This is a genomic window from Anabaena subtropica FACHB-260 (assembly GCF_014697105.1).
In the GTDB taxonomy this organism is placed as follows: Bacteria; Cyanobacteriota; Cyanobacteriia; order Cyanobacteriales; family Nostocaceae; genus Trichormus; species Trichormus subtropicus.
The window spans coordinates 57,672-173,014 of sequence record NZ_JACJRF010000001.1; the positions used below are offsets into that span (position 1 = coordinate 57,672).

Consider the following 115,343-nt stretch of genomic DNA (forward strand, 5'->3'; position numbering starts at 1 on the left):
AAGAAGCATCAAAATCTATAGTTGATGGTGGACAAGATAATGGAATAGATGCCATTTATTTTGATAGAAGAGAAAAAATAATGTATGTGTTACAGTCAAAATGGAAACAGGAAAGTAAAGGAAGTATAAAAACAGATGAAGTAATGAAATTCACTAGAGGATTTAAAGACTTAGTAAATGCTAGATATGATCGGTTTAACTCAAAACTCAAGAACAAAACTCAAGATATTGAGGAAGCATTAAATGATGCAGGAACAAGATTTGAAATAATTCTTGTCTATTCTGGACAAACTCCTTTAGCAGATGAACCTAAAAGAGAATTTGACGATTTACTAAGTGAGATGAACGATTCATCAGACATAGTAAGTATGAGAGTTCTTAACCAGTCAAATATATACAACATAATATCTCAAGGAGCATCTGGAAATCCTATAAATTTAGACGTTTGCCTTTTTGATTGGGGACAAACTAAAGAACCTTATCAATCTTATTATGGTCAAGTTTCTGCAAGAGAAGTAGCTGATTGGTGGACTAAGCATTCTCCTAAATTGTTCTCTTCCAACATTAGATTATTCGTTAAAGATAGTGAGGTAAATGAAGGTATTATCAATACAATAAAGAAAGAACCAGAAAAGTTTTGGTATTATAATAACGGTATAACAGCTTTGTGTTCTAGTATTGGTAAAAAACCACTGGGAGGTAGTGGAAGAGATACAGGTATATTTGAATGCAAGGATGTAAAAATAGTTAACGGTGCTCAGACGGTTGGTTCAATAGCAAGAGCATATCAAAATTCTCCTGAGCAAGTTGAAAAAGCGAGAGTTCATATTCGTTTTATATCCTTGGAAAACTGCCCCGAAGAATTTGCTACAGAGATCACTAGATTTAACAACACTCAAAACAGAATTGATCGTCGAGAATTTGTGGCTCTCGATCCTGAACAAGAAAGAATTAAAAATGAACTCCATTTAGAAGGAATTATTTATACTTATAAGTCAGGTGAGTCAATTCCAGATGGACACAAAGGTTTTGATTTAAATGAAGCTACGATTAGTAGAGCGTGTAAACAGAATGAAGTTTCTTTTGCTACGAGAGTCAAAGATAAAATTGGTGTTTTGTGGGAAGATATAGAAAAACCCCCATACAAAACTCTATTTAATAGATCAGTGAATGGTTCTAACCTTTGGAAATTAGTTCAAATATTAAGAGTAGTAGAGAATAAATTATCAGAAGTACAAAAACAACGAGATGGACGAGAAAAGTTATTTGCTACTCATAGTAATCGTCTCATACTACACCTAGTTTATAAGGCTTTACCAGATAATTTTTTTAGCATATCATCTGATTTAACCCCAGAACAAATTAATGAGATTCAATCTATGACATCAAAGTTTTTGGTAAGTATTATGAGTCAAAGTAGTAACCTATTTCCGACTTCTTATCCGGCAAATATTTTCAGAAATGTCACAAAATGCCAAGAAATTATTGACAAAATTTTAAATTCATAAAATTAAAAATTTAGACCGAGATTTTTATTACTGGGCAAAAATACTATTCGTTTGTGTATTCCCGACATCTGTTTGCTTCAACCTGCGGAGAAACTGCGATCGCGCATTGTGGTGATAAGAGGCTATGAAGAACCTGAAACTTTTTTAGTCGTAGCGCAGCGTCAGCTAGAACAACTGGGTATCCAAGCAATGTGAAAATGAAGGTAATACAACTACTTTACAAAAATTAAGTTGGAAAGGTGAAGTTCACTCTACTGTTTCATCTGAGGCAATTCGTTGGGCATTGCGATATTATTGGCAAAATGCTGGCTATATAAAGCGTGGGCGACCAGGCGAGGGTGAAAAGTAAACTGTATTTTTGCGATCGCCTAAACTAATATCCCCAAACTAGATCACCAAAAGTGGACAAGACCCAACCTTAGTCAAAGACTGCAACTGCTTGAGATCCTGATGAGTAATCATGGATATCTCTTCTCAATTTTTAGTAGTGGTTCAACTGCTTCAAATGTTAAAGACAGAACCACTCGTCATTCCTCTACCGAAAATAGGAGATTGCATCCACAGTTTTATTTCGACTGTTGCTATAAAGCTTTATAAAGTAATTAGCGATCGCATCTGTACCACTATACTAGGACACCTCAGTATGGTGAAGAAATGCAAAGATAAAGTAGGCGGATTCTCAAGGAAGCTCCGCCTATCACAACAAACAACAACACTATGAACTAATTCATCATGGCAGTGATTGGGCGTAACTTAAAATACATTTTTGTATAAAAAGCATTAAAGTTATGAATAAATTGCATAAACAATAAGATAAGTTAAGAGTCTACCCTTGTAAACAACACAGATAATTCCTGTTCTGCAAAGATTTTCGGCATTGCTGAATCAATAAATGCAATTTGGTGTATCTCTCTGCATCTCCCTCCGGTTCAATAGTTGTGCGCGCTCTACTCAAGTCGTTTATTTAGCGGAAATATTCTTTTGGGGATTGAATCTATCTATGTAACCAAAACTAAACACATGAGTTCACAGAAATGAAACTAAAGCATAAACCAGTATTAAATTCCATCTTGATGGGTTTGGTAATAGTAGGAGCAATGTCTTACAAACCGGGGATTGCTTCTTCTGTAACCCCTGAAGAGGCTGCGAGATTAGAAGCATCTACGGCGACAATTGCGTCGCAAAGCCAAGGGGTGTATCGGAGCGATCGCTTTCTGTTTCGCTTTACCTACTCCTCCAAAGATTTTGTCATAGATAACAATATCTCTACACCCTCAAATGGTATTGATGCTCCCTTAGCGGCTCTTGACATCTGGACTAAACAGCACGCTCAGAAAATTCGCGCTGGAGCCTATGAAGGTGGTACCGAATATCCTGCTAATGTCAGCATCAGGGTGTACAACAACCCTAAAAAATTAGCTTTGCAGCAATGGGTTAAACAGAGTAATCAATTTACCATGAGCCGCGATTTCAAAATTGCCAGAATTGCTGGTAAAACTGGCATTAAATTCCAATCTAGCGGCTTATATGAAAACGAAAGTGTTGTCTTTATCAACCCTAAAGATTCTCGGATTATTGTTGTGTCATTATCGAAAAATGGTACTAATAATGATGCAATTTATCGCAGAGCTTATCAGCAGATTGCCAATTCTTTTACGTTTGTAAATAGATAGAATATTGTAGTTTTGGTGCTGTTATCTGTTCAATTTTGTCAGCGACAGTCTTCATAAGATACTCCCCAATCTACCCAGATAATCCCTTATGTAAACTGATGTTATATATGATTAATTAAAAATTTTGTTGTAGATAAGCTTGTGCAAACATAATTGTTATTGATTAATCTTGAAAATTACAGCACATTTCATTTTGATGAGATAGATTCGCCTAGTCTCTAGAATCTGATCCGTTGAAAGGTATACTGCACTCAACTGGAAAAGGTTACGTATAAACTAATTAAGCCAAGTGCATAAACACCATCTTTAACAATTCTGCACGGGTAAAAGGTTTAGTTAAATATCCAGATGCGCCAGCTAATCTGGCTTTTACTTTATCAACCAGTCCCTTATAACCTGTAACAAATATAATCGGCGTATTTTTAAACATTGAGTTATTGCGGATAATTCGGCATAATTCATAACCGTCAATACCAGCCATATTCAAATCCAATAAAATCAAGTCTGGTTTATGTCTAATAATTGACATAGCAGCTTTGAGTGGATCATTGATAGCAACTACAGTGAAATTTTCACTCTCCAAAAAATGGCTAATTTCTTTGAGAATTGTAGGACTGTCATCTACAGAAACGATTTTATATACCCGTTGAGTAGTTCCGGTAGCAGGCGTTACTCTTTCAGGAACAGAATTTATGGTATTTGATAATGTTAGTTCCTGATGGTTTGCTTTGTCAGGAGTATAAGGTTGTGGTAATCGTACCACAGGAGCTAAATTATCTACGGCAAGAATTGGGGTGATTGGCGTAGCATTGCTGCTGAGTTCTACTACTGTATCTACTAATTTTTTATTTAATAATGTAGTTGTGTATTTAGGAGTTAATTTTAATTCGACCAAAATCTTTGGTAATCTATCGAATGGTGGATCTGGCTCATGTAAGATAATCTCTCCCGTCAGGATATAAGGATACAAATGTTGCGCTAGTTGGATTTCATCTTGATTCATAATTATAGCCAGATGGCGTAGGCTAAAACCCTTCATCCAGTAAGTTAATTTTGGCTGTATTTCTGGAGAGTTTTTATTGTTAATCAACAGGTATGGACGCTGATAAGGAGATGTAATTTTGGGTAGGTAAGACAGCCAATTTTGCAATTTTATTTGACAACGTTCGATTACTTTGGATACATCGAGTCGGCAAATTGCAGGCAATTTATGCTGTGAATTACTTAGTTCGTAAGTACCAGTTTTGATTAACAAAAATGATTCAATTACGTCTTTGACTAGTTCTTGAATCAGTACTGTGGCTTGTGTAGTGTCTAAGTATCCTTGATTGACGAGCCAATGAATTGCTTGATACTCAGGCGGCTGATTAATTGTATTGCTGTAATTTTGTGCATCAATTTCAAACAGCAAGCGTAATTTTACACGAATTTCGTTAGTCACTTGAGGAGTTTGCTGACTGAGGCGACGCAAATGACGTTCTAATCTGTCAAATGGTTCTACAGAATGAGTTGCATAGGTGATTGTTCCTTCTTCTAAGTAAATTGACCAAGTGACTGAGTTGCTAAAAGCTTGCAAACAAGTGGTGTCAAAACAACTAGATAAATGTCTTAACAAACTATGAGGACGTAGTGCTGTAAATGTGCCGTAATAATTCATATTGCTGATTATTTTTGTAAAAGTATACAGGGGTTATGTACAAGTTTGAAGCCTGAAGCATGAGATATTTATTGTATTGGCACGCTTTTGATAAGTTAATTGCTAATGAAAATAGACATATGTTTTACCAGCTAGAAAATTTAAATCATCAAGAAGATGTCAATTTACAAACCACATACTGAGTCCTAACATTTTTAGCCATAATTGCATTTAAGTTCTCTTGATTACATTAGGTATTTTTGTCATGGTGATTAATTTAATTCTCAATTTATTTTCTATATAGAAAATAAAAAATCCACATAAAATCTTTAAAAATTTATGTAGGCAAAATTGAATTTTTTATTATATTCTGTGTTTGCTCTATATAAATTTTGGTGGATGGATTAATGTTCAAAATGAAAAAATGTGATTTATTTTTGGCTCTACGTTTTAATTAAGATTTCCTTAAATTTGTAGCGCTTTTGGTGAGAACAATCTTTATGAATGAAGATTAAATCAGATACCACCAAACATCTACCTGTGGTCTTGTCAGTTTCGGCTGTGGAAACTATATACTTTGAAAAAAGGAAAATAGAGCTTTGGACTATAACATAACACAAAACGTTATGAATGATACTTTAATCCTAGATGAAGTAGTGGAGTTTGCTGAGAACCCAGAACCTCGCTGTCCTTGCGTGTTGTTGCTCGATACATCTGGCTCCATGCAAGGGGTGGCGATAGAGGCTTTAAATCAGGGCTTGCTCAGTTTGAAAGATGAACTGATGAAAAACTCCATAGCAGCCAGAAGGGTAGAAATTGCGATCGTTACTTTTGATAGTCATATCAATGTAATACAAGACTTTGTAACTGCCGATCAATTTAACCCACCAATTCTGACAGCGCAAGGATTAACAAGTATGGGTGCGGGTATTCATAAAGCGTTGGACATGGTGCAAGAGCGAAAATCTTTGTATCGTGCCAATGGTGTTGCTTACTATCGTCCTTGGGTGTTTATGATTACTGATGGTGAGCCGCAAGGTGAACTAGACCATTTAGTAGAACAAGCAGCGCTGCGTCTGCAAGGAGATGAGGTTAATAAACGAGTGGCATTTTTCAGCGTCGGCGTAGAAAATGCGAATATGACGCGGCTGAACCAAATAGCTGTACGAACACCCCTGAAACTCAAAGGACTGAACTTTATTGAAATGTTTGTTTGGCTATCAGCTAGTATGTCGGCAGTTTCCTATTCGCAAATTGACGAACAGGTAGCGCTACCGCCGATTGGCTGGGGATCTATCTAATACCAATTTAGGATCTTGGATTTTAGATGACAACTTCTGACTAACAGACTGTTACTAAAATTGCCAACAAGACTAAATATCCTACCAAATTAGGTAATCACTCGCGGATTGCGGCTTGACACTTACACAGCTAGCTGACAAAACAAATATATGAAAATATCAAAACAGAACCCTCATTGGCAGGTAGTCGCCGCCTCTGTCTGTGGTACAAGCCACATCAAAAATAAGCAGCTGTGTCAGGATGCTCACCACTGGCAATTATTGCCGGGGAATGTGTTAGTGGCTGCGGCCGCAGATGGCGCGGGTTCTGCAAGTCTTGGGAAAGTCGGTGCAATGGTGGCTGTAGAAACAGCGATTGAGAGTTTATCGCTGAAAGATATTACCAGAGACTCCCTGGCTGATGATGAAACTGTACAATTGCTGTTAACTGAGTCCTTACTAGCTGCGAAAAAAGCTGTGGAAGATGAAGCAGCAGCTTGTCAACAACAGCCCCAGGATTTAGCTACTACCTTAATTATTGCGATCGCCTCACCAGAAATGGTAGCAGCCACACAAATTGGTGATGGAATGGCAGTCGCTAAGGATCACTTGGGTAACTTACTGGCGTTAACCATACCGAACAACGGCGAATACATCAACGAAACAACTTTTTTAACTTCACCAGGTGCGCTAGATACAGCGCAGATGCGATTATGGCGCGAAACCATAGTCAACGTTGGACTCCTCACCGATGGACTGCAAATGCTGGCTTTAAATATGGTTGTTGGTGAACCGCATAAACCCTTCTTTTTTCCGTTATTCGACTTTGTGAAAAATGCAGAGGATCAAGCAGAAGCGAAAGAGCAGTTAGTCAAGTTTTTAAGCTCTGAGCGAATTACACAACGTACTGATGATGATTTAACACTGATTATAGGTGCTTTCAATCATTTGTAAAGGTTTGTCAGTGGTCAGTTGCCGATAGTTTTCTTCTCCCCTTGCCCCCTGCCCCCCGCTCCCTGCCTTTCTAAACCCTTAACCGTAATTCAATCATGAAGGTACTACGTTATCTTCCCCAGGAAGAGATTATCAGCCTCAGCGTCAGCTTGGGGCGTGGTGGTGAAGCTTGTATTTATGCCGTGCCGTCGGCTGGCGATTGTGTAGCGAAGGTTTATCACAAGCCAACTGTTGCCCACGCCAGCAAACTCCGGGCTATGCTTGCCAACCCACCAGAAAACCCCACAGCTAGTTTGGGGCATATTTCTATTGCTTGGCCTCAAGAATTATTATGGGCAGCAGATGAAAGTGAACGCGTCGTTGGCTTTTTGATGCCACGCATTCGGGGAATGCGCCCCATCATCGATTTTTATAACCCCCGGACTCGCCGTCAACACTGTCCTCTATTTAATTATCAATATCTACTCCGCACAGCTCGGAATTTGGCGGCGGCTTTTGCTTCTTTACACAATAGCGGTTATTCTGTGGGCGATGTCAACGAATCTAACATCCTGGTTAGTGACACTGCCCTAGTCACCTTGGTAGATACCGATTCTTTCCAAGTCCGTGACCCTGATAACGATATTGTTTATCGTTGTCCAGTGGGTAAACCAGAGTTTACCCCACCAGAACTACAGAATAAAATCTTTGCTCATCACGATCGCCAAATTACTCATGACTTATTTGGTTTAGGGGTGTTAATCTTCCAACTCCTGATGGAAGGTACACATCCTTTTTCTGGTATCTATCAAGGCATCCCCGAACCACCGCCTTATGAAGCCAGAATTGCTGCTGGACATTTTACTTATAGTAAGATGCGAAAAGTTCCTTACCTGCCTACTCCCATTGCCCCACCTTGGGAAATTCTTCATCCCAGCATACAAGCACTGTTTATTCGTTGTTTTGAGGATGGTCACAACGACCCCAAAGTCCGCCCTAATGCCCAAGCTTGGCTGTCGGCTATAGCTGAAGCGGAAGATTCCCTCACTACCTGTACTGTTAATGCCCAACATAGCTACAGCAACCACCTAAACACCTGTCCTTGGTGTGAACGTGCCTTACGCTTGGGTGGACGTGACCCATTTCCTTCAGCACGGGCGATTGAAAATAGAGAACATTTGCGCCCCCGTATCCCCACCAAGAGACGCTACGCCCACAGGAATCAACCTGCTAACTTGCCATTGCCGGTTATGCCTATGTACCAAACCAACGGGCACTCACCTACCCCCAGTTTTTCGCCTTACCGCAATCGCTGGAAAGGAAAATTTTATCCAGTCATGTTTTGTTTATTGGGTTTTGGGGTGTTGGGCTACTTGGATGTGGTGACAAAATTCACAAGTCCTTTAGTGTCGCGCAATAACTATGCCCAACAGGCGCTGATGCCTCAGCAAACCAAGAGTAATAGTACTCTGAGTTTTGCAGATTACTACAAACAAGGTCATGCTGCTTACCAAGTGCGCGATTATAAACAGGCTGTAGATAATTTTACCCGTGCCATCCAGCAGGAACCGACAAACGCCAAAGCTTTGGTGAATCGAGGTAATGCTCGCTACAACTTGAAAGACTACGAAGGTGCGTTAGCAGATTATACTGTGGCGTTAGAAATCAATCCTGGTGAAATCAAGGCTTTTGTGAACCGGGGTAACGCCCGTTTGATGTTGGCAGAGTATAGTAACGATCCTGACAAACAGTATAAATTAGCGATCGCCGACTTTAACAATGCCCTCAAACTCAACGATAAGGAATCCGAAGCCTATATCCGCCGGGGCATTGTGCGCTCGCAAATGGCTAAATATAGTGGTGAAACTCTCAGAGATTACCAAGAAGCGATCGCTGATTTTGACCAAGCCTTGAAACTCAATCCTGCTAAAACCGAAGCCTACTTCCAGCGTGCTTCTGTCCGCTATCTCATAGCCCAGTATAGCGGTGATTCTACAAGAGAATATCAGCAGGCGATCGCTGATTTTGACCGAGCATTAAAAATTAACGACAAACTAGCCAAAGTGTATCTAAAACGTGGCATGATACGCTACGAATTAGCACAAATTACTAGTGATAACTCTGATCCCAATAATGCAAAAGCACTTGCAGATTTGCAGTTAGCCGCCCAATTTTCTTTAGAACAAGAAGATACCGAAAGTTATCAACAAGCACTCAGCAGTATCTGTATCATTGAGGAAAGCAAATGTAATGCTTTATTCCAAAGTTCCACAATGCGGGGATATGCCAGCACAGACTTAAATGTGAAAATCAATAATCAATAGTCATTAGTCAACAGTCAATAGTCATTAGTCATTAGTCAATAGTCAAACATTAAAGTTATCGACTATGGATTAACAACTATTGGCTATTTTTTTATTCACTAAGCTTTTATATCTACAAGATTTATATTTACCTTTTCTTTATACAAAAGCTGAGAATAACAGTTAGATTATGTACGGAGAAAGATACAACAAGAAACGAATTTTTCTCCCATCCATGTGCATCCCCTTCATCCGGATAAATTTCCAAAAAATAATCTAACTGCAAATCTCCGAGGGAATTATATGAAAGCGGTGATTTTGGCTGGAGGACTTGGTACACGCCTCAGTGAAGAAACCAGTATCAAGCCTAAGCCGATGGTAGAAATTGGTGGTAAGCCAATCCTTTGGCACATCATGAAAACTTATTCTGCTCACGGCATTAATGATTTTATTATTTGTTGTGGTTATAAAGGTTACGTCATTAAGGAGTATTTTGCTAACTACTTCTTACATATGTCTGATGTAACTTTTGATATGCGTTTTAACCAGATGAATGTACATTCTGGTTACGCTGAACCTTGGCGCGTCACTTTGGTAAATACAGGCGATAACACCATGACTGGTGGACGCTTGAAACGTGTCCGCGAACATCTTGGTAATGATACCTTTTGTTTTACCTATGGCGATGGCGTATGTGATATTAATATCACCGAACTAGTCAAGTTTCATCAAGAACAAAAGACCCTAGCAACACTCACAGCCGTCCAACCAGCCGGACGTTTTGGGGCAATTTCTCTCGGGTATGAGCAAACTAAAATTACTAGTTTCCGTGAAAAGCCTGAGGGTGATGGTGCTTGGATTAACGGTGGTTATTTTATCTTAGAACCAGAAGTCATAGACTTGATTGCTAATGATGCTACTGTTTGGGAGAAAGAACCATTAGAAAAGTTAGCAGATATGGAGCAATTATCTGCTTTTAAACACAACGGTTTCTGGCAACCAATGGATACATTACGAGATAAAAATTATCTAGAGGAGTTGTGGAAAAATAACCAGGCTCCCTGGAAAGTCTGGTAACTAAGTCTACAGAAAATTCAAAAAGTATCTGGCATTTTGTCCCATCTTATTTTGATTTCTGTTGTAAGGTATTGTTTACTGATTTAGTGTAATTTTAAGTGCAGTAATACCAATGTACGATTTTGCCATTGTCGGTGGGGGAATAGTTGGACTGTCTACAGGGATGGCTTTAGGTAGACGTTATCCCCAAGCAAGGATTTTAGTATTAGAAAAAGAAAGCCAATGGGCATTTCACCAAACTGGCAATAATAGTGGTGTTATTCACTCTGGAATCTATTACAAGCCGGGGAGTTTCAAAGCTAAATTTTGCCGTGATGGTAGAGACTCAATGGTAAAATTCTGCCAAGAGCATGGCATTGACCATGAGGTTTGTGGCAAGGTAATTGTAGCCACAGATGAACAAGAATTACCACGCCTAGAAAACCTGTACCAACGCGGCTTGGAAAATGGTACAGAAGTTCAGAAAATTAGCCGAGAAGAAGTTAAAGAAATCGAACCTCACGTCAAATGTGTAGCAGGAATTCGCGTTTTTTCAACTGGTATTGTTAATTACAAGCAAGTTTGTTTAAAATACGCCGAATTAATTCAACAACAAGGTGGAGAATTACGCCTCAACACCAAAGTCCTGAAAATTTCCCCCAGTGGCAAAAATCACGTACTGGAAACGAATAACGGTAACTTTGAAACCAGATTTGTGATCAATTGTGCCGGATTGCACAGCGATCGCATTGCTAAATTAGGTGGAGTCCAACCAAGCGCAAAAATCGTACCCTTCCGGGGAGAATATTACGAACTCACCCCAGAAAAACGCTATTTGGTCAAAACTCTCATTTACCCGGTTCCCAACCCCGAATTTCCCTTCTTGGGTGTCCATTTCACCAGGATGATTGACGGTAGTGTCCACGCTGGGCCGAATGCAGTTCTTAGCCTGAAGCGCGAAGGTTACAAAAAAACCGACTTCGACTTCAAAGACTTTGCCGAAGTCATGACTTATCCTGGTTTTTGGAAACTCGCAGTCAAACACGCCGACGAAGGTATCCAAGAAATCATTCGTTCCTTCAGCAAAGCCGCTTTCACCAGAAGTTTGCAAAAACTCATTCCCGAAGTCCAAGCCGAAGATTTAGTTCCCACCCATGCAGGGGTACGCGCCCAAGCCTTAATGGATGACGGCAAACTAGTAGACGATTTTTACATTGTTCCTGGTGAAAACTCCATCCATGTTTGCAATGCACCTTCACCAGCCGCTACTTCTTCCCTGGAAATTGGCAAAGCGATCGCTGCACAAATCCCCCAACAATCGCACCTTGAGACTGTAGTAATTGCATAGATAACGCGGTGTGCAACTTTCTCTCGAACCTAACCCCCAACCCCTTCCCTACAAGGGAAGGGGAACAAGAATTAAAGCCTCTCTCCTTGTAGGGGAGAGGTTTGGAGAGGGGTTTTAAGGATAAGTCGCACATCTCGTTAGATAAGAGATAAGGGGGATGAAGAAGACAAAAACAGTAGAAATACTCCCCCAAACTTCATTAACCAATATAGAGAATTTGACACAAATGAAAATTTTAGTAACTGGAACTGAAGGATATTTAGGTTGTTTATTGCCTTCCTTGTTAATTGGAAAAGGACATGAAGTAATTGGTGTAGATACTGGTTATTACAAAGTAGGCTGGCTATACAACGGTACTCAAGTAACAGCTAAAACCCTCAACAAAGATATCCGCCACATCACCCCCGAAGACTTAGAAGGTGTGGAAGCGATCGTCCACATGGCGGAACTCTCCAACGACCCCACCGGACAATTAGCACCAAATATTACCTACGACATCAATCATCTAGGTTCAGTTCGTCTAGCTAACCTAGCGAAAACAATGGGTGTACGGCGCTTCGTCTATATGTCTTCCTGTAGTGTGTATGGTGTTGCTACCGAGGGTGATGTCACAGAAGCCTCTCCTATCAACCCCCAAACAGCCTATGCAAAATGTAAAACCCTAGTAGAACGGGATGTCACACTCCTAGCTGATGACGACTTCTCGCCTACCTTTATGCGGAACGCCACTGCTTTTGGTGCTTCTCCCAGAATGCGGTTTGATATTGTCTTGAACAATTTAGCTGGCTTGGCTTGGACTACGAAAGAAATCAAAATGACTAGTGATGGTACACCTTGGCGGCCATTAGTCCATGCACTAGATATTTGCAAAGCTATAATTTGCGCTTTAGAAGCACCTCGTGATATTGTTCACAATCAAATCTTTAACGTTGGTGACACCACCAACAACTACCGCGTTAAAGAGATTGCCGAAATCATCGCCGATACATTCCCTGGATGTAAATTATCCTTTGGTGATAACGGTGCAGACAACCGCAGCTACCGCGTATCTTTTGAGAAAATTAATAGCATCCTCCCCGGATTTAAGTGTGATTGGGATGCTCAAAAAGGTGCTAGACAGCTATTTGATTTATTCAGTCAAATAGATATGACAGAAGACACTTTCTTATTTAGAGGTTTTACACGCTTAAAGCAGCTAGAATATCTCATTCGTACTGAACAAATCAACCAAGATTTCTTCTGGAACATCAAATAATATCATGTTCATTTGAACATTGATAATATCGGTAGTGGTTGGTAATGGCTAAAAAAGAATTATCTATAAACTATTAGCTATTACCAACCAGAACAAGCATATTTGTTGACTTTTAAAATCATTTTTTGTCTGTGTATCTGTGCCTCTGTGGTTAGAAAAAATTATATTTAACCACAGAGACGCAAGCTATATAAACCATCACCCTCACGGATTTTTATTCCTGATTATGAGCAAACTACTAACAATTGCTATCCCAACTTATAATCGTGCTAATTTACTCGATAAGCAGTTAGCCTGGCTAGCAAATGCCATCAAAGGATTTGAAGCAGATTGTGAGATATTAGTTTCTGATAATTCTTCTACTGATCATACACAAGACATTATCCAGAAATGGCAACAAAAACTACATAATATCACCTTTAAAGCTAACAAACATCCAGAAAATTTAGGCGTAATGAAAAATATTATGTACTGCCTAAATTCTGCGGAAACACAATATGTTTGGACTATTGGTGATGATGATCCTGTTCAAGATAGGGCTATTTCTTATGTCATCAATAAAATCAAACAACATCAAAATTTAGGCTTACTCTTCCTCAATTTTTCTGGTCGGAATAAAATCACTGGTCAACCAGTATTCCCACCAACAATTATTGGGAATCGCTGGTTTGATGCTGATTGTGAAGATGGTTGTAGCGACGGTAAAGCCATTTTTGAACATTGTTTTGCGAAAAGTGTCGGTGCAGTTATTTTTCTCAGCGCAAGTATTTATCGCACTGATTTAGTCAAAAAAGCTCTACAAAATTGGCCAGATGCAGCCAGTAACTGGATATCTTTAGCATATATCGCTGGTTATTGTGCTGCTAATGGTACTGTCATTGTCACCAAAGAAAATTTTTTAGAATGTATTGTTGGTGTGAGTTATTGGCAGAAAGAGCCAAAATCAGCATTGTTAATGCAATACAAACACATCCCCGAAGTGATTTTAAAACTTCAGGAAATTGGCTATTCTCAACAATTTTGTCGGCGAATGCTGTTGCAAAATTCTAAAGAAGTAGACTTGAAAGTTTTCTTAGGTGCTTTGAAAAGATGGCCTGTATCTGCTATTAAGACAGTCATACCATTTTTAGCTTTAGTCAGTATAGCAGCTTTAGAATTTATTCCTTTTAGAGAACTAAAAATTTCCGAAGCTGGTGAAACCATAACTCCAGAAATGCACTCACATAATCATAAGCGATACTCAAAAATAAATTAGTGGCAAAATAGTTGAAACTCACCCCAGTGTATAACATTAAAAATAAACTATTTGCCGCACAGTCTGAATTAGTTTATAGGCTGAGACTTTTGCGGCATGAAAAAATTTACCGCCATTAGAATCAGGCGATCGCTTAATTTTTCAATCTCTCAAAAGAGAGGGAGTTTATATCACAACTATAGAAGAATTAGGATTAGAATCTACACCGGAATTGCTCAAAGCTACTCATCAGCAGCTAGCACAAATGTCAGATGATATTAATCAGCATCTCAAGCAGTCCGGATCTTTAGGAATAACCGATGAACAATTAGAAGAAATTATCCCCAAATCAGCTTGGAAATCTTGCTCAGATACAGTAGTGATTGCTGACCCCGCAACTGCATTACATCACGGTACTTTACGCACACAAGAACGGTCAGCACTATTTTTTGCTTACACTGCTAATCCTCCCAAACGGCCAGAACTTTGTACACAATATTGGGATGATACTTTCACTAAACCAGATTTAGCTAAAATTCCGGTTTAGCTCCTTTGTTTAGTGTAAATGCTAAAGAATTCGTATTTGTAGACAATTACTATTTGAGAAATACATGATTTTTACTAATACATCACTCAAAGACGCATTTATTATTGATTTAGACGAAAAACCAGACCATCGTGGTTTTTTCGCCAGAACTTTTTGTGCTAATGAATTTGCAGCCCACGGTTTAAAACCAGTAGTAGCCCAGTGCAACCTATCTTATAACTACAAAAAAGGTACGCTGCGGGGTATGCACTATCAACTCAAACCAGCCGCAGAAACAAAATTAATTCGCTGTATAAAAGGTGCTATTTATGACGTAATTATTGATATGCGTCCTGATTCACCAACATTTTTATCACATTTTGGGGTAGAACTCACTGCTGATAATCGCCGTGCTTTGTATGTACCAGAGATGTTTGCTCACGGTTATCAAGCCCTCACTGATGACGCAGAAGTTGTCTATCAAGTAGGTGAATTTTATACGCCGGGATATGAAAAAGGATTACGTTACAACGACCCATTTTTTAATATTGAATGGCCTCTAGAAGTAACGGTGATTTCTGATAAAGATGCTAATTGGCCTTTATTAGAAACATTACCAATTGGTAGCCCAAACCCTGTGGAAGCAGTTTGTTAATAGAAGCTAGTACCGCAGTAAATTCAAAATAAAAAAGGATTAATCAAAAATGATTATTATTGATAATGCTCTAAAAGCTCGTGCTGCTGTTGGTAATCCGGTGAAAGTGGGAATGATTGGCGCTGGATTTATGGGTCGGGGTATTGCCAATCAAATTATTAATTCGGTTCCAGGGATGGAGTTAGTTGCTATCTCTAACAGGAGTATTGATGGTGCAAAACGAGCTTATAACGAAGCTGGAATTGAAGATATTCAAATTGCGGATTCTGTGAGCGAGTTAGAAAGTGCGATCGCTCAAGGTAAATATACCATTACCGAAGATGCGAAAATCATCTGCCAAGCCCAAGGCATCGACGCAATTATTGAAGTCACTGGTGCTGTAGAATTTGGCGCTCATGTAGTCATGGAAGCGATCGCCCATCGCAAACACGTTATCATGATGAATGCCGAACTTGATGGTACTGTCGGCCCCATCCTCAAAGTCTATGCAGACAAAGCTGGTGTGATTCTCAGTGCTTGTGATGGCGACCAACCAGGCGTACAGATGAACCTTTACCGATTTGTCAAAAGCATCGGCCTCACTCCCCTATTGTGCGGTAACATCAAAGGACTGCAAGACCCCTATCGCAACCCCACCACTCAAGAAGGATTTGCCAAGCGTTGGGGACAAAAAGCCCACATGGTGACTAGCTTTGCTGATGGTAGCAAAATTTCCTTTGAACAGGCGATCGTTGCTAATGCCACAGGGATGAAAGTTGCCAAGCGGGGGATGTTGGGGTATGACTTCACCGGTCATGTTGATGAGATGACCAATATGTACGATGTGGAACAACTCAAGCAACTAGGGGGTATCGTTGATTATGTAGTCGGCGCAAAACCCGGCCCTGGCGTATATGTGTTTGCAACTCACGACGACCCCAAACAACGCCACTACCTCAACCTATACAAGTTAGGCGAAGGCCCACTCTATAGCTTCTACACTCCATATCACCTCTGCCATTTTGAAGTACCCTTGTCTGTAGCCCGTGCAGTTCTCTTCCAAGATGCTGTGATGGCTCCCCTAGCAGGCCCCCTAGTAGATGTTGTCACCACTGCCAAAATAGACCTTAAAGCCGGGGAAACTCTAGATGGCATTGGCTACTATATGACCTATGGACAATGTGAAAATTCTGATATTGTCCAACAGCAAAACCTCTTACCAATGGGTCTAGCAGAAGGATGTCGTCTCAAACGAGATATTTCTAAAGATCAAGTCCTCACCTATGATGATGTAGAACTACCCCAAGGTAGACTTTGTGACCAACTAAGAGCCGAACAAGACAAATATTTTGCCCCAGAAAAAGTTCTAGTAACTGTTGGATAATCAGTAACTCAATTAAAAAATGTGAGATGTAGGGTGATCGCCCTACATATCGCATTATTAAATCCTCAAAAATGCCCCCCTTCCAGAAGGGGGGCTGAGGCTATCGGAATGCAATTAAATTGAAAGTTGAATCGCAAAATAGTTCAAAAGATAGAATCAATTTTCAGGCTATTTAGAAATACTATTATTTATCGAAAATCGGATTATTATTATGGCGTAATAGTACCATAAATGTATCAAATAATAGTAAAAAAATATCACCTAAAATACCAAAAATTTGACAAATATCTGCTGAAATATTTTTAAATAAAATCCCCGGAAATTTAGTTCAATATGAAAGTTGCTTTAGTCCATGATTATCTGACCCAGCGCGGTGGAGCAGAACGTGTATTTGAATTGCTTTGTAAGCGCTATCCTGAAGCGGATATTTTTACATCATTGTATGATCCGCAAAAAACTATCGATATGGGTGAACGGTTAGTTAACACCACATTCTTACAAAAAATTCCTGGTGCAGCCAAATATTTTAGATTAATGGCTCCCTTATATTTTCCTGCTTTTCGAGCATTGGATTTGCAAGACTACGATTTAATTATTAGTAGTAGTACTAGTTTCGCCAAAGCAGTACGTAAAAGACCAGACGCTAAACATATTTGTTTTTGTCATAACGTCACCCGTTTTTTATGGGATACAGAAACCTATTTAAGAGAGTATAGCGATTATAGATATTTGTCAGTCTTAATCGAAAAAGTTTTTCAGCTAATGCGAGATGTAGACCTGAAATATGCTCAGGAACCTGATATCTACATTGCTAACTCCAGCATTGTTGCTCGCCGTATTCAGCAGATTTATGGCAAACAAGCAATAATGATTAACTATCCAATTGATACCAGTAACTTTGTTTTTTCTGATACAAAAGATGAATATTATTTAGCATCGGCGCGGATGATTAGCTATAAACGACTCGATATCATAGTCGAGGCTTTTAATTGGCTTGGATGGCCGTTAATCATCTCCGGTGATGGCCCAGAAAGAGAAAGATTACGTTCCAAAGCTTTAGATAATATTAAATTTGTAGGTCATGTGAGTGACAGCACACGCAAAGAATTATTTTCTAAAGCCAAATCTATCATAGTAGCCGCCTTAGAAGACTATGGTTTAGTTCCTGTAGAAGCTAATGCTAGTGGTACACCAGTTATTGCTTTTGGCGCAGGTGGAGTCTTAGATACTCAAATACATGGCAAGACTGGAGTCTTTTTTAATCGACAAACACCAGAATCTTTACAAATGGCGTTATTAGAGTCCGGAGAAATCACTTGGAATTATGAAAATATTCGTAATCACGCTGTGAATAATTTTTCTGAGCCTGTTTTCTTTAGTAAAGTTGAGCGAGTTATTGCCCAGACCTGTAGTCTCAATTAAATCAGTGAATAGTGTGTAAGTGTCTGGTGTAATATTCCACCAACAAATGAACCTGATAACTGATAACTGTTTTATTAGCGTCTCGAACACAAGGATCATAAACGTGGTTCAAACTACTCTAAGTACAAATATAAACATTGCTGATTCAGAACCGAGTTACGGCAAAATCTTTTCAGTTTTCCTGCGTAGGTCTCCTTGGTTCTTAATGGCATTTTTGACAACAATTGCCCTAGCAGCTTTGATTACGGCGAGAACTAAACCTACCTACAAAAGCTCAATGCAATTGTTGGTAGAACCTAACTATCAAGGTAAGAGAGAAGGCGGTACTCCAGAAACTCAGTTTCTCGAACCTGATATCCAAATAGACACTGCTACTCAACTGAACTTAATGCAGAGTTCAGGACTAATTCAAAAAGCAGTGACTAAATTGCAATCAGAATATCCAGATATTACTGTAGCTGATATTAAAAATGCCTTGGTCTTAAATCAAATTAGGACAAAACAAGATAATGTCGCTACTAAAATTTTTCAGGTAGAATATACATCAACTGATCCTGAACAGACTCAAAAAGTACTGAGTTCTATTCGGGAAGTCTATATAGAATATAACAAACAACAACAGGATAACCGTCTCAAAAAAGGTCTGCAAGTTATTAGAGAACAGTTGAGCAAGGCTAGCGAAGAAGTGAACGCAGCAGAAGCCAACTTACAACGGTTCCGCAGAAATCAGAATTTAATTAACCCAGAAGCTCAAGCAAAAGCTCTAGAAGATGCTTTGAACGCTATTGAGCAAGAACGCCGGACTACTCGTTCTGCTTATGAAGAGGCGTTGGCAAAGCAAAAATCTTTAGAAGCGCAATTAAATCGTTCTCCTAAAAATGCTTTAGTTACTTCTCGTTTGAGTCAGTCCGTTCGCTATCAAGGTTTACTCAACGAAATTCAAAAAACAGAACTGTTATTAGCTCAAGAACGTTTACGCTTTACCGATGAAACCCCCAGTGTGCAGAAGCTGAAAGAACAACTGCAAAGCCAAAAGGAATTATTGCAACAGGAAGTAGGCAGAACCTTAGGCTTTAAATCTGCTAATGTCTTCAGGACTGGGGAACCGCTTTTAGAACAGGGTCAGTTTGGTCAAATTGATCTGACTCTTGCTGGTCAATTAGTAGAAACGCAGACAATCATAGTTGCATTGACTGCCCGTGACCAAACTTTGGCACAGAAAGAAAATCAACTACGTCTGGAAATTAAACGCTTTCCGCCCCTGTTGGCTTATTACAATCGCATACAACCACAGTTGCAATTCAGTCGTGAAAGATTGGAACAGCTATTGCGAGCAGAACAGCAACTGCGCCAAGAACTTGCTAAAGGTGGGTTTAATTGGGAAGTTGTAGAAGAACCCCAGATAGGGATGCAATTAGGCCCTAATCTCCGGCAGAATCTCATGTTGGGCGCAGTCGTTGGGTTAATGCTGGGAGGCATTGCTGCCTTTATTCGAGAAGCGGCTGATGATTCTGTTCATACCACTGCTGAGTTAGAAAAGCAGGCGGCTTTGCCTTTGTTAGGAACTACTCCCAAGTTGCCACCTGCTAAAACTAGAGAATCAGTCATCAAGTTGCCTTTTGGTAAGCCAGAAGTGTTGGGGCCTTGGACAGTTGAAGTTCTCAAATCTTCCATCCGTTGGGAATCTTTGGATCTGATTTACAAAAATATTGAGCTTTTAAATTCTGTATCTAGTTTGAAGTCCTTGATGATTACCTCGCCTATGCTTGATAGAGGTAAGTCAGGTTTGGCTCTAGGTTTAGCTATGAGTGCAGCCCGTTTACATAAACGGGTACTACTGATTGATGCCAACTTACGCGATCCTAGTTTGCACGAACATCTTAATCTTCCCAATGAGCAGGGGCTATCAACTCTCTTAGCCAGCGAAATTACTTTACCAGAACAGATTGGTACTCATAGCGTAGGTTCAGCCTACATCGATATTTTGACGGCTGGGCCATCGCCTAATGATTCAGCAAATCTCTTGAGTTCTCCACGCATGAAACAGTTGATGGCAGCATTTGAGGAGAATTACGATTTGGTTATCATTGATGCACCACCAGTTCTAGGTTTGGTAGATGCCTTGCTCACAGCATCATCTTGTCGGAGTGTGGTGATGGTGGCGAGTCTTGGAAAAGTGACTCGTAACCAAATCGCTCAAGCTACAGCCATGTTGAGCAAGTTAAACCTCATTGGTGTTGTGGCTAACGGTGTATCTAACTCTGATAGCACCTATGTACCTTATGCGAGGGAATACCGTTTTGCCCTGGAACAGGCAGTAGAAAAGTAATTGAGTGAGAGATGGAGGGAAATTTTTTAATTTTGCACTAATTCGTCTCTAGTCCCCTACCCTCAGCTATATTTTTTGATTGTGCGATCGCACCTCATGAGGTGCGATCGCACATATCTTTTTTTCGCTCTATTCTCAAAAGTGATAGGTAAGCTCGTAGTAAGGACTAAAGTCCTTTTTTTTTCATTTAACTACCCCAAGAAAATCTGTCATATATCAAATTAATGTGACTAAATTAAATAAAAATGCTGTAATAATTAAACATTTTTGTTGTTATAATTTCAACTATTGATATCTTATTTATTTAAGTATATTTATCACATCTTTATAAATATCTATCCAAAATATTGAATATTTAAAGAGTAAATAAAGAATTAGTTCGGAGATATAGCTATTCTCACTGATTCTTATATCCTAGAGATAGAAATTCAATTCAAATGGTTCCAATCCAAAAGTGAATTAGGTTCTGAATTTTATTGTAAAAGTAGACAATTAGTTGTAGATAAACATAAATGTAAAGTGCTGAAATCGAAGAGTGTAGATGCCTAAATATGTCTTTTCAAAGGTTAGGTTAATTAGCTCTATACTCCTCAATAACATTAATTCCTGTAGAAAAGATTAAATCACTCAGATAGCTTTACCAATATGTTTATCTTCTCTACTTTTTTGCATCATGTATAAGCTGTGTTTACCAATTTAAACTAGCAGCCATTCTCAAAAATATTTACTTGCAATTTCTGCTAGTTTAAAAGTTGATTCTGCACACAAAATTCTACAGCTTTTTCGGGCAGAATAAAGTTTCCATCGAAGTCTTTGGCATTGACAGCCTTTGATATCATCTCAGCAATTTAACTTGTATAGATCCAAAGACATTATGACAAGCGTAATAGTTTCCAAGGTTGAGAATAACGATATAATTGCGCCGCAAGATCAAAATAATTGCTCCTCAAAGTATACGCTTCAGTGGCGACGGGGTCAGTTGTTGGTGAAATCATCTCTCAAAGTAAAACAGCCATATTTACCTTCTCTAAATGATGAGAAATTATTAATTAATTGCTTAAAACGCTCCCCAGTCAATTTGGTGAGTATAGATGGCAAATTGGGTGAAACTTGGCTGAAGTTCTGGGCTGAAGCCTGTAATCAAGCTCATAAGCCAATTTTTCTGAGTAAACCCGCTCACGTTAGGCTCTCCAAATCAGGTAGCCAATCTCTAAACTGGTTGTGGCGATTGATAAACCAGCTAGTCGCTTTTGGATTGTTGCTGTTAGTGATTCCAGTAATGTTGGGATTGGTGATGCTGATGCAGATTGATTCACCAAAATCTCTGTTTACCTATGAGTGGCGTGTGGGAGAACGAGGTAAATTTTTTCGCCTAATAAATTTCTGCACTACTACTCAGAATAACTCCAAAACCTTGGGACTTTGGCTCAAAAAATCCGGTTTATATCAGCTACCACAGTTATGGAATGTGCTGCGGGGGGAAATGAATTTAACAGGGTCTGATTGTTGGACTTTAGAAGATGCAGTAAAGCTCAGTTTAGCAGGACAGCAACAGGCGAATACACTACCAATAATTACCAGATCATGGGAAGTATCAACAGAATCTCAACTGGTGCATTTAGATAGTTAGAAACTAAATTTCACCTTTGTCCTGAGAGAGTGAAAAAATACGGGAAATATTAAATTGATTAGGGTTTTTACTCAACCTGATTTCCTCACAGCTTCACTAACTAAGAACATCGGTAAGTTTGCAAAATTCATTCTTTTTACTCAGTGCGGTAATTAATTTATTTGCCGCACTTGAGCTAAAAAATGAATTTTTCAATATATGTATCTGATGTAGTCCAATCAATTTTTCTTAAAAAATACACGACATATTTAAAAATGCCAAAAGCACCACGTAATTTATTTAAAACGAATAACTTCTGGAAGGACAACTATTTAATATTGCGAGAATTAAAACATTTTCGCAAAATAGCTGTCCTAGCCGTAATTTTTTCATTTTTAGCGGCAAGTTTTGAAGGTGTAAGTATTGGTTTTCTCTTGTCATTTTTACAAAAATTGACTACTCCTGACCAACCAATTCAGACTGGAATTGCCGGGATTGATATGATTTTGGCTTCTGATATCTGGCCAATTAGTCCTATCTATAGAATATCTTTACTCATCTTGTTAAGTACTTGGATGCGAGCTACATTCAATTATTTTGGAGGAATTTATTCTGAATCAGCCCAACTTCATTTAGCAGACCGCTTACATAAGCAAATTTTTGAGCAATTACAAGCTTTGAGATTAAGTTACTTTGCTCAAACTCGTTCCGGTGAACTCATTAATACAATCACTACAGAAATTGAAAGGGTCAAACAGGGTTTTAGCGGAATAGCTTTTATCTTTACAAGAATTCTGACAGTTTGTGTGTATTTCGTTGTCATGTTTTTAATATCATGGCAACTTTCGATTATTTCTGTACTTATATTTGCATTGCTAGCAGTAGGATTATCCACGCTGAATAAACGAGTCCGAGAAACCAGTTTTGGCATTTCTTCTGCTAATGGTCAATTTACAGCTATAGCAGTAGAGTTTATTAATGGGATTCGCACAATTCAAGCATTCGGAACCCAAGAATTTGAACGTCAGCGTTTTTATAAAGCTAGTGATAATCAACTGAATGCAGCTATCAAAGTTGTTTTGGCATGGACGCTGGTAAAACCCATAGCTGAAGGAATAGCTACTACGGTTTTAATTAGTTTAATTGTGATTTCATTCACGAATTTCACACTACCTGTAGCATCATTATTGACATTTTTCTTTGTCTTGGTGAGAGTTATCCCCAATATTCAAGACATTAATGGTTCATCTGCTTTTCTGAGTACTTTACAAGGCTCGGCAGAAAATATTAAGGCTATTTTGCAGACTAATAATAAACCTTACTTGAAAAATGGCAAACTTAATTTTCAAGGTTTGAAGCGTTCAATTGATTTAGTATCTGTAGATTTTGGTTATACTCCCGATCATTTAGTTTTAAATAATATTACGCTGACAATTGAGCGTGGCAAAATGACAGCCCTGATAGGGTCATCGGGTGCTGGTAAAACTACATTAGCTGATTTAATTCCCCGATTTTATGATCCAACTGAAGGACAGATTTTAGTTGATGGGCTTGATTTGCAGCACTTTGAAATCAATTCTCTCCGCCGCAAAATGGCTGTAGTCAGTCAAGATACATTTATTTTCAACACTTCTATCAGAGAAAATATTGCTTATGGTACATCAGGCGCAAGTGAAGCCGAGATTCGGGAAGCAGCTCGACTAGCGAATGCGTTGGAATTTATCGAAGAAATGCCCGAAGGGTTTGATACTAAGTTAGGCGATCGCGGTGTACGCTTATCAGGAGGACAAAGACAAAGAATAGCGATCGCTCGTGCATTACTGCGAGATCCAGATATTCTCATTCTTGATGAAGCAACCAGCGCCTTAGATTCAGTATCAGAACGCTTGATTCAGGATTCCTTAGAACAACTTTCCGTGGGGAGAACAGTAATTGCGATCGCTCATAGGCTTTCCACAATTGCCAAAGCCGATAAGGTCGTAGTCATGGAACAAGGACGGATTGTTGAGCAGGGGAATTATGAAGAACTTCTAGAACAACGAGGTAAGCTTTGGAAATATCACCAAATGCAGCACGATTCAGGTCATTTGGGGTAGTTGTAAACCCTGCTTAACCCACTTTTATTTCACCATACTATATATAAAGCAATGGCTGTTGTAACTCCTGAATTAGACCACAGTCCCTTAGTTGTAGTGTGTGGGGCAGATGATAATTATGCTAGACCCCTAGCTGTAACACTCTATTCCGCACTGGTCAATTTAGAAAAGGGTTGTACCCTCTACCTCTACATTATTGACGGCGGTATTACTGAGCAGAGCAAGCAACGACTACAACGAGTTCTCAATGTTGAACACATTGATTTACACCTCAAGTGGATTTCTCCCAGCAATTTGACATCACTGAGTCATATAAAAACACCTGATTGGGTATCAGCAGCTACATATCTGCGATTATTAATACCCGATATCCTCCCAGAGCATTTTCAAAAGGCTATTTACTTAGATGGTGATTTACTGGTAGAGGGTAACTTAAAAAACCTGTGGAACCAGGAAATGGGTGAATATGCCCTACTGGCTTCTACCGATTTTGGTATTCCGTATGTATCTTCCAATTTAGGCATCCTCAATTACAAAGAATTAGGGCTAGCACCTCATACGCCTTATTTCAATGCGGGAGTGCTGGTACTCAATTTGCCAAGATGGAGAGAGGAAAAGATTAGTGAGAAAGTAATACGCTACTTGAGCGAACATGAAGAATACGTAAGGATGGGAGATCAAGAAGGGTTAAACGCCATTCTTGCTAATGATTGGGGTAAGCTTCATCCTACGTGGAATGTCATCTCACACATTCTATTTTATGAAAATTGGGAAGACTCAGCCTTTAAAGAAGAGATTCGTCATTCAAAGCAAGAAATCATCGACAACGCTGATATCTTTCATTTTGCTGGTGGCTCAAAACCTTGGCAAATCGAGTGTGAGCATCCAGCACAGTTGCAATGGATTCGCTATCTCCAAGCCAGTAAATGGTTTCAACCTACAGAAAGTATGGTGTGGTTTAGTAAATGGTTTCTGCAATATTACCCTCGGCAATTTAAAGTCTTAATGAGGAAATTTATGTTTATCCTGGGACTCGGAAAATCCTGGGAATTATTGAGGGTGTATGTGCGAGAGAAATCTCTCATGAAAATGGAGAGTGGGGACTAATCAATTCAAAATTACAGAATTCTTGGGGAGTGCTGAGTGGCGATTCCCAGTCCCTAGCCCTCAGCCCCTATTATCCTGGAAAAAATTACAATGAAAGTCTCAATAATTATTTCTAACTATAACTATGCTCGGTATCTTCCCAAGGCAATTAACTCTGTTCTAGCTCAAAGCTATACAGATATTGAGATCGTTGTAGTAGACGATGGTTCTCAAGACGATAGCCGTAACGTTATTACCCAACTCCAAGAAAAAACCCCGGATAAAATTAAGGCGATTTTTCAGGAAAATCAAGGTCAGGGGGGTGCTTTTAATGCCGGTTTTGCAGCTGCTACTGGAGAGGTTATTGCTTTTCTGGATGCAGATGATATGTGGAAACCTGGTAAATTACAGCGCATTGCTGAAGTATTTCAAACATCGGATGTAGTTGGTGTGATGCACCATTTGGATATCATCGATGGCGGTGACAAGACAATTAACAATACCTCTACCCAGGGGCCGAAACTGAGTGACGATTTAGCCACAGTTATATTGAAGACAGGAAATGCTTGGTGCTTTCCTCCCACATCTGGACTCGCCTATCGCCGGGAAGCATTGGAAAAAGTATTTCCTATTGATCCTGTAAAATGGCGCATTTGGGCTGATGGTTGCATTATTTACTGCACAGCTTTCTTAGGCAAGATTAAAACATTACAGGAGAATTTGGGTTACTATCGCATACATGGTGCTAACAATCACATGAATAATGCGATCGCCAGCTGTGAACAAGAAGCCAAATCCCAAGCTGGCATTGAGATGACTAACCAATATATTAATGATTTTTTAGCACGTATTGGTTATTCTGCAAGAGTTGACCTGTCCCGCAACCTCCAATATCGCCGCACAAAGTATTATCAACAATCCAAATGGGATCACAGGGAGGTATGGGATATCTCACAGTTAATTTTAGGATGGCCTTTTTACTCTGGACAAGAGCGAGTATATTACCTAGCACGATTTTTATTCAAAAGCGGCAAATTTTTAGCTCGTCCCATTGTTTATACGGAAAGTAAAACAATTTAGTCGTAAATGTGATTAGCCGTTTTGAAAATTATGACTATAGATACTAACTCCCCAAATCCATTAGTTAGCGTTATTACACCTACTTATAACCGTCCAGATTATTTGCAAGCAGCGCTGAAAAGTGCTGTACAGCAGACATATCCTCATATTGAAATTATTGTTTGCGACAATTGTAGTCCAGAAAATCCTCAGACACTTGTTGAGTCTTTTCATGATTCGCGCATTCGCTTTTCGCGCAATTCATCGAACATGGGAATGTTCGCCAACACCATCAAAGCCTTTCAAATGGCGCGGGGAAAATACATCGCCTGTCTGTTGGATGATGATATGTGGGAAGCAGACTTTCTGGAAAAGCTTGTCCCTCCCTTGGAAGCTAACCCTGATTTAGCTTTAGCTTTTTGTGACCACTACATCATCGATGCCAATGGCAATATAGATGATGTTCTCACAGAAGAATATTCCCGTTCATATAAACGAGCTAATCTTCGAGAAGGAATTTACCAACCGTTTTGTCGGATAAGCTTGGTAGATAAATCGGTATCGACAGCCACAGCTGCTGTAATTCGTCGAGATGCGATCGCTTGGGATACCATTCCCCCTGAAGTCGGTGGTTCATGGGATATATATTTAAACTATCTTTGTTGTCGCTCTGGTTTAGGAGCTTACTTTTATCCCGAAAAACTGACGCGTTATCGTGTTCATGAACAAACCGATACCATGCTCAGTGGTAAGCGAGATGCAAAGGCAAAAATCCGTAAAGCTCAAGCAGATATGTTTTGCTATGAGCAGTTTATGGCTGATGAACGTCTACAGGAACTTAAACCTTATTTTCAGCAGAAATTAGCTCATATAAGTACAACTTTAGGCATTGGCTTGATGCGTAGTAAAGAGCTAAAAACAGCCCGTTCTTATTTTTGGCGTTCTTTAAAACAAAGTTTAAAACTGCGAACGATCGCTGGATTGATGCTGAGTTTTACGCCACCAACAATAGCATCTCGATTTTAATCGTCAGATCCCTGACTTACTTGAGAAGTCAGGGAGTTATAAGCTAATTAAGTAATTTTGCTAGACAAACAGGTATAAATAGAATGCGGCTATCGGCTTGTATCACAACTAGAAATCGTCCCCAAGATTTGGCAAATTGCCTGCGATCGCTGTGGGATTCTCAGACTAAACCATACTCAGTCATTGTGTCTGATGATTCACCGGATATTGAGATGCAGCAAAAAAATCAACAAATTGTCCAACAATATCCCCAGACAATTTATATTACTGGCCCTCGTCGTGGGGTTTGTGCCAATCGTAACAATGCAGTTAATGCTACCTCTGCATTAGAAACTGATTTGGTTGCTTTTATTGATGATGATATTTGCGTTGAGCCAGAATATATTGGTGGCGCGATCGCTCACTATTTGCAAATGTCACCAGAACAGAGAGATTGCACCATTATTTCCGGTATCAGTTATGACACCGACGGATATATAATGGCTCCGGGAAAGTTGTCTTTTCGCGGCTATTTCTGTGCTAGTGATGTTCCCGAAACTATAGCTATTCATGCTTCTATGTTTCCCCGCCAGTTTTTTGAGCAAGAACAGTGGGACGAAGATATATTTTTTGGCTATGAAGATGCAGAACTTTGTTTACGCGCCTTGAAGCGGGGATACAATATTCTACCCTGTCCAGAATTACGCGTCCTCAATGCCGGGGGTAATGGCAAAAGTTCTCTGATGGTATCTGACATTGGTAAACTAACTAAGTACGAAATTTCTATTGAAGCTGCTAGGCTCTACATTGGCATTAAACGCCATAAAAATTTATTCCCCAATTTCTTAAAACTCATAGGCTTTTGCTGTGTATACTTCCTGCACATGACAGCATATCTCTACAAACGAGGTTCTCTCAAAGCATGGCCGGAAATTATTCGTCGTTCTCAAATTCAAAAATTATGGCAACCTTCTCATAACAATTCGCAATTCGCAATACCGCAAGCGGAAGACTCACGCCAACGCAATGCGCAATTAAAAAAACTAGATACAGCAAGAATTTCTTGAACATTCACAGGATATTTATATTGTGAAACTAGGTATCGTTACACATAGTGTAATTAAAGGTGATGGTCAAGGACGGGTTAATTATGAAATTGCCCAAGAAGCAATTCGGCGTGGTCATCATGTCACCTTATTGGCTAGTCAGGTTGCGCCGGAATTACAACAAAGTGAGCAAGTTAATTGGGTGCCGATTTCGGTTAAACAATGGCCTACGGAATTACTGCGAAATTTGATTTTTGCTTTTACCAGTGCAGATTGGTTGCATAAAAACCGAACACAGTTTGATTTAATCAAAATTAATGGTGCCATTACCCGCGCCTCTGGTGATGTGAATGCTGTGCATTTTGTCCATAGTTCTTGGTTGAAGTTTACTTCTAGTAAAGCTCAGACAAATTCAGCCAAAACTACACAATCACGCAGATTTTTATACAACTTTTACCAGTGGTTATACACGGTTTTAAACGCAAGTTGGGAAAAAGAGGCTTTTCGTCGCGCGCGTGTGGTAGTAGCTGTTTCTAGTAGGGTAGCTGAGGATTTGCAAGCCATTGGTGTAGCACCAGAGAAGATACGAGTAATTGTCAATGGTGTTGATTTGCAGGAATTTTCCCCAGGAAATATCCCGCGTTCTCAATGGGGTCTACCGGAAGGTGTCCCTCTAGCTTTGTTTGCTGGGGATATTAGAATATCTCGCAAGAATTTAGATACAGTCCTCAAAGCCTTAGTGCAAGTGCCTGATTTACATCTAGCAGTTGCGGGAATTACGGAAGGTAGCCCATATCTTCAGTTAGCTGAAGACTTGGGATTATCGACAAGAGTGCATTTTTTAGGACTGCGGCGTGATGTCCCAGAACTAATGAAAGCCGTAGATTTCTTGGTGTTTCCTTCCCGTTACGAGCCTTTTGGCTTGGTGGTGATTGAAGCAATGGCTTCTGGTTTACCTGTGATTACGGCTAGTGCAACAGGCGCAGCAGACTTATTAACACCGGAATCGGGGATAGTTGTAGCCGATTCAGACGATGTGGAAGCTTTAGCTAAGGCCATGTTTTTGTTAGGGAGCGATCGCCATCTCAGACAAAACATGGGTCAAGCTGCCCGCACTATAGCAGAACAACACAGTTGGACAAATATGGCACAGCACTACGTAGATTTATTCGAGGAGTTGAAGCAGTAATGAAAATTACAGTCATTGTGCCTACGTACCGCCGAACTAAAGACCTAACACGCTGCTTAGAGTCATTGCAGAAGCAATCTCGACCAGCCGATGAGGTAGTTGTGGTAGTTCGTGATACCGATGTGGAGACATGGCAATTTCTGGAGGCGATCGCCCCTTCTCCTTTGCCATTACGTACTACGACAGTGCGCGTCCCTGGTGTAGTAGCCGCTATGAATGCAGGGCTAGATATTGCCCAAGGAGACATTATCGCCTTTACAGATGATGATGCAGCTCCCCACAGTAATTGGTTAGCGCAAATTGAACCCCACTTCCTCGCCGATGAGCAGATTGCTGGCGTTGGTGGCAAAGATTGGGTATATCATGGCGATCGCTTAGAAGATGGTATTTGCCCAATAGTCGGTCAAGTCCATTGGTTTGGACGAGTAATTGGTAATCATCATATCGGTATAGGACAAGCCCGCGAGGTAGATGTTCTCAAGGGAGTTAACATGAGCTTTCGGCGATCGGCTGTCTACGGATTACGATTTGATCAACGAATGCTCGGTACAGGCGCACAAGTCCACTTCGAGATAGCCTTTTGTTTAGCCTTAAGGCGGGCTGGTTGGAAGCTGATTTACGATCCCCAAGTGGGAGTCAACCATTATCCAGCCCAAAGATTTGACGAAGACCAGCGCCAAAGTTTTAATCCTGTTGCAGTCACCAACGCCGTACACAATGAGACTTTAGCCCTACTAGAACATCTATCACCAACACAACAATTAACATTTTTCCTCTGGGCTACATTGGTCGGGACTAGGGATGCTATGGGCTTTGTACAATTTTTACGCTTTTTAAGGCGCGATCGCGCCTTAGCAGGGCAAAAGTTATTAGCAGCTTGGCATGGTCGCTGGCACGGTTGGCGAACCTGGCAAAGTTCCAACAAGACTCTTTCACTGTGGAGATTTTAAGTGAATCATACTCATACCTTTACAGATAGTTCTTCTACCAGAAACTTGGGTTTGGAAAAGCAACCCCCATTAGCTTGGTTGGCGATACTCACCCTAGTATTGTTTTCAGCAGTCTGCATTTTTGGTGGTGCGGCTGGCATTCTCCGCACAGCCTATGTAATTCTTTCCTTCGCTGTCGGTGCTTTTCTATATGTGCGATACCCCGTACTCTACACAGGTTTTACTTGGTGGATCTGGTTTGTTACGCCGTTTGTGGCTCGTCTAGTTGATTATAAAAGTGGTTGGGATCCCACACGTTTTATGTTGGTGTCACAATACTTAGTGACTCTATTAACATTACATACCTTTTTAAAAGAACTGCCAAAATCCCTGCGCCAAGGTAGTTTACCCTTTGTATTAGCCTTTCTCGGTGTGTTTTATGGCTTTCTCATAGGAGTGATTAAAACAACACCATTCACTGCCGCGCGGGGACTGTTAGATTGGTTAACACCAATTACTTTTGCTTTTTACCTATTTATCCACTGGCGAGATTATCCACTATATCGCCGTACTCTTGAGCGTACCTTTGTCTGGGGTGTATTGGTGACAGGAATCTATGGAATTATCCAGTTTCTTAACCCTCCTGAGTGGGATTTATTCTGGTTAGTCAGTACAAAACTAACGAGCATGGGTGATCCTGAACCTCTGAAACTGCGTGTTTGGAGTACTATGTCATCTCCTGCACCCTTTGCATCTATGATGCTGGCAGGTTTATTATTGTTATTTACTAGTAAAAACTTTATCCGTATTCCTGCCTCGGCAATGGGTTATTTAGCTTTCTTGCTCACAACAGTACGCACCTTGTGGGGAGGATGGTTAATAGCTTTTCTGACTTTTATTACTTCTTTAAAAACGCGCCTGCAAATACGCCTATTTATAACTATTTTAATTATGGCGCTTTGTGTGATTCCATTAACTCAAATAGAACAATTTTCCAACACTATTACTAATCGTTTTGAAACTTTTTCTAATATTGAGAATGATGACAGCGCTAAAGTCAGACAAAAAATCTATGAAGATGGTCTGAACAGTGCGTTAACTAATGTTTTAGGTAACGGAGTAGGAAATACTTTTATTGTCAATGAAAAGGGTGTATTAGAACCGATTATCATTGATAGCGGCATTCTAGATATGTTTTTTACATTGGGTTGGTTTGGCGGTATATTCTACTTGTTAGGTATATTTATGTTATTTACTCAAGCATTCCAATATTCTGAGTATCGCTTTGACTCCTTCATGGCTGCGGCTAGAGCTATTAGTCTGGGTATGGTGTCAACACTAGTCGGTAATAGTGGGATGTTGGGAATGCCTGGGATGATTCTTTGGGGTTTCATAGCTATGGCGATGGCAGGGCATAAATATCACATACATCAACGAATCACAAAATAATAATTCAAAATTTAAAATATACTACGGTTAAGTAGGTAGACACAATTAAATATAAACAGGACTTTAGCCTACCCGCATATTATCAATTACGTCATTTGTCGAGCCATCAATTGGGCAAAAATCCCTTCTACATCTGCTAACTCTTGAAAAGTTCCCTGTTGTACTACCCGTCCTGCTTGCAATACATAGATGCGGTGAGCGTTGCGAATTGTACTTAGTCGATGAGCGATCGCAATTCTGGTAACTTGTAATTTATCTAGACTTTCACTGACTATTGCTTGGGTTCTGTTGTCGAGAGCGCTGGTAGCTTCATCAAATAACAAAATCCGGGGTTTTAATGCTAAGGCACGAGCAATTAGTAATCGCTGTCTTTGTCCTCCAGATAGATTACCACCTCCTTCACTGACTACAGTGTGCATTTGCATAGGCATGGCGGTAACATCATCAGCAAAACCAGACATCCGCGCTGCTTCCCAAGCTTCATCTAGGGTAATTTGAGCGCCACCAGCGATATTTTCAAAAATAGAGGCTGAACTCAGCTGACCATTTTGTAACACAACGCCTAATTGTCGCCTGACTGCATCCACATCTAAACCAGAAAGGTCTTGACCATCGTAATAGATGCTGCCGGCTTGGGGCGTTTCAAACCCCAGTAGTAGCCGTAGTAGAGTTGATTTACCGCTTCCAGAACCACCTACTAGGGCAATAAATTCTCCTGGCTCGGCAGAGATACTGACATTATCTAGGGTTAAGTTGCCATCACGACGATAACAAAAAGTTACATGATCTACAGTAATTTTCCCTACCAACCTACCAGGGTCAGACTTGCTGAGATTCACTTCGGGGATGGTGGTTAAAATTGGCTGTGTGCGTTGCCACTGGGGAAGAATTTGTAAAATTTGGGTAACTGTATTGCTGAGGTTTGTGGTTCCTCTGGTGAAGTTGCTAAAGGCTGTGCTGAAAGCGAGAAAAGTCCCAAGGGAAAAGGCGATACTTCCGGAAGTTTGAGCTTCTTCTAAGAGCTTGGTGGTAAACCAGAATAGGACTCCAGAGGTAATGATGGGGATGACTGTATTGAAAATTACAACAAAATCTTCTACCAGTTGGGTACTGAGTTCTAGCTTGATTTGCCGAGTGTAGTTTTTACTCCAAGCGGCGAAGGCGCGTTCTTCAGCCCCGGCAATATGCAGTTTAGAGATACCGTTGATTAACTGTACTGTCTGCCCGAAAATACTGCCCTGTACTTCTAGCAGGGGACGCACTTTTGATAATAGGAGGATACCAGAGATTGTAGTGATAGCGATCGCCACTACGGCACTAGCAACGGCAATCAGGGCTAATTTATAGTTGTAATAAAATAACTGTCCTAAGTAAAATAACGCAAATATACTAGTAATAAAATTAATCAGCGTTCTACCGCTAAGTTGACGACGGATAGCACTAACTGAGGAAATGCGTGAGAGTAAGTCCCCTGTTGTGTACTCTCGGAAAAAAGAGACTGGTAAATTTAGTAGCCTATCCCACACACCAGCCTGAGTAGAAGCATCACCAGAGGTTTCCATTCGCAGCAAGGCAAAACCTTGAGCCAGTTGAAATAAACCTGTACCTAAAGCAGCAACTAGTAACCCTAAGCCGATTTGTAATAATAAAGAGCGATCGCTATCGGGAATGGCATTATCTATAATTATTGAAGTGGCATAAGGTGTAATCATCCCCAACAGGGTAATGAAAATACCAGTAAATAAAATTTGTAGTAAATCCCACCCGTGTCCCCGGAGGGTAAACTTGACTATATCAATAGCCCTGAGTGCTTTATCTGGTAAAGAGCGATAAAACATATAAGCCACAGGAGCTAATGTTGCAGCTACACCCTCGTTTACTACCACACGGCTATAGTTAACTGGGTCAAAAATTTCATAACGATTTCCAGCAACAGGTAACAGCGCCACTGGTAGATTCTCTCTAGTATAGGCGACTAAAGCACCTGCATCTTTAAGCCACCAATTATCCCGCAACAACACCCGGCGCATTCGGATACGTGAAGCCCTGACTATCGCTTCTAATGGTTCTTTCACACGCTGGAGATTTTCTGAACGCAATGGGGGGCTAATCTTGATACCCATAGCCCTACCGACTGCACCAGTAGCCACCAACAAAGGAGTACCTTCTAAGAAAAAGTCGCCGTCTTGAGAATTTAGAGTTGATGATAGTTCCCCTAAAGCCTCTGCTGTCACTCGACGATTCAGGCGTTGACGTTCTTGCAACCTTGTCAGTTCTGCTTGTGCTTCTTGCTCATCTAATAAAGCCAAACAAGACAAGATTTGAGTATGTAATTGAGATAAACCAGCCAGCAGTATATCGGGATTTTCGTATTCGCTAGGGCTATGAGTTGTCAGTTGCACTCCCCCAACTGGGGTTAACCACATTTTGTCATTCATGGGAAAGGCTGTAGCTGTGGTGAAAATCAATTCCTCAAATCCCAGAAAACAAACATTCCCTTCCTGAAGCTGCACCCAGCAAGTTAAACCTGCTGCTGGTTGGAAATTTTGACCATTATTTAAGGAAAATCGTCCTTGTCCCTCAGCCTTTACCTGAATTTTGGGAGTGGGAATCTGAGATAAGACACCACCAAGTTGCATTAACCAATTTTCCATCCAAGCGTTAGCTTTTGCTCCTAACCCCCGAAAACATTCTGGATGTAAAAGCAGTAACTCAACTTCACCAATAGGAACCGCGAGAATTTGGCGTTGCTGATGAACCGTGCCGAAAAGTGCCTCGTCTTGGCTAATACTACATAAATAACGACGAGTTCCATCAATTACACCATCTTTCACTGTGACCGCAAACAAAGCCATAGAACCAGACTTAATCACCCAAACCCGCGACGGGTCATTCAATAAAATTGGTTCATTACCATTAATTATGTAGATTTGCCCCTGTAGTTCCATTTTGGATATTTAGATTTGGTGATTGTTGGTTACTAGTTTTAGGGTGTAGAGAAAGAAATTCTTGAATTTTGAATTTTGTAGCTTGCTTCCCGTAGGGTATTTTAAATTTTGAATTTTGAATTTTGAATTTTGAATTTTGAATTGATTCTCATCCTTCCGTCCGAATCAAACGCGAGTATGCACCCTCAACTTGCCAAAGTTCTTGGTGTGTACCTTGCTGTACTACTTTCCCGCGTTCCAGGACAATGATTTGGTCACAGTCGCGGATAGTGCTTAATCTATGCGCCACGATAATACAGGTACATCCCCGGCGGCGGAGATTTTGGTCAATGATTTTTTCTGTTTCTGCATCTAAGGCGCTGGTGGCTTCATCCATAACTAGGATAGAGGGATTATTTACCAAAGCACGGGCAATTTCTAGCCGTTGTCGTTGACCACCACTGAGATTAGCAGCACCTTCGATGAGTTCGGCATCATAACCTCCAGACATAGAGAAAATTACATCAGCGATCGCTGCATCTTGGCAAGCCCTCATCAGGTTTTTATCTGGTACAGTAGTGTCCCACAGGGTTAAATTGTCTCTCACCGTACCGCCAAACAGCAAAATTTCCTGCTCCACCATCGCCACAGAGTTAGTCAGCAGTTGGGGGGAAATTTCCTCTCTCGGTTGACTATCAAAGTAGATTTCCCCAGTCCAAGGTTGATACAGTCCGCTTACAAGTTTGGCAATGGTAGACTTCCCAGAACCGCTTCCCCCTACTAACGCCACACGCTGTCCTGGCTTAATTGACAGATTAAAGTTTTCAATTAAAGGCGCTTCCAAGCGGCTATAGCCAAAAGTGATATTTTTTAACTCCACATACCCCTGCAACTTAGGAAGCGCATATATTAATGGAGACGGTATTTCCCCCCCTACACTTGTCAGACACCCCTGCACCCCTATACCCTTTTCCCCCACTGGGTTATCTAACACATCATCAAGACGAATCAAATTCCCCTCTAATTCCTGGAGTGTCGTACCAAAGTTGACAAGATTGTTGACGGGTTGCTGAAAACCAGACATTAAACCTTGAAAGGCGATGAGCATACCGATACTCAGATGTCCATCCATTACCCGGAAACCACCGACTACCAAGAGCAACATAGCAGAAAGAGCCGAGAGAACTGTGGGTAAAACTGAGAATGTTTGGTTAGTAATTCCTAGTTCTTGTTGGGAATTGAGCGCCTTGGTGTAATAACCAGACCATCGAGAGAAGAAATCAGACTCTAACCCTGATGCTTTGAGTGTTTCTATACTTTGTAATGTAGCGATAGATATACCCGCCGCCTTCCCATATTCTTGAATTAATCGTTGATTAGCATCTACCCGTTGACGAGAAATCCATTGCAAAGTTAAGACGTTCACGGCAGCAAAACTGACCACCATCAAGGTAAGTACCCAGTCATACTGCACCATCACCAAAGCATCAAAAAGCACCATCAATGTGTCAATGATGGTTGTTGCTAACTGTCCAGCCAGAACATCGGCTACTTGGTCATTTAAGGTAGTGCGGTTACTGATTTCCCCAGCAAATCTTTGGGCATAAAAGCTCACAGGTAGGCGGAGAATATGCCACAGGAAGCGGCTGGACATACCCACAGCCAGTCTAATTTTGAGTCGGCGTAGGTAGCGTAACCTGAGTAATGTGAGTGATCCTTGCAGTATAGCAGCGATCGCCATTGCCAAAAGTAGAGGGTGCAGCCATAACATCCGTCCCTGCACCAAAATATCATCGACAAATATTTGACTAAATACGGGGATTACCAACCCAATAATCGTCAAGAAAAATCCTGCCACGATGCAGTAAACTAAAGCACTCTCCGCCCCCTGTAGCCGTGACCACAAAGATGCAATCATGCTGGGTTTGCGACCACCTTTTTGGAACTCTGGGCCTGGTTCCATCACCAGCACTATTCCGGTATATCCCTCGTCAAATTCTTGTAACGATACATGACGCGGCCCCGTAGCGGGGTCATTGAGATAAACCTGATGTTTACCAAATCCCTCTACCACAACAAAATGGTTAAAGTTCCAAAAGACAATATAAGGAGGGCGTAATTGTTGTATTTGCTTCAGTTCTTTTTTAAAACCTTTAGCTTCTAGTCCATAGGTTCTGGCAGCTTTCACCATATTAGATGCCTTGCTACCATCGCGGGAAACCCCACAGTCTCGCCGCAACTGTGGCAGTGGTACAATTCGACCGTAATAACCAAGAATAATTCCCAAAGCAGCCGCACCACATTCCACCGCTTCCATTTGTAGAAGCGTGGGCGTTTTCACTCGCAGCCTTCTAGGTGGTAGTATTTTTTTTACATACTGCCAAGGATTAACCAGTGTTACTACGGTAGATTTAGTAGATACCACTGGCAGACCTCAAGATTGGTAAAACAAAGGTGATAGGAGCGCGTTCTTCTACCTTGACCCGCACAATGGTAGTAGTTCCAGAAGAAATATTCAGGTGCGGCCCCGTGGAAGAAGACCACTTATAGCCGCTTGGTGTGTTGGCATCTAGTTCTAGGTGAGAGAATACTTGTATTAATCCTTGTTGTTGAGATACTAAACCTTCCACCACCTCAGAATTACCGACTTCACTAGCAGCTGCTTCTTTGGTAATCGGGAAGCGGGAAATGCTAGTGACATTACCCACAATCCCCCCAAAACGTTCCCGTTTCACCGTTTGGGGAGTAATTTGGATAGACATCCCTGGCTGAATTTTCTTCCCTTCCGCCACAGGAAAATAGGTGACACCAACCAACTTACTCTGGGGATTCTCCGCCTCTATAGTAGCTAAGCGTGTACCTGCGTTAACAACTTGTCCTGGTGTCAAGGTAATTTCTAAAATGCGTCCGCTATGTTGACTAATAATTTGGCTATTATCACTCAGTTGCAGTTCTAGAGAGCCAATCTCTCGGTTGACTTCTTGAATTTCTTTATTTCTCGCCGTGATATTTTCTAAGTCTTGTTGAGCCACAGAAGCTTGTTGGCTATCTACTTGTTTCAGTTGTGACTGCAAGTCAGCCACAATCGTTAGATTTTCCCGATAATCTTTTTCTTGTTGAGTCTCTTTGACATCCAGTTCTTTTAATTGCGCTTGAATATCAGCAATTTTTTCTAAGTTTTGCAGATATTCCTGTTCTGCTTGGAGGGCTTCATCACCGGAAATTGCCCCTTCTTTTTGAAATAATTCTTGGCGAATTTTCATCCTCCGTAAAAACACAGAAGTCAGAGCTTGAGCCTGCTGGAGACGTTGCTGTAAGCCTTGACGTTGCTGACTAACAGAGGTGTTACCTTTGGTTTTCAGTAAAGGCGTGATTGCTTGCAATTCTAGTATACGCTGCCGGAGGTACTGACGCTGTTGTTGCTGCGATCGCTCCTCTTGTTCCAACCTCCGCCCTTGCAGCGAACCAACAGCTTGATCTTGTGATTCCAGTTGAGTTAGTTTCCCTCGCTGTTGTTGCAGTTGCTTACGCAGTTCAGCTTGGTCAATTGTCGCCAATACCTGCCCTTTTTTAATCACATCCCCCACTTTCACATTCAGCGCCATGATTTGCCCGGCACTTTTGGATTGTAGTGGTACAACGTTACTGGGATAAATAATTACACCCCGACCCTCAACGGTGATGGGAATGCTACCATAAATACCCCAAATAAAAGCAACTCCCACAATAGAACCCAAAGCCACAAGAGGTAGCCAGCTTTTAGGACTGACTACCTGCATCAGTTGGTCTAATCTTTCAGGAGAAGATAGACGCTCTAGGGATTCTTTACGGAATATATGGCGCTTTTGTTGGAGCATTTTTTGTTAATTTAACAATAATCTTGAATAATCTTGCCAGATTTTTCAAGCTAAGAAAATAAAGATAATAATTTTTGTGGAACACCGTTCCAAGTCGCTACATCTTTGATTATCTCTTGTTTCAATAAATCAGACTCTGGAAGCACAATTTCATCACACAAAGCAACTAAATCAGCCAGTGTTGCATACCAAAGTAATGGTGTATCTCCACGCCCATGAGCAAGAAAATTAGATGCTTGTTCTAAAAAATTGGCAACTTCATTATTTATGAATGCCATTTTCAGCAATAACCAAGTATACGCTTGAGGATGACAATGATAATCCTCATTGGAGTTGACTAATATATGAGTTAAGTCGATTTTTAGTAAATCGGAATCAAACTGATTATCTTGACTAGCTAAAATGATCGCGATTTCATCTGTTACTTGAACAAACATTGCAGCAACAAACTCTGGTATTTGGCGTTTCACACGCTCATAGCCCCATAGACCAGGAACAGGTAATATGTCTAATACTCCTTCAAGATAACCCAGAATCTGGAAAGCGAGTTTAATCGCTCGATTCCACTGCATACAGCCCGCATCAATGCGTACAAGATTATGAACTAATTGAATACGACCAAAAAAGATAATTTCATAACCATATTCTTCCTCTAAAATCATATTAGTTTCTAGAGCGCTATAAGTTCTGTTACGAGCTTGTGTAAAATCACCTAATCGATAATCTAAGTAAGCTTCTGCTTGTTCTAAAAAAGACTTATAAAGTAACATTCCTTCATGTGAAAGCTTATCTAGTTGCAGTAGAACATTTGCAGCAGAAAATGCCTTTTCAGCCGCAATTAAATCTCCTCTACGGCACGCAATTAGGCCTCTTTGTCTGGCATTACCAAACTTATCTATAAGCAATCTTTCTGTCGATGTTAAGCGAGTACTTATTAAGTCTGAGAGATATTTATCTGCTGAATCATCAGATTTTATTGATGAAATCTCAATGGTTTTAGCACGACCTATACAGTAAGATTCAAGAGTCATTCGTAGAGCATCTCTACAAGAATCAATAACTGAATAAAGTTGCATATTTTAAAGCTATATCTGAAGATATAAAAGAGTGATTGTATTTTTTGTAACTGTCATTTTTGCTTATACAGTCAGTGCTTTCTTTCGCAGGTTAGCAGTTATTTCGTCACTTGTTGGCAATAGGACTAAAGGACAAGCTAGTGTATCAATATCAAGGGTTTCAATTCCACGAACCCAAGGAGCAAAACGACCAGGGATGAGTTTTAGCTTACCATCTGATGCTAAAGTACCAATATCATTACGCTCATCTGTTAAAGCTACTGTACACTTGCCAACTTTTCCATTGGCACGAATTACTAAAGAATTAGGACGTGCGGCGTAACAAACGGCATTGTCTGGTACAGCACCATTCTGTGACGATTTTAAATTATCACCAAATAATTTATTTTCTAGGATTTTAATAGCTTTTGCTTTCTCAGTTTCCGAAAAAACTTTGATTGAAGTATCATTAGGTCCACCAAGGTGTTCAATTGCTTTGAAGAAAGCAGAAAATCTAGGATCAGGCAACAACTCTCTTTTGATATCCTCTAACAAAGGATCAAGTAAATCAAATGTATCGGCAGTAAAGTGAAGACGCAATAAAACGGAAACAGGCAATAGACTATCGCGTATTGCTAGTAAATTAGACCAGATTCGTTCAAAGGTATTTTTACCATCTGCGCGGATACGGCTTTTATTATGAATCTCCATAGGACCGTCTAAAGAGATTTGGTAATGTGTAACGCCCACATTGGCTAAAGCAGAAGCAGTATTGATATCAAGAAAGTAAGCATTAGTGGTCATAGAACCTGAGTAATGCAAATGAGAATAATTACCAGCCAGAGACATAGCATATTCAGAAATGTCTAGAACAGTGTCTTTAGCAACCAGAGGTTCTCCCCCAAACCATGATAAATTTAAATAACTCAAGGTTGGACATCGCTTTTCAATTAGTGCTTTAATGCCTGAGATAGTTTCTGACTTCATCCGCCCTATGGAAAAATCTTCATAGCAATAAACACAACGAAAGTTACACTGCTCTGTTGGTAAAATAATTAGTTCTAAATATTTATCAGATATTAATTGCGCCCGTTTTACATTATCAATATGTTGTTGCAAAACTGCTACTGTCATAATACAAGCTCCTAAACTAGTTTTCTATCTTTTATTTCAAAGTTATGTAGATAAAATATGATTGCTACAATCTAGATTTATCTTTAGCCTAGTGTAGCAATCCTTTGACAGAGAATTATTATTCTGCTATTTGGTCAAAACTTGCACTAGTTTTACCACATTGGTAATTTGCTCCACAGGCGACATAGTTAGCATTGCCACCAGCAATTGCTTCAAGTTCTTCAGGGCTTAACTCTTGGAGTGCATCCGCTAATTGTGGATCTTTAATTACTAATTCTCCATTTTCATTAATTTGAATTTTTTCATTATTATCTTGTTCTAGGTTTTCGTTGGACATAATTTCTCCTTAATGATTTAAAACTGACGCATTTTTGTGATTTAAGAATATTTTTTTAAGGAAAACATTCTTGGTTTGCTGTATATAAATTAATTCATTTAACAGACTAAAACAATACATTTTTTTTGCTTATTACTCACATTTTTTTAGATACCAAGATTCAAAAAAATCCACTTTAAATTAAAAATATAAAATAGCATATTGAAAATTTAACCTACATTTAATCTTCCTAACATCCAATCAAATCTTTTCCCTGCCAAAGCCACCTTATCTAAAACTTCTATTCCTAATTCATCTTCGTATTCAAAGTTTCTATGTAATGGTAAGCCCTGACTATAAACGCGCCTGCTATAACTAAGCTGATTTACCATTCCTTGTAATCTTTGATCAAGCAAAGTGGGAATTACACGATAAAATCTTGATGCAAATCCTATATCTTGTTGTAATTTTGTAGCTAGTAGCTGTCGCGGAATTGCTAATACGACAGAATCTTCAATCGCCTTAACAGTTGCAGGGGGTAAACTACCATCAATAAAGGGTGTTTCTCCGATGATTTCACCTTTAGATAGTCTAGCTATTTCTCTACCAGCAATCTCATTACCCTCGATAGCTGCAAACGCACGTGCTAAAGGATTCTGTTCATCTAGGGAAATAGACAAGGACATTTTTCCATCGAGGATAATATACAGTGCGTCTACAGTTCCTTGTTCGTGAATGACTACGGTATTGGTGAGAATTTTTTGTGGAGTACCAGAAGCCATCATCCAATCTATGTCACTATCGTGCAATTCACTCAAGATGAACAGCACATCTGGTAAAGGTTGACCTTGCGCTAGGTTACGACGACCAAGTTGATTGATGGTATTTTGTATTCTACCGGAAATAATGATGGCGATCGCTCGATAAAAACGGGCTGCAAAACCAATGTCTTGCTGTAGTTTTGTTGTTAATTCCCCTATGGGGATTGATATCACCAGGGACTTTTCTATAGATGTAATTGTAGTGGTTGGTGGGCGTGTCCCAATCAAAGAACTTTCTCCCGCTATCTCACCTCTAGATAATCTCCCAATCTCTCTACCTAAAGTTTCGTCACCCTCAATAGCTGCGAATGCACGAGTTAGAGGATTATTTTCTGGTTGGGAGAGAGTGACGCTAAATGTGCCATCTAATAAAATATGAAAAAACTCAGTACTTCCTCTTTCTTGAATAAGTATAGTACCAGTCGCTAATTCTTTTTGATGACCTGTAGTAATCATCCAATCAATATCACTTTTAGTTAACTCTTTCAGGAGAATTTCTGTCATAGGTTAATTACCCTGTGTTTGGTAAATTGTTAGAAGGATATGGAAACTACAGAGGCGCGGAAATATATCTATATTGGTAGTTTATTTAAGATGTTATGGATATGTGAGGAAGCCTCTGTAGTAGCTAATTCCTCTAAGGTCAAATAACACAATGCAATTAAGATTAATGGTTGATTATTAAGGCTTGTGTGATTTTGTACATATTTAATATGGAATTGCTGCAAATTTTCGGCGGCTGCTTTAACTAATGCTTGGAGGATTGCAAAGGCTCTATCAGAAAGTGGTGGCTGACCACGATAGTTTTGTAGTCTACCTCCTTCTCGATATTTTGGAAATGATTCTAATCCTAAAAATTGCAAAAACCAATCAGTATGATAATTACCACTAGCAGCTACAATACCTCTATAGTCGGCAATTAATTCATCGAATATATTGTTTCGCATGGAATTAAATAAGCGATGTGTGAGGTAGTGAGTGCATTCATGTTCCAGGCGAATTTTGATAGATAATTGCTGCCATTGGGATTCGGAAATGCCTATATTTTCAGCAGAGATATTGCTATATGGATTATTACTTAAAATAATAAATTTATCTTGATAAAGTGTTTTCTGGGGAATGATTTTTTGAAACTCTGTTTTCCAATTATTTTCAGAATAATTACCAAAATTTGCTGCTTCCCATTTTTGGCGATACTGACGAATCCTATCCCAATTGTTGAACCCACTAACGATACAAGCTCCCATTGATGTAGGAACTGTTTGGGGTTCATTTCGCATTGTTAAAGCTTGTACTAAAGAGATAAAATCTTCTCGGCTTTCAGTTAGTAATACTGGAATAGTTCCAGCCAAACTTTGATGCAGGATTAATTGTAGTTTTTTTGGTTGTTGCAAGACTAAACCACTCGCTTCTACCATCTCATCTGTTGACACACCTTTACGAGTAGCATTTTGATATGTTTGTGTTTGAGAAATACCCTCTTGGATGGGAAATTGTAACTGTACAAGCTTTTGTTTAAGTACTGCAAACACGCCTAATATTTTGGCTACAACTGCGTATTCTTCCCAAGCTTTTATGTGTGGTTCTGGAGGTAAGGGAAATTCAATCGGGGAGGTTAAGGTATCATGAGTAAAAACATTTTGGTTGTATATTAATAGTTCCTCTACCTCAGAAGCTGTTGCTCCAAAGTCAGTCAAAACTTGAGTACGCAATGATTGTTTAAGATTCATATTGCTACTGATGACTTACCACTAAACCAGCAAGCTGCTCAGTAATCTCTTGTATTGTTTGAGTGATGGGATGTTGAGGATGGCGTAGACAAAAAAGACCTTTACTAGCCAGTTTCACCATATCTTCAACCAGGGGTAAAATCCCGGCTACTGGAACATCATAGATTTGCTCTAGCTGTTGTTCCAAGTCAGTAAAATTAAAAGATGCTAAAGCTTTATTAAGAACTAGGAGAATTTTTGCGGCTTTCAATTTCCGCGCTACGTCCACTGTCACGGCTGTTCCTTGGAAGTCTTGATTATCTGGACGGAGGATAATTAGTAAAATATTAGCAATACCGATGGAAATCAAGGTTTCTTCGTTTAAACCAGGATGAGTATCAATTAAAAGATAATCCAATTTTAAACTACGAATAATTTCGTGAAAGCCATCATGAAGTCGGACTACATCATATCCTTCACGCAAAATTCTAGCGATTTCCGCAGCTTTAATACTGGAGGGAATTAGATAAAGGCTACCCCGAATTTTATCTGTATTTCCTGACTCGGCAATTAATATATCGGTAACATCGTAGGCGGTATCTTGAATATCACAGCGTTTCCATAGATAGTCATTGAGGGTTAGTTGAGTTTTTTCTTCTTTGAGACCAAAAATAATATGAATCCCTGGTGATTGGATATCAGTATCAATTATGCCTACACGTTGCCCTTTGAGCGCCATAGTAGCTGCTATATTGGCGATGATATTTGATTTGCCGGTTCCACCACGGAATGAGTGAACAGCGATAATTTGTGCCATAAGATTGGTATTAAGATTCTAGTTTTTTGTTATTTAGCGATCGCTCTTTTAAAGATTTCACCTGAGTTTGCAATCGCTGGTAGTATTCTTTCTCACTTTCACGGGTATTGATTTCCTGTTGTTTAAGTTTTTGGATAGTTTGTTGTAGATACTGAAAGTTTTCATGTTCTGTAATTTCTAATACATCCTTAGCTCTTTTGGTTTGGTCAATCTCAATTTGCAGTTCCTGAACCTGCATTTTCAATTTTTGATCACGCAACCTAACCTCTTCAGCCATTTTTAAAAAGACTCGCACTAGTTGACCGATATCATCTTGGCTATGACTTAATTTTTCTAAGTTGTGATGTAGTTCAATTACATGAGCATCAAAATTATCATCCTCCAATGCTTGGGCGGCGGCTGTGAGGGCGTGAATCGGTCGAGAAATACTCAACCCTAAAAGCAGGGCGATGATGGCGGTGATTCCACCGACAATCACCACACTGCTGCTATTGAGCCAAATTAGACGATGCAAAGGTGCAATAAACTCTGCTTTGGGTTGAGTCACTCCCAATACCCAAGGTTGAGTTGCTAAGGGTGCAAAGCCGACTATCTCTGAGGTTTGGGATTTTTCTAGGTGATAGGTGGTGTGTCCTGGTTGTTTGGCTTTTACCATCACCGCTAACTCAGGAATGTCTAAGCTTTCAATCTGATCTACTTGTTTGGGGGTTTTGGTTGATAAAGGAATGAGACTATGGTTAAGTAAAGACGCATCAGGATGGCTGATGATAATCCCTTGCTGGTCGATCACAAAGACTTGATTTTGAGAGTCTAATAGTTGCAAAGCGTTGATAATTACCCAGATATCAGCTTGGCGAATCTTGATGAGGGTGAATCCAATAATCTCCCCATGAGATCGCACAGGTTGAGAAAAGAACATCTCCGGAGTGTTGCTAGTTTCACTCAACAACACACCAGAGCCATAAAGTTTACCTTGGATGTGTGAATAGTTTTTACCAATCAACTTTGGATCTGTTGCTGCTAGACATTGACCATTTTTATCCATCAGCAACACAACATCCAAATTGGGATGAGAACGGAAGACATTTTGAATTGTCTGCTCTAGGTTAGAACCTTGGGCTTGGCGATTTTGTGATGTGGTAGCTGCGAGAAAATCTACCACATAGCGATCGCTACTAATTTGAGTAACTACACGATGATAATCAATAATTAATTGATCCAAACGACTAGCGCTGCTGCTGGCTAACAGTTCTAGTTTGTGGTATTCTCCAGCCTCTACACTATTTAAGCTCTGTTGTAGGTTGTAGTAGGCTGTAAAAATCATCGGTATTAGCACAGCACAAACCAAGGCTACCGAAATTTTGGCAGCGATCGGCCAGGCAGGTGGATAAAATAACCGATGGAAATGCTTCATTTTTTAAATCAAACGAAATTTTTTGATCATCAACGACAAAAGAGCATTTTTGTTTTAATCGTCATCCCCAAAACCGTTTGTTTATTCTGCCAAGTGGGGCAAAGTAGAATGGGATATTTTTATAGATACTTAGCAGACTAAAAGAAATGAGATTTGAAAACAATGCACAATCTTTTTACTAGACTCACAATTTTTTCGCCTCCTGACGCTGCATTTTTCTCCAAGCATGGGGAGTGGTGTCATGGTACTGGCGAAACTGGCGGAAAAAATGACCTTCATGCTGATAGCCTACCGTCTCAGCAATTTGATTCACACATTGGTCAGTCTCTAGCAATAAGGTTTGCGCTGCTACCATCCGGCGCTTAATAATCCAATGATTTACCGTTTCCCCTGTATGACGACGCACTAAATCAGTTAAATAAGCAGCAGAGTAACCAACGGCTTGGGCTACTTCACGTAAGCTTATGGATTGATTGTAATTGGATTCAATAAATTGAAAAACCTGATTTAGTTGAGAATCAGCAGGAAATATTGATTTGAAAAAGTCTAATGGCTTGGGAGAGTCAGCAATATCTGACTCTGGGCTTTGCGAAAATTGAAAAGAAGTTTGCTGACGTTGTTTGATCTCCCGGATGGAAATGCAACCATACTCTCTACCTTCCTCTTCCATATAGGTAACAGTTGTTTCTACTGGGAGGCTTTGACCTTCTGGAGTCCAATAGAGAGATTCAAAGTATAAAGAACCTTTTTGTTTGATAGTTTTCCAGTGTTGTAACCAAACTTCCATCAAAAATTCTAAGTTGAGGTATTCGATACTCATGCAAAGTAATTCTTCACGGGAAGAACCAACTAAATTACACGCAGCATCATTAACGTATAAAATCCTGGCGTTTGGCTTCGCCCAAAACACTGCATCTGTAACACCATCCATCAGCAACTTACTAAGTTGCAACTCTTTTTCTAACTGCTGCGTAACTTGAGAAGTGTGTTGCTCCAAAATACAGCTGTCAAAAATCATAGTTCGTCACTGTAATTACTGAATTTACAGTGATTCTAAAGAAGCCTAAAATTATTTAGTCGTAGAATTAAAGAATTTAGGTGAATAAATATATATGCTAGATTAAGTTTTAGTAAATAAGTTTACAAATATCACACAATAAAATTGTTAAGTTTTGTTTTATATACAAATTTGCTATTAATAACTTAATCTATACAACTCCTGCCAAATAAAGAAAAATCAACATATTTACACACTTGTACTTCTTTATAGCTACAATTTAATTCATTTTTTTATACAAAAGTTTATGTTTAGAAATTTTATTTACAAAAACTAGTAATTAAAGTTCATCAATACATAAGTTATCAAATCATTAAGAATGAGACTTAGCGTGAGAAAAATTATAAAATTCAGTAACCAAAATTTTTCTGGCTTGAGGCTTTATATTGATTAATAAGAAATCAAATTATAACCTAATGTGTGGGAAATTTTAACATTGACTTAACAAAAACCAGAGGACACAGACTTTATGAAATGCAACTTCTGTCCTCTGATTAGTCTGAATTTACTGTAAGGGAACACCAAAAAATAAATTATTCCAAATTGACGGTTTGTAGGGTGCGTCAGTATAAATAATTTCTTGGTCTAGCTAAGTTTTCTCGCACTGACGCACCCTACAGAATTATACGTAGGGTGGGCATTGCCCACCCTACTTTAATTTTGAATTTTGTTGGCGTTAGCCTTCTCTACGTTCGCGGAGCGTGTCGCAGACAGAAGCTACGCGTTGGCGTTAGCCTCTCGTAGAGAAGCCGCAGGTATTTTGAATTTTGTTGTCAATAGCTCTACTGATTTGTATTAATATTAACTTCTAGATGTTTTACGACTCCACTGTCCCATCCCATTTTTAACTCAGAATAAACTGCCAAGGTTTCTTGATTAACACGCTCAACACTCAGCCAATCTAAATTTTGCTGTGCTTGCTCTTGCCAGTGTTGTAATAGGTGAGGCTGGCTAAGTAATTTTGCTAGTGCATCTGCTAAAGCAGAACTATCCTTGACGGGAACTAAAATACCTGCTTGCCCATTATCTAATGCTTCAGGAATACCGTCTACATTGGTAGCAATAATAGCACAACCGGCTTCACGGGCTTCTGGGACGACCAAGGGAGAAGGATCGCGGTGGGAAGCAAGGACAAATATGTCTGCGGCTAATAGATAACGTTGTGGTTCTGGTTGGAAGCCTACAAAATGAATGCGTTGGTGTAGCCCGTTGCAGACATCGCTAAAACCTGTAGCTTGGGCTTTTTCTTCAAAAATCGCTCTATCAGGGCCATCTCCGACTAAATACAGATGAGCTTGAGGAAAATTTGGGGCAATTTGGGCAAAAGCAGCGATTAACTCGCCAATACCCTTACGTTGATACATTCCTGCTACTGTAGCGATCGCAGGTTTTTCTAATTCTACAGGTAAGTACTCTTGAATATTACGAGTACGGACACTACCTAATGTCCCATTGGATATTACTCGCAATTTTTGCTCAGGAATACCACGTCTGGCCATTGATTTAGCAACAGCGTTGCTCACAGCAATTACCCTATCTGCTAATCCCATCAGTACCGCACTGCGCTGAAATTCGTTGTGTACTGTAGCAACCAAAGCGTAATTGGAATTAGCTTTGAGACATCTTCCGAACACAACCCCTGTCATCATGTGAGCATGGACAATATCTGGTTGAAATTCTCTGATAATCCCTCGATAACGCCCAGCCGCATTAATTAAATTGATTGGTGTTCTAGTTTGATCTAATTCAAAGTGTCTAACACCATATTTGAGCAATAATTTTTCGTATTCTCCGCCAGCCGATACTACAGCTACATCATGATTATTTTTAGCTTGCAGACAAGCTAAATCTACAGCTACATTGACAATGCCATTACCGATTTCGCGGACGTGATTTAAAATATGTAGTATACGCATAAACTCAACTCATATTAATTCTCATTACAAAAAACAAATCTCTATTTAGAGACAATTATCCGGAAATTTTGTCTACGAATTTTGATTAAACAAAAACAGGGATTTTGCGTTGATAATCAGTGCAGATACCCGACTCACCAAAGAAATCGGGTATCTTGTTTTCATTGAACTACTTACGCAGGTAATCGATACATCATCACCTTTCCTTTGGCGTTTTCTTCCACAAATACTAAATATTCACCATTAGCACGACGAAAAGCACGGATTCCGTAGGGGATATCTACCCAGCCACTTTCACCTCCTACTTCTGCACCGGGTGTTAACGTTTGAATTGGTTCTCCTGTTGTGGCTTTATAGACATAAACTTCTGCTTTTTTACTAGCAACGGCAAAAACTTTGTCTCCTGCCACATCCATTGATTTGATATGTAGTTTAGGGTCAGTGTTGGGATTATAAGGAAGTGCTATCCGCCACCGAATATTTCTTTTTTTACTCCAGTTGTCGTAACGGATGATTTCTGTACCAACTAACCCCCAATCACCATCCAGGTTGGGATTTTCGGTGGTGTAGCCTCCAAGATACATCACATCTTCTTTGGGGAAATATTTGATTCTTGTCAGAGTTTTGAAAGGCGCTGGCATGGGTATTTTTCCCCCAACAGCTTGTCCATAAATCGGACAGCCGTGATTATCCAATTTTTCATAGGGATAGTGTTTAATATAACCAGCTTCGGCTGCTTGCCAAACATCGCCTTTGCTGTCTACTTCCCAACCCCAGACGGAACCATCTTCTTCCCCTAAAGTTTTATATTCATTGCTTTGAATTGAACCATCACCATTGACATCCCGCCATAACCAACTACCATCTTTTGGCTGGTTGGCTGGCCATTTGAGATGATTTTTGCCAAATATGCCACAAGGAACGGCTATTTCACCATCAAAACGGTAGATTAACAACCGTTCTGACATCATTTCTGAGGAGAGATAGAGTAACCGTTTTCCGCCTAAGCGACGGACAAAGGGGGCGGTGGGTGTGGTGTGGAGTCGCCCATCGTCTGGATAGCGGAATTTATCTAAGGTATATCCTTTATACGTCCATTCTTTGCCGTTATTTTTGCTGTAGTCCATGACGAAGTGTTCGTTTTTCGTGAACACATCTATACCATCACTGTCAGGATCAGCATCGGCGTTATCTAAAAATTGTAAACCGAGTAAGCGCCACTGGAGTTTTCCCGATGACGAGAACTTTCTCAAATCAGCACCAGTGTTATTAAAACCATTATTGCTAATGTAAATATTGCCGCTTGCATCTGTACCTACTCCGGTCAGACCATAAAGTTTTAAGTCTTTGACTTCTCCAGAAGTCCCGCCGTAGAGTCCGCCTTTGTTACCAAAAGTGCCTACCTGCACTGGTTTATTGGTGATGTTATAAATTAATACTTGCTGACGTGTCCCATTGTCAGTTACCAATAGTCTACCTTGAGGATCAAAGGCGATCGCTGTCGGGTTCGCAACATCAGTGATCTGTTGGGCTAATTGCTTACCTTGGGGTGAATAACGGACTATCTTTTTGTTTTGAATAATCCATAAGTTATTCTGCTTATCAAGAGCGATCGCACTTGGATTCGCTACACTAAAGCTGCGTAGTTCCTCCATAGTATCTGTATTGTAAACACGCAGGCGATCGCTACCAGGATCACTTACATATAACTCATTGCCTATAGTTGCTAATCCCGTAACTTCACTTTTAGTATTGACAATGAGCATACTTTTATCCCAACCACGCCCCTTAGGAAAAGGCGCAGGTTTTCCAGACAAGTCATAGCGTCTGACGTTATACCAAGTAGTACCCTTTGGTGGATAATCATCTTCTGGTTTCCCTTCGTGAGATTGTCGCATACCCACATATAGATACTTTTGATTGGCGGTAATTGCTATACCTCCCAACCTTCCCCAGCCGTGTAAGTCATCAACTTTACCAATCACATCACCGTCTTTATAGATACCTACCTCTCGCCCGGCTTCATCCCAATGACTATTGATATAAACTGTGCCATTTGAAGCCACATACATACCAGCCATTTGAATCTGTACCCACTTCTTGCTACCACCGAAAGTGTTTCCTATCCAAGAGGTTTTATAAGCTGGTTTGGTAGAGTTTTTTTCTGATTGTTTTATAGATGTGTTGTTAGATATATTCTCAGTAATTGTTGGTACTCTATTTAATTTCGCAGAAATTGGGTTATCTATGGGAGCAATAATTACTGCCATAGCGATAGTAAGAATAAGGAGATATAAATTTAAGCCTCTAAAGTTTTTGTGTCGAGATAGTTTTCTGATGTATTGATGACAGGTTTGGTATATTTTGTTTAAATTTGGCATTAATTTTTTCCCATAAATTACAAAGAATGATGTAGCTTTTATTAAGCCCCTCAAATTCTTTATGTTGATAACTAACTAACAATTTACTTTCTGTAAATTAATCTTTCTTACAGATGAATGCTATATCAGTACAATATAAGAATTATCTATTCAATTTATGGATAATACTTTGATATGTCTTTATTTGTGACTCCTGACCTCTGCCGTGACCAAAGGGAACAAGGGTTTACTGGCTATTTGAGTATTTCTGCCAAAAGTGGATGCTCGCTCTCAAATCTTTTACCACGGGCTATCATTATCTGCTCTTGACACAATCTAAAAAATCCAATCAGCTTGCTCATCAGCTAAGATATCATCAAAATTACCTTGTGCTACAACCCTACCTGCTTTCATTAGAATAATCTGGTCAGCACGACGTAAAACAGAACGGCGATGAGACACTACCAGACAAGTTGGTGTCCAAGGATGTTCCCCCTGTTCAGTTGTATTAGCAAATATCCGCGACCATAACGCCAATTCTGTTTCCACGTCTAACGCGCTGGAAAGGTCATCAAATACCAGTAATTCTGGTTTACGTACAAACATCCGCGCTGCTGCTACCCGTTGCATCTGTCCACCAGAAAGACGCACACCTTTTGTTCCTACTAAAGTTTCTAGCTTCTCATTCATAGTGGCTAAATCTTGCTCAAACACAGCCATTTTTAAGGCTGTTTCAATATCAGAATCATCCTTGGATAATCCCAACAATATATTTTCTCGCAAGGAATAGCTAAAAAGTTGGGGAATTTGTGGAGTATATGCACTGCGAGGTGGTACAAAAAAATTAGCAGGGTCTGCAACTATGTGATTATTCCAATAAATTTCCCCAGATTGTTTAGGTAATAATCCTAATAACACTCTGAGTAATGTAGTTTTTCCTGCACCGATGCGCCCAGTAATTACAGTCAAACCACCGCGCTGTATTTGTAAGTTGATATCTACAATTCCTTGAGTAGTCCCAGGATAAATATAAGTTAAATTTGTTAATTTTAACGATTGTAATTGATGACTTACATTATCTGTTGGTTGTTCTAATTGAGGTAAATTTTTTCTACTTTTACCCAAGTCTTGCAAATAAAGTTGATTTGGAGCTACCAAAGTCTCTGCTGATGCACCAGAAATTAAAGTAGTCATGCGTTCAAAAGCGACTTCCGTTTGCTTATACAATGCCATAAAGCCGCCTACAGAGGCAAAAAAACCTGTGACAAATGATAGATTATAAACAAATAACGCAAAGTCACCTACTGTTAATTGATTAACGCCGCTTTGCATCAAAAAAGAAGCCATCACCAAAATCAAACCTGTGCCGAAATTCACCATGTTTTGAAATAGTGAATTGAGAATGGCTTTTAATAGGGTGTCTTTAACCATCATCTCCCGACGGTTATCATTCAAAGTGCGAAAATAAGAGAGGACATCTTGTTCTGCACCAGCTACTTTAATAGCTTGTACAGAACTAAATATTTCTCCTAAAATGCCTGTCACTTGTTGAGTTGCTTGACGGCTGGATTGGCGATATTTTTTAATACGTGTTTCTGCTTTTTGGATAATTACTACCATTCCCACTAAAGGCAGGAAAACAAATAGTGTCATAGGTACATTGACACTTAATAAAATAACTAAAGAAAGGATAGCAAATATTCCTTCTCCCAATATTTCTGATACCCATGCCACATTATCTTCAATGTGTTCTGTATCATCTCGAAAATAGCTGATTACTTCACCTTGGGATACAGATTTCTCCGTATCATCCTGAGTCACCTTAATTTGAGCATGGGGATTATTTAAAAGACGTTCTAATAAATTTCTTCTCAGTAATGACCTCATAGTAAAACGATGCTGAGTTTTGGTGATTCGCCCTATAAATATCACCAAAATATGCCCCAAACTTAAAGCAACAAAACCTGCAATAAATACCCAAGGTGATAAACCAAATTGAGCTTTACCTGTGAGACTATTAAAAAATTCTCGAATAATTAGTCCAGGTAGGGCAGGTAAGCCCATAATAAAAATCCAGAAGAAAGTATCAATTAAGTAGAGTTTGGGTTTATAGCAAATTAATTGCCATAATAATTGCCAACCAGAGAGCTTTTTTGTTGATAAGGACATGATAATTTGTAATTAAAATAAAAGTATTAGCCCGCATTTCTCACAAACAGTAGGGGCGGGTTTACAGATATACTCGAATCATTCACGAAGATTTCGCTCAAAGAGCCTCTACGGACTCTGGACTGAGGTTGCAAGAATTGATGAGAAATCCGGGTTAGGTATATTGATATAATCACGATTAAACTAATAAATCTGTGAAACCGGCTTGTAATAATTGGGCAAAACGTGAGTGAGAATTTTTGGCTAGTTCTTTTCGTTCACCGTATTCACTTACCTTACCTTTGTCTAAAATTAAGATTTGATTGGCTCTTTCTACGGTTGCTAAACGATGGGCAATAATAATGGCAGTCCGTCCCATCAATAATTTATCTATAGCTTTTTCAATGAGTCTTTCTGTCATTGGGTCAAGACGTGAAGAGGCTTCATCCAGAATTACTAAACCAGGGTCTTTGAGAAACACACGGGTAAAGGCTAATAGCTGCGCTTGTCCTGCTGACAAACCACTACTATCTGGCCCTAGAGTTGTATCTAAGCCGTTGGGTAAAGAGTGCAACCATTCTGACAAGCCCAACATTTCTATTGTTTCATAGATGCGATCGCTAGTAATGTCAGGGTTGAAAAAAGTCAGGTTATTGCGAACTGTGGTTTGAAAAAGTTGGACATCTTGAGTTACTAATCCGACTTTCCCCGGTAATTCTTTGAGTGGGGTTTGGTCGATAGGTACACCACCCAACCGAATTGAACCTGATTGTGGGTCATACAATCTCAAGAGTAATCGCGCCAAAGTAGACTTTCCGCTTCCTGTACGTCCCAGTAAACCCAAAACCTGACCCGCAGGTAAATTAAAGGATACATCTTGCAATACTAAATCTTTAGTATCATTTTCCCGCTCATTGTAACCAAAGGAGACATTCTCGACAGCTATAGACAGCGCACCTGGGGGAAGTAATTTTTCTCCGCTTGTACGTAATTGAGATTGAACTTGCAATAAGTCTGTAATACGGTAAATACTCGCGTCTGCTTGCTGGAGGTCTTCAAATTGGTTGCGAATTTGTTCAATCGGTTCGCTGAGAATATTAGTGTAGTAATACAGCAGGTAAACTGTACCAATGGTAATTGTTTGTTGACTCCATAGGTAAGCACCAACGATGAGAGCAATTACACTGCCTAAAGTAAATATACCGTTGGTTGTTACCCAAAGAATTGTATCTGCAAAGCGGGCTTTATGAAAGATGGGTAGCCAGTTACGAATTATTGTATAGAAGCGTTGCATGACATAGTTTTTCGCACCATTGGCGCGGATGTCTTCCATCCCGGTTAGCTGTTCACCTAAGAAGCCAAAAAACTCTGCACTAAATTGGCGATAGCCTCCCCAATGGAAAACTGAAATTCTACGCAACTTAATCAGAGTGGATAAGGCGATGAGAGCAAATAATAAAATAGCTAAACCGGCTCGCCAATCTTCTATAAACAGGACTACTATCACACCGAACACCATGAGCAAATTACCCAAGATGTGAATAGTAAATTTCGAGAAAAATTCTGATAAATTCTGCACATCGCCGTCTATGCGTTCCACTAATTCGCCGGGTGTACGGTATTTGTGGAAGGATAAATCTAGTGTCAAACAATGCTCTACTAAATCTGCACGCAAATTATTAGTGGCTGTCCAGGCGACATTTTCACCGTAGAATGTAGCAGTAATTGTCATTACTTGGGTGACTAAGGCTACACCAATAAATAACAAGGACGCTAAGAGTAATTTTTGGCTATCCCCACCAGCAACAGCCGTATCAATGAAATAGCGTAAAATCTGGGGGTTGAGGATTTGTAAGCCGATGCTGAAAAGAAGGGCGATCGCAAACTTAACTACTCTACCCTTTTGCGGCTTGAGATAGTCTACAAGTAAGTGCCAATATTGCTGTAGTCCGATTTTCATAAAGTTTTAGCTATCAGCAAGCCGTATTCTGGAAGCTGATTTGAGAATCACGTAGAGTTTAGGAGAGAATTTTTTTAGCTAATTTTCGTATTCTACGCTGAATCTGCCTATTTATTACTAATATATTTTGATTATTTTTCCTACGGGACATCCAAAAATTAAATTACTCGTTTATCAAGCAATTGGGCAAGAATTGATATTAGTTTTTCAGGTTGTAACAATTGGCAAATTTGATGAATAAATATTTCAGTTGCGATCGTCTCTCGGATATTGGCGTTTAGGGTTGGTTATGGGATGCGATCGCATCTGGCGTAGTTGAATGCACCCTTATTGTCGTTTGTAATACAATAATGTGCTTGGGGTTCAGTTTCTACTTATTGGTTAACCATGCCTGTAAATCCAACAAACTGGTAAAGTCCAATAAAGCCTCACCCAAATTTTCCAATTGTTCCAAACTCAGAGTCTCTACCTCTTCGCGTATCTGTGGGGGTAATTCTCCTAATTTGCGAGTGAGTAGACGCAAAACCAGACTTCGTTCCCCTTGTTGTCGTCCTCGCTGTTCTCCTCGTTGTTCGCCTTCTTCGAGAATTTCTTGGTAAATTACTGACTCGCGCATCATACCCTCCCAAAATAGTCTTTTTATCATTGAGAATAGATAGCTATTTCGTTAATTAAAAATCTGATACATTAAGACTGCAACAGTTGACGAATTTGATTGATAAATATCTTAGCCGCAATTGGCCCCCGAATACGAGTTAGTTGATAGTCCATAAAGTAAATATTTCCAGCTTGTACGGCGGGAATTAAGCGCAGAATTTGATTGTTTTGCCATTGCTGTTTAGCTTTATCAATGGTGTTATCTCCACTCGGCATCACTAAAATGTGATCAGCTTGAATATTTGCTATAGCTTCAATGGAAGTATCAAAGCTTTCTGTGTCTGCTGTTATTACCTGAAAGCCTAAATTTTCTAGTAATCCAGTAATAAAACCAGTAGAAAAGATAAACGATTGGTTAAAGTTACCTTCCCAGCCTAAAACAATAATAGTTTGTCCTGAGATGACTGGTGCTAGTTGGCGTTTGGTGGTTTCTAGGAGTTGATTATGGGATGCGATCGCCTGTTTTGCTTGTTCTTCTCTATTTTCCTCCTGTGCGATCGCTTGGCTGTAGGATGGTGAATTAGAGGGACAGGTGAGTATAAAATTAGGGGTATAGCAGTGTCATTATTTACAACCCATATCAATACTAGGAATCTGTGCGAAAATCGCCGACTGCAAAAATTGGGGTAGTTGTTTCCAAGAAATTGCACCGTTATCTTTATTGATGTACAGTTGCATAAGCTCTATTAATGCGGCGGGACTTTCATCAACTGGTAAATCAACAATGAGATAAGTAGGTTTTTCTCGGCTACAAATAGCGGCTGCACAGCCTCGCTCACAAGCCCATAAACATCCTATAGGACGAATTTCTATTTCTGGTGATATGGATTGCTCACGCGGTAAATCCGTGATTTTAGTAAATAAAATGTTACCATCTCGATGGGTTTTTTCTGGTATTTCTGTAGATGAACGATGGCAGGATGTACAAATAAATAAAATGTATTTAGTCATAATTTTAGGGTGTATTAATTAGGTACTTAAATAAATCATCCAACACAACATTAGCCGCCACAATGCTTTGTCCATAGATCCAAGCCTCAGCATCTACTAAATAAACTCGTCCCTCTTGAACTGCCTTTAATTGTAACCATAAGGGATGATTCAATAGTTTTTCGATATTAGCTGGTTCATTACCTCCGATAGCCAAGAAAATTACATCTCCTGCCATTTTGGGAATAAGTTCTAATGAGATATCTTCGTTAACTTTCTCTTGATTTTGCAGAGGTGGACGTGTTAGTCCAATATCATTCAAGATTTGACCACCAAATGAAAGCTTCAAGTAATTGCGATAGCCCCAACCTCCCCAATACATGACTAAAGATACGTGAGTTTGAGATATTTTGTCACCCATTCGCTGGCGAAATTCGGCAATTCGTTTGTTATAATTTTCCATCAAAGCCGCAGCTTCTTGCTGTTTTCCTAGTGCTTCACTGTAAGTTTTGAGCCATTCTTTCCAATCAATGTTTTTACCATCTCCAGCCGCGACAATAGGAGCAATTTGGGAAAGTTGTTGGTAATGAGATTGCCCCCAATATACATCTAAAATTAAGTCCGGCTTTAATTTCAAGATACTCTCTATATTAGGTTCATATATTAAACCAACCGATGTAATATCTTGACTTTTTTTTGCTGATAAAAAGCTAAGAAAATCACCACTATGCCAAGTGGTAGTACCCACAGGTTGAACGCCTAAAGCTAAAACATTATCTAGGAGACTAAGTGCAATCACTCTTTGGGGATGAGTAGGAATGCAAGTTTCCCCTAGTATGGTGTTAACAATTCGGCAATCAGTGGATACTTTGGGACTATGAAGAACTTGATTGTGACAAGCGGTGATTAAGAAAACTGTGACAATTAACCAGCCGATGTATTGATAGATAGAACGTCTCAACTGGCGGGAAATTTCGGCAAACATGGCTTAATCAGAACTGGATAGAAAACGAACCAATGACAGTAAAAGGTGCGCCAGGATAGATAATCTGTCTACTTTGAGAAGTTTCATAATAGGTTGTGTTGAAAAGATTCCTGATATTTAGTCCTAATCTCCAATTATCCCGTTTGTAATAGATAGCCGAATCAGTGCGAAAATAGTTAACCATAGTTGATGTATTTTGATTATCGGCAAAGCGATCGCCTACATAATAAAGTCCCAATCCCAAGCCTAAACCTTGTAAACTACCTTGTTGAACTTCGTAAGTTGTCCAAAGACTAGCAGCGTGTTGAGGAACATTAAAAATACGATTGCCTGTAGGAATATCATTGTCCCTGGAAGTAATTGCATCGGTGTAAGCATAAGATGTAATAATTCTCCAACCAGGAAGAATTTCACCTGTCACATCCAACTCAATGCCTCGGCTTCTTTGTTCACCTACCTGGACAGAAAAATCAGAATCTTCAGGATCGGGTGTGAGAACGTTTGATTTAGTAATTTGGAAAGCTGCGAGAGTGGCGGAAAGTCTTTCTGTAATGTCTGCCTTAATACCGATTTCATACTGCGTACCTCTTTCTGGCTCAAAGGGGGTATCGGTTCTGGAGCGACCAAAGGTAACAGGATTAAAAGATTGGCTGTAGCTGGCGTAAAGAGAAATCGGCTCTATGGGTTGATAGACAATACCAGCACGGGGACTAAAGGCGTTATTGGATCTGTCATCTCCATCACTTTCAAACCTAGTAGTGTCAAAACGTCCTCCAATCAAAACTTTTAAATTATCTGTGAGAGTGATTTGATCTTGAACATAAATTCCTAAGGCACTCGCGCGCGCAGTAAACAGAAACTCTGGATCAGATACTTGAGGTAGAGGGACATTATAGTTGGGATTAAAAACGTCCAAAGGAGGTGCTGGTTGTCCCCCATCACTAGCAAAGGTTTCAGTAAATCGCCATAATTCTAAACCAAACAATAGTTGATGACCGATTGCACCTGTATTTAACTTTCCTGTGAGTTCTGTTTGCAGGGTGTAATTTTCAGAAACAAACTCAGAATTACTGACGTTAATCCGACGAAATCGATCTTCTAGCAATGGAGCTTGACCAAAGGCTGAACGACTTGTTTCTAATGCAGATGAAATTGAAAGTGCATTGCGAAACTGCCAATCTTCACTAAATTTATGCTCAAATCTGTAGCCAGCACGAACAGCACTAACAGTAGTGCCATCTCCATCGAAAGGATAGCCGAGAAAACGACTAATGGGTATGGGTGTGGGTCTGTCACCTGTGGAAGAAAGTCCGCGATCAAAACGAAATTTGTTGTCTAGGTATTCAAAGTCAAAGGTTAAGGAAGTGCGATCGCTAATATTCCAGGTAATAACAGGCGCAATTAACAGACGCTCTGTAAAGTTAAAATCACGGAAACTTCCGGCATTTTGATAAGCTAAATTGAGTCTGTATAGTAAAGAATCATCAGCAGTGAGTGGCCCTGATAGGTCAACGCTGGAGCGATAAAAAGCGTAATTGCCTACATTGAAATCAGCTGCGTAGTAGGGAGTGCTGAGGGGTTGCTTGGTGACTACGTTGATAATTCCTCCAGGTTCAAGTTGACCGTATAGGACGGAAGCAGGCCCTTTGAGAACTTCAATGCGCTCAATGTTAGCTATATCTACAGGTGTGCCGAAGAAACTATCACGAAATCCATTACGGAAGTTCCCCGACTGAGAAAAGCCACGAATAAAGTAAGCACCTGCGTCTGTACCACCAAAATTCCCGCGCTTATTGATGCCACTGACATTCTCTAACGCATCTTGTATGCGTGTGGTATTTTGGTCTTCTAATAGCTGTCGGGGAATGACTTGAATCGATTGGGGAATATCTCGCAATGGTGTATCGGTCTTAGTCGCAGTTGACGCATTTGGCACACGATACCCATTTTGTTCACCTGTCACGACTAATTCAATTGGCTGATCACTTTGTGTTGATGGTTGTGCTGGTGGAATTTCACTTTCTGGTTCTGCTTCTGCTTGCGGTTGTGGTGATGGCGTGGCTGCTACTGCACTTGTAAGCGAGAAAATTAAACCTTCTGGACTATCAAACAACTCTACAACTGGTAAACTCGTTACGCCTGTGATTGTTACTCGGATATTATTGGCATCCAGATTGATGACGCTGATTTGAGTAATGCCTTCAACTGGGTTTTGTGAACTGAAGGTAAATGTATCACCATTAGGTAACAGCAATTGAGCGTTAGGAATATCTGCAATAAAGTTATTTTCTGCACTGCGATTGGTGATTTGCAGTTGTTCACCAACAGTTGTCTGTAAAATTATTTCTACACCTGTCTCAGTGGGATTGGCTTGCACTCCATTGACAATAATTAGAGATTGGGGAGTTGCAGCTTGTGATACTAATTCTTTGACAGTATTTGCAGGCAGTTCCACCTCACTCACACACATGGGGAATTGCCCAAGCAGGTTTAGCTGCAACTACTACCCCAGTTAACCATAAACCAGCAAATAATTGTAGCTTTGTTGACATATCTTCTCATGCCACTTAGGAATCTATTTCAAGAAGACTACAATAAATTCCCTATGATTTAGAACACCTATTCAGCTGCAAGACGGATTTTTTTCGCCGTTTGACGGATTTTTTTGAGAAATCGATAGCTATTTGCTGTTAATTAGCTTGTTGATTAGTTTTATTTTTAAACGCAGAGGTTTAATGAAGGCTTAAGGGTGACTATGTGCTAACTTTTTAGCCGGTAGTCTTTAGGATTAACTTTCAATAACTTTTGGATTATGCGATCGCCTCCGGTCGTTTGGAAACTATCGCTCTCACTTTGCCCCCTTATTGTCGTCCTCTTTGGATGATTCGAGATTTTTTGGTGCTGTCTAACCACAAGCCGCTTCTCTACGTCAGCAAGTAATGTTCTTGAGGCTGCCAAGCGATTCCCAATAGTTGAGAAAGTCTAGCAAAGATTTTGTATGTTTAATAACAAATTAGTGGTATAAAAATAGGCTATTCTAATCATGTTAGTGCTAATTAATCTCAGTAAGCGGCTACTTGCTGTATTTAATCACAAATACTGATCAAAGTGACTTTGCATTGAGAATTTACTAAAACATATTACTAATAATTAGCAACGGATATGATAAATTATTGCTACTAGTTATGACAATCACAATTTCACAGGAAGCTTTTTGGGATTTATTTGTAGAGATACCAGAAACAGAAAAAAAGTGCGATGGGCTAAGTTCAAGCATCGGCGATCGCTGGGATATATTTGACACCATTTGCTATTTTCCGCAAGAATTAGGTCAAGGATTTTCTGGTGGAATAGAACTACGTGATGGTTTATATTTAGCTATTTCCGAACACCAATTACATGAAGATTTAATTATAAAACTCCCTGAGCGACAACATCCTTTAGAATACAGCTTTTATCTAGCAGGCTATTACGAAGATAATCATTTTGCTGTTAGTAGCGGACAAAATAGATTGTGGGGTAGTGGACTAGCACCAAAGGAGAAATATAAAACATTTAAATCAGAAAAAATCATTGAGATTAATGTTCACATGGAACCGGAGCTATTTTGCAGTTTTATGGGTAAAGAAAAAAATCAGCTTCCGCAAGAATTAACTCATTTAGTCAGAAACCATCATCAAGAATATTATTCTCGTCCTAGTACTACGACTCCAGCAATGCAAGTAGCATTACAACAAATGTTAAATTGTCCCTATCAGGGAATGATGAAACGGATGTACTTAGAAAGTAAGGTTTTGGAACTAATGGTATTGCTGGTTGAAGAAGATGTATCTGCACATCAAGGTAAAAATGATACCTTTGCACTCAAACCTGATGATGTGGAACGTATTCACCACGCCAAAGAAATATTACTCCGCAATTTAGAAAACCCCCCTTCTTTAATGGAGTTATCTAGACAAGTCGGCTTAAATGACTGCACTCTTAAACGTGGCTTCCGGCTAGTATTCGATACGACAGTATTTGGCTATTTACATCATCATAGATTAGAACAAGCACGTAAATTGTTAGTAGCAGGAGAAATAAACATTTCTCAAGCAGCTCGTAGAGTTGGTTTTTCTAGCCGCAGCTACTTCGCTACCGCTTTTAGAAAAAAGTTTGGCATCAATCCCAAAGAATTTCTGTTAACCAATTCGCGTTTATCGATGGAAATTGATGAGTTGGCAGGATAAGGATAGGACTATTCAACAGCTTGGTTTATGGTATCAAAATTTTATTTAAATGCAATCATAACCTGATTGAAGAACTCATACCAATTCAAAAATTCCGTTGAGCGTTCAAAAAATTCCGTCTAGCGTTCAAAGCGCTCACCCATAACCAAGAGCTTTCCTGTAAGCTTCTTGATAGTAATTATTAATTACTATCATAAGGACTATTGGGTATTAGGAGTATATGTAGCTCCTAGTCCCTAATCCTTATTGCCCGTTATCCCCAGAGGGGGCCCCAAGTTCCCCAATTACGTATTTGTGTGGTGAGTGGTGAGTAGAGTGATGTCAAATCAATTGCAACAACTAGCTTGGATGACAGGGTTAGCTTTAGTACTTCTTAATCTGCCTGTGTTAGCTGAAGATAACCAAAAACCAATATCTCAAATTTCTCAATTAAATGATAGAAAACAACCTACGATTAATATTCAACAACGCCTAGCTCAATCTCTTGTTCAGATAACAGGTGTCAAATCTCAAGCCACAGACAAAGGCATAGAGGTAATTTTAGAAACCAATCAATCAGATCAACTGCAACTCACAAATAAAAGTGAAGGGAATAGCTATATTGTTGATATTCCCAATGCCCAATTACGCCTACCTAACGGTGATACATTCCGCGAAGAGAAAGCGATCGCAGGAATAACTGAAGTTATAGTCACAAATTTAGATGCAAACACTGTTCGCGTGACAGTGACGGGTGAAACTGCTGCGCCACAAGTTGAGTTATTTGATGGTGACGAAGGTTTGGTTTTTGGGGTTGTACCAACTGTGACGACTACACAAACACCACAGACACAACCAACCCCAGAGCAACCAGAACCACAACCCAGTAGTGAAACCCAGCCAGAAGAACCATCTGCACAGGGTGAAACACCGATTGAATTAATAGTCACAGGTGAGCAAAATAGATATCGTGTACCCAATGCTGCGACTGGAACTAGAACTGATACTCTCATCCGAGACATTCCTCAGACTATTCAAGTAGTTCCTGAAGAAGTAATTAGAGATCAAAGAGTTACTCGTTTAAGAGATGCGCTGCTCAATGTTGGTGGTGTAATTCAAGATGGTGGATTCGGTGGAGGAATAGACCAACTAGGGATTCGGGGATTTTTTGGTGGCGGTATTTTGGTTGATGGGTTCAAAGATGGACGAGGTGGTATTAGAGAAACTGCAAATGTTGAACGGATAGAAGTTCTCAAAGGGCCAGCTTCAGTTTTATATGGTGGTGTTGAGCCTGGAGGTGTAATTAACTTAGTTACAAAGCAGCCTCTGAGAGATCCCTATTACAATGCTGAATTTTCGGTGGGTAATTTCTCCACATTTCGCCCTAGTATTGATATTTCTGGGCCAATAAACTCCGATAGAACTTTGTTATATCGTCTCAACTCCGTTTATGAATCTTCAGAAGGATTCCGTGATTTTAATCAAGATATTCAACGATTCTTTATTTCACCCACTTTAAAATGGGAGATTGGACAAGCAACTAACGTAACGTTTCAATTCGACTATCTCAACGATGAGCGTCCATTTGATCGGGGATTTTTAGCTTTTGGTAATGGTATTCTTGACATACCTTTAAAGCGGATTTTAGGCGAACCAGATGATGTGAGAAAAGTTGAAGAACTAGGTTTTAGCTATCGCTTAGAGCATAATTTTAACGATGACTGGAAAATCCGCAATGCTTTCCGCTATCAGAGTTCAGATGATTTTGATTATCGTGCTGAACCTGTGAGCTTTAATGAAACTACAGGTATTCTGTCACGGAACTTTAGATCCAATGATGACTATGGAGAAACTTATACATTACAAACTGATGTAGTTGGTAAGTTTGCTACAGGTTCAATTAATCATACTCTCTTATTTGGTATTGACTTAGCCAGAGCCACATCAGGCGGAACTCAAAAGCGATTACCAGGAGGACTTACACCAAGTATTGATGTATTCAATCCCGTTTACAATGCCATACCCAGACCTGGTTTAGAAGCATTAACCAACGTTGTGCGTAATAACCAAAATACAAGCGATAGTTTAGGCATTTTCTTGCAAGACCAAATAGCCTTGGCAGATAACTTAAAATTTCTTGTGGGTGGGAGGTTGGATATTGTAGACCAAAAAAGCAAAAATTTCTTGAATGACAGTGAATCTAGTCAGTATGATACAGCTATCACTCCAAGGCTGGGTATTGTTTATCAACCCATTCAACCTATTTCTCTTTATGCTAGTTACAGCCAATCCTTTCAACCAAATTTTGGTACAAGCGTAGATGGTTCAGTTCTAGAACCGGAACGGGGAACTCAATATGAAGTTGGTGTAAAAAGTGAATTTTTGGATGGCAGATTAGCTGCTACTTTGGCAGCTTATCACATTACAAAATCAAATATTGCTACAACTGATCCAGCTAATCCAGACTTCAGCGTTCCTATAGGAAAACAACGCAACCAAGGTATTGAATTCAATGTTGCGGGACAAATTCAACCTGGCTGGAATGTCATCGCATCTTATTCTTACATTGATGCCGAAATTACCGAAAGTAATGATGGTTTAGCTGGTAATCAACCACCTAATGTCCCATTTAATACAGCCAGTTTGTGGACAACTTACCAATTGCAAAGCGGTAGTTTGCAAGGTTTAGGTTTTGGTTTAGGGTTATTTTATGTAGGCGATCGCCAAGGTGACACCGATAATACCTATATCATCCCCGGCTATCTGAGAACAGATGCAGCTATCTATTATCAACGGGATAATTGGCGGGCTGGAATTAATATCCAAAATCTATTTAATGAAAAATATTTTCAAGGAGCAAATTTTGGTAGAGTTACCATAGAACCTGGCGCACCATTAACGGTTATTGGTAGTTTTTCTGTGACATTTTAATTCTGACGAAAATCAGGTGTGGGGTATGAGATTCCATCATGAATGACAGTTATATCAGAATAAAAAGCTTTACTCGCTGGTTGCGATTTAGCAGTGTAATATTTTTTACTCTACTCATGGCTGTAGCTTGTCATCGTGGTGGTTCTCTACCTGTTAATAATTATCAAAGTACCAACGCTGCTTGTCGTCAGGTGGAACACACTGCGGGAATTACCTGTGTTCCAGACAAGTTTGAGCGACTTGTGACTTTAGATGATGCTGAAAATGCGATCGCACTAGGTATTAAACCTCTTGGTGCTGTGATCTCCCATTTTTCATCATCTTGGCAAGATCAGCTAACAGGAGTAAAAAACATCGGGACAACTGGCGAACCTAACTTAGAAAGTATCCTTGCACTCAAACCAGATTTGATTGTGGGTTCTGAATATCAACAAGATATTTATCCTATTACTTCGAAAATTGCTCCCACAGTTTTGTTGAAATTTGGACACAGTGGTCAATGGAAAGAGGTATTTACAAATACTAGTGTGGCGTTAGGTAAGCAAGAAGTTGGTCAAAAGGTAATGGAAAATTATTACCGTCGTCTCGCAGACTTTAAGCAGAAAATGGGCAATAAGTTGTCAAATATTAAAGTTTCTGTAGTGCGCGTATATCCAGATAAAATAAATCTTTATCTCCTTGATTCTTTCTGTGGAACTATTTTACAAGATGCTGGATTATCTCGTCCAGAATCCCAAAAATTTACTGCATCAGAGGCAACAAAATTATTTGCTAATCCGATTCAAATGTCAATTGGTAATGAATTAGTCGAACAAGCAGATGGTGATGTTATATTTATCTGGACGGCTGAAAATAATCCTGAAGGCAATCAAACAGCACAGTATAAATTAGAGCAACTTAAATCAAGTCCACTGTGGAAAAATTTAAAAGCTGTGCGAGAAAATAAAGTTTATGTAGTTCCAAGCTACTGGATTGGCAGTGGAATGTTAGCGGCAAATGCGATTATTGATGATTTATTTAAGTATTTGATTAACACACCTTAAGTTCTTTGGAGATAGTCAAAACACCGACAATTTAGTGCTTGAAGATTGGTTTAAATACTTTTTATAAACTACCTAATTATGACACTTCATACCTTATTTGTTTGTAAATCTTGTAGTGCTGTTCTTGATCACGAAGAAGCAGACGATCGCGCTGAAGGAAATCAACTTTTACTGAAGCTGCTAGAGATTCAAAAAAATGATTCTACTTACAGCACTCTCAATATAGAGCCTGTGGGGTGTTTGTGGAGTTGCGTTAAAAAATATTCTTGTGCTGTCAGCTTTGTTTGTCCGCAAAAATACACATATCATTTTGTTGATTTGCCACAGGAAAGCATAAATGATTTGTTGGAATTCAGCCTGCTTTATCAAGAAAGCCAAGATGGGTATGTTTTACCCCCTAAACTACCTGGAACATTGCGATCGCATCTTTTGGTACGCATCCCTCCTACACCAGAGGTCATCGTATCCCAACCCGGCGCTTGTTAGTAAGTAGGTCGGCGTAAATAATTATTGTTGGAATAAGGCAGGGGGCAGGAAGCAGGGAGCAGGGGGAGAAAGAGTTTGAGCTTTATTTACTTTTCTTCACATAGTTTGGTTTTATTGCACCGACTTACTTATTTGATGATCAATCAATAATGACTGGAGTTTAGTTTGCCTTGTGATTGAGTTATTTTTCGCTTTCTCAATCACTGTAAGGCTTTTGGGTTTCGCACCGGGAACTAGAGGAAATTAAACGTTCAATCTGGTGACAACTCGATGATAAAACTGTCTCGTAAATGAAAATCAGCCTCTACACCGCGATGAGCCAGCGCCCAGTAACTTACCCCGCCATCTTTGTGCTTAATCACTGTAGTAATTGAAACTTCCAGAATTTGCTCCACCGTGATGATTTGTGGCAAATTAAAATTCAGCGCCAGAGCTAAACTATCTGTTTGCTGTTCAATCTTAAATGGAAGCCTTGTAAAAGCTTTCTCCTCTTGCATCCCTTGGCGGTATCCATCGAAGTGATAAACATTCCAATTTCCAGCAGGGGAAAGATTAAATTCCCAATAGCGTTGAGAATTTTGGATACCCAGGAAGAACTCAAAACAGGTGTCTTGCCAAAGTTCGTCCTTGCGTGCTGGTGTGTTTGATGGTTGAGCAATGATAATTTGTTTTAAGTCGCCAACAAGTTGGTAGTTAATAGCCAGTTGATTATCTTTTCGGGAGATATTACCAGTAATCTTGACATCAGGTAATATCTCCGCCGAGGGAAAAGGTTGTAGGGAAAAAGTTTGCTGACTCATTTCACATCCTGAATGATGCTGCGAATTTTGGTTTCCTGAGATTCGATACTTGCAGTGAGCTTAAATTGTACAAGCGCCCTAGCTAAGTTATGTTCTGGGTACTTGATTTTAAAGTAAACATTCCCAGCTAAATAGTCAGCGAAGAATCTCAGTCCTAATTCAAAAGCGATGAGACGTATCGCGTCGTACATATATGCGTAGTCATTCTCAGTGAGGAATGCCTTTGCTACTGACAGATAACCCTGTAAAATTCCTTGGAATAAATCTGTATCGAAATAAACAGCTTCCCAATTTTGCGTTTCTTCCCCAGCCGGATTGCAACCCGATCGCAAACAATCACCAATATCGTAATGTACTAGTCCTGGTTTAACTGTGTCGAGGTCGATAACGCTGACGGCTTTGTTAGTAGCAGTATCAAACAGAACATTATTAATTTTAGGATCGCCGTGCATGAGCCGTAACGGTAATTCACCCGCAGCTTTGGCATTTTCTAGGATATGTGCATAATTGTGGCGATCGCTCACAAATTTTAAGCAATAATCTAATTCTGGGGATGGTTGCGGTTTACTTGTTGCTAACACTTGTTCATAATGGTGCAAATAAACCGGGGTAATATGGAACCCTGGAAGAGTATCGGCGAGTTTTTCCGGTGGTAAGTCGCTGATTAAGTTGTGGAACATCCCCAAGGCATAACCAATTTCTTGGGCTTGTGCTAAATTTTGCATGGTATCGAAAGATTGCGACCCTTCGATAAAGCTAATCGCCCGCCAAAAATTGCCTTTACCATCGGTGCAGTAGTCATGATTATCCTGCGTGGATAGTACGCGCGGTACTTCCCAACGACGGTTTAGGGGTATGTGTTGTAGACGCTGATGAACATGATCGCTAAAGGTACGCATATTTCCCATAATCAGTTCAGGCTGACGAAACACTTGGGTATTGATGCGTTGCAGGATAAAATGCTGTTGTTTTAAGGAATCCAGAGTTACTAAAAAAGTATCGTTGATATTGCCACTGCCAAAGGACTGAACATTTGTCACCTTACCCTGAAACGTGAATTCCTCGGCAATGGTAGCTAAATTCACTACAGACTGCGTACTGATAACTTCTGTCATATCTATGTTCCAACACTTCCCACACAAATTGCACAATCGCAATAGGAGACATAGTAACTCAAGTTTTACGCCAAATTTGTATAAAAGTCTTGTGAGTAGTAAAAATGTAAAGACAAATTAAGTGTAGGGTGTTTTGTCGCCAAGCGCCGCACCGCCAAAGTTCTTGATTGAGAGGCAGGGGGCAGGAGAAAAGGTACAAACCAAGCCGAATTGTGGGCAAAAGCCCCCTTGCTCCCTGCTCCCTGCGCCCCTGCTTTTTCACTGAAAGCGATCGCTACCTCAGGCTATATTTTAATCAATAACCTGTCTTCTCATGGACTTAATATCTCCTCGCTTACTTTTACTGTCAAGTCGTCTTTTTTGAGAACCACGTGTTGGTTTAGTGGGTTTGCGTATTTGGGGTAGTATGACGGCGCTTTTGATGAGTTCCTTGAGTCGTTGCAAAGCTTCTTCCCGATTTTGCTCTTGGCTGCGGTGTTCTTGAGCCTTGATGACAATGACTCCCTCTTGGGTAATGCGTCGGTCGTTCAACTTCAAGAGCTGCTGCTTATAAAACACAGGTAAGGATGAAGCCTCAATATTGAAGCGTAGGTGGATAGCAGTAGAAACCTTATTGACATTTTGCCCTCCTGCTCCTTGAGCGCGAATCGCACTAATTTCAATTTCGCTATCGGGGATAATAATTTTGCCAGAAATTTGCAGCATAACTTACTGTATAGCTTTTAAAGTGCGATCGCTGGAAGGGGAGGCTACCAAAATATGGCGTAGTATCTAGCAGCAGGAGGCGATAGGCTACTAAGTCCCATCGTAGCCCATCGCGTCTAGATTACTTTTGCTGGCGTAGTTGCTCTACTATATGGTCTTCGAGTTCTTGTTTTTCTCGGTTACTTGCAGAGCGTTGGTAGTTTTTTCCTGTTTGTTGAATAAATTTACGTTTCTCGGCTGGGGAAGATTTGCCAGAAAAGTTTTTTTGTAGTTCTTCCCAGGTTTGGAGTGCTACAGCTTCACCAAGCTGAACAAGCGCAGCAGGCAGTAATTTTTTGGCCTCAATGCGAAAATCTTCCTCGGTTTCTAAGGAGGATAAATCTACATGACTCAAATCAATATCAATGGGAAATTTACTCATTCAAATTTAACTATTAAAACTCACTATTGGCTATTCTTAATGTTGAACGCTCTTTTATTAAACCCTATTGGAGAGACTATTGGTTGATGTGTCAAACTCTGTGACTAAGCTGCATATCATCTTTTGGGGTTAAAAATGCTAAAAATTAAGCTGCTGATTTTGGTAATAATCAGTTTGGGAATGGTTTTGTGGTTAGGTATGGGTTCCTCTCCATCATCCATACCAACTGTTCCACCTCCACAGCCAAAAACCATCCGCTATTTCCAGCGCATCTTACCCCAAGGCATAGCTCACATCCTATTGATTCCAGCCGATGGACGATTTCTGATAACTCCAACTCTATCAGCACAACTCATCACTGTAGATGACTTCGCCCAGAAGCATCAAGCCCTTGCCATCTTAAATGCTGGTTTTTTTGACCCAGCCAATCAAAAATCTACATCTTATGTTGTTACCTCTGGTCAAGTGGCTGCTGATCCCAGAGATAATGAGCGTTTAGTAAACAATTCTCAATTAAAACCCTACCTCAATCAAATTTTCAATCGCACCGAATTTCGCCGCTATCTGTGTGGACAAACTACCCGCTATGATATCGCCCGGCATAATGAGTCAGTACCAGCAGATTGTCAGTTAGCTGATGCTATAGGTGCGGGGCCGCGTCTATTACCAGAACTTACCTCAGTACAAGAGGGTTTTGTGGATAACGCCAAAGGACGAGATGCACTTGGTAGTAATCAACTCAACGCCAGAACGGCTATAGGTATTACTCGTGATCGCAACATTATTTTAGTGATGGTAGCTCAAAAAGCCTCAGATCCCACTAACTCTGGAATATCCTTACCAGCACTGGCAAATTTTATGAAAACTCTTGGTGCTATAGAAGCACTTAATTTAGATGGCGGTAGTTCGTCTTCTATTTATTACGATGGCAAAACTTTTTATGGAAAGGTAGATTTACAAGGGAATCCCATCAAAAGACCTGTAAAATCAGTTTTACTAGTTCAGACAAATAGTGCAAGAAGGTAGTGTAAAAGAAAGTTTTTATTTTTCTTCAGCTTCAATGTCTAATTTTAATTTATTCAATTTCTACAAATAAGTAGGTAGACATAATTCAATATAAAATAAAGTTTTGTTTGTAGTGGACGATTTATCGCTCTCTTCCCAGGTAAGGGCTAAATCCCTGACTACGAACTTTGATTTTTTCAGCCTATCTACTTATTTTCTTGGAAACAACAATCAGAGAAAATCATGATTGAAGTAAAAAAATATTGTCTCCTGTATTCATATTCGTTTCAGAGCGATTGTCAAGAAGATTTTTAATTAAAGTGAATGACGATTAATAACAAAATTTACTGAACTTTAAGATTCATGTAATTTTAAAAGCTTTAAGTTGATTTCAGGACAAGCTGAATCATAATCAGGAAGTAGTTTTGAGCGATCGCAACAACTAAAAACCCCTCAAACACCCCACTTCATGGCGGTTTCAAGTTTTGAGACAATCAATCAGCATCCATTCACTAACTAAATCAAGCACTTATAGTCCCGTTCTGATCCGATTCTGAGTTATTTAAATTTACAAAGGAGTTAAAAATAATGAAATTAGCTTATTGGATGTATGCAGGCCCAGCCCACATTGGCACTTTGCGAGTAGCAACTTCATTTAAAAACGTTCATGCGATCATGCACGCGCCGCTAGGTGATGACTACTTTAACGTCATGCGCTCAATGCTATCGCGGGAGCGGGACTTCACACCAGTCACAACCAGTGTGGTTGACCGCCATGTTTTAGCCCGTGGTTCCCAAGAAAAGGTAGTAGATAACATCACCCGTAAAGATGCCGAAGAACACCCAGATTTAATTGTATTAACTCCTACCTGTACCTCCAGTATTCTGCAAGAAGACCTAGAAAACTTTGTAGAACGCGCCCAGTTGGAGGCGAAAGGAGATGTGATGCTGGCGGATGTGAACCACTATCGGGTGAACGAACTGCAAGCAGGCGATCGCACTCTCCACCAAATTGTTCAATATTATATTGAGAAAGCCCGCAAAAAAGGCGAACTACCAACCAGCAAAACAGAAAAGCCCTCAGTTAACATCATCGGTATTTCTACCCTGGGTTTCCACAACAACCACGACTGCACCGAACTGAAAAGGCTGATGGCTGATTTGGGAATTGAGGTAAATGCTGTTATTCCTGAAGGTGCTTATGTTCATGAGTTGAAAAACTTACCCAAGGCTTGGTTTAACCTCGTCCCTTACCGAGAATTGGGTTTAATGGCGGCTAATTACCTGGAAAAAGAATTTGGCACACCTTGTATAGATATTGTGCCAATGGGTGTAGTAGAAACTGCACGCTGTATCCGTAAAATTCAGGAAGTGATTAACGCTCAAGGTGCTGATGTTAATTACGAAGAGTACATCAAAGAGCAAACCTTGTATGTCTCCCAAGCTGCTTGGTTCTCTCGCTCCATCGACTGTCAAAACTTAACTGGCAAGAAAGCCGTGGTTTTTGGCGACAACACCCACGCCGCAGCCCTCACCAAGATTTTGTCACGAGAAATGGGGATTCACGTTGTTTGGGCTGGAACCTACTGCAAGTATGATGCTGATTGGTTCCGCGAACAGGTAAGCGAGTATTGCGATGAAGTGCTGATTACCGAAGATCATGGCGCAATTGGGGATGCGATCGCCCGCGTCGAACCCTCCGCCATCTTCGGAACCCAAATGGAACGCCACGTTGGTAAGCGTTTAGATATTCCTTGTGGTGTGATTGCTGCACCCATCCATGTACAAAACTTCCCCATCGGTTACAAACCATTCTTGGGTTATGAAGGGACAAATCAAATTGCAGATTTAATCTACAATTCCTTCACTTTAGGTATGGAAGACCACCTATTAGAAATATTTGGTGGACACGATACTAAGGAAGTAATTACAAAGGGTATTTCTGCTGAATCTGACCTAAGTTGGACAAAAGACGGTCTAGCAGAATTGAATAAAATTCCTGGTTTTGTACGCGGTAAAGTGAAGCGGAATACAGAGAAATTCGCACGCGATCGCGGTTTCAAAGATATCTCCGCAGAAGTGCTATATGCAGCTAAGGAAGCAGTAGGAGCTTAGTCGCAAATGGGGAGTAGATAATTTCGGCGTTGCACGAAATCATCCCTTGATTTCGTGCAACAACGTCCTTTCAATCCTCTAAGCTCATTTCCCTACCCATAGCTAGATGCCAACAGTGAATATTTATCTTTAGCTATATTTCGGGATGAAAATTTCTCTATCTCTTAGGAGAGATTGGTTTGTGAATTGAAAAAATCCATACTCAATCAGATTTATGGAGTGCATACTACAAGTTATATAATATTAATTATGAGTTGTTTGCCAAATGTCAAACTTTGATCAAGTTCACTATAAACTTGTTGATCAACTAACAGCTCTACGGGAACGTGTAGCGGAGTTAGAACAATTAGAAAGACAGCATCAGCACAAGCAAGTAGAACTTGAGCAGCAAATAAAAGGTTTGCAAGCACAGCTAACCACGGCAAATATAGCTGATGTAGACATCGAAAACCATCTAGAAGCAGTCACAAAAGTAGAAATACCAATTACTTTACGGCGACTCCAGCACGAAATTTCTCAAAGACAACAGGTAGACGCAGCTTTAGGAGAAAGTGAAGAAAGGTTGAGGCTGGCTTTAGATGCAGCCAATATGGGTTTTTGGGATTGGAATATCCTGACTGAAACAGTGGTCTGGTCAGAAATTCATGAACTGCTGTTTGGTCTAGTCCCTGGTAGTTTTGATGGCACTTATGAAACGTTTTTGTCCTGTATTCATCCCGAAGATAGAGAATCGGTCATGCAGGAGATTGGCGCTTGCTTAGAAAACAAGACTGATTACGAAGATGAATTTCGTGTTGTTTGGCCGGACAAAAGCGTACATTGGATTGCCGGTAAGGGCAAATTTTTCTATGACGACCAAGGACAGCCAGTGCGAATGATTGGGGTTTGCAGAGATATTACCGAAAGCAAGCACTCAGAAGAAAATACTAGACAATTAGTCACCAAAGTTCAATCACAAGCAAATGTCTTAAATGCCATCCTAGCTACGTCCGTCGATCATATTTATATATTTAATCATACAGGTCACTATCAATATGTTAGTCATGGTGGTGCTGCTATCTTGGGTCTTCATCCACAGCAGATGATTGGTAAGACTGTGCAAGAACTTGATTTACCCCAAGAATTAATAGATAAAATTAATGGTCAATGTCTAGCTGTTATGAAAGCAGGGGAATCTATTAAAGATGAGTGTGAGTATGTGGCAGCAGATAGCACACATTATTATGAATACATTCTCACACCGTTACGCAACGTTGACCACGAAATTGAGGGTGTAATTACAGTTTCACGCGATATTACCGAACACAAGCTCGCTGAACAATTTATGCGCCATAGCGAAGCTAGATTTCGGCGTTTGTTCGAGTCTAACTTGATGGGAGTAGCTTTTTGGAATATTGATGGCTTTATTACGGATGCCAATGATGCTTATTTACAGTTGGTTGGTTATACCCGTGAGGAGTTTGACACCTTAGGCAAAATCAATTGGCGAGAACTCACTCCTTTAGAGTATCAAGAGTTGGACGATCGCGCGATCGCGGAAGTTAAAGTCAATGGGATTTCTCAAATTTACGAAAAGCAATATCAGCAACGCAATGGTAGACGGGTGTCGATTGTGCTAGGAATCGCTTTACTAAACGACTGTCACGATCAAGGGGTCGCTTTTGTACTAGATATTAGTGAACGTAAGTTGGTTGAAGAACAACGCGATCGCCTACTTTATGCTGAGAGAATAGCACGAAAAGAAGCAGAAATCGCTAACCGCGTCAAAGATGAGTTTTTGGCAGTTCTTTCCCATGAACTACGCACCCCACTGAACCCCATCTTAGGCTGGTCAAGATTACTCCGTTCTCGTCAATTTGATGCCAAAACAACTGACCGCGCTTTGGAAACCATTGAACGCAACGCTAGATTACAAACTCAGCTAATTGAAGATTTATTAGATGTCTCGCGCATCCTGCAAGGAAAATTAAGCCTGGATGTCTGTCCTGTGAGTTTAGCAATGGTGATTGAAGCGGCAATTGACACTGTGCGACTAGCAGCAGATGCAAAAGGTATTAAAATTCAAAATATATTTGACTCTGACTTGGGTCTAGTTATGGGTGATGCCAATCGCCTACAACAAGTCGTCTGGAATCTGCTTTCTAATGCAGTTAAGTTTACACCCCCAGGTGGTACAGTAGAAATCCACCTTAAAGAAGTTGATCATCAAGCACAGATTCAAGTTATTGATACAGGTAAAGGAATTACACCAAAGTTTCTCCCGTATGTGTTCGACTACTTCCGTCAGGCTGATGGAACGACCACACGCAAGTTTGGAGGTTTAGGTTTAGGGCTAGCGATCGTGCGCCAAGTTGTAGAATTGCATGGTGGTACAGTTCATGCCAAAAGTTCTGGCGAAGGATTGGGCGCTACTTTTACCGTTAATTTACCGCTTTTACGCAAAAATGAAACAATGAACCATGAGGATAAAAATCCTGTCTTAGCTAACTCTCAACCCCCTACCCTTTCAGGTGCGAGAGTTTTGATCGTAGATGATGAACCAGATATCCGCGATTTACTCACTTTTATTTTGGAAGATTATGATGTAGAAGTCACGGCTGTATCATCTGCACAAGAAGCATTGGAAGTACTAGCACAATTTCTTCCAGATGTTGTAGTCAGCGATATTGGAATGCCAGATATCGACGGTTATATGCTAGTACGTCAAATTAGACAACGATCGCCACAAGAGGGCAGAAATATCCCAGCGATCGCTCTGACAGCCTACGCCGGGGAAATTAATCAGCAACAAGCACTAGCCGCCGGTTTTCAACTGCATATATCTAAACCCGTAGAACCAGATGAGTTAATTGAGGCGATCGCTAGTTTATTAATTTCGCGGGGATAAGGGACTTCCAACTAAAAAATAGGCGTTGCAGAACAGGAGGGTGAATTTAGGCAGGCAGGGGAGGCAGGGGAGGCAGGGGAAGCAGGGGAAGCAGGGGAAGCAGGGGAAGCAGGGGGATACAGAACAATTTAGTGTGAGTAAATGGGATAATTTATTTTCTGGAAGTCCCTAATTTTTATAATAAAACTCATGGATGCTGAGAAACTCAAACGGCGTTATGCAGCAGGGGAAAGATATTTTTCCGCCGCGAACTTAATTGGAGCCAAGCTAATTGGAGCTTACTTACCTGGGATAAATTTATGGGGAGCAGACTTGAGTGGTGCTAACCTGGCAAAAGCTAAACTCTGGGGAGCAGACTTGAGTAGAGCCAACTTGGCCAATGCTAATTTGACTAGAGCTAATTTATGTGGTGTTAAGCTCAACGAAGCAAATCTGCGGGGAGCCAAACTCAACTTCACCAAGTTGTATGGAGCAGATTTAACGGGTGCTTATTATGACGAAACTACAAGATTTTCTAGAGGTTTTGACCCCTTAAGTAGAAATATGCGTCAGTTTTAACACGCTTGTCTTCAGTTTCATACTGAATTTTCCATAATTGAATAAAAGTGTAAAAAATCGTAGACAAGTAATAATACTGATAAATAATAATATATAAGCATCAAAAACGGTTTCTCAGAAATAAACATGAGCAAAATCAACGAATTATTAATTACCAATACAGCCCTAGCATCTTTGATTGGTATAATTTTTATCCCTTTAAGTGCTACGGTAGTTAAAGCACAAGAAATAGCAGTCCTAGAATGTGTAAAAAAATATACACAAGTAGGAATATCACCGGATGCAGCATTGGCAGAGTGTAATAAAAGTACGCTCGGTGATTGTGTTAAACGGTTAACTACTAGAAAGGTGGTAGTTAAGGCAATCTCAGAGTCTGAAAATCGTTACTTAATTGATCTTGGTGATAATGAATCAAGATGGCTAGAGGGTCCAGCTTGGAGAGCAAAAGAATGTCAAGCCAATACACAAGGACAATATAAAAGGCAAAGTGACCAAAACAATACGTTTTGGGGTACGCAACGCTCCTATGAATGGTTTCGGCAAGGTTTTTGTAACCAACCAACAATTGAAATAGAGCAAAATTATTCAATTGAAGAGGCCAAAACCATCTGTGAATTAGGCTTCCAACCCGATTCAAACCTTCAAAAGCCCTCCAATACTCCTTAACACTTATGCAGACATTGGGGAGCAAAACATTATCTTCCGGCTATATCCTAGCATTGGACTTGGGTACAACCGGGAACCGAGCATTTATCTTTAACGCCGCAGGTAAAATAGTCGCTCAAGCATATAAAGAACTAACGCAATATTATCCCCAACCCGGATGGTTAGAACATGACCCAGAAGAAATCTGGCAAGATACCTACTGGGTGATGAAAACAGCGATCGCCAATGCTCAAATCTCTCCTAGTGAAATTGCAGCCATTGGTTTAACTGTACAACGGGAAACTTGTCTACTGTGGGATAAAACCACAGGTAAACCATTACATAAAGCTATTGTCTGGCAAGACCGACGCACTGCTCCCCTGTGTCATGAGTTACAAGCACAAGGTTACGCTCCAGAAATTTACAGTCGCACTGGTTTAGTCATCGATGCTTATTTCTCTGCTACTAAACTCCGGTGGTTATTAGATCACATTACAGGTATTGAGCAGAAAAATGTCCTCGCAGGTACAATTGATACTTGGATATTGTGGAAATTAACAGGTGGTAAAGTCCACGCCACCGACCACAGCAACGCCAGTCGGACAATGTTAATGAATCTCCAAACCTGCGAATGGGATGAGCGACTATTGGAGATTTTCCAAATTTCTGCTGAGATTCTGCCGCAAATTCAACCCAGTTTAGGTAAATTTGGTGTCACCGAACCTAACTTATTAGGTGCAACTATCCCCATTACAGCTATCTTAGGCGATCAGCAAGCTGCTTTATTTGGTCATGGCTGCGATCGCCCTGGTTTAATGAAATGTACTTATGGAACTGGTAGCTTTTTAGTTGCTCATACTGGCTCTGATATTGTCCGTTCTCAACATCAACTAATTTCCACAATTGCCTGGACACAAGCAAATACAGCGCCAAATCTCAATGTGGGTTATGCCCTAGAAGGCAGTATGTTTACCAGTGGCGCTTGTATTCAGTGGTTACGTGATGGCATCAAGCTAATCAAAACGGCGGCGGAAACTGAAGCAATGGCCAATCAAGTACCAGATAACGGCGGAGTCTACTTTGTCCCTGCATTTAGTGGATTAGGCGCGCCCTATTGGGATATGAACGCGAGGGGAGGCTTTTTTGGGATTACCGCCAGTGTCCAACCACAGCATTTAGTCAGGGCTGTCTTAGAAGCGATCGCCTACCAAGTGTTAGAAGTAGTACAAGCCATCAACGCCTCTTGTAGCAGTCCCATGCAGCGCTTAATTGTCGATGGTGGTGCTTGCGAGAACAATTTTCTCATGCAGTTCCAAGCCGATGTTTTAGGTATTCCCGTAGAACGTCCCACCATGCGCGATACAACGGTACAAGGTGCAGCTTTCGCCGCAGGTTTAGCCGTGGGATTCTGGGATAGTTATACAACATTAGTCAATCAACGGCAAATTGACCACATATTTGAGCCAGGGGACGGTAGTCATAGGGCTACTGCTAATTTTGCTACATGGCAAAAGGCAGTTAAACGGACTCTTGGGTGGGTAGATTGAGGCAAGGGGAGGCAGGGGGAGTAGGGGAGGCAGGGGAGGAAAAATCCAACGATAATATTTGCTCTCACCCATTGAATATTTTATTTTCTGGAAGTCCTTTACTCACAACTCCCCACTCACAACTCACCCCGATTTAGCGGCTAATTTGAGATCCAAAGTATAAAAACCGACCTTATCCGGTAATCTAGCAAATCTTCCTGTACGATAACCCCGTGACAATTCATTCAAGACCTTGCTTTTAACCTCTCTAGTATCTTCCTCATCTAGTTCTCCATAAAGTCCAAAGATGACTTCAGCTACACTAAAAACTCTCCCTGGATTTTGTTTGAAGAAGACCGTAAGAGCATCAATTAAAAATTGCCCGTCAAAAGCTTCTAGCATGGGAATGACTTTCGTTTTCGGGATGACGATGGGTTTCTTCTTCTTTTTACTACTTTGTGAGTAAGTATGAGTGCGGTTGGAAGTTACCAAACTTAAGTCCAGAGTGTAACATCCAGGTTCGTCAGGAATGCCAAACCAAGCCTGTCTTTCTCTACCTTGTGTCAGGGATGATTGCACCCTACCTTTGACTACTCTAAAAATGTATGACTCTAACTCTCCATAGAGCGATCGCACAATAAAGTCTATATGACATACAGCACCAAGATGTTCTTGCAACAGCTGTTTAATCGCTTCCATGCGAGTTAGAGATTGATATTCAGGTAACATCGGGATATCAGTTCCCTTAATTGTCTCTGGAGTAATTTCTACAGTTGCTGATGAACTTGATCCTGGAGACTCGTCGTTATCTTCCACTGTAGTAGCAGCATTCTCTATTTCCAAGCTGTTTGAGGTTGATAAGTCAAGTTCGGCGGACTCTAGCAAGTTCAGCTTAGTGTGAGAACTATCCTTAGTTGCAGATACTAAAGAGTCTCGTGGAAAAGATGTAGAAACTTCTTGAGTGATGTTACTGATGGATATTTGCTGTGTATTTTCAGAACTAGGAGACCAAGTAGATAATAAAGCTTCTACATGATCCAGCTGCGATCGCGCTTGTGTAAATAAGTTTTCGTACTCTTCTACAAGGCGAGCATAATAGTCTCGTAATTCCAACAGTGGAGAGAGGAAGTCTTGAGGAGGAGGTTCTAATTGCAATTGAGGATTTATCATGCTTCAAATCAACCCAAATCGGTGTCGCTTTTGTAAATAGTTGGTCGAGGTTTGGCTTTGCGAGTTGTCTGCTGGGACTTCTTAGGTGCTTGCGGTGGACGACATATCTCGCAATACAAAGGACGAGGCCCAAAAGTCTCGCGTTTTGTCGCCTCATTACACTCCTTGCAGACAAAGTTAAAAACGCGAGTATGAATTAGTCGCTTATGGGCCCTAACAGTATATTCTCTAACATCAATTAATTTACTGTTCATAATCAAGAGTATGGAATTACGAGTCTCTCAATATAGCTATTCAAGCAAATAAACTGGGATCAGTGTGTGTTTAGTTGGCTGTTTTATGCAAATTAGCAATTTTATGCAAAACACTAAATGCCAAGTTGGCATAGAACAAACTAGCAACATCAGTTGCTTGTCTTCCTAGCATATATTGCATTATCAACATCTAGGTACTATTTGCCACTATATCTATAGGCTGTTAAATACAAAATTAGAGATAAGCTCTCTTTCGGTGTTAATAGTTCAATTTCTTCCCACTCAGAGGGGATGTCAGGATAGTATTGGCGATCAAGCTAGCTACACTGGGGGGAACGCCATCACTTAATTTCTAAACTTACTATTAAGTGCTGAGTGGATGGCCTAATAGACCATCCACTCAGCACTCATAATTCAGTACTACGTTTTATCCAATATTGACTTTCACCGCTTTATTCCTTTCTGACTCGGCTTTTGGCAAAGTTAGGCGGAGAATACCGTTTTTGTATTCAGCTTGTACTTGGTCGTGTTGAATGAGAGAAGGTAGAGGAATTACCCGTTGGAATTTACCATACCTAAACTCGGAACGAGTCACGCCATTTTCTTCGGTCTTGGTTTCAGATTTGCGTTCACCGCTAATCGAAATCGATTCGGGAGTAGCTTCTACATGAATATCATTTCGTTCTAAACCCGGTACTTCGAGTTTCAGATGAATGGCATCGTCAGTTTCATCTAGTTCAGCAGCAGGTACGAAGGCAAATCCAACTCTTTCACCTCCATCTGTTGGCATTAACCTATCAAATAGGCGATTTAGTTGCCTTTGTAAGGTGTCAACTTCTCGGAATGGTTCTAAGCGTTCAATTTCTCGGAATGGTTCCCACCGCGTGATTGCCATAATATCACCTCTAAAATGTCTTTTTTAGTTGTGAGAAGCCTAATCTTAAGCTTTTATTTTTACAACAAAAGTGTACATTTTGGAATTAATCTGGAGTCTGGAAAAGCTTAATCTTTAGCTTCTTTACTAAGATAGTAAATCAGTCTTGGATAGCTGATGGTTCGGTTCTATAGCTAAGAGCGATCGCAATAACCGTACCCACTAAAAATTAAGAACAAATCTATCCTTTAACTGATGATCTTTTTCTATTACAATATATGAAAAAAAATATAAATAACCCTGTACCAAACAGATACTTAAAAGGGTCAGGAATCCTGGGATTAGGAGAGAAAAATCCTTCAATAACCCCAGCAATAACTAACATTGGGACAATACCAAATATTAACTGTACTGCTTGAGAACCATAAAATTTTAAGGCATCCCCACGACGATATTCACCAGGAAACAAAATGGCTCTTGCTATTAACAACCCAGCCCCGCCAGCAAAAAAGATAGCAGGCAATTCTAAAGCACCGTGGGGAAATACAAACGCCCAAAATGGATAAGCCAAATTATTCTGCCCTACCAACGTCCCAATAGCGCCAATGAGTAAGCCATTAAAGACCATGATATAGGTTGTGAATGCCCCAGCTGTAATCCCACCAGCAACAGCACCAAAGGACACCTTGAGATTATTAATCATAATCCCGCTAGATGCCAAAGGTTCAATCCCCACAATTGACCCCATCCACAATTTACGCTCATCTCGTACTTGGGAAATTAAGCGTTCTGGTACAATTAACGAAATGAATGTCGGGTCTTGCCAAGCATACCACCAGGCAATTAGTAGCCCTAGAAAAAACAAGGCGGTAGCTGCGGCAATATACGGAAATGTTTGCTGTACCACTGCTGGTAGCTCCCATCGATAAAATTCCGCCACTGCTTGCCATTCCTGCCTTCTCGAACCTTGGTAAATTTGCGTATAGGCACGCGTTGTCAAGGATTGTAAATTATGTATCAAAATATTACCGACTTGCTGCGTCTGAGCGCGTGCCAAATCTGCCGCTACTGAACGATATAAACTAGCTAACTCTTTGATTTCTGTGGCTTTGAGAGACTTTAACCCCTTTGTTTCTACCTGCCTTAACAAAGCATCTAAACGCTGCCAGTTTGATTCTCTCCGGGCAATCCAACGTTGAATATTCATAAATTTTGGGAATATTAGCAATTAACGTACTTTAAGATAGCCTCAAATTCACACCCGTAATTTCCAGGAAATTTTGACCTATGACAGGAAATTTTGGTTCTCCCAATCCCATGCAATCACTAAGTGTAGGAAATGTTGTTAGTGCAGGAATACGGCTGTATCGTTCTCATCTTAAGGACTACTTTTTATTAGCTTTAAAAGCTTACCTTTGGGTACTGGTTCCAGTTTATGGCTGGGCTAAGTTTTATGCACTGACAGCGCTAATTTCGCGTCTAGCTTTTGGTGACTTGGTTGATCAACCCGAAAGTGTCCCATCGGGTGAACGTTTTGTCAATTCTCGATTATGGCAGTTTTTGTTGACAATACTGTTATTGTTTCTTGTCAGTATCGGCATTGGCTTAGGTGTAGTAATTTTATCGGTTTTATTAGGGGTGTTATCGGCTGCATTTGTTGGGGGAGTAGGTCAGCAAGCCAACCCTGCTACTTATCTATTGTTTATTCTCATTGCTTTTGCACTGGGTATTGTGGCACTATTGGCTATTTTGTGGCTGGTGACACGTTTTTACCTAGTAGATTTGCCCTTAGCTGTGGAAGAAAACATTGATGCTTCTTCTGCCATTAGTCGTAGTTGGGAATTAACTCAAGGTTATGTTTGGCGAATACTTTTAATTTCCTTTGTTGCTTTTTTAATTACAATCCCGATTCAAATTGTGGTTCAGATTCTTGCCACTGTTTTGCGATTGGCATTTTTACCATTAATTCAAGAGGGAAATGCAGTATTTAGTTTGCTTTATTTTGTCCTAATTTTAGCAATTAGTTTCAGCAGTGGTGCTTTACTCATACCCTTCTGGCAGAGCATCAAAGCTGTAATTTATTATGATTTGCGGAGTCGCCGTGAAGGGTTAGGTTTGAAGTTACGCGATCGCGAAATTTAATTGTCAGTATTATGCACTTGTTTAATCGTGTCAAGTACCACACACCCGAAAGTGTAGAATTGGAATTTACCCTCGCTGGTATCGGTAATCGTGCCTGGGCTTTAATAATTGATTATCTGATTTTAGCTGTGACTTGGGTAGTCTTTTTCCTGTCCTGGGTATTTATTTCCGCACAGTTGGTAGATTGGTGGACAGAGACTTTTGGTTCGGCGATGGCTGTTTGGCTAGTAGCGATCGCCTTTATTGTTAGTTTTGTTATGTATGCTGGTTATTTTGTCTTTTTTGAGACTTTATGGCAAGGACAAACCCCCGGTAAACGGTTAGCTAAAATCCGTGTAGTCAGAGATGATGGCAGACCTATTGGGCTACAACAAGCTACCCTCAGAGCTTTATTGCGACCTTTCGACGAAGTTTTGTTTCTTGGGGCTTTTTTAATTATTTTTACTCGCAAAGAAAAGCGTCTTGGTGATTTGGTATCTGGCACAATTGTCATTCAAACTGAAACACCAACTACCTCAGCAACTTTCACTATTTCCGAACAAGCCAAATCATTTTATGAGGAACTATTACAAATCACTGACTTATCGATATTATTACCCGATGACTTTGCTGTAATTCGTGAATATTTACAGCGACGTGGCGCAATGGGAAACAAAGCTAGAAGCGCCTTATCCCTGAAATTAGCCCAACAAGTTCAAGATATTCTGCATTTAGAAAAATTACCTGCAACCGTTGCCTCTGATGTCTTTCTAGAAGCTGTTTACCTTGCCTATCATGGGAGTGGGGAATGGGGAATAGGGAGGAATTAGAAATTGGGGCAGGAGAGCAGGGGATAATTGCTTTTTCGGGTTCCGCCTGCTCCCTGCTCCTTGCTTCCTGCCTCAACCAGCTTTCAAGTTAACGCTGGTTAGTTGTTCGAGGAGTGCAATCACTTCAGTACGGCTGAGTTTTTCTTTACCGTTAGCGATCGCGTTAATAGTTCCATGTGCTAATGTCAAGGGAATTTGACAAAAATTCAGCGCAGGGCCTTCTGGTAAAGCGTTGGTATAAGCATCTGCTAAAGCAAGATTACGCAGAGCATACTCTTGCATATTGGTTGCATCCCAACCATCAGGAAAGAAGCTGACTCCCCGCCCCAAATCTTCAATGTGGTTACGCAGGATGTTGACTGCTTGCAAACCTCTACCAAACCCAATTGCCAAAGTCCGGTTGGTTTGTGTGCCGTCATACCAAGTCCATAAATCCGAGAGTAGCAACCCAACTGCACCAGCAACTCCAAAGGTATAGCGGTCTAAATCAGATTCTGTATGAATTTTCCAGTTGTTTTCTGCCCAGTAAGCCATCCTATCAGACATGGCAGCCGTAGCATCCCAAATTCGCGGTGCAATTGTTTCTGGTGCTAATAATGACCATTCTCGAATCCTTAGGGTAACTTCTTCTAGGGTATTTTCGTAACCACTAAATCCATCTGCAAAAGCATCCACAGGAAAACCATCAACCCCAGCTTGTAGTGTCAAGCTAATCGCTCGCAACAATTTGGCTTTTGTGGGGTTGTCCAGCGTAGGGTGGTCTTCAATTTCATCTATAGCACGCATACACAAGTATGCGGATGCGACTGCCTCTTGTAATCCTGGCGGTAAAATATTAATTGGAATATAAAAAGTTCGACTAGTCTCTTTGAGGATTTGCAAGGCATCGCTACGTAAATCCATGTTTTCACTCCTCTGTTGATTTTTACACCACATCCCGCTACCAGTTTTTTTGGATAATACCGGATATTGTTTCGACTAAACCTGAAAAACTAAAGATTCGCTAGTATTGCTCCTAAATACTAATGTTTTTTTGTATCAAAATTAACAAAATTCTCAATTTATGAAAATTGCGTCTAGTTTACGTGATTGGTACTGGACGTATTTACATTGATGTTTAATATTGCATTGTAAAATATTGGTGTAAATATAAACAAATATCTTAATATGTCATTCTGTAATATACCAAAATGATCCTGTAATTCAAAGTAAATTCCGAAGTATCTAATTTTAAAAGTCTTGATGACAGCGATCAATCAACTGAAAAGTTTATTTTGCATATAAGCAATTTCTAAATAAGAAACATAGTAAATTTTAGCAATTACCGAGGCTAATTATAAATTCAAGTTAAGTAAATTTAATTACAATTTATACTACATTTTCTCAATAATAATACTTAATATTAAGTGTTACTATTTTACTATTGCAACGGTTAATATCTATTTCCCGCAGATGTGGCTAATACAACACGGCGTAAATGAGCCACCCATTGAAAATGTCTGAAACCCTGGCAAAAACGTAATGAGGAATGACGTTAGCTTTAGCCTTCCCTACTTTCCCTGCGGAACGCTGCGCGCAGCTAGCTTGCTTCCCCCCAGGGGTAGCTATGGTGTACACACAAGTCGTGAAATTCCACCTGACACTTGGTTTTGTCCTCTAGCGTTAGGTTGTGCGATGGCGTACCCGCCCGCCAGAGGCGATGGGCTACGCCCCACCGTAGGCGATCGCTCTGGAAGCCTGTCATTGCGTTCGCGTAGCGTCTCGCAGAGAGGAGGAACGACGAACGCAAGAGCGTGTCGTAGACAAGCAATCGCTTTAACCACGGGATTATGTGATTACTTCGCTCCGTTATCACTGCGCTCGTAATGACAATTTAAGGGATCTATAACGCCTGAAATCCTTTCAGATAGTACTTGTGTATAAACCGTAGCTGCATGGGAGAGAGGTTTGGAAAGGGGTTTTCCATATCCCGTGAAAAGTCAGATAAATTTCAGTGAATCTGACCAAATTAAGCAAAAACACTGAGGTTAAGCACGATTGTAAAGCATAGATTATTGAAAGTAATAATACTTGCAAGCTAATACAAGAATGTAACTTAGTTATTTACATATACTGAGTCAAAACTCATATATGGACTTTTTAGTTTTTCCTTAATTACTGTAATTTATACATTTTTTAAATACATAACAGAGTCTCCCCTGACTAACACAGTTATCTTTAACAAGGTTAGACTAGGGTGATTTTATTGCGTATTTATACATAATTAAGGTTAACTAAATAGTATCTAAAGTTATAAAAATATCGAGATTGATAACTGTATTAGCTGAATTTTTCCCATTACCAAGCACCTAACCACAAAAATTATGAACCTAACATTAGATACTCAAACTAACTCAACTCCAGCATCACTCGCCTCAAGCATTGTCTTTATTGATACAGCAGTTACAGACTACGAAAGTTTAATTGCTGGTGTCAAACCAGGTAATCAAGTCTTCATCCTTGACCCCAACACCGATGGGGTAGAACAAATCACCAGAGCTTTGCAAGGTTGGGAATATAACTCAGTTCACATTGTTTCCCACGGTAGCCAAGCCAGCTTGCAACTAGGGTCAACTTGGCTGAATGCAGCTAACTTGGATACTTACACCACTCAATTACAGCAGTGGAGAGAAAGTTTATCCACAAATGCCGAAATTTTGCTTTACGGTTGCCATGTGGCATCTGGGGAACAGGGGATGGAGTTTGTCAGACAACTGCACCTGCTTACAGGAGCTAATATTGCGGCTTCTACAGAGAAAGTAGGCAGTAGCCAACAGGGGGGAAGTTGGGAGTTAGACATCAATGTTGGGCATATATCTACAAAATTAGCCATCACAACCGCAGTCCAAATAGCTTATCCATCAGTATTAGTTTCTTTTGACTCTGCCACTAACTTTACCGTTGGTTCTACTCCTCGTTCAGTAACAGTGGGAGACTTCAATGATGATGACAGGTTAGACTTGGCTGTTACTAACCAAAGTAGCAGTAATGTCAGTGTACTACTAGGACAAGGTAATGGCAACTTTGGTGCCGCCACTAACTTTACCGTTGGTACTAATCCTTTTTCAGTAACAGTGGGAGACTTCAATAATGATGGGTTCCAGGACTTAGCTGTTGCTAACCAAGGTAGCAGTAATGTCAGTGTACTACTAGGACAAGGTAATGGCAGCTTTGACCCTGCCACTAACTTTACCGTTGGTTCTACTCCTCGTTCAGTAACAGTGGGAGACTTCAATAATGATGGGTTCCAGGACTTAGCTGTTGCTAACTTTGGCAGTAACAACGTCAGTGTACTACTAGGACAAGGTAACGGCAGCTTTGGTGCCGCCACTAACTTTACCGTTGCTTCTAATCCTTATTCAGTAACATTGGGAGACTTCAATGATGATGGGATGCAGGACTTAGCTGTTGCTAACTTTCTTAGTAACAACGTCAGTGTACTACTAGGACAAGGTAACGGCAGCTTTGGTGCCGCCACTAACTTTACCGTTGCTTCTAATCCTTATTCAGTAACAGTGGGAGACTTCAATGGTGATGGGATGCAGGACTTAGCTGTTGCTAACCTAGGTAACAATGTCAGTGTACTACTAGGACAAGGTAATGGCAACTTTGGTACCGCTACTAACTTTACAGTTGGTTCTGTTCCTGTATCAGTAACAGTGAGAGACTTCAATGGTGATGACAGGTTAGACTTGGCTGTTGCTAACTTTAGCAGTAACAACGTCAGTGTACTACTAGGACAAGGTAATGGCAGCTTTGACCCTGCCACTAACTTTACCGTTGGTGTTGGTCCAACATTAGTAACAGTGGGAGACTTCAATGGTGATGACAGGTTAGACTTGGCTGTTGCTAACCAAAGTAGCAATAATGTCAGCATACTGCTGAATACTACTAATTTTCCTTTTCCCCCCACAGTAGCCAACCCCATAACCAACCAAACAGTAACCACAGGCACAGCATTTAACTTCCAAATTCCCAGCAACACTTTTACCGATGCAGACCCAGGCGACACCCTCACCTACACCGCCACCCTCAGCAACGGCGACCCCCTACCCAGTTGGTTGTCATTTAATGCAGACACAGGCACATTCACCGGCACACCCACCAAGAACAACATAGCCAACCTCAGCATCAAAATCACCGCCACAGACACCACAGACCTGAGCGTTGAGACTACATTTAATCTCTCAGTGGGTCTACCAGACAATATCATCAACGGCACATTAGGCAACAACACACTCATTGCCACTGCTGCTAGAGATGTATTTAATGGTGCAGGTGGCAGTGATAACATCATCACCAGCTTCGCCAACCTCCAACAAAACGACTCATTCAACGGTGGAGATGGCACAGACACCATCATCATTCATGGAGGCACAAACACCGACACCATCACCTTTGATTTAACCAACGTCAGCAACCAACTAGCCAGCATCTCCGGCACAACCATCACCAATGTTGAAACCTTCGACCTGAGAAACTTTGCCGGTACTACTACATTTACAGGTGGTAGTGGCAACGATAGAGTCTATGGTGGTGCAGGTAATGATACCCTCACAGGTGGCGCTGGTGATGACTATCTTGATGGTGGAGATGGTAATGATATCCTCAACGGTGGAGATGGTAATGATGTCCTCATTGGTGGTGGTGGCACAAATACCATGACTGGTGGCGCTGGTAATGACCGCTACTACATAGATAATGCCAATGATGTAATCATTGAAGCTCTCAATGGTGGTACGGATGAAGTGTTTAGCACAGTCAGCTACACCTTAGCTGAGAACGTGGAAAACCTCACCCTCAGAGGTACTGCTGTGGAAGGTAGAGGTAATGCTAGTAACAACAATATCCGTGGTAATGATGAGGACAATATTCTCTATGGGCTAGATGGTAATGACACCCTCAACGGTGGTGGGGGTGATGATTGGCTGTTTGGTGGCAATGGTAATGACACCCTTAATGGTGGCATTGGTGATGATATCTTAATTGGTGGCGCGGGTAATGATAGGTTATTCGGTGGTGCTGGTACTGATATCTTCGTTTTTGGTTTTACCGGTAATCCCTTCAACAGCAGTGATTTTGGCATAGATACCATCTCTGATTTTGCCGTTGGCGTAGATGCCATTGCTTTGGATATATTGAGTTTTACTGCTCTTGGTAGTATGAGTGGTGATGGTTTTAGTGTGGCGAGTGATTTTGCTGTGGTGAATACTGACGCAATGGTTGCTATGAGTGATGCTTTGATTGTTTACAGCAGTGGTAGCGGTCGCTTGTTCTATAACCAAAATGGTAGTGCTGCGGGTTTGGGTTCTGGCGCTCATTTTGCTACCGTCTCTGGTGCGCCTGCTCTGACTGCTGGTGATTTTGAGATTTTTGATTCTCAAATGATGCCAGCGTAACAGAAGTATTTTTAGCGTTTAAGGAGGGTAGTCAACCCTCCTTTTTTTGTATCTTATAAATTTACGTAATAATATTGAGAATGACAATAATTAAGTAATTTTTTATATTAAAAACATATAATTTCTACTTAATTGCGAATTGCGAATTGGTATTACTTCGTTGTCAGTAAATCTAGCAATTGCAGTAATAATGCTGAGGTTCGCAGTAATTTTAAGGCATAAATTAGATACCGAAATCTCACTATATTGACTAACTCTTCTCTTTGCTCATAAATTTACAATTCATAAAGGTATTTTTTAATGAGTGTCATTTTATTTGTTGATCCTACAGTTCCCGATTATCAAAGTCTTATTCAAGGGCTAAGTGCTGATACTCAACTAGTAATACTTGATCCACAGAAGGATGGTGTATTACAAATCACTGAGGCTTTAAAATCAGGTATTTTTGATACTGTACACATTGTTTCTCACGGTACAGAAGGTAATTTACAACTAGGAACAACTCAGTTAAATTCAGCGACTCTGCCGAGTTATAGTAATCTGCTTGGGCAATGGTCAAATCACCTGATACCAGGTGCAGATATACTTCTGTATGGTTGTAAGGTCGCCCAAGGGGATGCAGGTAAAAACTTTGTCCAGCAGCTACATCAAGTCACAGATGCAGATATAGCCGCTTCTGATGATGCAACTGGTAGCGTTGTTTTAGGTGGAGATTGGAATTTAGAATACTCCACTGGGACAATTACCGCACCCCTAGCGTTTCAGATTGGGGTAATGGAAGCTTATAACTCAGTCTTAGCACCTTTTACAGATGGGAATTTAGTTATCTATCGAGTCGGAACAGGTTCAGCTACTTTATCTAATGCAGGAACAGCAGTTTTTCTAGATGAATACACTCCAAGTGGTACTTTAGTTCAATCTATTCCACTTCCGACCGCCATCGATGGCTCAAACAGGCGATTAGTTGCTAGTGGCACAGCAACATCGGAAGGATATCTCACCCTCTCAAATGATGGTCAATACCTGCTTTTAACAGGATATGATGCTGATACTGGCACTGCTTCCATTCCTGGTACTTCATCCACTTCAGTTAATCGTGTCGTGGGTCGTGTGGATGCCAGTGGTAATATCAACACTACAACCGCTTTAAGCAATTTTTCTTCTGCTAACAATATAAGAAGCGTTGCTAGTACAAATGGAACTGATATCTGGGTAACCGGTACATCAACAGGAGTTGCTTACACAACTTTAGGTAGCACTACAGCAACTCAATTAAGTACAACAGTTACGAATATCCGCAACGTCAATATCTTTGACAACCAACTTTACATTTCAACTAGCTCTGGTTCAGCAGTTCGCGTTGGCAGTGTTGGCAGTGGAACTCCCACAACTTCTGGACAGAATATTACCAATTTACTTGGTTTTTCAACCACAAGTAGTCCCTATGGCTTCTTTTTCGCTGACCTTTCCCCCAGTGTAGCTGGACTAGATACCCTGTATGTTGCTGATGATCGTACAACAAGTTCAGGAGGAGGATTGCAAAAATGGATTTTTGATGGAACAACATGGTCTTTAGCTTATACCTTAATTTCAGGACTGACAACTGGTTTGCGAGGTCTTACGGGTTCTGTTGTAGGCACAACTCCTGTTTTATATGCGACAACAGCAGAAAGCACTGCACCTAAGTTTGTAACTCTAACAGATACGGGATCTAATTCTGCATTTACTACTCTTGCTACAGCCGCACCAAATACAGCTTTCCGGGGTGTGGCATTTGCACCCACATCTCCACCTTCTGCTTTTCCTGATTTAACCATCAGTTTATCCGATTCCCCAGATCCAGTAACAGTTGGCAATAACCTCACTTACACCCTCAACGTCAGCAATAGCGGTACAGGTAACGCTTCAGGCGTTGTAGTAGATTTTACTTTACCAACAGGACTATCAGTAGTTGGAGTACCAGGAGTTTCTAACGGTTTTGCCTACACAGGAACTACCAATGGAGTAGCTAGATTTACTGGTGGTAGCGTTAACGCTGGTAGTAATGGCATCCTAACCGTGCAAGTGAATCCGACTAGAGCAGGAAATTTAACTAGCGGTATAGCAGTAGTTGATCCTGATAATACAATTACTGAAATTAATGAGAGTAATAACACGGCTGCGGCGATTAATACAACGGTCAACAACAACGCTCCAGTACTCAATAACACAGGCAATCCCACATTAACAGCAATTACCGAAGATGTTCTAGTTGCCAATAATCCAGGCACTCTCGTATCTGACATCATCGGTAACACCATCACTGATGTAAATGCTAATGCTTTAAAAGGCATCGCTGTTACCTTTGTTGATAACAGTAGAGGTACTTGGCAATATACCCTAAATAATGGAGCTAACTGGAGTTCATTCAATACACCAGGTCTAAATGAAGCACGGTTATTACCTGCTGATGCTAGTACTAGGATTCGTTTTCTTCCCAACCCTAACTTCAGTGGCACTGCGGATATTAACTTTTACGCTTGGGATCAAACATCAGGAACAGCAGGTAGTACGGCAAATATCTTACCAACAAATCCCTTTGGTGGAAGTGGCACAGGTGGAAGCACTGCCTTCAGTACAGCTTACGAAGGCGCATCAATCACTGTTACTCCGGTTAACGACACAGCACCAACCCTCAGCAATGGAAATGTAACACTGCCTAGCATCGATGAGGATACCCCTATTGTTAGTAATAGAGGTAGCCTACTTGCTGATTTAGTCAGAGGCTTAATTAGCGACAGTGACCCAGACCCCCAAGGAATTGCAGTCATAGGCGCAGATAACAGTAACGGTTCTTGGCAATATTCTCTTGATGGCGGTACAAATTGGCTCGACTTTGGCACAGTATCTAATAACTCAGCCACATTACTAACCACTGGCGTTGTACTTTATGATGGCTCATTAGCTGGTTTACCCACTTCCCAAGGCTGGCTTAAGTTTGGTGCTTCAGCTGCTATTCCTCCTGCGATTGGAATTGGTGGTACTGAATCAGCAATTACTGGTGGAACTCAGTTAAACAGTGTTACTTCAGCACCTAATCAGTTGATTGGCTCATCTGGCTACAGCAATCACAATTCCTACACTCCAGTTTTATATAATCAATCCTTCCCTGTACTTGATCCGGTTAAGGGCTTTACTCTCAGCTTTGATGTCAAAATTAATAGTGAAAATAATAGTGACACGAATCGAGCCGGATTTAGCGTCATTGTTGTCACCAGTGACAAAACTAAAGCCATTGAACTAGGCTTCTGGACAAATGAAATTTGGGCGCAGACGGCTAGTCCATTGTTTACCCATAGCACCACAGAACGAGCATTTAGAAACACAACCACAGCAGTCACCCGTTATCATCTGGTAGTTGAAAACAACACTTACAAGCTGTTTGCCCCAGATTCATCTACACCGATTTTAAGTGGCAATCTCCGTGATTACACCGCATTTAATCACACTACTGGCGCACTCTCACCAATTAATTCTTTACCTTTTGATCCTTACGAAACACCCAATTTCATATTCTTTGGTGACAATACAACCTCTGCCAGAGCTTCTAGTGATATTTCACGGGTAGAACTACAAACAAATACCAGAGTCCGCTTTGTTCCCAATGCTGACTACAACGGTCAAGCAAATCTCTCATTCCGCGCTTGGGATGGTTCTAATGGTGTAGCTAGTGGTACTACAGGAGTAAACGCTTCAGTTAATGGCAATGCCACAGCATTTAGTAGTAATACGCAAACTGTTGGCATCACGGTTAATCCTGTCAACAATGCACCCACAGTTGCCAACCCCATAGGCAGCCAAACAGCAGCCACAGGCACAGTCTTCAACTTCCAAATCCCTGGTAACACCTTTTTTGACGCTGACGGAGACACCCTCACCTACACAGCCACCCTCAGCAACGGCGACCCCTTACCCAGTTGGTTGTCATTTGATCCAGCCAATGGCACATTCACCGGCACACCCACCAGAAACAACATAGCCAACCTCAGCATCAAAATCACAGCCACAGACACCACAGACCTGAGCATTGACACTACATTTAATCTCTCAGTGGGTCTACCAGACAACATCATCAACGGCACATTAGGCAACAACACATTTATCGCCACTGCTGCTAGAGATATATTTAACGGCATAGGTGGTAGCAATAACTTCATTACCAGCTTCGCTAACCTCCAACAAAATGATTCATTTATTGGGGGAAATAGCAGAGACACCATCATCATTCATGGAGGCACAAACACCGACACCATCAGCTTTGACCTCACCAACCCCAATAACCAACTAGCCAGCATCTCAGGCACAACCATCACCAACGTTGAATCCTTCGACCTGAGAAACTTTGCCGGTACAGTCACCTTCACAGGTGGTAATGGTAACGATAGAGTCTATGGTGGCGCTGGTAACGATACCCTCACAGGTGGCGCTGGTGATGACTATCTTGATGGTGGAGATGGTAACGATACCCTCAATGGTGGCGATGGTAACGATGTCCTCATCAGTGGTAGTGGTACAAATACCATGACTGGTGGCGCAGGCAATGACCGCTACTACATAGATAATGCCAGTGATGTAATTACTGAAGCTATCGACGGTGGCACGGATGAAGTATTTAGCACAGTCAGCTACACTTTGGCTGCCAATGTGGAAAACCTCACCCTCAGAGGTAGTGCTGTTATTGGTAGAGGTAATGCTAGTAACAATAATATCCGTGGGAATGATGAGGACAATTTTCTCTATGGGTTAGATGGTAATGACAACCTCAACGGTGGCAATGGTAATGATACCCTTAATGGTGGCAATGGTAATGACACCCTTAATGGTGGTACTGGTAATGATATCTTAATTGGTGGCGCTGGTGACGATCGCTTATTCGGTGGTGCTGGTGCTGATATATTCGGTTTTGGTTTTACTGGTAGTCCCTTCAACAGTGGTGATTTTGGCATAGATACCATCTCTGATTTTGCCGTTGGTGTAGATACCATTCATTTGGATAAAGCGAGTTTTACGGCTCTCACTGATTTTAGTGTGGGGAGTGAATTTGCCACAGTGAGTAATGATACCCTAGTGGCGATTAGTGATGCTTTGATTGTTTATAGCAGTGGTAGCGGTCGCTTGTTCTACAACGAAAATGGTAGTACTGCGGGTTTGGGTTCTGGCGCTCATTTTGCTACTGTCTCTGGCGCTCCTACTCTGACTGCTAATGATTTTGTGATTTTTGGTTCTAGCAATCCAATGGGATAAGTGAGTATTAGTTAAATTTTCTTTTGTTTGCGGTTAGGAGGGTTAACAGCCCTCTTTTTTGTGTTTAAATAGCAGTCCCAATAAGTTCTCGGAACTCCTGCTATATTACTCAAATGGGCGATATCAAAACACTAATTATTGACAACTACGACTCTTACACTTTTAATCTCTACCAAATGATTGCAGAGGTCAATGGAGAAGTTCCCCTGGTTATTCATAATGATCAATTAGATTGGCATGAGTTCAAACAACTGGTATTTGATAATATAGTTATTTCTCCTGGCCCTGGTCGTCCAGAAAACCTCAAAGATTTTGGTATTTGTCAACAGTTATTGCAAAACTATCTAGATGTTCCCTTACTTGGTGTTTGTCTCGGTCATCAGGGAATTGGTCATTATTATGGTGGTAGGGTAATCTATGCACCAGAACCTCAACACGGGCGATTGTGTGATATTTACCACAATGGCTGTGATTTATTCCGAGAAATTCCTACACCTTTTCGTGTTGTTCGCTATCATTCCTTACTGGTTGCGGAAGAATTGCCTAGTTGTTTAGAAAAGGTGGCTTGGACTGGAGCCGGACTCGTGATGGGGTTACGTCATCGCCATTTACCTTTATGGGGGGTACAGTTCCACCCAGAATCTATCTGTAGCGAGTATGGATATAAACTGCTGGAAAATTTTCGCCAAATTACCGAAGAATATATCCAAGAAAATGGTAAGCATCGCCCAAAATTAGCCAGAAAAGTTTTTCCTATTTCTACTAACTCTCTTACTCCAGCACAATTCCCAGAATTTGCAATTTACAGTCACAAATTAGATTATTATCCCGATCCTGAACAGGCTTTTGTTCATCTTTTTGGTGAAGATACTCATGCTTTTTGGTTGGACAGTAGCCGTGTAGAACCGGGTTTATCGCGTTTCTCCTTTATGGGAGGGAGTGGGGGGAAAAATAGTTTACTGGTTCGTTATCGCACCCAATCCCAAGAAATTACCATTACACAATTGGGTAAAGTGACACACTGCCAAGAAAGTATTTTTACTTATCTCAAGCGGGAAATTAATCGCAGACATTGCCAGTCTGATGAGCTACCTTTTGACTTCAATTGTGGGTTTGTTGGCTATTTCGGTTATGAATTAAAGGCAGAATGCGGGTCTGGGTTACAACATCCCTCAGCTTTTCCTGATGCTATCTTGCTTTTAGCCGATCGCCTGATTGCTTTTGACCACCAAGAGCAAACGACTTACTTAGTCCATCTCGTTCCTGTGGGACAAAAAGCACCAGCTACAGCCTGGTTTGAGTTAATGGAGGAATGTCTGCGTACACTTCCCCCCCTTCCTCCCCTCGTTTCAGAAATGACTTCCCATCCTGTAACTTTTCATTTAAGTAGGTCATACCAGACTTACAAAGATGATACTTACAAATGTCTGGAAAAAATCTACGAAGGGGAAACTTATCAAGTTTGTTTGACCAATCAACTGTATACAGACACAACCCCCGACCCATTGACGTTTTACCGCCGATTACGTCAAGTTAACCCGGCTCCTTACTCTGCTTTTTTGCGTTTTGGTGATATGGCGATCGCCTGTTCTTCTCCAGAACGATTCCTGCAAATTGACCGTCAAGGTTGGGTAGAAACCAAGCCTATTAAGGGTACTGTAGGACGTGGACAAACTCCTGAAGAAGATTATTTACTCTATGAAAGTTTGCGTAACAGTGAGAAAGAACGGGCGGAAAACTTAATGATTGTCGATTTATTACGCAACGATTTAGGGCGAGTTTGTCAAGTAGGTAGTATTCATGTCCCCAAATTAATGGATGTGGAAACTTACGCAACAGTACATCAACTTGTCAGTACGATCCGTGGTTGTTTATCTCCTAACATGGATGCTACAGACTGCATCCGCATGGTATTTCCCGGTGGTTCGATGACTGGTGCGCCTAAACTGAGAACTATGGAGATTATCGATCAACTTGAGCAAGAAGCACGAGGAGTTTATTCGGGGGCGATCGGTTTTTTGGGTTTGAATGGTGCAGCAGATTTAAATATTGTCATCCGTACCGCCGTAATGACACCAACACAAACATCTATCGGTATCGGGGGTGGGATAGTGGCTCTTTCTGATGTGGAAATGGAATTTCAAGAAACTATCCTCAAAGCTAATGCTTTAATTCAGGCGATGCTTTTGACTGTCCACGGAGAGTTCGACCCTGATTTATACCGGATTGTGGGAATTTAAAGAGGTTGCGCTATGCCAGTTTATATTTATTGGGGTGAAGATGATTTTGCGATCGCTAAAGCAGTATCAACATTGCGCGATCGCGTCCTTGATCCCCTGTGGACTAGTTTTAACTACACTAGTTTTCCCCCAGAAGACAGCGATGCACCTATCCAGGCGTTAAACCAAGTCATGACACCAACTTTTGGCAATGGGGGACGGTTGGTTTGGCTAATTAATACGAATCTCTTACAAAATTGTCCTGAGAATGTGTTGGCGGAATTGACGCGGACTTTATCCGTAATTCCCGAAAATTCTTTTTTATTGCTTACCAGCCGTAATAAACCAGATGAACGCTTAAAATCGACGAAATTATTCAAGCAATTGGCTACTGAGTTCCGAGAATTTCCCCTCATTCCCCCTTGGAAAACCGAGTTACTGATCCAAGCGGTGAATCAAGCGGCTCAAACAGTGGGAGTGAAACTTACGGCGAAATCGGCAGAACTTTTAGCTGAGGCTGTAGGTAATGATACACGGCTGCTTTACAATGAGATGGAGAAATTACGCCTGTATGCCGAGGATACCAATAAGCCTATCGAAGAAAATACTGTTACTCGATTAGTTAGAAACACAACCCAAAATAGTTTACAACTAGCCGCAGCTATTAGAGTGGGGGACACAGCTAAAGCTTTAACTATCTTGGCTGATCTAATGAATGCGGCTGAACCGGAATTGCGGATAGTAGCTACCTTGATTGGTCAATTTCGTACTTGGTTATGGGTAAAGCTAATGGTAGAAAGTGGTGAACGCAATCCCCAAGCGATCGCCCAAGCTGCTGAAGTTGGTAATCCTAAACGTATTTATTTTCTCCAGCAAGAAATTCAGACACTTTCTCTACGGCAACTAATTTCTTGTCTACCATTATTACTAGAGTTAGAGGTTACTCTCAAGCAAAGCCGTCATGACATATCAACCCTGCAAATTAAAATTATAGAACTTTGTTTACTATGCCGACGTATCTAAAAAAATATTTTCCGAACTCCTGTAACTTACCGGAACTTCTCACTCCCAAAATAAATCAGAGTCATTTATATATCCTTGCTGTCGGTCTGTGTCATACCTTATGAAGATCATCACTCACAATTTTTCCCGAACTAGTATGCAAAAGATACTTGCCCAAACTTTATTTTTTGGCATCTTCACGAGTGCTAGTTTGTTTGTCAGCAATGTCAGCTTGAAATCTCATGCTCAAAATCAATCGTTTAATAATACACAAATTACCAGCTACGCTCAAGCTGTGTTAGCAATGGAACCAGCACGTCAACAAGCCTTTGGCGAAATTAAAAGAATGGTTGGTGATCGAGACGTTCCCAAAATTGTTTGTAATGAACCAAACAGTATGAATGGTCTTCCTGGTAAGGCTAGAGATATTGCCGTTAATTACTGTAATCATTCTCAAAAAATTGTCGGCGATTACGGTCTAACTATTGATCAATTTAATAGAATGACTGTAGAAATTCAAAGTAATAACAATTTAAAAAGACAGGTTTACAATACATTAATCCGTCTACAAAAAAATACTAACTCGCAATAATTAGCATTGAGATTCTATTTTGCTTAAGTAGTTTAGTGTCAGACAAGGCAGAAGAGTTTATAACCTACTTTATTTTTGTTTACACAGTTTAGCTTGAGAAATGATTATAAATGTTAGTCGATGTCTCATAACCCCAATTCCTCATTCCTAGTCCCCAGTCATCAACCACGTTTAATCAGACTAGCGACGACTGTAGCCAATTCTGCGGGTTCAATGGGTTTAGGTAAATGTAGCTGGAATCCTTCTTGGATCGCTCGCATTCTATCCTCGGCTCTGGCATAAGCTGTTAAGGCGGCGGCGGGAATATTCCCCCCTTGTTCTGGTGGTGAGGAGCGTAGTTTGCGAATTAAAGAGTAGCCATCTTCTTCTGGCATTCCAATATCACTGACCAAAACATTTGGTTTCCACTGGGGAATTATCTGTAATGCTTCTCTTGCTGTTGCAACTGCTTGTACTTCAGCTTGACATTGTTCTAAAACTGTGGTGATAAAGTCACGAGAATCGGATTCGTCATCTACCACTAGCACCCGCACCCCCAATAGGGAAGGGCATAAAGGTAATGGGGTGAGGTTTTCTGCTTGTTGACTGGTTGGCTCGATGGTAGCTACTTTATTTTCAGACAAGAGTGGTAATTTGACTGTAAAAGTAGAACCTTGTTCTTCACCTTGACTATATACATGGACGGTACCACCATGTAACTCTACTAAATGGCGCACAATTGCTAAACCTAATCCCAGTCCGCCGTGGGATCTGGTGATAGAACTATCAGCTTGGCGAAAGCGGTCAAATACGTAAGGTAAAAAGCTGGAATTAATCCCAATACCTGTATCAATGACTTGAATTTGAGCGTAGTTATTGGTGATGAGTTGGTTTGGTTCGCTACCAAGATTTTTGGCGAGTCTAACTTCTACTTTCCCACCAGATGGTGTAAATTTAACGGCATTTGTGAGTAAATTCCAGATAATCTGTTGTAAGCGTTCTGGATCGCCGGAAATTTGAAATGATGAGTTTTCTGTAACTGGATTATCTAAGAAAAATGTTACGTCAATTCCTTTTGCTTGGGCAGCTAGGTTAATATTCTCTATAGCTGTTTCAATGATGGAAATCAGGTTACAGTTGCAGACATTGAGACGTAACTTGCCTCTAATCATCCGCGAAATATCGAGTAAATCTTCAATGAGTTGGGTTTGGGCTTTGGCGTTGCGTTCGATAGTCTCTAATCCTTTAGCCGTTTGTGCCTCACTCAGTTTACGGGCTTGTAACAACTGCGCCCAGCCGAGAATCGCGTTGAGGGGCGATCGCAGTTCATGGGATAAGATAGCCAAAAACTCATCCTTCATGCGATTGGCTTCTGTCAATTGTTCAGTTTGTCGTTGCAAGGAACCAATCAGTTCCGCCCGTTCCATAGCGATCGCAATTTGGTCGCAAACCGCTTGCATCATTCCCTTTTGATTTTCGGTGAAATTGGCACGACTGCGACTACCAAAGGAAAGAGTCCCTAAAAGTTTGCCTTGAGCAATCAATGGGTAACTGTAATAAGCATTAATGCCAAAAGCTCGGACTAATTTTGTGATGGGGTCGGTTGATTGCTGGACGTTATCGAAAGCCATCGGGTGACGTTGTTGGGCTACAGTACCACATACTGCTTCTCCAAACGCCAAGTACTTAATTTCTTGCGCTCGTTCTGGACAAATACCTTTATAGGAAGCTAAACGCATTACTGGGGAATTGTCTTCTACTAGATAGTTAAAATAAGCATCTAGTCCAATCTGCTGTGCCAGTTTATGGAAGCAACTGTCAATCAGTGCTACTGGTTCTTGACTAGATAGTAAATCGTTAGCTGTACTAAATAGAAGTTGTAATCGCTGATAACCTAAAGACAAAGCTTTTTCAGCCTGCTTAATTTGAGTTATATCTTGAAATACTATTACACAGGTAGCCGGATAGCCGTGCATCGCTGGCAGGGTATCAGCAAATATCAGTAGAGATAGTACTTTACCTTGGGTATGCCAGTCTAACTCTAATCCTTCTAGGCGTTCTCCTCTGGCAACTCGCATCCCAGGCATTTGATCATTGGTGATCCGATTACCATTTGCGTCTGTAAAACTATAAACAGTGTGATAATCTTCACCTGGTACATCTTTGGGAAATTCACCTCCAGCTAATTCATTGGCTGCACGATTAGCAAAAGTAACTCGTCCTGTCTGTGGTTCAATAAACAGCAATGGTCTTGGCATCAGATTTAACACATCTTCTAACCATTTTTGCTGGTTCCGCAGTGATTCCTCTGCTTGTTTGCGTTCCGTAATATCTACGAATGCACCAATACATCCTCTGGTTTTGCCTTCTTCATCAAATAGTGGAGCGATATATTCCAGCAACTGGATAACTTTGCCATTGTCATGAACTATATCAACCTCACAATCTAAAATTTCCACACCGTGAGTAGCTGAGTACTGCATGGGCAGTTCTTCTGGTAAAAGTTCTCTACCTCCACGGAATACTTTAAATGTTGTTGGTCTTTGATCTGGGGGAGCGCTGAGGGAGGCGTTTGTATCTGAAGAAATCTGCAATTGTTTAGCCAAGGCAGGATTAATTTTGATATTTTGGCACTCTGGGTCTTCTGCTATGCCAATACCAATGGGTATGACTTCTAATAAAGTTTGTAACTCAACAACGCGGCGTTGTAAGTCTTTATTGAGTTGAATTATTTTTTGTTGTGCTTGTTGGCGATCGCGTAGCGCGGCTTGCTGTTCGCTTAAGTCTAAGATAAAGGCAACGGATTCTTCGCGTTTTTCTCCCAACAATACATAACCAACCAATACTGGAATCCGGCTACCATCTTTGCGGATATATTCTTTCTGGTATGGTGTACAAGCTCCTTTGGAATTTTCCTTCGCTTCTACAATCCCTCTCTCATCTAAGTAAACATACTCTGGCGGTGTGATATCTTTCCAACTAAGTCTGCCTGCGAGTAAATCCTCTTGGGAATAACCGACCATCGTCAACAGTGCGTCATTTGCTTGTTGGATACTGCCGTAAATATCGGCAAACATAATCCCAATAATGTTGGCATCGACGAGACTTGTCAGTTTTTCTTCATAATCTCTCAATGTTGCTTGAGCGCGATCGCGTTGCTGACTGAGCAGTTCGATAACTACCGCATTTTGCCAGATGATGATCGCAAAAATTACAATCAATATGACAGCAAATACTGATACTGCGAAGCCTGTCCCATATCTTCCGGCTCTTTGTCCTTCGAGGATTAACCACCCCAGAACCAAGGGTACTGCGATCGCTGCTATTAATAGGCGACGTGCAATTAAACCCCCATAGCTATCGCTGAATACTATCTTCATCAGCCCTTGTTCTGCTCGCCCAGACAAAATGCCAATACACAGCATTATAAATAATAATGCTACCTGCAAAGTCATAGAATTAACATAGGCATTGATTGTGTAAGAAAAATTCACTTTATAGGCATAGGCTACAACCACCTGTAAGGAAATCACAGTGGCAAAGAGGATGAGCATCTGAGCATACCAATAACTGCGATTATTTCTTGGATGTGTTAGCAGTTCTAAAGCTATGCTTACTAGGAGAAAGTTGATTGCTGTGTTCAACCCCATCCGCCCTGGATGTAGTGTGCTGACAGTTGTCGATACAGTACTCACAAGGAGTTTATCAATTCCTAAGTCCCAGCCAAGCAAATATTGGCTAATCGTCAGTGCCGCAATAATGGTGACAGAGATGGTAAAAACTCTGGAAAGTTCTTTGTAGGGCTTGTGACTTGGGTTTGAGTGTGATTCCCCCACCTGTTGCGTTACTAAAAGCCATACCGAAATACCGCACAGTAAAAAGCAGAGTGCTGTATTCGGTGTCATGGTAGCTTGATTACCAAAAAAAAATACTTGGAAAAAGTGTATATCAAGCAACCACCCAAGTAATACTAAGCTACTAACCAATGTGGCGATCGCACTCGCAACTTTTGCCACTAGTGAACTGTGCATATTTTGCAGTTGCAAGTGGTTGACTTTTAACATTGAGACGTTTGTAACTGTATTTATCTACTATTGTAATGTTTAGTATATTTTATTGGTTTATGTACATGGGATAATTTAAATTACTGCAAAATAGCTACACTAACATCTACCCACATACGTATTTTTTGTTGCAGAAGTAGGTAAAACAGTAAAAAAATCACAAGGCTTAAAGTCTTTACCATTTTATTTTTAAGCTTCTAATTAGACTTCATGAAACTACGTATACTAATAACAATTCAAAATAAAACATAGTTGAAGTAGAGGACTGTTAGCCCAACTCAAGGGAGACTACGTATAAATCAATTCAAAATACCCTACGGGAAGCGAAGCGCTACAAAATTCAAAATAAAAGTAGCGCAAAGTCTGTAGCTTGCTTTCCTTACTGAATGTTACCGCGAACTCGGAGGGTGCGTCAGAAGCTGAAGCACAAAAATTTATAAGATGGAAGTCTTAAAGTCTTGAATTTACAATACAGGAACAGAACAAGAGTAAAGTATTTTTCTATTTCACTTATTTCTAATTTTTAATTTATTTCTATTTCAATTAATTAACAATAAATATTTTCATTGTGTAGTCATCATATTGAATTTTAAAAAAATAGTGCATTTCGACTTGTCTGATTTCTAATTACCGATTAACAATTATCAGTCTCTACGAATAACTTCCTAAGTCAAGTCGCTTCTCTACGAGACGCTACGCGAACGTTGTGGCGGGAGTCTCCTGGGGGTGTTAGATGAGAGAGGATGTCAAACTGATTTTGCATCCTGTTCAAGTAAAATAAGTAGCTTACGCAGCATTGGGGTGGATAATTGCAATTCATTAGCTGTGAATTGAGATAACAGCTGTTTCTCTTTCTCAAACAAAATAGGCATCACAGTATCCGCAAGCTGTATTCCTTTGGGAGTCAGTTGCACCATCACGCTGCGCCGATCCTCTGCATCACGGACACGTATTACTATGCCATCTTGTTCTAGGCGGTCAATCCGGTTTGTCATTGCGCCTGAAGACAGCATGAGCAAACTATAGAGTTCAGTCGGTTTCAATCGAAAAGGGTGTCCCTGTCGTCGCAGTGTGGCTAACACATCAAATGACCACACGTTCAAGCCATACTCAACCAGTACACTTTCTCGGTGCTTTTCCAGAAGACGGGCAATTCGCAGTACCCGCCCAATTATGCTTACTGCTGAGGTATCCAACTGCGGCAATTCCTGTTGCCATTCCTCAATGATGATGTCAATTCGATCTTTGTTCATATTGCTATTTTAACTTGACATCGAGATTCTTGACATTTAGCTTCATCTTAAGTATCTTGATATAAAGATATCTTGGCAAGCATCCTCTATCCTTCTCACAAAACAACAGCCATGACACCCATACGTCTAGTTCTCCGGGGGTCTGTCCCTAATGGTCAAAGTTACTTATATATTCTGCTGGCATTGCTGAATGGTGCTATATTGCCGATTCAAAGCAATCTCAATGCTCAATTAGCGCGATCGCTCAATTCTGTACCCCTAGCCGCAGATATTTCTTACCTTGTCGGCTCAATTGCGTTGATTAGTTTGTTATGCACAGGTTGGTTTGGTCATCCAGACTGGTCTGCTTTAGCCAAAGCTCCCCGATGGAGTCTGATGGGTGGTTTATTCGGAGTTTGGTATATTACCTCCAGCACTTATTTCACCTCTATTTTGGGGACTACTTTGACTCAGGGGTTAATTATCTGTGGACAAGCATTCGCTGGCTTAGTGACTGACCATTTTGGCTGGTTGGGAGTTAACCGCCGTCGCCTAACAGCTAATCGTCGCCTTGTTATGGGACTGTTAATTGTGGCAATTTTTTTGCTTTCGCTACCAACCTAATACTTTTGAGTATCATCTTATGGAAATTTTCTTAGCATTGCTTGGTGCTGGCTCGGCTGGTGGCTTCTCAACAATTAGTGTAGCTGTCAATGCTCAATTAAAGACAATACTCCACTCCCCAATAGCCGCAGCAACAATTAATTTCGTAGTTGGGTTTAGTATCCTCTCATTGCTCCTAGCACTTGGTATTCTCCAACCCTACAAGCTTGACTTACTTTCTATTACTCCTTGGTGGGCATTTTTAGGCGGCTTGCTAGGCGCAATCTTCGTAACCTTAAGTACCTTAATAGTTCCTAAATTGGGTTTAACAACAACTACTTTAGTTGTAGTCTTTAGCCAGATGTTTATGTCGCTGGTAATTGATCAGTTGGGATGGTTCGGTGCTATTAAATATCCGATTACCACACCCAAGATATTAGGAATAGCCACATTAGTAGTAGCGATCGCAATTAATCAATTGGACAAAAACTATTCCACTCAAAACTTCAAGTAGTACCTTAAATAAGGTTGAACAACTGGGATTTTTTCCAATCAGTTACTCACAGTAAAATTCCACAACCACACAGGAACATGGTTTCTCCCTTTATTCTCTTACATCTAAAATTGCAATAAAAACTATGGAATGGCTTAATGAACCTCCTAATTGGTCGCATTCAGATCAGCGAATCATTGTTACAACCACACCAAAAACTGATTTTTGGCGTATGACTCACTATGGTTTTATTCGTGATAGTGGACATTTCTATTTTGACCGAGTGAGTACAGATTTTGTGGTCGATGTCAAGATAAAAGGAAACTATAAAGACTTATACGACCAAGCAGGAATTATGATTCGTGCTGACGAGAAACATTGGATCAAAACTGGGATTGAGTATGTAGATGGAGTACAAAATCTGAGTGCTGTTGTCACTCACAACTATTCAGATTGGTCATTCACACCTTTGCTAAATCCTCCTAACATTTTTCAGCTACGGGTTGAGCGATGCCAAGAGGCAATTCATATTGCTTATTTAGATGAATATGACCGCTATGTTCCATTTAGAATGGCTTATTTTCCAGTCGAGCAAGACATTCAAGTCGGAATTATGTGTGCATCACCACAAGGAAATGGGTATGAGGTAATTTTTGAGGATTATAAATTAACTAAAAAAAGTGATAAACCATGATTAATATTAAAGATTTAGCTGATTATCTCCTCCAAAAGCAATCAGAATTGTTAGTAGATAGAGGTTTTTTAGTTGCTGTCAGTGGTATTGATGGTTCTGGCAAAGGTTATATTACTGAAAAATTAATAACTGCTCTCAACGAGCAAAATATTAATGCTATCTCCATTAACTTAGATGCTTGGCATAAGCTACCAACTGAGCGATTTAATTCTGAAGATCCAGGAACGCATTTTTACCACCATGCTTTTCATTTTGAGGCTCTATTTCAGCAATTGATCCTGCCGTTAAAAAATCAGCGTATGATTAATTTAACTACTGTTTTAACAGGAATTACAGGTATACCGCAAACCTATCATTATCAGTTTAAAAATGTGGATGTAATTGTGCTTGAAGGAATATTTTTGCTGAAGCGATCGCTCCAACATTTCTATGATTTTCAGATTTGGATTGATTGTTCATTTGAAACTGCTTTGGAGAGAGCAATCCAGCGAAACCAAGAAGGCATTTCATTAGAACAGATAATTGAGGATTACCAAAAAATTTATTTTCCTGCCCAGAAGGCTCATTTGGCAATTGACAATCCAAAATCAAGTACAGATATGATTTATATTAATGATTTCATGTTGGTTTAATTTGTGTTTTAACGGGAGAAGTAGATTTTGGTTTTTAGAGTTGGCATCTGTAGCTTGACTTTGGTGAAATGGTATCACTGCTGCAAGTACCGCAAAAAAGACTGGTGATTCCAAAAGAACAGATTTAAATATCTCAGCCATTAACTTTATGCAAATAATTCGGACATTTCTTGCCAATCAACTTGGGTTGCCGTCGGGCTGGTTTGGGCGGTTACTCCTGCGACTGCTGAATCGAAATAACGCCGTCATGAATGACCTTGTTTTGCAGTTGTTGGATTTGCACTCAGGCAATCGTGTTTTGGAAATTGGGTTTGGCGGTGGGGATCTCATGCACAAAATTGTGAAGACGGGAAAGCCAGCCTTAACTGTGGGAATTGAGCGTTCGCCAGATGCTATGGCGTTTTGTCGGCAACGATTTCACCATCTCCTTAAGCAAGGACTGGTCGAACTACATTTAGCAGATGCTACGGCATTGCCCTTTCTGGAACATCATTTCCATCAAATCTGCACAGTCAATACCCTTTATTTTTGGTCAGATGCCCTACAAGTGTTGAGTGAGTGCCACCGAGTTTTAATCCCTGGCGGTAAAATAGTTATTAGCTACAACTCCAAGGCCTTTTTAGAACAACAGAAGTTCTCCCAACACGGATTTGCAGTCTACGAAGTCACAGAAGTAGAAACAATGCTGAAGGCTGCTGGATTTAAAAAAATTACCACGGTTTCTGGGAAAAGCACGCATCATCAAGAGTTCTTTTGCACCTGCGGTGTAGCGGGTTCATAAGTTGTGCTGGCAGCATTTCCCTCCTTCGGAAATTCAGTGGTAGAGCTAGTGAGGCTGCCACCGAGACTACTGCCTTACATTATCTCAAGTGCCTTGCGGGGGGATATAGCAACCGGACGCTGTATTAAAACGTTGATGAGCGATCGCCTATATAAAGGCATGGGCGTTGCATAATAAGAATATGAATTAGGGTGCATATTCATGGAATGTCCGCGTTGTAAATCCCATCATATCCGTAAGAACGGCAAACAGAGAGGTAAACAAAACTACATTTGTGCAGATTGTAGCCGACAATTCATTGAATACCATAATCAAAAGGGTTACAGTGATGAAATTAAACGAGAATGCCTAGAAATGTATGTCAATGGTTGTGGTTTTCGTGCTATAGAAAGAGTTAAAAAAGTGCATCACACAACAGTAATATATTGGGTAAAACAAATCGGTAGCCAGTTACCAGAAAATCCCGAAACAACTGAAATACCCGAAATAACTGAAATCGATGAATTAGAAACTTTCGTCGGGTCAAAAAAAACAAAATTTGGGTATGGAGTGTAGTTAAATACAACATTTCGGGGATTTTAGGATGGGTTTTAGGAGATAGAAGTTCAGAAACTTTTCAACAGTTGTGGCAGAGGATTAAAGCGTGGAACTCATATTTTTACGTAACGGATGGCTATCCGGTTTATCCATGTTTTATTAATCAAGAAGACCATCTTGTGAGTAAAACTTATATGACACGAGTAGAAGGTGAAAATAGCAGATTAAGACATTACTTAGCCCGATTACATAGAAAGACTTTTTGTTATTCCAAGTCCGTAGAAATGCTGGAACTCTCTATTAGATTGTTAGTTTATTATCTCAAACATCGCTGTATTCCACTGCCAGCCCCAAGAAAGAGCGAAACTGTGGCGATCGCATAATTCATATTTTGATTCAGCAACGCCGAGAAAAGAACCCAACATTGCAGGTATAAGGGTATCTTTCATGCGGCGGCTAATTTTGCCCATAATTAGTCCAACGATCCCACCAACCACAGCCCCGATAACTAAACTAATTAACGTTGCATATATTAGTTTTGGCAGAATAAAGGTGAAGATAAATTCAAAATTAATCAAATTCATAAATAAACAGTCAAGATTTGTCGAACTTATGCTAAATAGAAGTTTTACTTAAAAGTTTAATTACTAGCATCATCATAAATTATTAATAAAAATTGCTGTGGTTAGTAAATGTTTGCATAGATACTTTCCTACAAATTCTGGCGGAGCATCATTGCACCTGCCGCCCTCTCGAATATCACCAGTATCCTGAAAATGATATTTATATCATTGCTCAAAAGACTTAACCTAATCATTGGGTATTCGCCAATATTTTCCCACTCTCACCGACGCTTCACTTAACCCATCCACTAAGTTTTTTAGCACTGTTCTCATAGACGCTTTTGACCACAAGCTCATACCTATCACCAGACAGATCACCAGGTGCAACGGTAAAGCCCGCTTTCGTTCTTCATTACTCTGTGTGTCCGCAATGGCTTGTTCAATTGCCTCTGCTCTGATAGCTTTTTCTAAAGCTTTGAGTACCGTACCTGATTCAATCGCAGGCGAGATCAGTGAGAATTCTTTGAGTTGCATTCAATGTCAGTACACTGGGGTGATAATCCCCAGTTTATCTGGTTTTTGGCTTAACCGAACCCAACCGCAACGTCAGGTAGCGCAATCATCCTTGTCACCTTGTCAAAGCATAGAAAGAACCGCAAACCCAAATAGAATTAATGCTTATTATTCAAGTTCTACTTTGAATACTCATAAAATTCTTCACTTCTGCCAGGATTCAACCAAGTGATGTGGGAAATCTCATAATAAAAGTAGTTTTACCATCACCACTCTCGACAGAAATAGAGCCTCCTAAATGTCTGACCATTTTTTGAACTAGTGCCATTTCTAAGCCGGTACCACTATATTTCCAGGGATCATTGCTAGAAATATGATAGAACGGCTCGAAGATACGCGATCGCACATGGGTAGGAATTTCTAACCCAGAATTGCTTATACTCATTTGTATAGTGCCTTCTGTGAGTTGAGCAGACACAGTAATTGATTCACCTCCGGGGGTATATTTGCAGGTATGACTGAGTAATTCGGTGATAATGCGCTCTAGTTCAGTGATGTCTGTTTCTAAACGTGGAAGTCCTGGTTCAATGATCAAGTTTAGTTGCTGTCGCTGACAACTGGTGAGGTCTCGGAAAGATTCAACGATGGGAGGAAGCCAGGTTTGGAAGTCGATAGAAATCAGTGTTGGGGGTTCTGGTTTCGCTTGCAGATAAGTAAGTGTTAGCAGATCGTTAATTAATTTGCTTTCTCTGCCACACTCACTATGAAGAATCTGTAAGAGTTGGGGTATGATTTCATCTGATGCACCTTTGGGTGAAAGAACACTTTCGAGAGTCTGGGCTGCGAGGCTAATACTAGTGATTGGTGTCCGCAGTTCTTGGGAAAGTTTTCTGAGAAATTTATTGGTGAGGTTTTCTCGTTGTTCTAATTTTCTCAATCGTGCTTGGTTAGTCGCGTCTAAATTTGCTTGGCTAATAGCGATCGCACACTGATTTGCTAGAATTTGTACTAGACGAATTTCCGACTCATCAAACATCTGTTGTGTAGGTCTAATCAACCACAGATTACCCAGAATTCCCTGTTCATTAAAAATTGGACAAGCTAGTTGGGTGATTACCAATAACTGAGGATGCCAACCAGGAACAATTTCTATGGTTTGAAAATGCTGTTTTTGTAAGAGTGGCTGATAGATTTCACTAAAGTCGGCAATTTGCCTAGTTAGTCCCTGGTATGTGGGCTGGTTCGTTGCGTGTTCATGAACTACACTAACTAAGGTACAGTCAGGGTTGTAGAGTTCGATATAGCAAGACTCTAGTTGGAATAAATTCGCTAATTCCTGAATAACTGTCGTCAAAATTTGGGTTTCATTGGTGCGATCGCGGATTTTTTTTGTGATGTGTAAAACTATATTTTGAAACTTTTCGGTCTGTTTTAACTGGGCTTGCTGCTCCTGTTTGCGGGATTCTAATTTGGTTTGCAGCTGTTTTATTTGCTGTTGTAATTTTGTTTGTTGAATGGCTATACTCAATTGGGTTGCTAGTTGCTTGAGTAAATCGATTTCTATCTGTTGCCATTGGTGGGGTTCATGGCAATACTGGGCAATTAACAGTCCCCATAGGTCTTTTTGTAAGGCAATTGGCACAACCACATTAGCTCTCACTTGTATAGAGGCGAGGAAATCTCTTTGGCAAGGTTTGACCCCACTTGCATAAATATCTTCAATAATTTCTAGACAACATCGCCTTTGGCGTTCTTTATATTTGCCGTTGAAGCAAGGATCACGGAAGTTTTTCCCCAATAGGGAAACATCAGAAAATATAGTCGATTCAGCAACAATCGCACCATTGTTCTCAGATTGTATTCGGTAGATGAGGATGCGATCGCAATTTAAACACAGTCGTAAATCTTTGGCAGTTTGATCAAGAATTGTTTCTAAATCCAAAGATTCGTGGATTCTTTGGGCAATTGCGGCTAGGATTTTTGTGCCTTCTGCTGGAATTTCTCTGGTTTGTGATACCTGTTTCGCAGTAGTGATATTGCTACTAGTGCCAATCAATCGATAAATTTTGGAGTTGGTATCTCGTAGTGGTGTAAGAGTTGTACTCCACCAAGTGGTTACTCCTTGAAACTGCAAGCACTGTTCGTAGGAAATAGTTTTGCCAAAACGCACACACTCAGTATAGTGTTGACGGACTTTAGCCGCATCAACATCTGTTAAGATATCTTCTGGTTTTTTCCCCCGCAAATCCTCTGATCTAATCCCCACCCATTGTTCATGGGTGGGATTGAGTGCTGCGTACTGGAAATCTCCATCTTGCAGAACATCTACCACAAATATAGATGTCTGCACAGAGTTATACATACTCAGTAACAACTGTTCACCACTACTTTGTTCATCTACCTGTGTTCCAAAAAGAATATGCGGATGCGACTGTTCCTTCAACTGGATGGTTGAGTCTACTGGGTTGATATTCATACGAGAGTCCCTGTCTGGTTTTGTTGGCTCGGATAGGCGCGTTCTCTCGGAATTTCATGGTAGAAAATGCTTTTTAGCGCCTAAAGTGAAATTTGGTTAGACTTTGCTGGTGATATTTTGCCCTTTCTTTATTTCTTACCAGAAATCTAGGAAAGTTAATAGTGATAAGATTAAAAAATCCTGCTTGTTGAATCTTAAAACGCATTTGCAGGCAAGTGTAATTTTACTGAAATTTATTATTAAGATTTAATTAAGATTGTTGCATAAACTTAATAAAATTCAAATAGTAAATTAATTAACGTTATATTTCTTAATGAAGTTATGATTTCCCAACTTAATGTTTTTGGCGTTAAGTCAGAAAACGATGATATAACATTTTCTGCCACAGGGGAAATGACTAATGACTATTAACCACCTTTTATTTCAATAATCGGTAAGCATTAATACCTGTGAGGATAGCGACTATTAGCCAAGTAATGGCTAAACCTGCGACTTCGCCCAAGAACCAGCGTGTGAGGTGACGCAAGATAAAACCTATTGTAGTACCTACAGGGATAGCGATCGCCCAACTAAGGGAATTAACTATTATCCATTGCCAAGCCCAAGAAACTGGCTGACGAATCGCCAACCATTGAGCGAGTCCAATACCAAAACCGCCAAAAAAACCTGATCTGGCGCCATTGAGGAGGCGTAGAGGGAGAAATTCAGCAGGGGGTACAATCCAACCAATTGCACCGACACCAATCGCAGTAATTGTCACCCAGGCTACCAGAGTAAATAAAACCCACTTGAGTGTAAAGATATGATCTCGGAGGAGTAAACTTTGAGGTAGGGCGATCGCTAATCCACCAACGGCAGCCTGTATAATACCAATCTCCGTCCCTTCACTAATTTCCATCCAAAACAAACTTGCCAAAAACCCACCACAAGTAGCTAGAGTCCACAGCCAGAGAAATTTTAACGGTGTTTTCATGTGGGTAATTGGTCATTAGTCATTAGTCAGTTGTTGGTTGCTAATAGTTTTCTTCTCCCCCTGCTTTCCTGAGTCTTCTCCCTCATCTCCTCAATCTCTTAGTTTCTCTAACTGGTGCTAGTGGCCTAGCGGCTTTAGCGGTAAACATTTCTTGGAATACTTTACGACGGTACGGGGGTGATTCTGGTGTGATGTATCCCCACAGACTTTCCCAGTAAAAGAAAGAGATACCAAAAAAAGGGCGATCGCGCACAGCTTGTACTTGTTCTCTAATTTGCTCAATCTTAACAGGAGTTCGCAAAGTTCCTGTTGATATTCCAATAGCTACGGGAATCTGAGTACGAGCAAACTTCACTGCTGGTTGTTCTAATTCATACACAAAACTATTTTTATCATGGCGATAGACTTGCAAAATCAACTCATCCACCAAACCAGTCTTTACCCAAGTTGCCCAATCTTGTAAATAGTACTTGTAAGCGAAAGCTTGTGAATTAGGAGAAAGAGATATCTTAGCATTAGGTTTAAGCTCTTTCACCACTTGATGGATTTGTGTCATGAAACGAGTAATTTTATTAGCACGCCACTTCATCCATTCCGCATCAAAATGGTTACGAGGGGGACTTTTACCTTCATGTTCTTTTTGATAAAGTTCAATGGTGTATGGGTCATATCCAAACTGGACTGGCATTCCAAAATGATCATCAAATTGAATGCCATCGATATCATAATTAGTAACAACTTCCGTAATTAGCGATAAGATAAATCTTTGGACTTCTGGATGTAAAGCATTAAGCCAAACTAACTTATTTGTGGGGTCATTGTCACTTTCTTGCGGTAGCATTTCACTAATAGATATAACTCCCCCCTGAGCATTTGTTAACCACTCAGGATGACGCTTTGCTATCATTGAATCAGGTGGAGCCATAAAACCATATTCAAACCAGGGAATAACACTTAAATTTTTCGGTTTAGCAAGTGCGACTATCTTTGCTAAAACATCCTGTCCCCCATGAATGAAATTAAGCAAAGGTTGAGTGTCGGAACCCATAACAGATTTAGCTATACTGCTTTTGTAAAAGGTATAGCCCCGGTTCCAAACTACAGGATAAATGGTATTAAAGTTTAGTGCAGATAGTTGGTTGATAGCGCGATTGATACCCCAAGGTACAAATAGTACACCACTGGCAACATTAGTTAGCCAAACTCCACGAATTTCTGTTGTAGTTGGTAGATTGCTTTTCTGTTCATAGTTAGACAATGAAGGAACAGACAATCCTGTTATATACAATACTAATTGCACAAACAGCAAGTAAGAAAAAAAAAGTTTTGCCAACCGATTCATGTGGGAGTTTGACTTCGCTAAGAAGAAGTAATAGGAGTTACGGAATAAGTTAGTATACCCCCGAAATATATAAAAATAACGTCATGTATGTACCAATAACCAAATTTATAAATAAAAAACAGTATTTAACGTAAGTCGCTAGTTATCAATTAAGAACTGGTAGTGAGTAATAGGTAATAATTTCTTCTCAATTACCAATTACAAATTACCAGACCTAAAAACTACATCTACATAACTAGCGACTTAAGTGATATATTAAAATCTTTCCACTCCTTCAAACTGCTTATTATTAGCTATATTAGCAGCTTCGCCACAGGTGCGAGGTGTGGGGAATATCTTCCCAGGATTAGCTAAACCGTGAGGATTAAATACTTGCCTTACCCATTGCATAGTTTCCAAGTCAGAAGTGCTAAACATATCTGGCATATAACATTTTTTATCTGCCCCAATACCATGTTCACCAGAAATGCTACCGCCGACTTTAACACAAAGTTTGAGAATTTCTCCTCCCAATTCTTCGACTTTCTCCAATGAACCAGGTACAGCATTATCAAAAAGAATCAACGGATGCAGATTACCATCACCAGCATGAAAGACATTGGCAATCTGATAACCAAATTTTTGACCTAATGCCTCAATCTCCTGTAAAACATAAGGTAATTGAGTCCGAGGAATTACCCCATCTTGCACATAATAATCGGGGCTTAAATGACCAGCAGCAGCAAAAGCCGCCTTACGTCCTTTCCATAATTTCAATCTGGTTTCTGGGTCACTCGCTGAAGTCACACTACGCGCACCATTTTGTTTACAAATTTCCGTAACGCGTTGTTTATTAACCGCAACTTCAACTTCTAACCCATCAATTTCAACTAACAAAATCGCTGTTGCATCACGAGGATAACAATTAGTAGCAACAACATCTTCCACTGCATTGATGCTAACGTTATCCATCATTTCCATCCCACCGGGAATTATCCCCGCGCTGATGATATCGGAAACAGTCGCCCCAGCAGCTTCAACGCTGGTAAAGTCTGCTAATAACACACAAATTGATTCTGCACTTTTGAGAATTCGCAAGGTAATTTCTGTAGCAATTCCTAAAGTACCTTCCGAACCGACAAATATACCTGTTAAGTCATAGCCAGGGCTTTCGGGAATTTGTCCGCCTAAATCAACTATTTCCCCTTCAGGTGTAACAATTTTCAAACCCAAAACATGGTTAGTTGTGACACCATACTTCAAACAATGCACCCCACCAGAGTTTTCCGCAACGTTCCCCCCAATTGAGCAGATGATTTGACTAGAAGGATCTGGTGCATAATAAAATCCAGCACCACTAACAGTTTGTGTCACCCAACTGTTAATTACTCCTGGTTGTACTACAATGCGCTGATTATCTAAATCTACGCTGAGGATTTGCCGCATTAAAGAAGTGACAATTAAAACCGAATCTTCCGATGGTAATGCGCCACCAGATAAACCAGTCCCAGAACCCCGTGCGATGAAGGGTACAGCATACTGGTTACATATTTTTACTACCGCCGCCACTTGTTCTGTAGTTCTGGGTAACACCGCCACAGCCGGACGTTGACGATAGCTAGTTAAACCATCACACTCATAAGTGATAAGTTCCTCACGGCGTTGGATTACGCCATTTGTACCCAAGACAGCCTCGAATGCTTTGATAATGGGTTTCCAGTTACGTAGTTTTTTATCTTGGTCTTGGGTAAGCATAGATTTTTATTTAACTGCTGTGTGGGGGAGATTAATTACTATTGTTGCAAGAATAACAGTTTAAGTGCTATGGGTATTGCTCCTAATACCATATAGACGCATTTCTATGGATTTATTACTTAGAGACGTTTCATTAAACTTCTCTAAGGTTGTATACGCTGCCAAACATTTTCTAATAAATTAGGATCATCTGCATTAAACCACTCAATTTGGGCATATGCTCGAAACCAGGTGCGTTGGCGTTTAGCAAATTGTCTGGTATGCAAAACAGTTAATTCTTGGGCTGCTTCTAAAGAAATTTCCCCAGCCAAATATTGCTTAATTTCTTGATATCCCAAAGTATTTAACAAAGGCAAATCAGCACCATATTTCTGGCAAAGATATTCCACTTCTCTAACTAAGCCATCTGTTATCATTTGCTCAGTGCGTTTTTGAATACGCTCTCCC

87 protein-coding genes and 2 pseudogenes (2 of these 89 cut by a window edge) are annotated in these 115,343 nt (G+C 40.4%); 49 read left to right on the forward strand and 40 right to left on the reverse strand.

The window, feature by feature from the left end; all coding sequences use genetic code 11:
- The 4 genes from H6G18_RS00245 to H6G18_RS00260 all read left to right on the forward strand — a co-directional run.
- Positions 1–1,508: the 3' portion of an AIPR family protein gene (locus tag H6G18_RS00245; RefSeq protein WP_190405069.1), read on the forward strand. It extends 169 nt beyond the left edge of the window; the window shows 1,508 of its 1,677 coding nt (coding positions 170–1,677); its start codon lies off the left edge, out of view; its stop codon occupies positions 1,506–1,508.
- 30 nt (positions 1,509–1,538) lie between these two features.
- Positions 1,539–1,703: a type I-MYXAN CRISPR-associated protein Cas6/Cmx6 gene (locus H6G18_RS00250; protein WP_390824725.1), complete on the forward strand. Its 165-nt coding sequence runs from the start codon at positions 1,539–1,541 to the stop codon at positions 1,701–1,703.
- Between the two features lie 265 nt (positions 1,704–1,968).
- Positions 1,969–2,229, forward strand: a complete 261-nt coding sequence (locus H6G18_RS00255; protein ID WP_190405070.1) for a hypothetical protein — start codon at positions 1,969–1,971, stop codon at positions 2,227–2,229.
- A 313-nt stretch (positions 2,230–2,542) separates the two neighbouring features.
- Entirely contained in the window at positions 2,543–3,181 is a 639-nt protein-coding gene (locus tag H6G18_RS00260; RefSeq protein ID WP_190405071.1) for a hypothetical protein, read from the forward strand.
- Positions 3,182–3,461: 280 nt separating this feature from the next.
- Here H6G18_RS00260 and H6G18_RS00265 read toward each other — a convergent pair whose 3' ends face one another.
- Positions 3,462–4,838: a response regulator gene (locus H6G18_RS00265; protein ID WP_190405072.1), complete on the reverse strand. Its 1,377-nt coding sequence runs from the start codon at positions 4,836–4,838 to the stop codon at positions 3,462–3,464.
- Positions 4,839–5,443: 605 nt separating this feature from the next.
- On the opposite strand from H6G18_RS00265, the gene H6G18_RS00270 reads away from it, so the two are divergent.
- The 21 genes from H6G18_RS00270 to H6G18_RS00370 all read left to right on the forward strand — a co-directional run bounded on the left by H6G18_RS00270 (position 5,444) and on the right by H6G18_RS00370 (position 31,989).
- On the forward strand, positions 5,444–6,118 hold the full coding sequence (locus H6G18_RS00270; protein ID WP_190405073.1) for a vWA domain-containing protein: 675 nt from the start codon (positions 5,444–5,446) through the stop codon (positions 6,116–6,118).
- Positions 6,119–6,268: 150 nt separating this feature from the next.
- Positions 6,269–7,051: a PP2C family serine/threonine-protein phosphatase gene (locus tag H6G18_RS00275; protein WP_190405074.1), complete on the forward strand. Its 783-nt coding sequence runs from the start codon at positions 6,269–6,271 to the stop codon at positions 7,049–7,051.
- Between the two features lie 95 nt (positions 7,052–7,146).
- Positions 7,147–9,354, forward strand: a complete 2,208-nt coding sequence (locus H6G18_RS00280; RefSeq protein ID WP_190405075.1) for a tetratricopeptide repeat protein — start codon at positions 7,147–7,149, stop codon at positions 9,352–9,354.
- Between the two features lie 282 nt (positions 9,355–9,636).
- Positions 9,637–10,410, forward strand: a complete 774-nt coding sequence (gene rfbF / locus H6G18_RS00285) for a glucose-1-phosphate cytidylyltransferase (RefSeq protein ID WP_190405076.1) — start codon at positions 9,637–9,639, stop codon at positions 10,408–10,410.
- Positions 10,411–10,522: 112 nt separating this feature from the next.
- On the forward strand, positions 10,523–11,737 hold the full coding sequence (gene lhgO / locus H6G18_RS00290; RefSeq protein ID WP_190405077.1) for an L-2-hydroxyglutarate oxidase: 1,215 nt from the start codon (positions 10,523–10,525) through the stop codon (positions 11,735–11,737).
- Positions 11,738–11,963: 226 nt separating this feature from the next.
- Positions 11,964–12,992, forward strand: coding sequence for an NAD-dependent epimerase/dehydratase family protein (locus H6G18_RS00295; RefSeq protein ID WP_190405283.1), 1,029 nt, complete (start codon positions 11,964–11,966; stop codon positions 12,990–12,992).
- Between the two features lie 226 nt (positions 12,993–13,218).
- The gene (locus H6G18_RS00300; RefSeq protein WP_190405078.1) at positions 13,219–14,247 is read left to right on the forward strand and encodes a glycosyltransferase family 2 protein; all 1,029 of its coding nucleotides are present in this window, start codon (positions 13,219–13,221) and stop codon (positions 14,245–14,247) included.
- Between the two features lie 244 nt (positions 14,248–14,491).
- Entirely contained in the window at positions 14,492–14,773 is a 282-nt protein-coding gene (locus H6G18_RS25150; protein ID WP_313954406.1) for a hypothetical protein, read from the forward strand.
- A 64-nt stretch (positions 14,774–14,837) separates the two neighbouring features.
- Positions 14,838–15,407: a dTDP-4-dehydrorhamnose 3,5-epimerase gene (gene rfbC / locus H6G18_RS00310; RefSeq protein WP_190405079.1), complete on the forward strand. Its 570-nt coding sequence runs from the start codon at positions 14,838–14,840 to the stop codon at positions 15,405–15,407.
- A 49-nt stretch (positions 15,408–15,456) separates the two neighbouring features.
- Positions 15,457–16,770, forward strand: a complete 1,314-nt coding sequence (locus tag H6G18_RS00315) for an NAD(P)H-dependent oxidoreductase (protein WP_190405080.1) — start codon at positions 15,457–15,459, stop codon at positions 16,768–16,770.
- 333 nt (positions 16,771–17,103) lie between these two features.
- Positions 17,104–18,192 carry a glycosyltransferase gene (locus H6G18_RS00320; RefSeq protein WP_190405081.1) on the forward strand — a complete coding sequence of 363 codons (1,089 nt, stop codon included), beginning with the start codon at positions 17,104–17,106 and terminating at the stop codon, positions 18,190–18,192.
- Positions 18,193–18,295: 103 nt separating this feature from the next.
- Complete coding sequence (locus tag H6G18_RS00325) at positions 18,296–20,521, forward strand: GumC family protein (RefSeq protein ID WP_190405082.1); 2,226 nt, start codon at positions 18,296–18,298, stop codon at positions 20,519–20,521.
- Between the two features lie 874 nt (positions 20,522–21,395).
- On the forward strand, positions 21,396–22,151 hold the full coding sequence (hepC, locus tag H6G18_RS00330; RefSeq protein ID WP_190405083.1) for a heterocyst development glycosyltransferase HepC: 756 nt from the start codon (positions 21,396–21,398) through the stop codon (positions 22,149–22,151).
- Positions 22,152–22,405: 254 nt separating this feature from the next.
- Positions 22,406–24,226 (forward strand): heterocyst formation ABC transporter subunit HepA, encoded by a 1,821-nt coding sequence (gene hepA, locus H6G18_RS00335; protein ID WP_190405084.1) that lies wholly within the window; start codon positions 22,406–22,408, stop codon positions 24,224–24,226.
- A gap of 51 nt (positions 24,227–24,277) precedes the next feature.
- On the forward strand, positions 24,278–25,333 hold the full coding sequence (locus tag H6G18_RS00340) for a glycosyltransferase family 8 protein (protein ID WP_190405085.1): 1,056 nt from the start codon (positions 24,278–24,280) through the stop codon (positions 25,331–25,333).
- 90 nt (positions 25,334–25,423) lie between these two features.
- The gene (locus H6G18_RS00345; RefSeq protein ID WP_190405086.1) at positions 25,424–26,392 is read left to right on the forward strand and encodes a glycosyltransferase; all 969 of its coding nucleotides are present in this window, start codon (positions 25,424–25,426) and stop codon (positions 26,390–26,392) included.
- 30 nt (positions 26,393–26,422) lie between these two features.
- Positions 26,423–27,397 (forward strand): glycosyltransferase family 2 protein, encoded by a 975-nt coding sequence (locus tag H6G18_RS00350; protein ID WP_190405087.1) that lies wholly within the window; start codon positions 26,423–26,425, stop codon positions 27,395–27,397.
- 83 nt (positions 27,398–27,480) lie between these two features.
- Positions 27,481–28,443 (forward strand): glycosyltransferase family 2 protein, encoded by a 963-nt coding sequence (locus tag H6G18_RS00355; protein ID WP_190405088.1) that lies wholly within the window; start codon positions 27,481–27,483, stop codon positions 28,441–28,443.
- A gap of 22 nt (positions 28,444–28,465) precedes the next feature.
- On the forward strand, positions 28,466–29,611 hold the full coding sequence (locus H6G18_RS00360) for a glycosyltransferase family 4 protein (protein WP_190405089.1): 1,146 nt from the start codon (positions 28,466–28,468) through the stop codon (positions 29,609–29,611).
- Complete coding sequence (locus H6G18_RS00365; RefSeq protein WP_190405090.1) at positions 29,611–30,561, forward strand: glycosyltransferase family 2 protein; 951 nt, start codon at positions 29,611–29,613, stop codon at positions 30,559–30,561. The genes H6G18_RS00360 and H6G18_RS00365 overlap by 1 nt, the downstream gene beginning before the upstream one ends.
- Positions 30,562–31,989 carry an O-antigen ligase family protein gene (locus H6G18_RS00370; protein ID WP_190405091.1) on the forward strand — a complete coding sequence of 476 codons (1,428 nt, stop codon included), beginning with the start codon at positions 30,562–30,564 and terminating at the stop codon, positions 31,987–31,989.
- Positions 31,990–32,075: 86 nt separating this feature from the next.
- Here H6G18_RS00370 and H6G18_RS00375 read toward each other — a convergent pair whose 3' ends face one another.
- The 20 genes and pseudogenes from H6G18_RS00375 to H6G18_RS00470 all read right to left on the reverse strand — a co-directional run bounded on the left by H6G18_RS00375 (position 32,076) and on the right by H6G18_RS00470 (position 60,522).
- Positions 32,076–34,937, reverse strand: coding sequence for an NHLP bacteriocin export ABC transporter permease/ATPase subunit (locus tag H6G18_RS00375; protein ID WP_190405092.1), 2,862 nt, complete (start codon positions 34,935–34,937; stop codon positions 32,076–32,078).
- Between the two features lie 148 nt (positions 34,938–35,085).
- Positions 35,086–37,341 (reverse strand): NHLP family bacteriocin export ABC transporter peptidase/permease/ATPase subunit, encoded by a 2,256-nt coding sequence (locus tag H6G18_RS00380; RefSeq protein ID WP_190405093.1) that lies wholly within the window; start codon positions 37,339–37,341, stop codon positions 35,086–35,088.
- Entirely contained in the window at positions 37,328–38,773 is a 1,446-nt protein-coding gene (locus tag H6G18_RS00385) for an NHLP bacteriocin system secretion protein (protein ID WP_190405094.1), read from the reverse strand. The genes H6G18_RS00380 and H6G18_RS00385 overlap by 14 nt, the downstream gene beginning before the upstream one ends.
- Before the next feature lie 50 nt (positions 38,774–38,823).
- Complete coding sequence (locus H6G18_RS00390) at positions 38,824–39,804, reverse strand: hypothetical protein (protein WP_190405095.1); 981 nt, start codon at positions 39,802–39,804, stop codon at positions 38,824–38,826.
- A gap of 108 nt (positions 39,805–39,912) precedes the next feature.
- A complete protein-coding gene (locus H6G18_RS00395; RefSeq protein WP_190405096.1) occupies positions 39,913–40,962 on the reverse strand; it encodes a radical SAM protein in 1,050 nt (349 codons plus the stop codon).
- Between the two features lie 118 nt (positions 40,963–41,080).
- Positions 41,081–41,299: a type A2 lantipeptide gene (locus H6G18_RS00400; RefSeq protein ID WP_190405097.1), complete on the reverse strand. Its 219-nt coding sequence runs from the start codon at positions 41,297–41,299 to the stop codon at positions 41,081–41,083.
- A 209-nt stretch (positions 41,300–41,508) separates the two neighbouring features.
- Positions 41,509–42,603 carry a cyclic nucleotide-binding domain-containing protein gene (locus tag H6G18_RS00405; RefSeq protein ID WP_190405098.1) on the reverse strand — a complete coding sequence of 365 codons (1,095 nt, stop codon included), beginning with the start codon at positions 42,601–42,603 and terminating at the stop codon, positions 41,509–41,511.
- 68 nt (positions 42,604–42,671) lie between these two features.
- Positions 42,672–43,829 (reverse strand): DUF7005 family protein, encoded by a 1,158-nt coding sequence (locus H6G18_RS00410; protein ID WP_190405099.1) that lies wholly within the window; start codon positions 43,827–43,829, stop codon positions 42,672–42,674.
- A gap of 4 nt (positions 43,830–43,833) precedes the next feature.
- On the reverse strand, positions 43,834–44,625 hold the full coding sequence (locus tag H6G18_RS00415; protein ID WP_190405100.1) for a MinD/ParA family ATP-binding protein: 792 nt from the start codon (positions 44,623–44,625) through the stop codon (positions 43,834–43,836).
- 10 nt (positions 44,626–44,635) lie between these two features.
- A complete protein-coding gene (locus H6G18_RS00420) occupies positions 44,636–46,039 on the reverse strand; it encodes a cache domain-containing protein (RefSeq protein ID WP_190405101.1) in 1,404 nt (467 codons plus the stop codon).
- Positions 46,040–46,223: 184 nt separating this feature from the next.
- Complete coding sequence (locus H6G18_RS00425) at positions 46,224–47,057, reverse strand: helix-turn-helix domain-containing protein (RefSeq protein ID WP_190405102.1); 834 nt, start codon at positions 47,055–47,057, stop codon at positions 46,224–46,226.
- Positions 47,058–47,878: 821 nt separating this feature from the next.
- The gene (locus H6G18_RS00430) at positions 47,879–49,012 is read right to left on the reverse strand and encodes a glycosyltransferase family 4 protein (RefSeq protein WP_190405103.1); all 1,134 of its coding nucleotides are present in this window, start codon (positions 49,010–49,012) and stop codon (positions 47,879–47,881) included.
- A gap of 173 nt (positions 49,013–49,185) precedes the next feature.
- The gene (locus tag H6G18_RS00435; RefSeq protein ID WP_190405104.1) at positions 49,186–51,393 is read right to left on the reverse strand and encodes a hypothetical protein; all 2,208 of its coding nucleotides are present in this window, start codon (positions 51,391–51,393) and stop codon (positions 49,186–49,188) included.
- A 315-nt stretch (positions 51,394–51,708) separates the two neighbouring features.
- Positions 51,709–53,541 (reverse strand): ATP-binding cassette domain-containing protein, encoded by a 1,833-nt coding sequence (locus H6G18_RS00440; protein ID WP_190405105.1) that lies wholly within the window; start codon positions 53,539–53,541, stop codon positions 51,709–51,711.
- Between the two features lie 178 nt (positions 53,542–53,719).
- Positions 53,720–55,480 (reverse strand): ABC transporter ATP-binding protein, encoded by a 1,761-nt coding sequence (locus H6G18_RS00445; RefSeq protein WP_190405106.1) that lies wholly within the window; start codon positions 55,478–55,480, stop codon positions 53,720–53,722.
- 370 nt (positions 55,481–55,850) lie between these two features.
- Positions 55,851–56,138 (reverse strand): annotated as a pseudogene (locus tag H6G18_RS00450) (DUF4351 domain-containing protein); the annotation flags it as partial.
- A gap of 29 nt (positions 56,139–56,167) precedes the next feature.
- On the reverse strand, positions 56,168–56,593 hold the full coding sequence (locus tag H6G18_RS00455) for an ABC transporter substrate-binding protein (RefSeq protein WP_313954408.1): 426 nt from the start codon (positions 56,591–56,593) through the stop codon (positions 56,168–56,170).
- Between the two features lie 108 nt (positions 56,594–56,701).
- The gene (locus H6G18_RS00460) at positions 56,702–57,088 is read right to left on the reverse strand and encodes a DUF1636 domain-containing protein (protein WP_190405107.1); all 387 of its coding nucleotides are present in this window, start codon (positions 57,086–57,088) and stop codon (positions 56,702–56,704) included.
- Between the two features lie 4 nt (positions 57,089–57,092).
- A complete protein-coding gene (locus H6G18_RS00465) occupies positions 57,093–58,052 on the reverse strand; it encodes an iron-siderophore ABC transporter substrate-binding protein (RefSeq protein WP_190405108.1) in 960 nt (319 codons plus the stop codon).
- A 7-nt stretch (positions 58,053–58,059) separates the two neighbouring features.
- Positions 58,060–60,522 (reverse strand): TonB-dependent siderophore receptor, encoded by a 2,463-nt coding sequence (locus tag H6G18_RS00470; RefSeq protein ID WP_190405109.1) that lies wholly within the window; start codon positions 60,520–60,522, stop codon positions 58,060–58,062.
- Positions 60,523–61,237: 715 nt separating this feature from the next.
- Between H6G18_RS00470 and H6G18_RS00475 the strand changes: the two genes are divergently transcribed.
- From H6G18_RS00475 to H6G18_RS00490, 4 genes are all read left to right on the forward strand, one after another.
- Complete coding sequence (locus H6G18_RS00475) at positions 61,238–62,281, forward strand: helix-turn-helix domain-containing protein (protein WP_190405110.1); 1,044 nt, start codon at positions 61,238–61,240, stop codon at positions 62,279–62,281.
- Positions 62,282–62,599: 318 nt separating this feature from the next.
- A complete protein-coding gene (locus H6G18_RS00480) occupies positions 62,600–65,191 on the forward strand; it encodes a TonB-dependent siderophore receptor (RefSeq protein ID WP_190405111.1) in 2,592 nt (863 codons plus the stop codon).
- A 38-nt stretch (positions 65,192–65,229) separates the two neighbouring features.
- On the forward strand, positions 65,230–66,234 hold the full coding sequence (locus H6G18_RS00485; RefSeq protein ID WP_190405112.1) for an iron-siderophore ABC transporter substrate-binding protein: 1,005 nt from the start codon (positions 65,230–65,232) through the stop codon (positions 66,232–66,234).
- A gap of 78 nt (positions 66,235–66,312) precedes the next feature.
- Positions 66,313–66,720 carry a DUF1636 family protein gene (locus H6G18_RS00490; protein ID WP_190405113.1) on the forward strand — a complete coding sequence of 136 codons (408 nt, stop codon included), beginning with the start codon at positions 66,313–66,315 and terminating at the stop codon, positions 66,718–66,720.
- 251 nt (positions 66,721–66,971) lie between these two features.
- On the opposite strand, the gene H6G18_RS00495 is transcribed toward H6G18_RS00490, so the two are convergent.
- From H6G18_RS00495 to H6G18_RS00510, 4 genes are all read right to left on the reverse strand, one after another.
- Positions 66,972–67,520, reverse strand: coding sequence for a DOMON-like domain-containing protein (locus tag H6G18_RS00495; RefSeq protein ID WP_190405114.1), 549 nt, complete (start codon positions 67,518–67,520; stop codon positions 66,972–66,974).
- Positions 67,517–68,635: a phosphotransferase enzyme family protein gene (locus tag H6G18_RS00500; protein ID WP_190405115.1), complete on the reverse strand. Its 1,119-nt coding sequence runs from the start codon at positions 68,633–68,635 to the stop codon at positions 67,517–67,519. The genes H6G18_RS00495 and H6G18_RS00500 overlap by 4 nt, the downstream gene beginning before the upstream one ends.
- Positions 68,636–68,926: 291 nt before the next feature.
- Positions 68,927–69,340, reverse strand: coding sequence for an alternative ribosome rescue aminoacyl-tRNA hydrolase ArfB (gene arfB / locus H6G18_RS00505; protein WP_190405116.1), 414 nt, complete (start codon positions 69,338–69,340; stop codon positions 68,927–68,929).
- A gap of 121 nt (positions 69,341–69,461) precedes the next feature.
- Complete coding sequence (locus H6G18_RS00510) at positions 69,462–69,761, reverse strand: hypothetical protein (protein WP_190405117.1); 300 nt, start codon at positions 69,759–69,761, stop codon at positions 69,462–69,464.
- Between the two features lie 135 nt (positions 69,762–69,896).
- On the opposite strand from H6G18_RS00510, the gene H6G18_RS00515 reads away from it, so the two are divergent.
- The 6 genes from H6G18_RS00515 (at position 69,897) to glpK (ending at position 78,518) form a co-directional block, all read left to right on the forward strand.
- A complete protein-coding gene (locus tag H6G18_RS00515; RefSeq protein ID WP_190405118.1) occupies positions 69,897–70,787 on the forward strand; it encodes a phosphodiester glycosidase family protein in 891 nt (296 codons plus the stop codon).
- A 567-nt stretch (positions 70,788–71,354) separates the two neighbouring features.
- Positions 71,355–72,881, forward strand: a complete 1,527-nt coding sequence (gene bchB, locus H6G18_RS00520) for a ferredoxin:protochlorophyllide reductase (ATP-dependent) subunit B (RefSeq protein ID WP_190405119.1) — start codon at positions 71,355–71,357, stop codon at positions 72,879–72,881.
- Between the two features lie 265 nt (positions 72,882–73,146).
- The gene (locus H6G18_RS00525; RefSeq protein ID WP_190405120.1) at positions 73,147–75,768 is read left to right on the forward strand and encodes a PAS domain-containing hybrid sensor histidine kinase/response regulator; all 2,622 of its coding nucleotides are present in this window, start codon (positions 73,147–73,149) and stop codon (positions 75,766–75,768) included.
- A 189-nt stretch (positions 75,769–75,957) separates the two neighbouring features.
- Positions 75,958–76,326: a pentapeptide repeat-containing protein gene (locus H6G18_RS00530; RefSeq protein WP_190405121.1), complete on the forward strand. Its 369-nt coding sequence runs from the start codon at positions 75,958–75,960 to the stop codon at positions 76,324–76,326.
- A gap of 126 nt (positions 76,327–76,452) precedes the next feature.
- Complete coding sequence (locus H6G18_RS00535; RefSeq protein ID WP_190405122.1) at positions 76,453–76,992, forward strand: hypothetical protein; 540 nt, start codon at positions 76,453–76,455, stop codon at positions 76,990–76,992.
- 5 nt (positions 76,993–76,997) lie between these two features.
- Positions 76,998–78,518 carry a glycerol kinase GlpK gene (glpK, locus tag H6G18_RS00540; protein WP_190405123.1) on the forward strand — a complete coding sequence of 507 codons (1,521 nt, stop codon included), beginning with the start codon at positions 76,998–77,000 and terminating at the stop codon, positions 78,516–78,518.
- A gap of 123 nt (positions 78,519–78,641) precedes the next feature.
- Here glpK and H6G18_RS00545 read toward each other — a convergent pair whose 3' ends face one another.
- From H6G18_RS00545 to H6G18_RS00560, 4 genes are all read right to left on the reverse strand, one after another.
- Positions 78,642–79,667, reverse strand: a complete 1,026-nt coding sequence (locus H6G18_RS00545) for a hypothetical protein (protein ID WP_190405124.1) — start codon at positions 79,665–79,667, stop codon at positions 78,642–78,644.
- An 8-nt stretch (positions 79,668–79,675) separates the two neighbouring features.
- Positions 79,676–79,921, reverse strand: a complete 246-nt coding sequence (locus H6G18_RS00550) for a hypothetical protein (protein WP_190405125.1) — start codon at positions 79,919–79,921, stop codon at positions 79,676–79,678.
- Between the two features lie 427 nt (positions 79,922–80,348).
- Positions 80,349–80,816 carry an Hsp20/alpha crystallin family protein gene (locus H6G18_RS00555; RefSeq protein WP_190405126.1) on the reverse strand — a complete coding sequence of 156 codons (468 nt, stop codon included), beginning with the start codon at positions 80,814–80,816 and terminating at the stop codon, positions 80,349–80,351.
- Positions 80,817–81,036: 220 nt separating this feature from the next.
- Positions 81,037–82,002, reverse strand: a complete 966-nt coding sequence (locus tag H6G18_RS00560; RefSeq protein ID WP_190405127.1) for a stage II sporulation protein M — start codon at positions 82,000–82,002, stop codon at positions 81,037–81,039.
- Positions 82,003–82,082: 80 nt separating this feature from the next.
- Here H6G18_RS00560 and H6G18_RS00565 point away from each other — a divergent pair, with 80 nt between their 5' ends.
- Both H6G18_RS00565 and H6G18_RS00570 read left to right on the forward strand, forming a co-directional pair.
- The gene (locus H6G18_RS00565; protein ID WP_190405128.1) at positions 82,083–82,937 is read left to right on the forward strand and encodes a DUF975 domain-containing protein; all 855 of its coding nucleotides are present in this window, start codon (positions 82,083–82,085) and stop codon (positions 82,935–82,937) included.
- Positions 82,938–82,948: 11 nt separating this feature from the next.
- The gene (locus tag H6G18_RS00570) at positions 82,949–83,746 is read left to right on the forward strand and encodes an RDD family protein (RefSeq protein ID WP_190405129.1); all 798 of its coding nucleotides are present in this window, start codon (positions 82,949–82,951) and stop codon (positions 83,744–83,746) included.
- Positions 83,747–83,818: 72 nt separating this feature from the next.
- Here H6G18_RS00570 and H6G18_RS00575 read toward each other — a convergent pair whose 3' ends face one another.
- Positions 83,819–84,649 (reverse strand): squalene/phytoene synthase family protein, encoded by an 831-nt coding sequence (locus H6G18_RS00575; RefSeq protein WP_190405130.1) that lies wholly within the window; start codon positions 84,647–84,649, stop codon positions 83,819–83,821.
- A 701-nt stretch (positions 84,650–85,350) separates the two neighbouring features.
- Entirely contained in the window at positions 85,351–85,569 is a 219-nt protein-coding gene (locus tag H6G18_RS00580; RefSeq protein WP_190405131.1) for a hypothetical protein, read from the reverse strand.
- Between the two features lie 540 nt (positions 85,570–86,109).
- Here H6G18_RS00580 and H6G18_RS00585 point away from each other — a divergent pair.
- From H6G18_RS00585 to H6G18_RS00605, 5 genes are all read left to right on the forward strand, one after another.
- Complete coding sequence (locus H6G18_RS00585) at positions 86,110–89,184, forward strand: FG-GAP-like repeat-containing protein (protein WP_199311498.1); 3,075 nt, start codon at positions 86,110–86,112, stop codon at positions 89,182–89,184.
- Between the two features lie 300 nt (positions 89,185–89,484).
- A complete protein-coding gene (locus tag H6G18_RS24915) occupies positions 89,485–94,467 on the forward strand; it encodes a choice-of-anchor Y domain-containing protein (RefSeq protein ID WP_190405132.1) in 4,983 nt (1,660 codons plus the stop codon).
- Between the two features lie 113 nt (positions 94,468–94,580).
- Positions 94,581–96,707: an aminodeoxychorismate synthase component I gene (gene pabB / locus H6G18_RS00595; RefSeq protein ID WP_190405133.1), complete on the forward strand. Its 2,127-nt coding sequence runs from the start codon at positions 94,581–94,583 to the stop codon at positions 96,705–96,707.
- 12 nt (positions 96,708–96,719) lie between these two features.
- Positions 96,720–97,709 (forward strand): DNA polymerase III subunit delta, encoded by a 990-nt coding sequence (holA, locus tag H6G18_RS00600; protein WP_190405134.1) that lies wholly within the window; start codon positions 96,720–96,722, stop codon positions 97,707–97,709.
- Between the two features lie 136 nt (positions 97,710–97,845).
- Complete coding sequence (locus H6G18_RS00605) at positions 97,846–98,280, forward strand: DUF4168 domain-containing protein (RefSeq protein WP_390824723.1); 435 nt, start codon at positions 97,846–97,848, stop codon at positions 98,278–98,280.
- Between the two features lie 161 nt (positions 98,281–98,441).
- Here the strand turns inward: H6G18_RS00605 and H6G18_RS00610 are convergent, their stop codons facing one another.
- On the reverse strand, positions 98,442–102,323 hold the full coding sequence (locus H6G18_RS00610; protein ID WP_190405136.1) for a PAS domain-containing hybrid sensor histidine kinase/response regulator: 3,882 nt from the start codon (positions 102,321–102,323) through the stop codon (positions 98,442–98,444).
- Between the two features lie 746 nt (positions 102,324–103,069).
- On the reverse strand, positions 103,070–103,576 hold the full coding sequence (locus H6G18_RS00615; RefSeq protein WP_190405137.1) for a MarR family winged helix-turn-helix transcriptional regulator: 507 nt from the start codon (positions 103,574–103,576) through the stop codon (positions 103,070–103,072).
- 72 nt (positions 103,577–103,648) lie between these two features.
- On the opposite strand from H6G18_RS00615, the gene H6G18_RS00620 reads away from it, so the two are divergent.
- From H6G18_RS00620 to H6G18_RS00650, 7 genes are all read left to right on the forward strand, one after another.
- Positions 103,649–104,179, forward strand: coding sequence for a DMT family transporter (locus tag H6G18_RS00620; protein ID WP_242040136.1), 531 nt, complete (start codon positions 103,649–103,651; stop codon positions 104,177–104,179).
- 19 nt (positions 104,180–104,198) lie between these two features.
- Positions 104,199–104,672: a DMT family transporter gene (locus tag H6G18_RS00625; RefSeq protein WP_190405138.1), complete on the forward strand. Its 474-nt coding sequence runs from the start codon at positions 104,199–104,201 to the stop codon at positions 104,670–104,672.
- A gap of 124 nt (positions 104,673–104,796) precedes the next feature.
- A complete protein-coding gene (locus tag H6G18_RS00630) occupies positions 104,797–105,345 on the forward strand; it encodes a DUF1349 domain-containing protein (RefSeq protein ID WP_190405139.1) in 549 nt (182 codons plus the stop codon).
- Positions 105,342–105,977 carry a uridine kinase family protein gene (locus H6G18_RS00635; protein ID WP_242040138.1) on the forward strand — a complete coding sequence of 212 codons (636 nt, stop codon included), beginning with the start codon at positions 105,342–105,344 and terminating at the stop codon, positions 105,975–105,977. The genes H6G18_RS00630 and H6G18_RS00635 overlap by 4 nt, the downstream gene beginning before the upstream one ends.
- A gap of 148 nt (positions 105,978–106,125) precedes the next feature.
- Positions 106,126–106,758, forward strand: coding sequence for a class I SAM-dependent methyltransferase (locus tag H6G18_RS00640; RefSeq protein WP_190405140.1), 633 nt, complete (start codon positions 106,126–106,128; stop codon positions 106,756–106,758).
- A gap of 36 nt (positions 106,759–106,794) precedes the next feature.
- Positions 106,795–106,932 (forward strand): hypothetical protein, encoded by a 138-nt coding sequence (locus H6G18_RS00645; RefSeq protein WP_206757205.1) that lies wholly within the window; start codon positions 106,795–106,797, stop codon positions 106,930–106,932.
- A 27-nt stretch (positions 106,933–106,959) separates the two neighbouring features.
- Positions 106,960–107,678 (forward strand): IS1 family transposase gene (locus H6G18_RS00650; protein WP_190405142.1). Its coding sequence is split into 2 segments (ribosomal slippage): positions 106,960–107,281 and positions 107,281–107,678, totalling 720 coding nucleotides; the frame shifts between segments, so codons are not numbered across the junction.
- On the opposite strand, the gene H6G18_RS00655 is transcribed toward H6G18_RS00650, so the two are convergent.
- From H6G18_RS00655 to miaA, 7 genes and pseudogenes are all read right to left on the reverse strand, one after another.
- Positions 107,604–107,879, reverse strand: coding sequence for a hypothetical protein (locus tag H6G18_RS00655; protein WP_190405143.1), 276 nt, complete (start codon positions 107,877–107,879; stop codon positions 107,604–107,606). The two genes, H6G18_RS00650 and H6G18_RS00655, sit on opposite strands and share 75 nt — an antisense overlap.
- Positions 107,880–108,116: 237 nt before the next feature.
- Positions 108,117–108,392 (reverse strand): annotated as a pseudogene (locus H6G18_RS24625) (transposase domain-containing protein); the annotation flags it as partial.
- A 199-nt stretch (positions 108,393–108,591) separates the two neighbouring features.
- Positions 108,592–110,847 carry a sensor histidine kinase gene (locus H6G18_RS00665; RefSeq protein ID WP_190405144.1) on the reverse strand — a complete coding sequence of 752 codons (2,256 nt, stop codon included), beginning with the start codon at positions 110,845–110,847 and terminating at the stop codon, positions 108,592–108,594.
- 418 nt (positions 110,848–111,265) lie between these two features.
- The gene (locus H6G18_RS00670) at positions 111,266–111,820 is read right to left on the reverse strand and encodes a hypothetical protein (RefSeq protein WP_190405145.1); all 555 of its coding nucleotides are present in this window, start codon (positions 111,818–111,820) and stop codon (positions 111,266–111,268) included.
- Between the two features lie 82 nt (positions 111,821–111,902).
- The gene (locus tag H6G18_RS00675) at positions 111,903–113,162 is read right to left on the reverse strand and encodes a glycoside hydrolase family 10 protein (RefSeq protein WP_190405146.1); all 1,260 of its coding nucleotides are present in this window, start codon (positions 113,160–113,162) and stop codon (positions 111,903–111,905) included.
- Positions 113,163–113,417: 255 nt separating this feature from the next.
- Positions 113,418–114,896: a glycolate oxidase subunit GlcD gene (gene glcD / locus H6G18_RS00680; protein WP_190405147.1), complete on the reverse strand. Its 1,479-nt coding sequence runs from the start codon at positions 114,894–114,896 to the stop codon at positions 113,418–113,420.
- Between the two features lie 143 nt (positions 114,897–115,039).
- Positions 115,040–115,343, reverse strand: the 3' portion of a protein-coding gene (gene miaA, locus H6G18_RS00685; RefSeq protein ID WP_190405148.1) for a tRNA (adenosine(37)-N6)-dimethylallyltransferase MiaA. Its footprint extends 581 nt past the window's final position; only the last 304 of its 885 coding nucleotides appear in the window; the start codon falls outside the window, past its right edge; the stop codon is at positions 115,040–115,042.

Bases quoted from the DNA above. Each gene is read 5' to 3' on its own strand.
- H6G18_RS00255 (WP_190405070.1), top strand. From the start codon at position 1,969: ATGGATATCTCTTCTCAATTTTTAGTAGTGGTTCAACTGCTTCAAATG.
- H6G18_RS00260 (WP_190405071.1), top strand. From the start codon at position 2,543: ATGAAACTAAAGCATAAACCAGTATTAAATTCCATCTTGATGGGTTTG.
- H6G18_RS00265 (WP_190405072.1), bottom strand. From the start codon at position 4,838: ATGAATTATTACGGCACATTTACAGCACTACGTCCTCATAGTTTGTTA.
- H6G18_RS00270 (WP_190405073.1), top strand. From the start codon at position 5,444: ATGAATGATACTTTAATCCTAGATGAAGTAGTGGAGTTTGCTGAGAAC.
- H6G18_RS00275 (WP_190405074.1), top strand. From the start codon at position 6,269: ATGAAAATATCAAAACAGAACCCTCATTGGCAGGTAGTCGCCGCCTCT.
- H6G18_RS00280 (WP_190405075.1), top strand. From the start codon at position 7,147: ATGAAGGTACTACGTTATCTTCCCCAGGAAGAGATTATCAGCCTCAGC.
- rfbF (WP_190405076.1), top strand. From the start codon at position 9,637: ATGAAAGCGGTGATTTTGGCTGGAGGACTTGGTACACGCCTCAGTGAA.
- lhgO (WP_190405077.1), top strand. From the start codon at position 10,523: ATGTACGATTTTGCCATTGTCGGTGGGGGAATAGTTGGACTGTCTACA.
- H6G18_RS00295 (WP_190405283.1), top strand. From the start codon at position 11,964: ATGAAAATTTTAGTAACTGGAACTGAAGGATATTTAGGTTGTTTATTG.
- H6G18_RS00300 (WP_190405078.1), top strand. From the start codon at position 13,219: ATGAGCAAACTACTAACAATTGCTATCCCAACTTATAATCGTGCTAAT.
- H6G18_RS25150 (WP_313954406.1), top strand. From the start codon at position 14,492: ATGTCAGATGATATTAATCAGCATCTCAAGCAGTCCGGATCTTTAGGA.
- rfbC (WP_190405079.1), top strand. From the start codon at position 14,838: ATGATTTTTACTAATACATCACTCAAAGACGCATTTATTATTGATTTA.
- H6G18_RS00315 (WP_190405080.1), top strand. From the start codon at position 15,457: ATGATTATTATTGATAATGCTCTAAAAGCTCGTGCTGCTGTTGGTAAT.
- H6G18_RS00320 (WP_190405081.1), top strand. From the start codon at position 17,104: ATGAAAGTTGCTTTAGTCCATGATTATCTGACCCAGCGCGGTGGAGCA.
- hepC (WP_190405083.1), top strand. From the start codon at position 21,396: ATGACAAGCGTAATAGTTTCCAAGGTTGAGAATAACGATATAATTGCG.
- hepA (WP_190405084.1), top strand. From the start codon at position 22,406: ATGCCAAAAGCACCACGTAATTTATTTAAAACGAATAACTTCTGGAAG.
- H6G18_RS00340 (WP_190405085.1), top strand. From the start codon at position 24,278: ATGGCTGTTGTAACTCCTGAATTAGACCACAGTCCCTTAGTTGTAGTG.
- H6G18_RS00345 (WP_190405086.1), top strand. From the start codon at position 25,424: ATGAAAGTCTCAATAATTATTTCTAACTATAACTATGCTCGGTATCTT.
- H6G18_RS00350 (WP_190405087.1), top strand. From the start codon at position 26,423: ATGACTATAGATACTAACTCCCCAAATCCATTAGTTAGCGTTATTACA.
- H6G18_RS00355 (WP_190405088.1), top strand. From the start codon at position 27,481: ATGCGGCTATCGGCTTGTATCACAACTAGAAATCGTCCCCAAGATTTG.
- H6G18_RS00365 (WP_190405090.1), top strand. From the start codon at position 29,611: ATGAAAATTACAGTCATTGTGCCTACGTACCGCCGAACTAAAGACCTA.
- H6G18_RS00375 (WP_190405092.1), bottom strand. From the start codon at position 34,937: ATGGAACTACAGGGGCAAATCTACATAATTAATGGTAATGAACCAATT.
- H6G18_RS00385 (WP_190405094.1), bottom strand. From the start codon at position 38,773: ATGCTCCAACAAAAGCGCCATATATTCCGTAAAGAATCCCTAGAGCGT.
- H6G18_RS00390 (WP_190405095.1), bottom strand. From the start codon at position 39,804: ATGACTCTTGAATCTTACTGTATAGGTCGTGCTAAAACCATTGAGATT.
- H6G18_RS00395 (WP_190405096.1), bottom strand. From the start codon at position 40,962: ATGACAGTAGCAGTTTTGCAACAACATATTGATAATGTAAAACGGGCG.
- H6G18_RS00400 (WP_190405097.1), bottom strand. From the start codon at position 41,299: ATGTCCAACGAAAACCTAGAACAAGATAATAATGAAAAAATTCAAATT.
- H6G18_RS00405 (WP_190405098.1), bottom strand. From the start codon at position 42,603: ATGACAGAAATTCTCCTGAAAGAGTTAACTAAAAGTGATATTGATTGG.
- H6G18_RS00410 (WP_190405099.1), bottom strand. From the start codon at position 43,829: ATGAATCTTAAACAATCATTGCGTACTCAAGTTTTGACTGACTTTGGA.
- H6G18_RS00415 (WP_190405100.1), bottom strand. From the start codon at position 44,625: ATGGCACAAATTATCGCTGTTCACTCATTCCGTGGTGGAACCGGCAAA.
- H6G18_RS00420 (WP_190405101.1), bottom strand. From the start codon at position 46,039: ATGAAGCATTTCCATCGGTTATTTTATCCACCTGCCTGGCCGATCGCT.
- H6G18_RS00425 (WP_190405102.1), bottom strand. From the start codon at position 47,057: ATGATTTTTGACAGCTGTATTTTGGAGCAACACACTTCTCAAGTTACG.
- H6G18_RS00430 (WP_190405103.1), bottom strand. From the start codon at position 49,012: ATGCGTATACTACATATTTTAAATCACGTCCGCGAAATCGGTAATGGC.
- H6G18_RS00435 (WP_190405104.1), bottom strand. From the start codon at position 51,393: ATGCCAAATTTAAACAAAATATACCAAACCTGTCATCAATACATCAGA.
- H6G18_RS00440 (WP_190405105.1), bottom strand. From the start codon at position 53,541: ATGTCCTTATCAACAAAAAAGCTCTCTGGTTGGCAATTATTATGGCAA.
- H6G18_RS00445 (WP_190405106.1), bottom strand. From the start codon at position 55,480: ATGAAAATCGGACTACAGCAATATTGGCACTTACTTGTAGACTATCTC.
- H6G18_RS00460 (WP_190405107.1), bottom strand. From the start codon at position 57,088: ATGACTAAATACATTTTATTTATTTGTACATCCTGCCATCGTTCATCT.
- H6G18_RS00465 (WP_190405108.1), bottom strand. From the start codon at position 58,052: ATGTTTGCCGAAATTTCCCGCCAGTTGAGACGTTCTATCTATCAATAC.
- H6G18_RS00470 (WP_190405109.1), bottom strand. From the start codon at position 60,522: ATGTGTGTGAGTGAGGTGGAACTGCCTGCAAATACTGTCAAAGAATTA.
- H6G18_RS00475 (WP_190405110.1), top strand. From the start codon at position 61,238: ATGACAATCACAATTTCACAGGAAGCTTTTTGGGATTTATTTGTAGAG.
- H6G18_RS00480 (WP_190405111.1), top strand. From the start codon at position 62,600: ATGTCAAATCAATTGCAACAACTAGCTTGGATGACAGGGTTAGCTTTA.
- H6G18_RS00485 (WP_190405112.1), top strand. From the start codon at position 65,230: ATGAATGACAGTTATATCAGAATAAAAAGCTTTACTCGCTGGTTGCGA.
- H6G18_RS00490 (WP_190405113.1), top strand. From the start codon at position 66,313: ATGACACTTCATACCTTATTTGTTTGTAAATCTTGTAGTGCTGTTCTT.
- H6G18_RS00495 (WP_190405114.1), bottom strand. From the start codon at position 67,520: ATGAGTCAGCAAACTTTTTCCCTACAACCTTTTCCCTCGGCGGAGATA.
- H6G18_RS00500 (WP_190405115.1), bottom strand. From the start codon at position 68,635: ATGACAGAAGTTATCAGTACGCAGTCTGTAGTGAATTTAGCTACCATT.
- arfB (WP_190405116.1), bottom strand. From the start codon at position 69,340: ATGCTGCAAATTTCTGGCAAAATTATTATCCCCGATAGCGAAATTGAA.
- H6G18_RS00510 (WP_190405117.1), bottom strand. From the start codon at position 69,761: ATGAGTAAATTTCCCATTGATATTGATTTGAGTCATGTAGATTTATCC.
- H6G18_RS00515 (WP_190405118.1), top strand. From the start codon at position 69,897: ATGCTAAAAATTAAGCTGCTGATTTTGGTAATAATCAGTTTGGGAATG.
- bchB (WP_190405119.1), top strand. From the start codon at position 71,355: ATGAAATTAGCTTATTGGATGTATGCAGGCCCAGCCCACATTGGCACT.
- H6G18_RS00525 (WP_190405120.1), top strand. From the start codon at position 73,147: ATGTCAAACTTTGATCAAGTTCACTATAAACTTGTTGATCAACTAACA.
- H6G18_RS00530 (WP_190405121.1), top strand. From the start codon at position 75,958: ATGGATGCTGAGAAACTCAAACGGCGTTATGCAGCAGGGGAAAGATAT.
- H6G18_RS00535 (WP_190405122.1), top strand. From the start codon at position 76,453: ATGAGCAAAATCAACGAATTATTAATTACCAATACAGCCCTAGCATCT.
- glpK (WP_190405123.1), top strand. From the start codon at position 76,998: ATGCAGACATTGGGGAGCAAAACATTATCTTCCGGCTATATCCTAGCA.
- H6G18_RS00545 (WP_190405124.1), bottom strand. From the start codon at position 79,667: ATGATAAATCCTCAATTGCAATTAGAACCTCCTCCTCAAGACTTCCTC.
- H6G18_RS00550 (WP_190405125.1), bottom strand. From the start codon at position 79,921: ATGAACAGTAAATTAATTGATGTTAGAGAATATACTGTTAGGGCCCAT.
- H6G18_RS00555 (WP_190405126.1), bottom strand. From the start codon at position 80,816: ATGGCAATCACGCGGTGGGAACCATTCCGAGAAATTGAACGCTTAGAA.
- H6G18_RS00560 (WP_190405127.1), bottom strand. From the start codon at position 82,002: ATGAATATTCAACGTTGGATTGCCCGGAGAGAATCAAACTGGCAGCGT.
- H6G18_RS00565 (WP_190405128.1), top strand. From the start codon at position 82,083: ATGACAGGAAATTTTGGTTCTCCCAATCCCATGCAATCACTAAGTGTA.
- H6G18_RS00570 (WP_190405129.1), top strand. From the start codon at position 82,949: ATGCACTTGTTTAATCGTGTCAAGTACCACACACCCGAAAGTGTAGAA.
- H6G18_RS00575 (WP_190405130.1), bottom strand. From the start codon at position 84,649: ATGGATTTACGTAGCGATGCCTTGCAAATCCTCAAAGAGACTAGTCGA.
- H6G18_RS00585 (WP_199311498.1), top strand. From the start codon at position 86,110: ATGAACCTAACATTAGATACTCAAACTAACTCAACTCCAGCATCACTC.
- H6G18_RS24915 (WP_190405132.1), top strand. From the start codon at position 89,485: ATGAGTGTCATTTTATTTGTTGATCCTACAGTTCCCGATTATCAAAGT.
- pabB (WP_190405133.1), top strand. From the start codon at position 94,581: ATGGGCGATATCAAAACACTAATTATTGACAACTACGACTCTTACACT.
- holA (WP_190405134.1), top strand. From the start codon at position 96,720: ATGCCAGTTTATATTTATTGGGGTGAAGATGATTTTGCGATCGCTAAA.
- H6G18_RS00605 (WP_390824723.1), top strand. From the start codon at position 97,846: ATGCAAAAGATACTTGCCCAAACTTTATTTTTTGGCATCTTCACGAGT.
- H6G18_RS00610 (WP_190405136.1), bottom strand. From the start codon at position 102,323: ATGTTAAAAGTCAACCACTTGCAACTGCAAAATATGCACAGTTCACTA.
- H6G18_RS00615 (WP_190405137.1), bottom strand. From the start codon at position 103,576: ATGAACAAAGATCGAATTGACATCATCATTGAGGAATGGCAACAGGAA.
- H6G18_RS00625 (WP_190405138.1), top strand. From the start codon at position 104,199: ATGGAAATTTTCTTAGCATTGCTTGGTGCTGGCTCGGCTGGTGGCTTC.
- H6G18_RS00630 (WP_190405139.1), top strand. From the start codon at position 104,797: ATGGAATGGCTTAATGAACCTCCTAATTGGTCGCATTCAGATCAGCGA.
- H6G18_RS00635 (WP_242040138.1), top strand. From the start codon at position 105,342: ATGATTAATATTAAAGATTTAGCTGATTATCTCCTCCAAAAGCAATCA.
- H6G18_RS00640 (WP_190405140.1), top strand. From the start codon at position 106,126: ATGCAAATAATTCGGACATTTCTTGCCAATCAACTTGGGTTGCCGTCG.
- H6G18_RS00655 (WP_190405143.1), bottom strand. From the start codon at position 107,879: ATGAATTTGATTAATTTTGAATTTATCTTCACCTTTATTCTGCCAAAA.
- H6G18_RS00665 (WP_190405144.1), bottom strand. From the start codon at position 110,847: ATGAATATCAACCCAGTAGACTCAACCATCCAGTTGAAGGAACAGTCG.
- H6G18_RS00670 (WP_190405145.1), bottom strand. From the start codon at position 111,820: ATGAAAACACCGTTAAAATTTCTCTGGCTGTGGACTCTAGCTACTTGT.
- H6G18_RS00675 (WP_190405146.1), bottom strand. From the start codon at position 113,162: ATGAATCGGTTGGCAAAACTTTTTTTTTCTTACTTGCTGTTTGTGCAA.
- glcD (WP_190405147.1), bottom strand. From the start codon at position 114,896: ATGCTTACCCAAGACCAAGATAAAAAACTACGTAACTGGAAACCCATT.